Origin of the sequence: Chlorogloeopsis sp. ULAP01 (assembly GCF_030381805.1) — a bacterium.
GTDB lineage: Bacteria > Cyanobacteriota > Cyanobacteriia > Cyanobacteriales > Nostocaceae > Chlorogloeopsis.
The window spans coordinates 634,015-749,357 of sequence record NZ_JAUDRH010000001.1 but is presented as its reverse complement, the minus strand read 5'-3'; the positions used below and the strand labels follow the sequence as shown (position 1 = coordinate 749,357).

The window sequence follows — 115,343 nt, the reverse complement described above, 5'->3', positions numbered from 1 at the left end:
TTGCAATCCAGCGAGGATGTAGGCGATCGCACCAAAACGATTTTTTGCTTCCCGATCTGCCTTTTCTACGGTTTCAGCTTCAAACCCAATACCTGCTAGCAAAACCATCGGACTGCCGTTACATTCAGCCGCATCCACAGTTCGAGTCGTACCCTGCAAAATAGTTTGGCAAGCACCTGCTATTGTGTCAGGAATTCCTAAAGCTGCGGCAAAAGCATTTGCCGTTCCCCTAGAAATAATGCCGAAGGGAATATCTGTACCTACTACAGCACCAGCAGCAGCAGATAGAGTGCCGTCCCCCCCAGAAGCAATAATGGCATCTACCCTCCTTTGAACTGCGGCATATGCCAAATCATCAGCGCAAGTATCTTCTGTTGTCATTTGAATATCTAGATCAAATTCTGGCTCTAACATTGCCCGAATTTGTACCAAATCTTGCTCTGAGTCACTTTGCCCTGCTACTGGATTAAAGATAAGGCAGGCCGATCGTTTCATATGCGAAAGAAGTCTAGTTAGTAAAGGTTCCTACTTAATTATTAACGTATCTGTTGGTATTGGTACGAATAGTTTCTAGTCATGAGTAGGTGGATCATTATACCCACACTCAATTAATGCAAAATAACTAGTACTCTATCGCATTAATTTTGCGGGGTTGGGTAAATATTTGAAAGCTTAACTCTCACGTCTTCTGTGCGAAAGTGCCAATCCACAGAAACTTTATTTTTATTACGTCTTTAACCTCTTTAGTTTGTGTCCTTTGTAACCTTTTTGTCTTTGTGGTTCGTTACTTTCTTATCAACGCGACTCCAACTTAACTACTCGTTCTTCTAAAGTATTAACTTGTTGTTTCAATTCCACTACTAAAGTTGCTAGTCTATCAAACATTTTGTCTCGCTCTTGTGGCGACAGATTTCGCCCTGGAGATGTTTGGCGTGGAGTCAAGGTTGTGGTTGGAGAGGGAGAGCGGGGTTGCCCTCGTTGAGATTGCAACTGGTTTACTTGTGCCTCCAAACGACGAAAGTCTGCTTCCAAATTACTAAGGCGAGATTCTACTTGCTGTGATGCGGCAGGGTAAGAAAACAAACTTCCCCAGATAACGATTGCTGTCAAAACGCCGATTAATGCTAGCGCCTCTATTTTTCTCATTACTAACTCCTGCAACGAATCAAGAATTCAAGATTCTTAACTCATTACTCTGACAATTTTGAAAAAACCCTGGGGTGGAACAGCACGCACTTAGGCAAATAACTGCGTATTCCACCCTCAATCTAATTATCGGGTTGCAAATTTGCAAACAACCTCTGCCAATCGATAGAATTACTGCTATTTTCTCCCTCTTTCACTTCAAAGGTAACGTTACGTGCATCTGGTTCTCTTAGCGCTTGTACACAAATTTCTGCCACATCCTCACGACTGATTTTTCCTCTAATATTATCGCCTTGCTCAAAAATTAACTCTTTGCCTTCTGGCTCTTCTGTTAATGCACAAGGTCTAATAATTGTATACGGAATACCACTTGCTCTCAAACTGTCTTCACCCTTTAATTTCCATGTTAAAATTCCTCCTAATTGGTCATTTAATTTTACAGCTGGTGGTTCTTCATCTAGATTAATTCCCGGACGTCCAGGACGAGTTACACCTGCGGAACTAACAAGAACAAATTGCGGTACAGATGTGCCTCCATAGGCTTTAATTGACTCTATTTGGAGAGCAAAACCACCAGGTGAGAATCTTGGATTTAATGCCCCATTGTATTCAAACTTACTCAACATTAATTGGAAAGAAGAAATTTTACTGGCATCAATTGGTGGACAATCTTGTAAAGTTTTAGCCCGAAAAACAGGAATCAAATCAGCAAAGGGAATGCGAATATTCATCCAGGTATTTACATCGGTATCGAAAGAGTAGCTATAGCCAATACCATCCCATTTTTCGTCGGTACGCAAAAAGAATTTATAACGTTTTCCATCTCCTTTGAGGCGCAATTCTATACCTGTATATCCAGATAAATTAAAGGGTGGAGAAAAATTTTTAGTTCTTACAGAAGCAAATCCTCCAGAGTTGGCAGTGGAGACATTGCCAGCAAATAAAGCTGTACCTTCTACCAATTGGATATTACTTTCACTTACACCACCCATGACAACATCATCGACTGCACCCCAGATATTTTTTATTTCTGTAGATGGATTAGTAAAATCAAATAATACTTTTTCGTCTGTTTTTGGCAAATATTTCGCTGCCGCTTCTACCAAATTTTTCACACCTTGATATTCTACATTTTCTGGCGTGTCGCCAACTATTTCTGGTTGGTAAAATTTGACGCCTTGATAATATTTAGCCCGTTCTGGAGTATCTCCTTCCACGGGTTGCACGCGTACCGCCGTACAACAAACTACAGCTTGGATGTTAGCCATGACTAGGGGTGTCAAAGTTTCTGGCTTAGTGATATCTCCAACTACTAAGTCAATATTATCGCCAAGAATTGAGCGGGCTTTGTCGATATCACGGACAAGCGATCGCACTCGATAACCCCTCTCCAGCAGCCGTCGTACCACTCGCTTACCGACACCGCCCGTTGCACCCGCTACTAATATTACACCCACTTGCTTTGCTCCATCCGGTTTGTTTTGATCATCCTTGGCACTACCTTGGAATAACTCTTGTATCCACTTGAGGAAAGGTATAACCTCAAAGTAAGTAAGAGTTTGGATAAATCTGCCTAAGTCCCATTGTGAGCGATTTTTGTCAGTCATAATTGTATTTTTATCTGCTCCCTGTCCCCTGTCCCCTGTCCCCTTTTATTGTATATTTTTACTTCGCAAGCGGATACTTTCAAAAGTGTAATAAATAGCAGTTACAGCTAGGAGTATTAAATTAAATTGCGTCAATTCTTTGTTATACCATCTCTTTTGAAAGAGCAAAATCGAGCCAGAGATAAAAAACGCTGCTATTAACACAATATCTTGACGTCGAAACAGTTGAGGACGTGTAAAAGGTAAAGCACATAAACTAATTGCTGCAATTATTAAAATAATGCCAATTAAATTGAGTGGATTGTTAAACATATGTTTAATGGCTAATGTTTAATGGCTGATGGTTAATGGCTAATGGCGGTGAACGATTAACCATCAACAGTTAACTTTTTATTTTTTGATTTCACGTAAACGAATGCATTCTGCTGCCGAGAAAATACCTACTCCTGCTAGTAAAAATTGGCTAATTGGTATTTCTTGATTTCCAAAAGAGCGATATTCTTGAAATAAAAGTAGGATACCGCAAAGGCAAAATACTACAGCGAAAACAGCGTCATAATCCCGCGCTAGTCTTGGATAGGAAGAACGGAGAAAAAACAAACCCACTCCAAAAGCTGCAAGACCAATACCTAGTAAAATAATCCAGGTAGCTGCTTTAAAGAAAAATAATCCTGCCGCACCAACAAAAGGTAAAAATCTAGCTACGGACAGAGTTTGGTTAATCCAAGCTGGTGATGTAACTTGAGGTGAATTTGGGGAACTATCTGTAGCACTAGAAGGAGATAATGGCGAAGATTGGGAGTAAGTATTAACAAACTGCGGTACAGTTGATTGTGTATAGACATCAGGAGTAGATGGTTGCGTTGCTGGTAGGGGATAAAGCAATTGCTGGAGATCTTGCAATATTTCTGTGGCAGATTGATAGCGATCGCGCCAGTGATAGCGAACCATCTTCTGTACAATTGCTGCTAATCTAGGGGAAATCTGGACTTGATTTGGCCAGATAATTTCTCCAGTTTGAGGGTGTTCCTGCAATTGAGTTGGCAAAATTCCCGTCAAAGCTTGAATGGCAATCATCCCAACAGCATAAATATCACTGTTTGGGCGTGGTTTGCCTTGGGCTTGTTCTGCGCTCATATAACCAGGAGTACCAATCGCCACAGTAGCAGTCATTTGACTAGGAGATGCTGCTAGTTGGGAACGCATTTGTTTCACCGCACCAAAATCAATTAAAACCAATTTGCCGTCAGAGTCGCGTCTAATTAAATTATCGGGTTTGATATCACGATGAATTACACCGTAGCCGTGAACAAACTCCAAAACACCCAAAACATCTTGTAATATTTGGATAACTTGACTTTCTGCCCAAGATTGTCCTACTCGCATTTCCGCACTGAGCGGATGTCCAACAATTAACTCTTGCACTAAACAAAATTCTTCGCTTTCTTCAAAATAAGCCAAAAGACGGGGTATTTGGTCATGATTGCCTAGTTGTTCCAATATTTCCGCTTCACTATTAAACAAACGCCTGGCAGTTTGTAGATAGTAGGGATCGGAACTCGCGGGCTTCAATACCTTCAGAACACACTTGGGGTTGCCTGGGCGGCGGGTGTCTTCGGCGATATAAGTTTCACCAAATCCTCCAGCACTCAAGACTTGGATAACTTTGTAACGTCCGTCTAGTAGCTTTCCTAACATGGTGTGGCTGTGCAAGTGTTTCTATTAATCTTGCCACAGGATGATAAAACCTTTGCTAGTGTAAGTGTGCTAGTGTAATCTAAGTTTAGTTGTTAATTATTCATCGTAATTAACCATAAACCAGTACCCAGTCTCCATTATCAGCCTTAAACTTAATAGGCAAGTTGAACAACTAAAGGCTGGTAAACTATGCTTCAGTTTCAACCTCCAGGCTTTGGACATAAAGTCATCAACTCCTCACTTGGGTCGATAGTTTACTATACCCAAACAACAGAACCGTGGTGTATTGCTAAGACTGAAGATTTACCACCGCTTATTTTTCTTCACTGCTTTGGTGGTGGTTCCTCTGCGTATGAATGGTCAAAAGTATATCCTGCTTTTGCTAGTACACATCGCATCCTCGCGCCAGATTTAATTGGTTGGGGAGATTCTGCCCATCCGGTGCGAGACTATCAAATTAACGATTATTTGACAACGATCACAGAATTTATCAGACACACTTGTTCTCCACCAGTAACAGTACTAGCATCTTCCCTGACAGCAGCTTTTGTGATTCGTCTAGCTGTTGCCCAACCTTTTTTATTCAACGCGCTATATTTAGTCTGTCCTTCTGGTTTTGATGACTTTGGGCAAGGTGCAGGGCGCAGACTTCCCCTTCAAGTAATCAATACACCACTGCTAGATAATTTAATTTATGCCCTCGGTGCGGAGAATGAATTGGCAGTTAACAACTTTTTGCAAAGTTTTCTGTTTGCCAAACCTCAACGAGTTTCTCCAGAGATGGTAGAGGCTTACTTGTTCTCTGCTCAACAGCCGAATGCCAAGTTTGCGGCATTGGCATTTTTACAAGGTAATCTGTACTTTGATTTAAGCTTGTATATTCAACAACTTACTATACCTACAGTGATATTCTGGGGCGAGAAAGCACAATTTACCAATGTAAATTTGGGAAGACGATTGGCAAAGTTAAACCCAACTGTCATTCGAGATTTTCATGCGATCGCAGATACGGGAGTGCTACCACATTTAGAAATGCCAGAAGCTGTGATTGGTTTGTTACAACGCTATTTAGGAAGCGATCGCCAAGCAAGCGAAAACAATAAAGTTGAGTAATGATGAAATTATTGGCTAAATACCGCCCAAGCCAAAAACCTCTCGGTGTAATATAGCGCTAATTGATTGCTGACACCGTTGAAAACAGCATCAAAAGCGTGTTCTGCCCAAGGAATTTCTAAAAAAATTGCGGTGTTTCCAGATTTAAGTAAACTTTCATACATTTGTCTACCAAATCGTACTTGTACTAAATGGTCGCGACTACCGTAAATTAATAGAGTTGGAGGTACAGGACGCATCACATAATTTATTGGCGAAGCAATTTGATACTGATTGGGCAACTCTTGTGGTGAGCCACCAATAAATGTTTTTAAAACAGCACGAGTGTTAATAGGATCTGGAAAAGGCGGTTCATTATATCCTTCAGTTAAGTTAACAGGCCCATAATAGTTGACTACAGCTAGAATCGGAGGCGCATCTGGTTGGTATGCTGCTAACATTGCCAGGTGTGCGCCAGCAGAACGTCCTAACAATACCATGCGTTCTGGATCTGCTTCATATTCTGCGGCGTATTGCTGAATAAAATTGATAGCCGTAAGCACATCTTCTAACTGTGCTGGAAATCGATGTTCAGGTGCGTGTCGATAGTCAATGGCAAATACAGTATATCCACGAGCTGCCATATATTTATTAAACTCAGAATTAGCACGAGGATTACCACTTTGCCAAGCTCCGCCATACATTACTATGAGTGCTGGGTATTTACCCACCTTTGGAGGTTGGTAAATTTCCATTTTTAAAGGCACTCCCTGGGGAGTAGCAAAAAGAATATCTGATTTGTGGCGTGTTTTATGGAGTGGAATACCTCGAAAAGTATTAACTAACATAAAGGGATAAGGTTGCATATTTGCGCTAACTTGGGTGGGAACTTGCTTGAGATAATCTGCACCCAAGCCTTGTTCCATTGCTTTCGTCATCCGCATCTGAGTCACTGGGATACTTATTAGCACCCAGCTACAAATTAGTAACCCGATCACGCTGAAAATACAAGCTAAACGCTTTAATTGATGACGACGAATGTAGAAAAAAGCAAAAACTAGAGATACTAAATTTAAAATAAACAACCACGGGCTAACTTCTGGCGCTCCTACTCCTAGCGTCAGTAAAGACATATTAGGAGCAGGAATAATAATCCAAGCACTGAGAAATAGTCCTGAAACACTTAAGAATAATATGAGAAATGATAGAAATATCTTAGGCTTAGAAAACATAAATATTTGATAATAAAACAGCAGATGCACGCAAATAAATCTTCTGTATGCATCAATACTTGCCAAGAAATTTATTTCTTGCCTCAAAGCTAAAGTTAGTTTTAACTGACTGAAAATATTACCTAGTCAGTTAAAACTGACTTAAACTATAAGCCTGGTACTTCAGTACCAGGCATTTTAGGGGCAAGGTACAAGATATGAATTTATACATTATCCCTTGCAGATTTTATTATTTTACCGGACATGATATCCAAATCTAACGATAGAATTTCCGAACTTTATATAAAACCCTCATTCCTTATGGAAGCGTTGAAGTAAATTTCGTGCTGTTTGTAGCAATAAAGATTCTATTTGTTCCGCTCGTTGCCGTTCCTGTTCAGCCCGTTGTTGTTCTTGATCAGCTCGTTGCCGTTCTTTTTCGGCTCTTTGCCCTTCCCTATATGCAATTTCATCTGTTGTAGGCAGCAATTCTCCTTTTAATGTTGCCCAGCGCAACCAAGTTGCATGAATACCTTTGTAGTTTCCTTCCCACAACTGCAATGCCAACCTTAAACAGCTACTAATTAATTGATTATCTTCATTTAATACCAAAGGTTGATAAAGTCCACCACTGAGAGAAAAACCAGCCCAATCATCAGGATTAAAAGGATCAAACCAAAAATATTCTGTGACGCGGAGTTGGTTTTGATAAATCAGCTTTTTCTCACTCTTATCTATTGAGGCAGTATTCTCAGATAATAATTCAATCACTACATCTGGTGCTTTGCCTTCTTCCCATACTACCCAACTGCGACGTTCTCCTTTGGGTACTCCTAAAACTGCAAAAAAGTCTGGCCCTTTAAAATTAAGACTATGCATCATAGGATCTCTAAGATGGACAGCTTTGTCAATTTGTATATGTTCTTTTTCTGGCTTGGCGTAAGGCAGTAATGGGCGCGAGGGCATCTCTGTGGTAGTAACTGCCATTTTGTGCCGCACTTGCGCCATGCTGTAGTAAACATACATATTGCCACCTACAAACCCATCGTCTCTTTTTTGCAGCCAAGGCATCAAGACATCAATCAGCAAATCCATTTGCAATCTATGCCGTTGGCTTTCCATATGCTTACCATCATCGTAGGGGAGTTCTGCCTGGGTTGGGGGTAATGGTATATACGGTGCAGTTGGGGTATTTTCTAACATGGCTGTTTACCTGTTGCCGCGCCCTAACAGACATTTATTTATATTAGTTGAGAATAAGCACGCTAGAAATACGTGCTTGCGCTCATCATAATGTGAAAATATTTTAAACGGTAGTCTTTTGTTCCTGTTTTATAACTTTCACAGCAAACAATTTAGGAAATAAAAGCCCAGAACGTTTTTTGTAATCATCAAACTCAGGGTAGCGAGATAGAGATTTGTCTTTTTTGAGCATATTGGGAATAAAAACTGTACTGATAAAGACTCCAAGAATCATAAATGGCAGCCAGTGTTGAGTTAGCATTGCAAAAGCGGTATAAATATTTCTCCCAGATAATTTGTGTTGCGACAACGAGCAAAGAATCCTTCGGTAATCAGTCCTGATTGATACTTGAGAGTGTAGTATTTTTGAGTATCACTAGCAAAGTGCAAAAAAACACCAAGAATATTTAAGGAAATGGCTGCTGCCACTAGTGGCAATGGTGGAATGTTGCCGCTACTAATGAGAATAAAAGGTGCGATCCAATATAAGTTAACTAGAGCAAATATCAAAATGCCTTGCAAAATAGAAACTTTTTGCTCCCACTGTTTGTCTGGAAACAGGATATCTTTGAGCAGCCACAAAAAACCGTAAGTACCGTGAAGCGCTAAATACACCCAAGGGCCAAGAGTGAAGTTCTGGTAGACTAACATCAATCCAAGTATGAAGAAGAAAGTTAGCCCTTTGCTGAGATTAATAGCGTGTTTTGCTTTCATGAATTGAATCTGGAAGATGGTTTAAGGTTGGCTTAATTTTCACTAACTATTAGTGTAAAAAGCTAGAGGCACAGATCTCCGACTTTTCAAAAAATTCGGGGATCTTGGTTTTCAGTGCCTTGATATTGCAAGCATCCTGCAACAGCATTCAACTACAAGAGTGCGATCGCATATATGTACGCAAACTAAAAATCACACTTAATAGAACATGAGCGCGATCACACAAAGTTTTTCCAAGCACAGCGACTGATTACCTTGATAACATAAAAAAAGTTCACCCGCACTCTCAAACTATGACGACTATTACACTGCAATTGTCGCCGGAATTAGAGCAAAAACTACGCGCAAGTATTGCACGCCGAGATGCTGAAAGTATTCGACAGCTACTGGCTGATGCTTTTGCACCAACAGTAGCAGCATTGCTAGAACAAACACCTATTCAATTCAACGATGGGGAAGTAGAGGATGAAGATAAGTTGGAAGCAAGTATAGATAAGTTGTTAAATGAATCAAATTTAGCAACACTTTCAGATTATGCAGTAAGTCGTGAAGGTATTTATGAGGATCATCCCTAGCTGTAATATACCTCGTGGACACAAACTTTTTGCTGCGTTTTGTGGATCGCAAAAGTTCACTCAACCCAGTGACACGAAATGTCAGAAAAAAACTCAGAGCAAATGGGGATAAATTGACTATTACACCTCAAAACTGCATAGAATTTTGGAATGTAGCTACAAGACCAGCAGTAAAAAACGGATTTGGATTAACACCAACGTATGCAAATCGGCTATTGCAGTTAATCGAGCGTCTGTTTCCATTGTTGCCTGATACGCCTGTAATTTATCCAGAGTGGCGTCGGCTTGTTGTTAAGTACAGTGTGTCAGGGGTACAAGTGCATGATGCCCGCCTTGTTGCTAGCATGAAAGTCAATAGTGTAACGCATATTTTGACATTTAATACAATTGATTTCACTCGCTATGTCGCTGAAGGAATTATGGCAGTTGATCCGTCAACAGTATAAATTTGCTTTCCCAAAGTTCAGATGAGTGCGATCGCACTTTCCCAAAGACTGCTAGTGAAAGAAAATGAAATGCGATCGCTTATTTTTAACTATTGAAAATACTACGCGGTTTGACCTCTCTCAGTAGATCTCTCTTCTGTACCAGCTTTCAAACGGCTGGCTGTACTTCTGCGGACACGTTCGCTTTTACGCACACCACCCGCCATCTCATATTCGCGGCTATCTTTACCATACTTAAAAGCAACCCCAATCAACATCTTGTCCATCAGTTCACCTAAGTTTTTTTCCAACTCCTTAATTTCTGTTTTGGAAGAGTTGATTACGGCTAGAGCAGTATTATAAGCATCAATTTTGCTACGTAACTGTTCCATTAGTTGTGTCATATTTTGGAGATTGCGACTATCCCCAAAATCTATACTTGAATCAATTGCTTTTAGTCCAGAGGATCTTAATTGAGCTTTTTCTAAAATCCGGGATGTGCGTTTGGGACGAGTCATAAATATAGTCCTTGCAGAGGGTTCTAGAGCTAGCTTGTCCTACTGAATGTAAATTCTAAATCGGCAAAATTCACAAATAATTATATTTTCTTTGTTAAGATTTTAATAAATCTCAGTAATTTATCTTAAGTCTTTTGTTATAAATTTATCAGTGTAACTAGAGTTAAGCATTCAAGTAAATTCATCAAATTATCGCGATCTAACGACACGAGTTAGGGATCTAACGACACAGATTAGGGATCTAACGACACGAGTTAGGGATCTAACGACACGGGTTAGGGAGCTAACGACACGAGTTAGGGATCTAACGACAGCTTGTTGGGGAATAGCGATCGCACTCAGGTTAGTCCCAAGCTAGCAAGTATCATCGATAAAATGGTGCGGCATAACGGCAATCAGCATTACCAACCAGCAGAAGAAGCAAAGAATATAATAAGTATTTAGAACTCGCGCAAACCATGATTAATTCATGTGCAATTAAGGTTCAATAACACTATGCAAATAATAGAAAAGCAATATTTTACTCCACAAGAATACCTAGAATTAGAGGAAAAAGCTAACTTTAAAAGTGAATATATTGACGGAAAAATTATTCCAATGGCTGGTGGAACTGCAAATCATAATCGCATCGCTGGCAATTTTTATGCTATTTTGAATTTTGCCTTTAGACAACAAAATTATGAAGTATTTAACAGCGATATGCGACTGTGGATATCTGAACGACGGATTTATACATACCCAGATATTATCGTTGTAGCAGGTAAAATAGAATTTTTTGACAATCGTAAAGACACAATTCTAAATCCTAAAATAATTGTTGAATTCTTATCAAAATCGACCGAAATTATGACAGAGAGGGTAAATTTAAAGCATATCGCACCATCTCATCTTTTGAAGAATATTTATTAATTGAGCAAAATAAAGTTTATATAGAACATTATTCTAAAACTGCTAATAAGCGATGGTCATTGCCAGAATATGATGAGGAAGATGAATTAATTAATTTGGTTTCTATTCCATTAGAAATTAAGTTACAAGATTTATATAACAAAGTCCAGTTTGGTGTTGAGGAAGAAGAATTAGATAATTTACAGTAGGAGCGTGTATTGATTATGGTAAATGCGATCGCCTATTTGATTTTGAGCTTATTGGGTGCGATCGTTCTTCTCTAATCTCAAATACTTAACGACAGAGACTGATTACCTTGATAACATGGAAAAAACAGTTCACCCGAACTAACAAGGTTATGAACAGCATCAATATTTCCTTGTCTGAGTCGATGAAAGCCTTTGTTGAGGAGCAAGTTGCAAAAGGTGGTTACGGCTCAGTTAGCGAATACCTGCAAGAGTTAATCAGTCAGGATCAAAAACGCAAAGCTCAAGAATACGTAGAGGAACTTTTAATTGAAGGGCTTGAGAGTGGAGAAGCAATTGAAGTTAGCGACGAATGGTGGGAGCAAAAACGCACAAACCTAATCGACAAGCTGCACCAGGGGAAATAATGACAAAGCGGATAGTCATCACACCCAAAGCAAGCTTAGATATCGATGAGCATTTTGATTATGTAGCTAAAAATAACCCCGACGCTGCACTTTGATTTTTTGACTCTGTAAAAGAAACTTTTGCACAGTTAGCAAGAATGCCTGGGATGGGTAGCCAGTATTCCTCAGAGAATCTTCATTTACAAGGTTTACGTAAATGGGCTGTCAAGGGATTTAAAAGGTATTTAATTTTTTACCGTGAGCAAGGTGAAAGTATTGAAGTTTTACGGGTTCTCTATGCAAGCCAGGATATCGAAAGGATTTTAGAACAGGAATGATTCGCCGATTTGATTTTGAGAAAATTAGGGTGCGATCGCTTTTTAAGCCTACAGGCTGTAAGCCTGAGGTTACACGTACAAAGCCCACCTGCGTGGGCTGAAATTCTTAGAGGCTGCCTCCGCAGCCTTTGTTCGTATAGCCGCACCCTTCTAGGGTGTCGGATTTTGTGCCTAAATCAACCTATCGAACTCACGTTAAATCAATTTTGAGTTTTGCAACTCTTGCAAATTTACCTGAATTTTTGTGTCAACTAATATATTGCTATTATCAACAGGCAAGCGATCGCCACTTACCCAAGCTTCTTGAGGTTGAAACTGATAAATTCTGCGGGGTGAATCATCTAAATAATCTGCTACTGTTCGATTAACTTGTCTTCTTGCTCGATTTACAAGCAGCTTCATCACCTTTTGTGTATCCTCTCGCTTTAACTCAGATGCAGTTCCATACAAATACAATCCTTCTGGTGTACCTTCTGAAACGCTCGAATTAAAAATAGCGATCGCTACTCTGCCATTTCTATATATGTTCTGCGAATGCTTAGATACTATTGCCGAACTCCAATAGAGATTCCACTCGTCATCATAGGCAAAAAACAAAGGCGTTACCCAAGGAGAAACATCTATGCCACAAGTAGATAAAGTGCAATAAATATTATTTGTTATGATGCGAGATGCTTTGGCTATGACTTCTGGATTTTTAGAATCGATTGTGTTAACCCATCCGTTTGTAGGGCTTGCAGGTTCCATCATCTTGACTCGGTTCATATAACTAAAATGCGCTTTTTAGATCCCCGGCTTCTGGTGAGAAGTCGGGGATCTGTGTTTTGAGTGGAGCTGCTTTGAAGAAACAGCAATCGCTGTCATATAGAATAATTCAAAAGCGATCGCACTATCTCAAATAAAGACACTGAAGAAAACAAGTGCGATCGCCTATTCAGTATTAGAGAGAATCTTCAATTAGCTTGCGTTTACTGCCAAATGTAGAGAAGAACAAACAAAATAATCCAGATCACATCAACAAAGTGCCAGAATAAGGAGGTGGCATTTACTCCAAAGTGTCCAGAATCGTAGTTACCTGGAATGAAAGAACGTACAAGAATAATTAGCTGCAATAGAATGCCAGTGAGAACGTGCAAACCGTGGAAGCCAGTGAGTAGATAAAACATCCCGCCGAAAGCGCCAGAAGTTAAGCTAAATTCCAGGCTATTCCATTCAACTGCTTGTCCAAACAAAAAGTAACTTCCCATTGCCATAGTCGCCAACAGATACAGGCGAAAACCCCACAAATTATGGCGTTGGAGAGCGCGTTCTGCAAAGTAGATCAAAAAGCTACTGGCAACGAGAACTGCTGTATTAATTGCAGGTGCTACAACTTCTAGTCCTTCAACACCAGGTGGCAACCAATTGGGAGTTGTGGTTTTGTAGACAATGTATCCTGCAAAAAAGCTGAGGAAAATTACACTTTCAGACAGCAAGAACACGATGAAGCCAAACATTTTGTTGCCTTCTTCGTCGTGGCTATGCTCTACCTGATGTAGCTGCAAATCCTCTGAAATCATATAACTGTCCATAGGAGTTTAGGGGTATAAGGGTGTAGGGGTGTAGGAAGAGCTAGGCACTCTCATTGGACTTGAAGTAAAACAAATTAGAACCAATGAAAGAGCCATCAATGCAGTCCTATAAAGATTTGAAGGTTTGGCAAGAGGCAATGAATCTTGCTGAATGTTGTTACAGAGCAACAAAACCATTTCCCAAAGAAGAAACTTACGGAATGGTTGCACAAATTCGGCGAGCTGCGGCATCAATTCCAGCTAATATTGCTGAAGGTTACGGGCGAAGAACGCGTGGCGAGTACATTCAATTTTTGTACATTGCGCAAGGTTCTCTAAAAGAGTTAGAAACACATTTGTTTTTGTCTATTCGTGTTGAACTAGCTTCATCGCAATCTATTAGTCCTGTTGTAAATCAATGCGAATCAGTTGGTAGGCTCTTATTACTCTTGATTCGTTCATTAGAAAAATAGGAGTGTAAAAGGGTAAGTGTGTGAGGGTGCAGGGATAAGAGTCTAAGAACAATCCTCCTACACCCCTATAACCCTATACCCCTACACCCCTAGACTCTGTCAGTGGTTCGGATTTCCCATAACCATAAGGTTCGCTGACAACGACGGGAATTTCTTCAAAGTTCTCTACCGGAGGTGGTGAAGAGACTTCCCATTCTAATCCAATTGCTTGCCAAGGATTATCTGGTGCTTTCTCACCAATCGTCCAAGCGCCAATCATATTGAGAATAAAGGGCAATGTGGACATTCCCAACAAGAATGCACCAATACTAGCAACGATATTCCAGAATTCATATCCTGCGTCTGGTGCATAAGAAGCGACTCTACGCAGCATACCCTGCAATCCTAATGGATGCATGGGGAAGAAGTTGAGGTTTGTACCAATAAATGTTAACCAGAAGTGGAGTTTGCCCAAGCCTTCGTAGTACATCCTTCCAGTCATTTTCGGGAACCAATGGTAGATGGCGGCATACATCCCCATCGTCACGGTGCCGTAAAGGACGTAGTGAAAGTGACCAACTACAAAGTAAGTATTGTTAACGTGAACATCGACAGGTACGGAAGAAAGCATTATGCCTACGATACCAGCGAAGACAAATAATACCAATCCACCCAGGGCAAACAGCATGGGTGTAGTTAAGCGCATTCTACCGCCCCAAATCGTCGCCACCCAAGCAAAGACTTTAATCCCAGTTGGCACGGATACTAACATTGTTGTCAACATGAAAATCATCCGCATCCAGCCAGGAGTACCGCTAACGTACATATGGTGTACCCAAACGATCGCACTGACTACGGCAATTAAGAGTGACGATACGGCAACTACTTTATAACCGAATAGGGGTTTGCGGGCATAAACTGGGAATATTTCCGAGAAAATGCCAAAAATGGGCAGAATGATCACATAAACGGCAGGGTGGGAGTAGAACCAGAAGTAATGCTGGAACATGACTGGATTGCCGCCGTTGGCTGGATCGAAAAAGCCAGTGCCAACTGTGAGATCGAGCAGCAGCATCACCGCACCTGCTGTCAGTGCGGGCAGTCCGAAAAGTTGGATAATCTGAGCGCTAAATACTGCCCAAACAAACAGGGGCATCCGAAAAAAGCTCATGCCCGGTGCGCGCATCTTGACAATGGTAGTGACAAAGTTTACTGCCCCCATAATCGAAGAGACACCGGAAATTGCCACTGCTAACAGCCAAATAACTTGTCCGTTAATCAAGTTACCTGTGGGGTTTTGCAGACTGACAGGCGGATAAGACCACCAGCCAGCTTGTGCCGGGCCGCCAGGTACAAAAAAGCTTGCCATTAAAAGAATTCCCACTACAGGCACCATCCAAAAGGCGGCGGCGTTGAGGCGGGGAAAAGCCATGTCGCGTGCGCCAATCATTAGTGGTACGAGGTAATTAGCAAGACCAACCAATGACGGGAATGTCCACAGGAACAGCATGACTGTGCCGTGCATAGTGAACATACCATTATAGACGGTGCGATCGACTAGATCTGATTCAGGGGTCATTAATTCTCCCCGAATCACCATTGCAAAGATGCCACCGACAAGAAAGAATATGAACGAAGTCACTAGGTACTGAATGCCAATGACTTTGTGATCGGTGCTAAAGCTAAAGTATCGCTTCCAATTGTCTGGAATATCGTGATGAGATTGCTCATTGGCGATACCGATGCTTTCGATAGAAATGTTCGTCATCGCTTTGTTTCCTTTTAACCAGGATAATTAACCACAGGAGGTTCTGCTGGGGCAACCGTCGCCCAGCCTGTTGAAAATGATTGATTGACTACTTGGGCATACTCAGAAGCAGCTTGATTGGATGCAGGAGATGGTTTGTGAGTTGCAGCTTTGGCAAGCCATTGGTGATAATCTTCTGGTGATTCAACCACTACATCCGCCTGCATGGTTGCAAAGTATGTACCGCTATATTGGGAATCTGTGAGTCGATATTTGCCAGAGCGGATAGGAGTGAATTCAAAGTTGATAGTTTCGTTGGGAACTATGTCTTGCTTGAGTCGAAAGGCAGGAACGTAGAAGCCGTGCAGAACATCTGCTGATTGCAGTGCCAAACGTACTCTGTGATCTGCGGGTAGGTGCAGTTCAGTACTGGTGACATTTTTTTCTGGATAATGGAAAACCCAAGCCCATTGTTTAGCAAGGACGTCAATTTGTTCAATAGCCTCTGAGTTTGACGCGATTTGAGAAGATGCGGAGAAACTTTTATTTACATTCCCCGTGTCTCCACCTCCCCATGTCCCCGCGTCCTCTTCATTCCCCGCGTCCCCGCGTCCCCGTGTCCCCTTGTCCTCTTCATTCCCCGCGTCCCCGCGTCCCCGTGTCCCCTTGTCCTCTACTGGTGCCGCATAAGCTGATTCCATTCCCATCGGCATATGCAAGTGCATTAGATGATTTGGCCCTTGAATTCCCATTTGTTCGTAGATTTGGTAGCTGTAACCGGCAATCCAAAACACGAGTAGAATAGGGATTGCTGTCCAGACAACTTCTAGTGTCACATTCCCTTCGATGGGAGGGCCATCGCAAATCTCGCCCTTTTTCGCCCGATGGAAGATAATAGAATACATTAGCGTTCCGGTGACTCCCAAAAAAATGAATGCACCTAGAGTTACCAAGAAGCTAAACAAGTCATCAACTAGTCGAGATTCAGCCGCAGCTTCTGGAGGTAGCCAAGAGTAAGCCTGCTTCCCGATCCAGAGACTAGTCGTAACGAGCGCGATCGCACTCGTAATCAATGTCAAAATCTTTAATAATTTCTGGATTTTCATAGCAACAAATTCAGTTATCAATTACCAGTTATCAGTTGTTAACTGTTAACTGTTTTGGGTTACTTCAACATTGCATTCAAGTCTTTGCCTACTCGCAGCAATTGATCGGCTGTGTTGTGTACACCAAACTCAGCAGCTAGTTGCGCTCCGAGTGTGCCGTGAACGTACATCACAGCCATGATTGCCACTCCCACAAATAGATAGCTCATCTGCACTTGTCTATCTTCGTGTTTGCGCCAAAGGAAGCGTTGGAATCCACGCCAGACTGTCATACCGACAATCAGCGCTAAGAGTAAAACACCACCCACACCATGCCAGAGCATTGTTTCCATTGCCTGCATTCCCCAGGCGCTCTTAACATCTAGTGGTGCTTCTGCCAGCATGATTTCGTAAAAGCCTGCCCCAACTGTAAAAAAGGTGATAATGGCTGAAGCGAGCATATTGTACCAGCCAACATCAAAGAAGTTAGCACGTTCAACTGGAATTGCTAAAAACTTGAATACCCATTTCTCCAAGGGGAAAAATACACCGACAATATCAAAGAAAATCCCGATAATGAACAGTCCTAAGGTGAGATGAACTAAGTTGGGATGAATAGGAAGAGAGTAAGGCAATCCATTTGTGCCTAATTGCACTTTTAATTGCTCAATCAGTTCGGAGTTCATCGCAAAATACCATCCTTTACTGCTTCAACAACTGGTACTGTATGCAATCCATACACCCAAACAAGTTGATCGCCCAGATATACTTGCATACCAACGATGACAGCTAAAACTAACCCCATTCCCAAATATCCGATCGGTAATTTGTAGGGGTTACGTAGGCGAATCACATAACGCCAAGCTGTAATGGCAGCAATTATTCCTGAAAGTGACCAGCCAATCAATGTATGCATACTCAGTACTGATTTTGCTAGCGCATAAGGTTTTGCCAATCCAGCTTCAAATTGTCCAAAAATGATAGCGACGAAAATAGCGATCGTAGCGAGAAACATATTCCACCAACTCACCTCAAAAAGACGGTGATTGCTAGTAAAATAGCCAATTACATCGCAAATAAAAGCAAACAAGACCATCGCAATTACGAAGTGGACAATGATGGGATGAATCGTATCTGGATATGGTAAATTGTGGTCATTCAGACGCGTAAAAAACTCAAGCATAGAATTCTCCTAAGCATATTTACGTGCATCATATAAGCTAAATTTCAAAGATTTACATCCAATACAAGCAACGCATAACCGATATCTATATCTAAATATCTGTGTAGCGGAATTCGGTTAACCTAAAATCAACTGGTTGTAGCCTTGGATGAATTTGGATTCTCCTTACCAGGTTGAACCCGGTAACGAGGGTAGTTTTCTACATTAATTTTAACAATTCACACATTTTTATAATATTCTTTAATAAAAGTAAAAAATGTATTGTTTAACCAAAATGATAAATACTAAATGTGAAGAATAAACTATAATTTGAAGAATGTAACTATAGTCACTTTTTATTACTAGTATTTTGTATTTACAAATACAATATATTTTGAAAAATGTAGGCAATAAAACAGTTTAAATAGAAAAATCAATATATTAACTTACTGCAATGCATTAAACTAATATTGTTATTTTGGTCTTGGTTTTTATTTCAAAAATTTTTCGATAGGATACTAATATAACCTATATTTTCTGCTTAGACATTTAAATCATGTAAAATTCCTATTTCTCAATAAAGTAGGAAGGAATCAGAATCATTTACCAATTATGTATGCTGATTTCTTGGTTCTGCGTTATATTTAATTGATAATAAATGTAATGCGATCGCTAAAAATATCTAGTATCTAGTTGCCACCAATAAATGCTGACTATTATTGGTTGTGGTAATCTTAACCGCAGTGACGATGCTATAGGTGTAATTATTGCTCAACGCCTACAGCAATATCTTGCCGAACATCCTCATTCCCACGTGCAAGTATATGACTGTGGTACTGCGGGTATGGAAGTAATGTTTCGAGCAAGAGGTAGCAAACAGTTAATAATTATTGATGCAAGTGCAACAGGTTCCGAAGCAGGTGCGGTATTTAAAGTTCCTGGAAAAGAACTAGAAGCACTGCCGGAACCCAGTTATAATTTGCATGATTTTCGTTGGGATCATGCTTTAGCCGCAGGTAGGAAAATCTTTGCAAATGACTTTCCTCAAGAGGTAATAGTTTACCTAATTGAAGCAGCAAATCTTGATTTTGGTTGGGAATTAAGCCCTGTTGTTAAACATTCTGCTGATTTGGTATTTGCAGAAATAATAGCGATTATCTCGATAGGTAGTGGTTAGTAGTTAGTAGGGGAGGCAGCGCGCCCTTGCGGAGCCAGTGCGGTGGACGGGTTCCCCGGCATAAAGGAGCCAGCGCGTTGCGCGGGTTCCCCGCGTTGTAGCGACTGGCGTCACCTGGCGTCGGGTTAAGCGCGTCGAGTGCGACTGCCGTGCGGGTTTATTGAGATATTTCGTTATCCGAGAGAGATTATTGTTAAAACCCGCCCGTACAGTGGTTAGTATAGACGCGAGGAACCGAAGCGTCTGTACATTAATGGTTAGTAGTTGCCTATTACCTGTACCCTGTTCCCCATTCCCTATTCCCTTCTCGATAAACCGAGAGTTCATCCACCCTCATTTCAAAAGGCATTCCCAAATTAACAGGTGGACAAACCCTAATCTTAGCACTACTAATAATTTCACCCAGCACTGTCGCCATTGGTACTATTTTTTGTAAGACGCGCCAGTTGGTAATTTGATCGGGGCATTCAATTACCAAAGTCATTGCATTGGCACAAGTAATTACATACCAACGGCAAATAGATAACAAATTTTGTATAGTGCGATCGCAAGCATCATAAAAATACGTGCTAATAGAATTTTCTAGCTGCTGGCGCAGTATAATATCTGCCGAGGTTAGTTGATTTGGATGTGAATCATCATGATTTAAGCAATAATTAGTCATTTTTTTCTCTCTTTACTTCTGAGGCTTATTTTGTATAATCACGACATATAGTATGTCCTTGTTTATCGAAAATTCTGAGTCTCATCTCTATACAGAGAAATGATTTCACATTCATAGTTACGTGAAATATTTCAAGTTTCAGGCTAGGAAACTCCAGTACCTTCTGAAAAGTTTTCTGTATAAGTTTTTCTTGATAGCTTTTGATAACATAATTTGACTGAAAATAGTTAGTTCCACAAATAAAAGGAACTTTCAGCCTTAAGCGTCAGACTTGCTTGGTTTATATATCCAGTAATTGCACAAGCTGTGATAAACTCTTTATTCTCAAAATATAAATCTGTATTGAGAGCGAGTTTACCAGAATAGAAAATATTACATTTCTGTTGTAAACAACTACTCAGCCAGTAATTATACTCAGAAGATGTTTACAATTTCTAAAGCAATATCTCACGCTCCAGTTTTTGTATCTCCAGCTAGATTTATAATAAACACAAATCATTAAAAAAAAGAATCCTCTGATACTATTAATCAGTAAAATCTAACTCTTGAGACTAATATTATTTAATTTCTAAACAAAGCTTAGATAATTATTCTCATTGTATCAGAGAAAAGATGCTATATATTCTGCCAATAATTCTCGCAAGCTGTACCTAAGCTCCTTTCAATAGCTCACTTTTGCTGATGAATTGCGTCTCATATTTCAAGAAAATTAATATTGATAAAGCTTCTCAAAAAAATCTAATTAAAATTACTAGAAACCAGAAATGGTGGACAACATCCACCATTTCTCAAAAACTTGTAGCTACATCATTAATTATTGGATAGTATCGCTTGGCAATTTAAGCTATTAACTAACACTTGCTAGTTTACGTTCATCAGAGAATAGCTTTCTAGCTGATTTTTCTGGTTTTGGTGCGCCATAAAAACAAGCTTCTGCTTCTAGTTCCTCCACCAAATCCCAAGCTTCGATAGCTTTTTTAGAATCAGCACCACAGTTACTGGAAACTGAACGAGCATTGGATATCGCTTTTTGGAGTTCTTTTTGCAAGAATGCTAATTTGGGCTTTTCTAGGAAGTCACCTTTCATAATAATATCGGTGACGGAAATAATACCAAGTAGTTCACCTTGGATAACAGGCGCACGCCATACGCCCGTATTAGCAAATAGCCGTGCCACATATTCAACATCAAGATCAGGATTGACGACGATGCAAGGCTTGCTCATAATTTCGTAGATGTGTACCTGTTTAGGATCTTTCCCACAAGCAACCACCTTGGAGACGATATCAGTCTCGGTAACAATACCGTAAGCATCTCCGTCGTGACGAGCTTCGACAATTAAGCATCGTAATCCTTTGAGCCTCATGAGTCTGACTGCTTCTGCTACAGTAGCCGAACCGCGAATGGTAGCTACATCTTGAGTCATGATGTGTTTGGCTCTCATAATTTCTGCTCCTTTTCCTTATTTGCAAGCAAACTGGTTCTACATTGCTGCAATTCTTCCCTTACTACATATGCCGGAGGCATAAACGCTTCATCTAGACTTAGGCTGAACTGCAAGAAATCAGAGTTGCTATTTCAAAAAGCAATTACGAAACTTGAAATTGTGTCATCTCATGACTTAATAAATCTGGCTTTTACTAGAAGAAGAATTACGCATTTACCCATAATTTTACCTTTAAGATAACTTAATTTATTCCCAATGTTTAGTTTAGCCAAGATTTATTTCTTCATTAATTACATAAGAATCTAATTACTTTTTGCTGCTGTTTTTTAGGTTTAAAGACAACAAGTTAGCCTACATTTATATATTAACTTTGGAGAAAGTATGCACAAGGTGTCAGTCATAAAACTTTGCAAAATCATCTACAAATAGAATCTTAAATTAATCCAAATTATTTGTATTTTTTGACTTTTGTAAGATAACAAAATATTTACTTAATCTCCTTAATCAATGATTAAGTGTAATGAATAGCAAGAGTAGCAAATGAGTTGCAATTAAATATCAATAATCAATAGAAAACAGAGCTGCTTCATCAGGAATGAAGTATTATATCAAAGTAGTTTCAGCAGACTTAACTTGTGATAAACAAGATATCTTACTTCTCAAATAATTTAGGAATAATTCTACAGTTTACGTGCAACTACGTGAAAAATATGCCAGTGTTTTTCTTCTCCTAGTGCTGTCTTACCAGGATGATCTTCTTCCTTTAACATTTCAATTTCAAAATCTTGTAGCATCTGTTCTATCTGTTCACGGGTATGATGGGTAATAGAAGTGTAAATAGCCCAAGAATCACGCTCTCCAAATAATTGAGCCGAAAAGCGGCCACCAGAACGTAAAGATGTAACAATTTCTTTCCATAAGTTCGGAAAAAATTCTGGCGGACAAAAGGGTAACGAAAAACTAGCATTTACTAAATCTACTAATTCTGGCAAAGTTAAATTTTCAAAGCGAACAACGCGGGTTTGTAAAAGTTTTAAATCAATATTAGGATAATTTAACAAACGGGTAATGGCTTCTTGTTGTCCATCAATTGCTAATACTCGCCAACCACGACGCAATAGTTCGACGGTATCTCTTCCTTCTCCACACCCCAAGTCAACTGCGAAATAAGACTTAGAAGTGCTTGGATTTTCTTTATCAAAATAATCCAAAGCTGTAAGCAGAGTATCTCGTGGTGGACGTCCCTCTACAGCTTGATAGTAAGCTAGCCACTTGTGCTCAAAATCTCCACTATCTGATTTATAAATTTTTGATTCTGACATGATTTATACAATTACAGTCGTAAATTATAAAAAATCTCTGAATTATTATAAACAAAATCTGAAATACACATAATGTATTATGTGAAAATAAAACTACTGTGATAGCATGAGCGTGTCAAAATTAGTAAATTTTCAATATGAAAGTCAGTGCTCGTAACGCCCTCAAAGCTACTGTAAAAAAAATTGTACCAGGTTCAGTTAATACCGAAGTCACTCTAGAACTTGCGCCTGGAATCGAAGTGACTTCAATTATCACAAAAGCCTCAGCTGACAGTCTTCAATTAGCAGAAGGAAAACAAGCTTACGTTGTTATTAAAGCAACAGATGTAATGGTTGCTGTTGATTAAAAAATTGGTTGTCTTTTACTAATGATATAGAACCCCGACTTCTTTGAGAAGTTAGGGTTCTTGTTTTTTATCAATGATTTAGGGTTGCTACTATCTATTAACCAAAAAACTTAAAATTACCTCTGTTAGTTTATGGGTAATAGGAAAGCTATCAATCACCATTGCAGCACACAATAACATCATATAGAGAATCGAGAAAAGAAATAGCGAGCGCGCTAATTCTTTATCCTCTGAATTTTGTAAGAGCGCCCAAGCTTTTTTGGTGAAAATAGCCCCCAGCACAAAAGCAGTGCAGCCATAAATTGCACCCATGAAATTGAGAGGTTCTAATAATAAAAATGTCGTGGGAATTAGTAGTAAACTGTACACCCATATTTGGCGAGCGGCAGTAATATGATCAGCAACTACCGGTAGCATCGGCACACCCACCTTGGCATAATCTTCACTAATCATCAATGCCAGCGCCCAGAAATGAGGAGGTGTCCATAGGAAAACGATCGCAAACAAGAGCCACGCTGTCCAGCTTACACTACCCGTAACTGCTGTCCAACCTACCAATGTTGGGATTGCCCCAGCCGCTCCACCAATGACGATGTTAAGAGAGGTATGGCGTTTGAGTAAATGAGTGTAGACGCCCACATAAAACAAAATACCGGACATTGCCAGCGCAGCACTAAGCAAATTCACAAAGACTGCAAGCAATGTGAAGGAAATACAAGCTAAAGCGATCGCAAATATTAAAGCATGAACAGGCTGTATCCGCCCAGAAGGCAAAGGACGATGGCGAGTGCGTTCCATTTCATAATCAATGTCGCGATCATAAATGCAATTGAACGTCTGGGCGCTAGCAGCAGCAAAAGTACCACCAGCTAAGGTAACTAGTAGCAATATAAAGTCCAATTTTCCCCTAGATGCAATAGACATACTAGCAGTTGTGGTAATCAGCAATAGGGGAATAATTCGAGGTTTAGTGAGTTGGTAATAACTCTGAACAACTTGTAGAAAATTCTGATAGTGGTGCGTGACAGTATTCCCTATCATAATTAGTAGAAGGCAGAGGACACAGAGAAGTCAGAGCGGAGGTTTCCTCCGTTAGCGCAAGCTCCACTCTGCGAGAAGCCGCCCTCCGGGTGTCTACGCTCTGCGAGGCTCTGAACTTCAAAGGGGCAGAAAGCAGAAGGTAAAATCTTGTTTATTTCTGCTGTTATCTAAAAGTTAGCATTTTATATTTAATAATTCAGCTATTTATTAATTTTTAAGTAATGAACTGTTGCAATACTATTAACAAATACTGAACTTTAGTATTCTGCTTTGTTCAATATATAATGTTACTTCTTTGATTATTTATAAAATAAAAATAAAAAAACGTTAAAACAATTACAAAATAGATTATCTTTAAAGAAGAAAAGATATTATTGAATATAACAGTTGTTTACTAGTATACTTTTCATAAATTATTACAGCACATTTCATCTAGGTGAAGTACATTAATCCCACCCACTCTATCGAGTACCCCCTCTGTACCACGCCAGTCGCCACAACGGGGGGTTCAATGCCCCCACGGAGTGGGAATTGGGGGAGGAACCCTCCGAAGTCGCCCCAACGGGGGAAACCCCCGCAAGGCGCTTCTCTCCGCAAGGCGCTGGCTACCCTTGCTGAGGGGTGTACTTCATTCACTTGCAATCTGCTGTAAATAGTATTGAATATTCAAAATATAAATAAGAAGTCATAGCTATGCAAAAGCTATAACTTCAAAATTAGCTAGAAAAAGAGAAAATGAAGAGGAAAAAAATAAAAACTTTAGACAAGATAAGGTTCTTGATGAGTCTTAATCGTGCAATTAGAACGTGGATAGGTCACGCAAAGTAAAGCGAAGCCTTTAGAAACCTGATCGTCATCAAGGAAGATTTGCTCAGATTGATCGATTTCACCTTCAACTACCTTACCAACGCAGCTAGAGCAAGAACCAGAGTGACAAGAGAATGGCAACTCAATTCCATTTTCCTCTGCTGCTTCTAAGATGGTAGTTTCTTCGTCAACTTCGATTGTAGCGTCAAGGTCTTCTTTTTTGTTGATTAATCTAACTTGATAAGTTGCCATTTTCGTGTTCTCCTCAAAAAACGTTGTTGATTGCTATTAGCTATTAACCAATAGCTATTAACTGCAAGGTACACCCGCAGACGAACAATCGCTTGTTTTGAATGACTTGCCGCAACCACAGGTTTCAGTTGCATTGGGGTTGATAAACTTGAAGCCGCTTTCCATTACGCCATCAATAAAATCAATGACAATCCCTTCTAATAGGGGCGCACTTTCGGCATCAACATAAATGGTTACTTTACCTTGCTGGATCACTAAATCATTTGCTTGTGGCTTACTAGTGACATCCATTGCATATTCGTAACCACTGCAACCACCATCTTTAACAGAGATACGGATGCCTTTAGTTACGTCGTTGGCATCGGGAGTAGAACCTGCTAAAAATGCTCGCAATCGAAATTCTGCTTTTTCTGTCAAATTAACAGACATCTGACCTCCTGATTATTGAAAATTTGTTGATAGCTAACTGTTAATAGTTAATTGTTCATTCCATTTCGATTAACCATCAACTAATGACTAATGACTGTGGATTTTGATTGCAAGTATCTCCAAGGTGCATTATTACCACACACTGGGCAAGAGCGATCGCGGTAAGAATGACGCTTGGCAAATTCCATCCGAGCCAGATCTATTGTCAGCAGTTGCGATAGGAGAGGTTGGCTAAATCCAGTGATCAGCTTAATTGCTTCCAATGCAGAAAGACAAGCAAGAGTTCCAGATACAGCACCTAACACTGAAAATCCACGCCGATCCCAATCTGGTTTTTCGGGAAACAAGCAAGATAAACAAGGCGTCACACCGGGAATAATCGTAGTTAGATAAGCTTCCATCCCATCCATCGCTGCTTCCACCATTGGCTTACGCCACCGTACGCAAGCTTCATTCAACAAATCGCGCTCCGTAAAATTATGGGCGCAGTCGAGTGCCATATCTGCGGATTGCACCAAAACATCCACATTCTCCGAGGTGACATATTCATGAACTGCTTCTACTTTGACATCAGGATTGATTGCTTCTAAAGTTTCTTTTGCCTTAAAAACCCTTGGCTTACCAACCCAATCATGCGTCATTAAAATTTGACGATTCATATCATCAAGTCGCAGATCGCCACCTCGGACTAGGATCAGTCGCCCAACGCCTGCTACCGCTAGGTAAAGCGCTGCCGTACCGCCTAATCCTCCCACACCCGTCACCAGAACAGTCGCTGACTTCAGGCGCTTTTGTGCAACTTCGCCAAAATTAGGGAGCATCATTTGGCGACGGTAACGTTCTAACTCGGTAGGCGTTAGGTCTATCACTTTTTACCTCCTAATCAGAAGTGATTTCTGTCAGCGTAATTACATTTTTAGGCTTCTGGTTAAACACTTTGAACAGCTTTTGTTCTTGAGGTGTAGATTCGATAAAAACTTGATAAGCCTTTTGCAGCGCCTCACAATATTTACTTAACTTATCTGCGGCACTAAGGTCAGTATAATTCTCATCAATTTCTTGAATATATTGGGAGAACTTTTTGAGAATATGTAGACGATTTACATTGACAACCTTTTGGTCATAAGGTAGTTGAAAAAAGTCAAAATATTCCTCTGCTTCTGTGAGCTTTTGGAACTTATTCCAATCTTCGCTCATTTTTTTTGCTCCATTTGTTTCAGTTGTTGCTTTAATTCATCTAGCTGACAATAAATTTTATAAGTTGCAGCAGCAACGTCCATAAGCTTTTCGTAATCTGTTGGTAAGCCCTCTGCTAAATCGTGCAGATCCATTTTCATTTGACCTGCTTTACTATTAAGACGTTTGATTTGAGTTTGTAGTTCTTCAATTGTCATTTTTTTGGATTGATTCATAGGCATCTCTATACGTTAATAGCTAATGACAATTAGCTATTAATTATTAGCTATTAGCTATTAATTATTAATAATTTTTTACAGTCTTCCTACTTCCGGAAAACGTTGGGCTAATTCCACGCCTTTTTGTACTAAATTTTCTCCTTCTTCTGCTACTTTTTCTAATGATTCAAAACCAAAACGATGAGCATCTCGCAAAGTTTTAACAGCTAGTAGTAAACGACCAGAAAAGACTAGCGCCCAGCCAAAACCCTCATGGCTTAAATCAACTACAACCTGAGATAAAAGACCAGTTTCTTGTTCAATCCGGGCTGCAACAGCTCGGTAAAATGCCATAATTCTTGCTACAGTAATCGGATCTACTTCACCTTCAACAGAAATTTCACGTTTCTTTTGTTTGGTAACAACAAAAGGTTTTAGTATCAATTCATCCGACCAATTTCGATATACTCCATAACTATCTTGTCCACGAATTTGTTGTACGATCGCTTTCAAGAAAGGTGACTTTAAAACTTCTGTTGTAGCTGTTCCATTCATGCTATTAGTTGCGCTCATACCGTTGCTTCCTCCTCTAATTCATCTTCAAAGCTGCGAGATTTTTGCTGTAGGGCTTTACGCAACCAAGGTGGAGGACTCCCCTGCAAAGTTTTGACTAGGTTTTCTAGAATATCAGTAATTTTTTCTTGTTCAGTTCGTGCTTTAACTGGAGTAACACCTTTCTTAATTAAACGTGCCGCAGCATTTCCGCCAATTGCTGACACATAAACAATTGTACAATCAACAACTGCATCCAATTTAGGAATTAATTTATCTTCGTTCCCATCTTCTTTGAGATTTCCACCAAAGTTTAAGGTTTCTATGAACTGATAACCCTCTGATGATATCTCATAAATATCGATAGTTTTAGCCCAGCCAAAGTGAGCATTAATATGAACTCGGTCGTTAGTTGTGAAGGCTATTTTCATCGTCATGCTAGTAACTTTGAGTTTCAGACTGCTAATGGCTAACTGCTAATAGTTAATAGTGAAATACTATTAGCGATTAGCTATTAACTATTAGCCTTGTTATTACCAATCACCTTGAATATTTCTATCTCTCACTTTTGCTTCCTCTGCTTCTAAAAAGAGATTGCCAATGTCAAATAACATCTGGATCGTGCCTTTGTAACCCGCTTTGGTAAATTGACCATTACCCAAACGGTCAAAAATGGGAATTCCTTGACGGTAAAGAGGGATGTCGAGTCGTTTGGCGATCGCTGCTATGTGAGAGTTACCTACTAGTAAGTCAGATCCTGCTGCAAGTTGCTCAAAATCTTCTAAATCGCTGATAATGACCTTCTCAATGGGGAGTTTTTCTAATAAAGGCGATCGCGTTGTCGTTACAGCTGCTTGTATTTCTGCCCCCATTGATTGTAAAAAACAAACTGTAGACCATAATAAATCTGGTTCCAATGCTAAAGACACTCGTTTGCGACCAAAATAAAAGTGAGTGTCTAGCATGGCATCTTGTAACTGGCGACGTTGGCGGCGATATTTTTCTGGTACGCTACTACCGCTCAATTCCGCCAGAAATTGCAAAAATTTATCTGTTGGTTCTAACCCTGTCAGTTCTGTAAATACCTCAAAGGGCGTGCCGAAGCGATGTTGCAGAATTTTCGCTGCATTCCGCATACTTTCACCCAGTGCCAAGGTGAAAGCAGAACTGCCAACTTTATGCAATTGTACCAGAGTTGTGCCACCGCCTGTAATCGGACTGTAAGAATCATCTAAGTGACCATCCAAAGAAGCGGAAAGGTCAGGTACGATAATTGGTGTAAATCCAAAGGCGGTGACAATCTCTTTTACCTGTTGCACATCCCCTGGTGCAAAGGCAGAACTCATCAAAATTGTGATTTGCTGTGCCTTTTTCTCACCTAATAGGGGAATCTCTTTGACTGTGCTTTCCACCGCAGCAGCAAAGCCATCTTGTAATGCACCTTTAAAATCTGGAGAGGAAACCAAGATAATTGGCAGTTCATCCAGTTCTGGATGACGTTTGCGAAAATCCTTGAGAATACCTTCCATATCATCCCCTCTGGTTTCCGTCAGTCCAGTCGTACACAAACCGATAATTTCTGGCTGTGACTTTTGCACCAGAGTTAAGATTGCCTCTTCAACATTCTCCTCCCCACCTAAAATTGTGGTGACTTCGGTCATTGCTGTGGTCGAGAGGGGAATTGCCTCCCTAAAATGCCGCACCAGTATCACTTTAGCGAAAGCAGTACAGCCTTGGGAACCGTGGAGTAAAGGCATCATTCCTTTCAATCCCAAAAAAGCAAGGGCTGCACCCAAGGTTTGACTTTGTTTGAGAGGATTAACTACAACTGGTTTATTGGGAACAACAACAGTCGCCATTAAACTTCCTCCTCGAAAGATGCAGATAGTGGGAGGCGAATTTCAGGCGACACGGAGATGCGGAGAAATGCAGACGCCGAGATATTCCCCGTGTCCTTATTTCCTGCGTCCTCTTCCCAAGGTGCAGGTTTACGTACTTGCTCCCACACAGGACTGTAGAGGGCTTCATCTAACTCACGTGCCATTTCTACCATCCCTACATAACCTGCATAGGCGTGATGGCGTTCCTGATTGATATCTAAAAAAGGAATCCGGGCTTTGAGAGCAGTGTATTGATTGCGACCACCAGCAACTAACATCTCAGCTTTTGTTTCATTAATCACCCGCAATATTTCTTGGGGGTTGCCCTTTTCCAGTGTGATGCCGTCTTGACCAAGTAACTCTTTGATGCGGGCTTTATCTTCTTCCGTACTTTTTTTAGTACTGGTTGCTACCACTTCCATTCCCAAGTCTTTTGCCGCAGAAATAATTGACCAGCTCTTCACGCCTCCAGTATAAAGAACAACGCGCTTGCCTTTCAGACGGGCGCGATATGGAGCTAGTTTATCTTGTAGTGCAGCAGTTTCTTCAGCAATCAACTTTTCTGTACGTTCCTGTAGATCGGGGTCACCTAATTGTGCAGCGATGTTCCGCAAACAGCGGTTCATGTCCTCCACACCGTAGAAAGATTCCTCAATGTAAGGAATACCGTAGCGCTCCTTCATCTTTCTTGCCATGTTAATCAAGGCTTTGGAGCAAATCATCACGTTGAGCTTGGCACGGTGGGCGTAACAAATTTCTTCGTAGCGAGAGTCACCAGTCATTTTTGCCAAAACACGGATGCCTAATTTTTCCAGTAATGGGATGACATTCCACATTTCACCGGCGATATTGTACTCACCGATGAGGTTAATATCATAGGGCGTAGTGTATTCAGGTTCGGCAGTGCCAACAACGTGTTCCAACAATACTTCACCAGCAATGCGGTTACCAAGATTTTTACTACCTACAAAACCAGGAGAATTGACAGGGATAACAGGGATACCAATTTTCTTGGCAGCAGCTTGGCAAACTGCATCCATGTCTTCACCAATTAAAGCAGTGACACAGGTGGAATAAACAAATACTGCTGCTGGTTGATAGCGTTGGTGAATATCTAGGATAGCTTTATAAAGCTTTTTTTCGCCTCCAAAAATTACATCATTTTCACTTAAATCGGTAGTAAAGCCAAACTTGTAAAGTTGAGGCCCAGAAGAGAGACTACCACGACTACCCCAGGAATTTCCAGCGCAGGCGATCGGCCCGTGGACTAAATGAGCAGCATCAGTAATCGGTACTAGGGCAATCATTGCACCATCAAAGGAGCAGCCTCCTTGAGCAGCCCCAGGTTGAGCTTGTTGTTTGCAAGTTTTATTTTTTTTGTCTCCATGAGTCTGATGATTATGCTCGCATCCTGGTTCAGAGAGCAGCTCATTGATTTTGCCTTGGGTGATTGTCATCTGTTTCCTCGCGCTGGATGAAAGTTGTTAATTGGAAAAAGGCAGCTATGCAGTAGGCAGTAGGCAGAAGGAAGCCAGTTTCTTAATAGATGTGCTGATTTGAAGTTAATTACAGAATATTTACTAACTACTACCTACTAACTACTAACCATTAACTAATTAGTAATCGATAATGAGTATTGAATAATGAGTAATATGTAACGACTAGCAAATATATTTCGTGACATCTTCTCCACATTCATCGCTGAGGTAAGATAAGGCACGAAAACGTAATCCTACAAAATTGTCATATAAGGGATTTAGCTTGCACAACGCAGGAATATTAAATGTACACCCAAACATTTTAATACTGCGCTCAAAGGGGCAACAGCAAGGAATTATTTGGCAAATTAGATGAGCCAGACGATGGTTTTTTACCTGAATGTTATCCACGAATCGACGTAGTGGATATAGAATATCAAAACCACCAGATTTTTGATAGTTTGGTGGATGAAAGTTAGGGTGGTTGTGAGTGTGATTTACAGAAGCCATCTTTAGCAAATTGGGTAATAATTTCAAAGAAAAAAGGAATTGGGAATTGGGAATCGGGGATAAATGAGGAAAGGGAGAGGGGGAGAGTGGAGGAAGCGATCTGTAGGAAGAAATCTTCTCCTTGTCGACGGACACTTTCCTCAACGGAGGGGACCTCCGCACGGAAGTGTCCTCCCCGTGTCCCCGTGTCCCCTTGTCCTCTTCTTCGTCCCTAGTCCCTTATTGGCACGCTGCGAGTTAATGAGATTCTTAACGAATCAAATCGAAGGAGATATCGGTCTTACCTGCAATATTACTGCTGCGATCCAACTCATCAAGAATGGTGTTAACAACCCAGTTGAGTAAGTTCAAACCACCTTGGTAACCAAGTGTAGGATAGCGGTGTAAGTGGTGGCGATCAAACAGAGGATAACCAATCCGTACCATTGGGATCTTGGTATCGCGCCACAGGTACTTACCGTAGGAATTACCAACGAAGAAGTCTACAGGCTCAGTAAACAGTAAGCTGCGTAGATGCCACAAGTCTTTGCCAATCCAGACTGTTGCTTGCTGACCGAATGGGCTAGCACTAAGCAATTCTTCCATTTCTTTCTTGAATGCTTCGTCACCATTGTTGCAGAGGATGTGTACTGGTTCAGCACCCAACTCTAACAAGAAACTAGTAACGCTGTAGATTAAATCTGGGTCGCCGTAGATAGCGAACTTCTTGCCATGAATCCACGCGTAGGAGTCAGTCATGGCGTCAACCAAACGACCACGCTCATCTTCCAATTCTTGAGGAATGGGCTTACCGGTCATTTCAGAAAGAGTCATCAAGAACTCGTCAGTACCCTTCACACCAAATGGACGCAGGACTTTAGTTTGCTGTTTCCACTTAGTTTCGATGTATTCACGAGTCTTGGGTGTGGTGTAGCGTTGCAGTGCAACAGTCGCTTCGGCATTGCAAGAATCAGCAGCGTCTTCCAGCTTTGTACCACCTGGGTACATATCATACTCACCAGTATTGGGAGCATCTAGGTAGTCACTGTTGTCCGCTAAGACGGTGTAATCGATACCCATTAAGCCCAACATCCGTTTTAATTCGCGGTTGTTGCCAACATAGGTATCAAAACCAGGAATAAAGTTGATTTTGCCGTTGGTTTTGTCCTTTTTCTTGCCTTCTGTCAAATTAGACAGAATCCCCTTCATCATGTTGTCGTAGCCAGTGGTGTGAGAACCAACGAAACTGGGGGTGTGGGCAAAAGGTACTGGAAAATCTTGGGGAATTGAACCAGCATTCTTAGCATTGGTGATGAAAGCACCCAAGTCATCACCGATAACTTCTGCCATACAGGTGGTGCAAACAGCAATCATCTTGGGCTTGTAGAGTTGGTAAGAAACTTGCAAGCCTTCGATCATGTTGTTCAAACCACCGAACACGGCTGCATCTTCAGTCATTGAAGAAGACACGGCTGAGAATGGCTCTTTGTAGTGACGGCTGAGGTGGGTACGGAAGTAAGCAACGCAACCTTGAGAACCTTGAACAAAGGGTAAGGTGCCTTCAAAACCGACAGCAGCAAAAATAGCGCCTACGGGTTGGCAACCTTTAGCAGGGTTGACAGTTAATGCTTGACGGGCAAAGTTCTTTTCACGGTACTCCCAGCCTTTTGTCCATTCAGAAACGCGTTGAACTTCTTCTGGTGAGTGTGCGCCTTCAAACTGCTCATGCTTGTTCTTGAAGAGTTCTTGGTACTCTGGCTGTTGAAATAGTTGTACGTGATCTACAATTTTTTCGGGATTCTGTGGCATTTGTGTATCTCTCTGTTGCTTGCTGAATGGGTGAATGGTGAGGTAGTCCGTTGCGGGGGTTTCCCCCCAACCCCACTCCGTGGGGGCCCCAAAGCCCCCCGTTGTAGGAACTGCGTAGACGCCCGGAGGGCGGCTTCAAGGTAGAGTACCCGAAGGGTGAGCAGTGTGCGGATAGCCAAGGGGTCGAATCCCGGAGGGAGTTACGAGTGGTGAATGATGAATAATGAATGAAACAAATTATTCCATCCAGCATTCAGCATTCATCATTCTTCCCTTTATAGCTGGGGTATAAACCCCAGGCTATCCATCTATTTCCCTTTTAATTAAGCAGCGTTAGCCTTAGCTACGGACTTTTTCCAAGGAGCGCCAACTAAGCTCCAAGTGGGGCTGTTGAGAGCCAAATCCATGTCGCGAGCGAAGACAGCGAAGCCGTCGTAACCGTGGTAAGGGCCAGAGTAATCCCAAGAGTGCATTTGACGGAAGGGCAAGCCCATCTTCTGGAACACGTACTTCTCTTTGATGCCAGAGGCGATTAAATCGGGTTTCTTCGCTTTCACGAATTCCTCGAATTCGTAGGCGGTAACGTCGTCGTAGATGATAGTAGCGTTGTCGATGTAGTGGGTTGTGCGCTTATAGTCGTCGTTGTGAGCGAATTCGTAGCCAGTACCAATCACTTTGATACCCAGGTCTTCAAAAGCGGGAACAACGTGACGAGGACGCAGACCGCCAACATACAGCATAACTGTATTACCTTCGAGGCGAGGACGATACTTCTCGACGATCGCATTCATTGCCGATGTGTACTTAGCGATAACCTTCTCGGCATTTTCTTGGATCTTGGAATCAAATTTAGCAGCAATCTCACGCAGAGATGCAGCAATCTTGGTAGGGCCGAAGAAGTTGAATTCCATCCAAGGCATACCATAGGCTTCTTCCAAGCTACGGCAGATGTAGTTCATCGAGCGGTAGCAGTGGATCAGAACTAATTTAGCTGCTGGCCCTTGGATCAATTCGTTCAGGGTACCATCACCAGACCACTGGGCAACAACACGTAAGCCCATTTCTTCTAATAACATCCGGCTTGCCCAAGCATCACCACCGATATTGTAGTCACCGATTAGTGCTACATCATATGGGCCTGGCTCGAAGTCGATTTTATTTTCTTTCTTCGCTTTATCAAATTGGGGGAAGATCCAGTCACGGATAGCGTCGTTAGCAATGTGGTGACCGAGAGACTGAGAAACACCTCGGAAACCTTCGCAACGCAGAGGTACTACAGGTTTACCAATTTGTTTAGCAGCTTTCTTAGCTACGGCTTCGATGTCATCCCCAATCAGACCAATGGGACATTCTGATTGAATTGAGACACCACGGTTGAGGGGGAAGAGTTCTTCAATTTCTTCGATCATTTTGGTGAGTTTTTTATCACCACCAAAGACGATATCCCGCTCTTGGAAGTCGGAGGTGAAGTGCATAGTACCGAAGGAATCGACACCAGTTACACCAACGTAGTAGTTACGACGACCAGACCAAGACCAGTAACCACAACCAACAGGCCCGTGGCTGATGTGGATCATGTCCTTAATCGGCCCCCAGACTACACCCTTAGAACCTGCATAGGCACAACCACGAGCGGTCATTACACCAGGAACAGATTTGATGTTAGACTTAACACCGCAATCAGCCTTGCCTTCTTCGTGAACGTTGAGGTGTTTTTCGCGCTTTTTGCGAGATTTTTCGGGGTAGGCTTGGAGAACTTCTTTAATTAGTTCTTTGTGTTCTTCTACAATATTCTTGTTTTCTGGAGGTGTCATAGTCTGCCTCGATTACTCTTAACGGATCGGGAAATAGAAGGATAGATGAAGAGGAGGGGGAGAGGGGGCAGGGGAGCAGAGGAGCCACTGCGCCCTTGGAGGTTCCCCGGAGCTTTCGGAGTCTCCGGCTCCGCTCCGTTGTAGCACTTGGCGTGGGCAGAGGGGAGAAATTCTCTATGTCTCCGTGTCTCCGTGTCTCCGTGTCTCCGTGTCTCCTTTGATTACGGCATTAACTATTTGCTAGTAGCTTCAGCAGGCTTACCGATGATTTCAGCATGCTTGGTATCGTCGTCGAGGATACCGTATTCGATCAACAATGCTTCTAGATCGTCCATTTCCATTGGTGTGGGAATGGTGAGTTTATCGTTGTTGATGATCTTCTTAGCTAGTGCGCGGTATTCTTGAGATTGGTTGCTGTCAGGTGCATACTCGTTAACAGTCATACGACGCAATTCTGCGTGTTGAACGATGTTGTCACGAGGTACGAAGTGGATCATCTGGGTGTTGAGTCTTTCAGCCAGGTTTTCGATCAATTCGGCTTCACGGTCAACTTTACGGCTGTTACAAATCAAACCACCCAAACGCACACCACCAGAGTGAGCGTACTTAAGAATACCACGAGCGATGTTGTTAGCAGCATACATCGCCATCATTTCACCGGAGGTAACAATGTAGATTTCTTGTGCTTTACCTTCACGGATAGGCATAGCAAAACCACCGCAGACAACGTCACCCAACACGTCGTAAGATACGAAGTCTAAGTCTTGGTAAGCACCGTTTTCTTCCAAGAAGTTGATGGCGGTGATGATACCACGACCGGCGCAACCTACACCAGGCTCAGGCCCACCAGACTCCACGCACTTCACGCCACGAAAACCGGTGAGCATTACTTCTTCTAGTTCTAAGTCTTCTACTGCGCCGCGCTCTGCGGCGAGGTGTAACACGGTGGTTTGAGCTTTGCTGTGCAGCATCAAACGGGTAGAGTCAGCTTTGGGGTCACAACCTACGATCATAATGCGCTGACCCATTTCTGCCATCGCAGCTAGGGTATTTTGGGAGGTGGTAGATTTACCGATACCGCCTTTACCGTAGAATGCGATCTGTCTGATATTCTCAGTCATGATTAATGTTTCTCCTGCTATTGGTTTGGTGGGTAATCGAGAATTTGTTTTAGAGGTTCACGTTGATTGGGTCAGCAGTGACCGCTTGATAGAACGTCGCCGGTGGTTAAGGTGGCGATCGCTCTACCACAAAAACAGTTGGAATGTTCAGCATATTTGTTGTTAGTAAATTTTTGGGTGTTAGTAGATAGTAGGTAGTAATTAGTAGTAATTTGTTCTTAGTAGGTAATTAGTCAAATTTCCACTATCCACTGTACGGGCGGGTTTAAAAGAGAAATGGTCGGTTTTAACCGAAAAATAATCAATGAAACCCGCCCCTACTAACCACTCACTAAACTGCTTCAACTACAATATTTTGGCTGACGCGATCGCGTAATCTGGATTCAATCGCTATCTTGAGTGTGGCAGTGCTGCTAGAACAAGAACCGCAAGCACCTTGCAGTATTACTTTGACGCGATCACCTTCTACGTCATACAGTTCTACATCTCCCCCGTCGGCGATCAAAACGGGTCTGACTTCTTCATCTAGTACTCTTTGAATAAGAGCAATTTTTTGCACTGATGTCAATTTCTTTGCAGATGTCTGCCCATTGGTATTGAGGGAAGCACTGACAGGGGTAACTGCTTGTTGTTGCACAGATGCAATGATGTCATCGATACTTGCCAGACACGATCCGCATCCGCCACCTGCTTTGACGTAGTTTGTTACATCTTCGGCGGTAGTAAGATTATTTTCAACAATTACGCGCCGGATTTTTGATTCGCTGATGCCAAAGCAGGTGCAAATTAGCGCTCCTTCGTCATCATCGTCATGAGCCTCTCGCTTTATGCCCCGGTAATTATAAATAGCCGCTTCTAGTGCTTCTTGTCCCATTACCGAGCAGTGCATTTTTGCTTCTGGCAGTCCACCAAGATGGCTAGCAATGTCTTTATTAGTAACTTTTAGAGCTTCATCTAAGGTTTTACCCTGAATTAGTTCGATCAGAGCTTCAGAAGAAGCGATCGCACTGGTACAACCAAAGGTTTGAAAGCGAGCGTCGAGAATTTTTTCTGTATCTTGCTCAACTTTGAGATGCAGTCTGAGGGCATCTCCACAAGCAATGCTACCTACGTCACCAACAGCAACTTTAATTCCTGGTTCACCCTTGTCTTCTATTGCTCCCTGATGTTTGGGATTGTAGAACAAGTCCAATACCTTATCTGTGTAGTCCCACATAGTCTATTTTGGATTTTGGATTTTGGAGCCACTGCGCCCTTGCGGTTTAAGCGCGTTGAGTGCAAGTGGCGTGATTTTGGATTGGGTATTGGGGATTAGTGATTGGGTACTGGGAAAAGTTTAGTTCACGCTCTTGAACGTTTCTTTCCCAGTTACCAGTACCGAGTCCCTAGTCCCTAGCCTCTAGCCCCTATTACTGCTTGCTCTTGCTCTTGCAGCCAAGCAGCTTCATCATTCTTAAAGGGTGATAGAGCACGCAGATGTTCGACAATACCGGGCATTACCTCTAGCACAGTATCTATTTCAGCGTTTGTAGTGTAGCGAGAAAGGCTGAAGCGAATCGAACCGTGCAAGATTGTATAGGGTATACCCATTGCCCGTAGCACGTGGGAAGGTTCTAGAGAGCCAGAGCTACAAGCAGAACCAGACGAAGCACAGATGCCGTGTTTGTTCAGGTGGAGGAGAATTGCTTCACCTTCGATATACTTGAAGCCAATATTGGTGGTGTTGGGCAATCTCTGCGTAGAATGACCGTTAACTTCACAGTCGGGAATTGTGGCGATGATAGTTTGTTCTAGGCGATCGCGCAGTTTCTTTTCTCTAGCAGTTGCTTCTTGTATATGTAACAATTCTAATTCTGCTGCTTTACCCAAGCCGACAATTCCCGGTACATTTGGTGTTCCCGAACGGCGTCCGCGTTCTTGTCCACCACCGATGAGCATGGGACGGAATCTAACACCGCGTCGCACATATAAGGCACCAATGCCTTTTGGTGCGTGAATTTTATGACCGGACATGGTTAACATATCAATGGTGCTAGCCTTCATATTCATCGGAATCTTGCCGACTGCTTGCACCGCATCGACATGAAAGAGAGCGCCATGCTCTTTTACCCGCACCCCAATTTGTTCAATCGGAAACACCACACCTGTTTCGTTGTTCGCATACATAATCGACACGAGGGCGGTGTTACCTGTTAGTGCCGCTTCCAATTCATTGAAATCTAACTGTCCCTGGCGATTTACCGATAAATAAGTAACGGTGTAACCTTGGTTTTCTAGTTGTTTGCACAAAGTCAGCACCGCAGGGTGTTCGACTTGGGTAGTGATAATGTGTCGTTTTTGCGGTTGTGCCAATAATGCGGCTCGAATCGCGGCGTTATCTCCCTCTGTACCACCACTTGTAAAAATCACTTCTGATTCGTCAGCACCAAGTAGGGCTGCAACTTGTTCTCTTGCTTGGTTTACTACTTTTTTTACTTGTCCACCAAAGCTGTGCATACTAGAGGGATTGCCATAATAATCCGTCAAATACGGCAGCATCGCCTCTACAACTTCTGGATCTACTTTAGTGGTGGCATTATTGTCGAGATAAATACAATTCTTTTGCATTGCTTCAATTCTCTATAACAAGAGCCAAAAACTTTAGATTTTTCTTTTAATTACCAGTGTGATGAAGGTGAAGGAGAACAGGGAATGAGAAATGAGGGAATAATTCATAAGTATTTCCTAGTCCCTAGTCCTCAGTCCCCAGTCCCCATACTTACGCCACTTGTTGCTGATGCTTTTGTAATTGTTCGGAAAATTTTTGAGAATAAAGCTTATACCAATTCTCCCAATAATCTGGTTTTTTAGTTAATTTTGCAATCAGGCGATTATAAGTGTTAAACCAGTTTTCCCAATAATCGGTTGTAACTTTCATGCAGCCATTGCCAGTGGGACAACTAGCTTTGCACTGAGGCACGGTGTAGATGCTATCAACGCAGTTTGTACAAAGATTGGGATCAATCCAAAGACGATTTTCAACCATTTTGATTGCGCCGGTAGGACATACTGATTGACAAAGCTTACAGGAAATGCACTCGCTGGTTATTTGGTAAACCATGATGATCCTCCATAAAAGAGAGCAAATTGAGGATTAGGTACTGGGTAATGAGTGCTAGATAATTATTTGGTAATGATAGTAGTTAGTGGATAGTGGTTAGTGGAAATTTGACTAATTACCAACAACTATCTAATAACTACTAACTAATAACTACTAACAACTAACTGTTTCCTGCACGTATTGCTGGTAATATTCCAGAGCGACTTTTTCAATCGCATCGTAGGTTTCCACTGTTTGTATGCCAGCAGCGTGCAATTTTTCCTTGGGGCATTCGCCAATCTTAGCGACTAATACGGCTTTGCAATCGGCGATCGCTTCGATAATCTTTTCAAGAGTGGCTGTCTCTCCATAACCACCTTGGCAATAGTGGTCTATTCTACGATGACCAACATACTGCACTTGTTTGCCATCCACTTCGTAAACCTGGAATTCTTTGGCATAACCGAAGTGTTGATTTACTAGTCCGCCGCCTTTTGTTGCTACTGCAACCATAATTTTCACGTTGTTTTGTACAGACGCGCCATGGCTTGTCTCTACAGACTCTTTGGCAGCTTTCAGTTCTTCTTTAAACTTCTCAATTCCTGCGTGAACTTCTTGACGCTTTTGCAAATCATATTCTGGAGCCATTTCCAAGAATTTATCTTTAGTAAATTCTTGGCTGCGGTCTTCTCCCAATAATCCTACCGCATCGGCACGACACTGACGACAGTGGCGCATCATCTTCATGTTACCAGCGCATTTGTCTTGTACTGCCTTTAGTTCTTTGGGGGTAGGCCCACGCTGATTGGTAAGTCCGAAGTGGGTGCCATGTTCTGGGGCAGAAATCAGTGGCATGATATTGTGCAAAAATGCGCCTTTGGAGCGAATCACCTTATTTACTTCTGCGAGGTGTTCGTCGTTAATCCCTGGAATCATCACAGAGTTAACTTTGCACAGGATATCGGCTTCTTGAAGGGCTTGCAATCCCTCCATCTGCTTTTCGTGCAGAATTTTAACGCCTTCGATACCTCTGTAGCGCTTGCGTTTGTAGTGAACCCAAGGATAAATCATTGCCCCGATTTCCGGGTCAACCATATTAATGGTGATGGTGACGTGATCTATATTTAGTTGTTTAATGCGATCAATATATTCGGGAAGCATTAAACCATTGGTTGATAGGCAAAGCTTAATATCAGGTGCTTTGTCTGCTATTAACTCAAAGGTACGAAAAGTCTTTTCTGGATTGGCTAGTGGATCGCCTGGGCCTGCTATTCCTAAAACTGTCATTTGAGGAATTTTGCCTGCAATTACTAGCACTTTGTGTGCAGCTTCTTCCGGTGTTAGCAATTCGCTAACTACCCCCGGACGGCTTTCATTAGCACAGTCATATTTACGATTGCAGTAATTGCACTGAATGTTGCAGGCAGGGGCTACCGCAACATGCATCCTAGCATAATGATGATGGGCTTCTTCACTATAGCAAGGATGCTTGGCAATGCGTTCTTGTAGTCTTTCGTCCACTTCCACGGTGGAACCACTGCTGCATGGGCCGCAACCTTTAGATTTGACTTCAGGTCTGATTTCCGTAACTGGGGAGTTGACAATTCCTGTAGAAGGTGGTCTCATTGAATTTCGCTTCGCAAGGGGTCGGTGATGGGAATGCTACTGTTTAATAAGTTAGGAATGGAAGCCGCGTCTGTTTTGAGCGCTGCCTACCAGGGTTCGGGGTAGGCTATAAACCCAAGTTTTCTCGGCTGGTGTGTGTCTGCACAAGATGTGGGTGGAAGACAGCGCCTACAGCCGCGACTTCGATTTCACAGGGGCATGGTGCTATCTCATCCCTCCACTCACTCATCGCTCCTTGATTGGTGCGTCAAGTGATTGGCGATATAAGTTTTATATCAGTCGTCGGAAATAGACCTAAGCTTACAACCAGGATAAGATTTATTAGATTTATTAAGTTTGTACTCAAAATGTGAAACCCAGATTTCCAAAGCATTAAAAGAATTGGAAATTTTTTTTTGGGTAGGGGCGCTAGTATTTTAGGGTGGAAGTACAAGTATTTATGGAGAAGGGGACAAGTGTTTTTGTACTCAGATTAAAACCAGTCCTATCAAGATTTTTAAATCAATTTACATTTTTTTTAGCTTGCATAGCCTTGTACTCAAAGACCCTTCTCAAATTGCCTAGACCAATGATTTTGGAGCGGTTTTTACTTTTGGAAATCTGGAGTAGGTTACGGACTCTACTCCAGAAAATTGCGAAATTCAATTCTGTATCCAACATATCACTTTTTTTTTGATAGAAAATGCAATTTAATTTTTTTTAATTTTTGGAGAGGTAAATCGGAATTGCTATGGGAAAAGCCACTATTTAACCCACTTCGAGTCACTTTTACGGGCAAAAGATGAGAATTCATTGCAAAATCTGACAGCTAAAGTTCTGGCTGAACTTCTGTGTCCCTAAAACACTGCATTCCCAATTGCAGAGAATTACTAGCTATGTGAAGGCTGCTGGGGACAGTGAACATTAAACCCTCAAGGAAAACTTATAGCTGTTAACTGATTACTGCTCACTGATTTTTTACCAACTAAATACCAACTATTATAGAGTAATCTCAAATTAGTTGAGTGTGCAATGCCTGCTAGACGCTCTCTTGCTGCTCATAGAATTTAGGGAATACAGTGCGTTCGCAGTTAGTGTAGCAATCCTCTTGACATTATGTAGGTTTTATACTACATTTATATTACAAAGATAAAAGCTTACCCAAAAGCAAAAGTTAATCTTCTTGGAACCTTGACAACTGCATAAACCCTAATTTTTAGGTGTACTTTAATAACCCACCTTCGGCACTGCCAAGCTGACTAACTTATTTTTGCTTAAGCCTAAACTTGGGTCTGTAGCTCTAACGGTAGAGTTCCCGGATATCACTTGTGTCCTAACAGAAAAAGCTTACATACTTGCTCAAAAGTAGAGCGATCGTCTCTTAAACGATAAGTGCAGGTGCAATTCCTGCGTGTGTTACAACAGCTTTTTTAACTTGCACAAGGTGTGAGTGCAACTCTCACAGGGAGGGTATCGGTTCAATCCCGATCAGATCCATTCATACCAATCCGTAATTAAAACAAAGGTGATGACAATGGTTCATATTCGATTTGAAGGACGCTCTATTGATGTTACAGAAAAACAACTGGGAATTGTAGCTGACATGAATGATTTGGCAGTGAAGGAACGGGTTGCTCGGTATTTAGATGTGAATAGCGATCGCCTCTGTGCTTACGTAATTGATCGTCGTCCCAGTGGTGATTTGATTATTCGTCCTGAAGCTGTTTATGGTTAAATTTTTCACTTCGAGTCCTAACGGAAGAAGCTTACATATTAACTAAATAGTAAGGTACTTAAATTGAGATCAAGCGATTACAGGTACCCTTCGTACTAACAATTTTAATACTACAACTTAGGACTATTGGTAGTTGTTGCCGCGCCCCAATCGCAGAAGCTTACATAACTCAGTACAAGTTAGACACAATGCTTCTACAACTTGCGCGGTGACTTGATCACTGTGCGTGCAACATCTGCCTCCTTCAATTTTGAATTTTAGATTTTGGATTGCAATCCAAAATTCTTAGAGGAGGTTTCCATGAATACCACAGAACGCGATCTGCGTCTGGAAATGCTCAACAGTTTGCTGACAACTCCTCATCGCAAACTTGAGCAAGTCGCAGAAATTCATCAGTTAATTGTTGAACTCGATCCCATATTCTACGGACATTTGGCGGTTTGGTATCAGCGTCATGGTGATGTCCGCGATCACAAGGAAGTATTTATTGCTCACTTGCTAACTAGCTATTTGACTGAACACCGAGATGCTGGATTTGTGATGCTGCAAGAGTTTCCACCCTATCAAGTAGCTCGTGTGGTAGACTTCATGAAGCAGCACCAACAGAAACTGCCTCGTTCGGCTCGCACGGCTGTACGGCGTTACCTAAAAGCACGGGAAAGTAATCCGGCTTTATTTGATCGCGCTGCTTTGCGAAGTCGTCAGGCAATGAAACACCTATATGCTTCGCTGCATATTAAACCGAATGAACGGGCAAATGCGATTCTGTTCCGCAATACTCCCCCAGAGGGTTCCTTGGCAAATGTGCTGAAGCAGCTTGCAAGGGCAGAAAGTGCAGCAGAACAAGCACGGTTGATTGTGGAGTTCAAGATTTCCTACACAATTGCCATTGGTGCAATCAAGCAACTTACACCTGTTGTGCTGGTAGCCTTGATTCACAGCATGACTCCTCAGGAAGTGATCAATAACCTCAAGTCACTCCAAGCTAGAGGTGCAATGGATCATCCAGAAGTCAAGCAGCTGATTGACTCTAAGCTAGAGGAAGCATCTAAGAGTGGGCGTGTGGCAGCATTCAAAGCCCAGATTGCCGCCGAAGCCGCAGATTTAGACGCAGATACAGTTGCCCGACTGGAAAAAGTTACCAACGAGCAGGTAAAGCGACGTGGTGCGATCGCTCGTCCAACTGCTTTACTGGTGGATAAGTCTGGATCAATGGAGAATGCGATCGCGATCGGTAAGCAGCTTGCTGCCTTAATCTCTGGTATCACTCAGGCAGAATTATTTGTCTACGCCTTTGACACCATTGCTTACGCTCTCACAGCAAAGGGCAAGGAGTTAACCGACTGGGAGCGTGCTTTCCAGCACATCAAGGCAGCTGGTAGCACTAGCATCGGCTGTGCATTAGAAGCAATGCGCAAGAAGAAGCAAGTTGTTGACCAGATTATTCTGGTAACAGATGAAGGTGAAAATGCTGCTCCTTACTTCGGTGAAGCTTATAAAACCTATTGTCGGGAGTTGGCGGTAATGCCCAATGTGGTGATTGTGCGTGTTGGTACTCATTACGATTGGGTAGAGAGTCAACTCAAGCAGCAGCAAGCACCTGTAGAAACGTTCACCTTTGAGGGCGATTACTACAGCTTGCCCAACCTCGTTCCATTGCTGACACGTCCCTCTCGTCTGGATTTGCTGATGGAGATTATGGAGATGCCATTGCCTGTGCGAGAGGATAAGTGAGGTTAGAATTAAGACACTGCTCATTTATAATGAATGGGCAGTATCTACTGCATACTGAAAACACATTCACAAACAATAGAATTCTCTGAGCTTTTGAGGAGATACTTAACAAACAATAGCTCAATAATTGGAAATCCTAAAAAGCAGTGATATTAATAAGCGACATCAATAATGCTTATAAAATAGCAGCGATCGCATTAATGCAAAATCTCCCTTTTCATCTCTGGCATATTTGTAGTATAATGTAGTATAAATCCTGCGTGTCCCAACTCGTGGAGCTTACATACTAGTACGAGAGGAAAAGTAACACTGTCAAATCCAGTGGGCGTGTGTGAACGGAGAGTACGAAGAACCTGGGAGGTGGGCTTAAAAGTAGCCATCCTTGAAAGAGTGTGTAATAACTCACCAGCAGAGTCCCCTAGTAACTGAGAAAGCGCAATACTCCACCAACTTGCATGCAGGGAATAATTTATGACTAATATCCGTAAGCTAATCAACCAAATTGCTAATGCACAAACACATTTATACACCACCCAATTTCTTGCACCCTGTGTCAAAGGTGGAAGAATTCGCACACGGGTAGCAGGGATGGTTTACACCTTTACACCAAAGCCCAGTAAATTTGAAGGTTGGGGTATCTTTCAGCCAGTGGATGAGAAGACTGCAAAGATTGTGGAAGAGGCAGATTTATCCCAGGTTGCGGAATATCTGCAAAACTTTCCCCTAATCCGGCTACGATTAGCACATCAACAGTGGGGACAAACTTGGTTAGCATACCCAGTGAATGAAGCAGATATGCGTCAACGGTTGAAAGTAGTGAAGCCGCTCGCAGTGCATTTAGTAACTGAGGGTATTGCATTTGAGCAAATCATTGCTCGTTGGAATGGACATTGTTACTGGTTCGAGGGGGTTGATCGCCGTAGCGATCCGGCAATTGTTGAAACTCTGCAATCTGCCGTTAAGCAACTTACTCCTGCCGAGCAATTGCAGTTTAAAGGCATCACTCCAGAGATGCGCACAGTATATGAATTAGCAACTCGGCTCATTGAGGGTTTCGAGCAACCTCAACAGGATGAAAAACGACTGAGAAAAGCATTGCGGATGGGCGGTGGTGAACTAAACCAATTTTATGATCGCGGTGATTACTGGGCAGTGGATTGGACAACTGCTGATGGTGTTCGCCATAGTAGTGTGATCGCTAAAACTGACTTGACTGTGATAAGTTCTGGCATTTGTCTGAGTGGGCGCGATCGCGATTTTGATTTGCAATCGTTAGTGGGTGTAATGGAACAACAGTGGTGATATTAGAGAAGAATTCAGCAGTAAAACAGATTTAATACCGACTACACAATCCAAAATTGAATGAGTATGTTTTTTCACGAACAGCTTTACCGCAGCAATACTGTGATGGCAAAGCTGAAGAATTACCCCATAACAATTTGTGGGGCTGGAGCATTGGGAGCTAACATTGCTGAAAACTTGGCTCGATCTGGTTTTGACAAACTCACAGTCATTGATCGCGATCGCATTGAAGAACGCAACCTTTCGACTCAGCCTTATTATCGTTCTGATGTGGGAGCGTTTAAAGTAAAAATTTTGGCGAACAATTTATACCGAGCGATTGGTACTAAACTTGATACCAAGGCAAAGGAATTGACATCAGCAAATACAACTCAACTACTCAAAGATAGCCATTTGATTATCGATATTTTTGACAACAGTGTAGCACGTCAGGCGGTGAAGGATTATGCCAATCAATTCAAGATTCCTTGTCTTCATGCTGGGCTATCAGCAGATTATGCAGAAGTAATTTGGAATCAGGTTTATCGTGTTCCTTCTGATGTTAATGATGATATCTGTGATTATCCACTGGCACGAAACTTGGTAATCTTAACTGTTGCTGTTGTCTGTGAAGAAATCATTTCCTTTATTTTTACAGCACAACAGCGTAACTTTACCATCACCTTGAAGGATTTAACTGTTCAATCTCTTTAATTGTAAACTAAGCTACAACCATACCTACGCACACCACTGACCTATACCAATCCTTAAAGTTAACAGCACTGAATTCGTAATGGTGCTGACATTTTTAAGCGTCTATTACTTAGAGCGTTCTTGGGTATCCACGTCTAGTTCTTCGCGTCGGATTGTGTCAGTGGCTTCAGCAGTGTCAGTCTCTACGACTTTTTTGACTCGAACTTCTTCTCGCACCACAGCTTCTTTTTGTATGTTGGGTGTTTCTTCATAGATATCCATGCGAGCTACTTCGCCTTCTTGGAAGTTAGCTTGACTAGGATCTACGGGTTTAGTATTTGTGGGATTTGTCCGCTCGATTACCACTCGCTCTTGTTCTACAGGTACTGCAACACGAGCAGTTTCGGTTTCTACGTGTTTACCAATGCTTACTTCTCCAGCTTTACGACGTTGTTTGTTGGCAACTAGTCGTTCTTCGTACAGCTTTAGATTTTGATGATCGCGATCACTCATGTCATACAATGACGGTTCTTGCTCATAATTGTAGGTGTTGCGATCATAATCGTAAGTAGCTGATTGATTCAAAGCGGAAGTATCAGCCATTGGACGATATACACCACGGACTTGCTCTTCATAGTCATAATCAATTCTTTCTAGGCTGTCATAGTCAGGCAAATTTTCTACCTGCTCTTTAGTAAGTCCAGAGGCATAAATTCGTTTATCTGTGTAGCTGATACTAGCACGACCAACTGGTAATAAAACTTTTTTGCCAAAAATCCAGAAACCTGTATCTACAACAAAATAGCGGAAGCGACCAGTATTTTCATCAACTAAGATATCGAATACCGAACCTACTTTGTCATTATTTGCTCCATAAACATCAAAACTCTTAAGATTATCGATGTCAGAGCCATATTCACGATAGTCAGGGTATAGGTCTTCTAGTTTGACAAGTGCCATACAATTAACTCCTATTTTTCTATTAGTTACTTTCATTTTCTAAATCTCAACGATTTATTCATCTCTCTTTTGAATGATGAAAAAACAATCGATGTCTAACTATTGTTAGAAATCAAGTTTAGATTTTACTGGGTTTATTTTGTTTATGATGCGATTAACAACGTTGTTATTAGTTTGATTTCTACCAAATATTTCAGATTTAACTATTTTCAAACGTAGAGTTAGATTTACTATCATTTACATCTGATTCATCTTCAAAATGCTCTTTTTTATTTCCTTGCCAATGATTAAGTATATCTTTGACTAAAACTTCTTTTATCCAAATTTGCAGCACAATTACTAAAGGAACAGCCAGAAATACACCTAAAAATCCAAAAAAACTACCAAATATTACTACCGCCACTAAGGTAACTGCTGGCAATAAAGATACTTGACTTTCCATAATCAAAGGTAATACAACTAAGCTTTCAATTTGTTGAATTCCAAAGTATAAAGCAATAACTGCAACTGCTTTCCAAGGTGCAACACCCAATGCCAAAAGTGCTGGTGGAATTGTACTTAATGTTGGCCCTACATTTGGTATAAATTCTAATAGCCCTGCTAAAGCTGCATTTACTAGTGGCAATGGCACTCCCAAAATCAATAATCCAAAATAACTTAGTGTGGCAATGATTAACATTGTTAGGAGTGTGCCTTTGATCCAGCCAGTTAAAGAAGTTGCACATTGATCTAAAATTTCATTCACTCTTCTGCGGTAGAAGGCAGGAAATAATAGTATGAAGCCTTGTCGATATGGTGAGGGATTGGTCAAAAGCATAATTGTCAACACAAAGAATAGCAACAATCCCACAGCAACAGCTAGTGATCTGCTAACTAAGTAAAAGAAATTATTAAGTAATTGATTTAACCAATTTTGTAAACCCTGAGTCAGATAACCAAGCCCACTAATATTTTCTAGAAATTGCTCTGGAATTGCACCGCGCAGCCAGTTATTCCATAAACGTAATTGTTCTACTGTCAAAGGTAAAAGTCTGGTCAGTTGTTGTGATTGCTCGACAAGACGTGGCACAATCAAAGTGAAAAAACCGAATAATACAAGTAGTACACAGACAACTGTGAGCGCAACTGCCACGCCTCGCTTGATCCTAGCTCTTTGAAAAAATTGCACCAATTGATTTAGTACTGTTGCCAAGACGACAGCCGCAAATATCACCAAAAGGATAGTGCGAATTTGCCAGAGGATATAAATAGATATAGCAAGAGCGAGAAAGCCGATTAATTGCCCGAAACGCACTATCTAGCCTCCAAATTTTTGCATTTTCCAGCAATTGTGCTGACTTGAATGTTTTTAAAGTAGCTCTAATGTCTTTGTGAAAAAAGCCTCTTCAAGGCTGATTTTTCAAGGGCAATGATTTTTCCAACCTGGGATAGAATTTTAGAGCTTGATAGCACAGTATCTTCAAATCAGAAACTGAAGGCAGTAGCTCAACAAATGCAAGATCCACGTCCTAGTAATGTATTGATACGTGCCTTCGTATTGATTTTTGTCGGTTTAGGTATCTTTGTGCTTGGTTCAGTCATATTTAATATGAGCCGACAAGCAACAGAACAACCCAAAGAATTTAGAGAACCAGCAAGCGGATTATTAATATTACCAAGTTACAATCTCATGAGCAAAAAATTGGCTGAGTAACAAGGTATGTATATGTATAGTCAACGTGATCGCAATGATTTTTTTGATTGCGATCGCTGTCTTTGTTTATTGGAATTTTTAGGGCTTAATCTTTAATAGTTTTCTCAAGAGCGTAAACAAGTATACAAAAGTTCTTTCCATCGGGGTATATTTATAGCCCAGACTACATTTATGTTTGGGGTTTTGTGCAGTACGCCCAACTCATCGACAACTGTTGCACCTCGTGTAAGTTCACTTGTAATTTCAATTTCTACAAAGTATTTGCCTTGCCGCTTGACAATATTTGGATCGAGAGCAACAGCGATCGCTACAGGATCGGGTAGCATCAAACCAGGAGCAGACTGAATGTTCATACTGGTATCTAAAGCTATTTTGTTGCACTCCATTGCCAAACGTGATGTTTGTGTACCGAAGTTAGTAATTGTCTCTATTTCGGCAGGGGTTAAGGCAGCATCGTGGCGGCTTAACTCCCAACCTACCATTTCTATTGGCATACCACTATGAAAGACAATTTTGGCAGCTTCTGGATCTACCCAAATGTTATACTCAGCAGATGGTGTAACATTACCAACTGTATTAGCTGCACCACCCATAATCACACAACGCTGTACTAACGAGGCTATTTCTGGAGCGCGTAGTAATGCAGTAGCTATATTGGTAAGTGGCCCTAGTGTCACAAGCGTGATTTCACCAGGATAAGTTTTGATAGTTTCAATAATTACCTCGATCGCATGTGCTGATTGAGCTTGACTTTTAGGCTCAGGGTAGTACCTATTACTCATGCCATCATCACCATGAAACCAATGTGCGTAACTACTTGCTCTCAATATTGGCTTAGAGCAGCCGATATATACTGGTGTGGAAACATTGCATACTTCGAGCGTATACAGTGCATTTTTAACTCCCTGCTCCACAGGTACATTACCACTCACAATTGTTACTGCTTCAACATGGATATCTGGGCAACGATGTGCCATAATCAGAGCAACAGCATCATCAGAAGCAGTATCTGTGTCTATTAAAAATTTACGCATATATTTTATTGTTATTTATTTTTACACTTCATCTCAACTTAGAACTTGTACCTCACCGAATACTTAACTTAATATTGAACGCCTAGCTCCCCTTACACATAGTTGTGGTTTTAACATCCGTATTTTCATGTGCAAGATTTGAGTATACTTGAAATTATGGTCTATATATTAAACTGAGTTTTGCTGCGTCTAATTGGACAATAATTCTTTAAAACTGGATTGATAGCTGAAAGTCAGGAAAACAGACCTGTTCACGGATTCAATACAAACTGTACCCACACCTGTACCTCAAGAGTTTGTTTGGGTACACCGCATGGACAATAATTATTTAATGTCCAAATGGAGAATAGGAGACTCGAACCCCTGACCTCTGCGGTGCGATCGCAGCGCTCTACCAACTGAGCTAATTCCCCAAATTGTTAATTACTAATAATTAATTGTCTGTTGCTAGTCTTCCATTAATAATTAATAATTAACCATTCACCACTAGCCATTTTAGCATTCACTTGCTGTAGGTTGGCACTGGCGCTGTAAGTAAACTTCCTGTACCCGTTCTAGTTCCAAGTCGGTTAGATAATCTACTGTCCAGTTTGCTTGACGCTGAAGCATATGGAAGGGATAAGTATTCGCTACACCCACTACTTGCATCCCAGCCTGTTTTGCCGCTTGGATGCCTGCGGGAGTATCTTCTATTACCAAACATTCATCTGGTTGAAGATTTAGTTCGGGATATGCTTGATTAAGGTGTTCCACAGCTAATAAATAACCGTCTGGTTCTGGTTTGCTGGCGGTAATATCATCTCCAGCTACTATTACAGAAAAGTGTTGAGCTAATTTAGCGCGTTCTAGCACAAGTTCTATTTCTTTACGGATGGCTCCACTCACTAAAGCTAACTTTAAATTGCGCGATCGCACTTGAAATATCAAATCATCTAAACCAGGATACAAAGGCAGTTTTTCCAGTTTTTCTAATTCCTGCACGTACAATTGTGCCTTCTTGTGTAACAACTGAGTCAAATATTCTTCACTGACAACACGACCGCGATTTTTGAGTATATCTCGCACACAGGCGCGATCGCTGCGTCCAAGGCAAATTTCTTTATACTCACCTGGTTTAAGAGTAAGATTTTCTTCAATCAGAATTTGCTTTATTAGTTGTTCGTGGATCGACTCATCATTAATGATGACGCCATTAAAATCAAACAGAACTGCCTTTAAAATCATGCCGTTGTATTGAAAGCTGGAGAGGGAAAACCCTGCAAATCGTTATTATTTGATGTTTTGTCTATCGATGTAGAAGTATACTGCCGCATATTCACTTCAGCAATTCCTTCTGATGTTGGTATTGGTTTTATACCACTAGACACTTGATGTATCCACCATACATCTTGGGTTCGTACTGTTTCAAATCCTGCTGCACCCATCCATGCATCCACACTGAGCGCTGCGTATTCACGAATATACGGCTCCTCAAACACATCATTGAGCCATTCTAACTGACTTAGGGCCTTTTGATTACCATCGAGAATCAGTACTTGTCCACCTACCCTCAACAATCGGAAGCTTTCTTTCAGAATTGCCTGTGATACTCTTGGCGGTGTTTCGTGAAATAACAAAGTAGCTGTTACTAAGTCAAAAGAATCAGGGGCAAAACCCGTCTTTTCTGCATTACCGTGTTGCCAGTGAATATTTAAAGCAGCGTTTTTGGCTTTATGGCTAGCTCTTACTAGCATATAGGGCGACAAATCTAAACCAATAACTTCTGCTTCCGGGAAAGTTTGCTTGAGCATTAATGTTGTCGAACCAGTACCGCACCCTAAATCCAAAATGCGCCGTGGCTGTACTTTGACAGCATCAATTAAAGCTTGGCGTACCCAAGCTTCATTTGGTGGTAGCACATACTGAGTAACAGCGTCGTAGGTAACCGCCGCACCAGACTTTAGATATCCGCCCTGAATACCGTGAAAGTTTTGAGTGCTGTAGTAGGCAGGGATTGTAACGTCGGCACGTCGGAAGCGATCGCTTTCCCTTTCCCAATCCACACTCTCGGCGTAGCGCCGCAACTCCTCTTCATTGATGAAATAACGTACTAAAGGAGACAAGAAACGCTCCCAAATTGTATCTTGACGAACTGCCATAAGATTGTTTCAGAATGGATGACTGTTTCTACTACAGTCATTTTCTTTACAGATTTTAATATAACTTGGCGACAGATACTTTCCTCCTTTGGAGATAGGCTTGACATTTGTTATCTTTAAATAATACATTTATAATACACAAGCAATACATAAGTTACTGCCTCTCAACAGTAGTCATTAATCTACTAGAAAATAAGGAAGCGATTTAAATTGTGAATTGTGTTTTTATTAGTAGTTAACCACCAAAATCTTATATATGCCTTACGAAGAATTAGAAATTTCTACACCATCTCCAGTTTTATCTTGGGCAAATCACCCTTTAGGCTCAGAAGAAATTAAGATGGCAAAAAATGTAGCATCATTGCCATTTGTATTTAAACACGTGGCATTAATGCCAGATGTTCACTTAGGAAAAGGAGCTTTAGTTGGTTCTGTAATTGCTACAAAAGAAGCTATTATCCCTGCGGCTGTGGGTGTAGATGTTGGTTGCGGTATGGGTGCAATTAAAACACCATTTAAGGGAGAACAACTAGAAGGAAAACTGAAGAAAATTAGGCAGGATATTGAAGCAGCAATTCCTACTGGTTTCAACGAAAATAAAGATGTAGAAAAAAGTGTTACCAATTGGCAACGATGGCGTGATTTCCCTGACTTGCATTCAGGAGTACAAGACTTGCAAGGCAAAGCCATGAGACAAATGGGTTCTCTCGGTAGCGGCAACCATTTTATTGAAGTTTGTCTCGATACAGAAAACCAAGTTTGGCTGATGTTGCATTCCGGTTCCCGCAATATCGGTAATATGCTTGCTCAGTGCCACATTAGCACAGCCAAGGAATTGGCAAAAATGGCAGGAAACAAATTAGCCGATCCTGATTTAGCTTACTTTGTAGCTAATACGCCGGAATTCAATGCCTATTGGCGAGATTTGCAGTGGGCGCAGGATTATGCGCGTTTCAATCGCGATGTGATGATGGCGCGTTTCAAGCACATTATCGAGAAGCACCTAGCAGGCGGAAAGGCTACTAAACCTTTATTAGAGGTGAATTGCCATCACAATTACGCTGAAAAAGAAATGCATTTTGGTGAGGAAGTATACGTAACTCGTAAAGGTGCAGTCCGCGCCAAAAAGGAAGACTACGGGATTATCCCTGGTTCAATGGGGGCAAAATCTTATATCGTCAAAGGTAAAGGTCATGCTCACAGCTTTTGTTCTTGTTCTCACGGTGCAGGACGTTTGATATCAAGAAATAAGGCAAAAAATGTCTATACTCTTGATGATTTGATAGAGCAAACAAAAGGTGTTGAATGTCGAAAAGATACTGGTGTTTTAGACGAAATTCCTGGTGCTTATAAACCAATAGATCAAGTTATGGAAAATCAATCTGATTTGGTGGAAGTTGTGGCGACTCTCAAGCAGGTTATTTGTGTGAAGGGATGAATCAACGACTTTACTGAAGGCAAATTTTAGAGCGTAGAAGGCAGTAATAAATTAGAAAAAGGTAACTTAGTGTCTTCTACCTGTTAATCATAAAATGAATAAAAATAAGGATGATAAAAGGTGAATCAAAAAAATTTGAAAGTCTTTTTTGAAATTCATCAGGGTATACCCAGGCAAGGGCCTGGTGATTCTGAATCTACAAAAAAAGCTTTTCTAAAGATGGTTGATTTGCCATCAAATATAAAGATACTGGATATTGGTTGTGGAGCGGGCTTTCAAACTTTAGATTTAGCCAATTTGATAAATGGAAAAATTATTGCGATTGACAAGCATACTTTGTATGTCGATAAACTTAAACAGAAAGTTCTACAAAAAGAATTGTCAGACAAAATCGAAGTAGTAAATGCTGATATGTTTACCCTCGATTTTCCTCAGGCAAGTTTTGATGTTATTTGGGCTGAAGGTGCAATATACATTATCGGTTTTGAAAACGGAATAGAGCAGTGGAAGTCTTTACTTAAACAGGGGGGTTACTTGGCGGCGACAGAAATTACATGGCTTAAACCTCATCCACCAAGGGAACTAGAGGAATTTTGGAATGCAAATTATCCTGCAATGCAAGATGTTGATGGTAATTTGAAGATTATTCAAAAAAATAGTGGATATAAAATTATTGATTGGTTGATACTGCCGGAGTCAGCTTGGTGGAATCATTACTATAATCCCCTGGAAGAGAGAGTACAGCTATTAAAAAAACATTACCAAGATGATGTAGAGGCTCTTGAAGTTATTAATATGACTCAATTGGAAATTGACCTTTATCGGAAATACTCTGAATATTATGGTTATATCTTCTACATTCTTCAAAAATTGTCAAATTAACTCCTAGAAAAAGTTTTTGAGTCGGTTACACCCTATCAGGCAGTGGCACTCAAAGGCATGGATATACAAATAGGGAAAGCGATCGCCTCAAACAAGTACCGCGAATTTATTCTAAATTGCTGATTAACAAGATTGAAGCAGTTGACAGGATCTTGATTTTATTTTATTGTTTATTGCAAATAAATATCATTTATTAAGTGTAGTGTGAGTGCGATCGCAAGTGCTTTTACTACCTTAATATTGGCTTTTGGAGACATTAGTGCAGAAGCACACTTTGTCTATTATTTGAATTTTATTGGCAATTTGCAATAAATTTTATGCTTGCTATTTCGCAGTTAAATTTTATTAAAGGCATTTTTTCTTCTTGGTATAGCCGTTATACAAGTAAAGTTTTTCCTCAAAAATCTTTCCGTATTTTATGCTTTATTTTTAGCGTTGTATTTACCTTAGCTTGGGCAAGTCCAAGCCTAACTTTATCGCAACGAACTACAGAAATACTTTGGGATACTTACGGTATTCCCCATATTTATGCCAAAGATACCCCCAATGCTTTCAAAGCCTTTGGTTGGGCGCAGATGCAAAGTCACGGGAACTTGCTTTTGCGTCTGTATGGGCAAGCACGGGGAAGGGCTGCCGAATACTGGGGAGAGAAATATTTAGAATCGGATCAATGGGTTCTCACGATGAAAGTTCCAGAGCGATCTCGCTCTTGGTATAAGGCACAGACTCCCGCATTTCGTCGTTATTTAGATGCGTTTGCGGCTGGTGTCAACGCTTATGCTAAAGAACATCCCGATTTGATAGATGACGAAGTAAAAGTAGTGCTGCCAGTAAAATCGGAAGATGTATTGGCTCACCTGCAAAGAGTACTTAATTTTACTTTTGTAGTCAGCCCAGAGCAAATAGCAGGTATTACTGACGCAGAGCAAAAACCAGGATCTAACGGTTGGGCGATCGCACCGAAAAAGTCTGCAACTGGTAACGCAATGTTGCTAGCAAACCCACACTTACCTTGGACAGATTTATTTTTATGGTACGAGGCACAAATTAATGCACCAGGTATTGATGCTTATGGAGCAACGCTTGTAGGAATTCCAGTTTTAGCGATCGCCTTTAATGATAATTTGGGCTGGACACATACAGTCAATACTCATGATGGCTGGGATACTTATCAACTCAAGTTAGCTGATAAAGGTTATCGCTTTGACGGACAAGTTCGCCCCTTTCAAACAGAAACCCTTTCCTTAAAAATTAAGCAAAAAGACGGCACTTTGCGCGAACAACCACTAATAGTGAAAAGTTCTGTCCACGGCCCTGTTGTCAGCGAGAAAGATGGTAAAGTTTTAGCGCTAAGAGTTGTCGGGCTTGATCGTCCGGGCGTACTAGAGCAATGGTGGGACATGGCACGAGCAAAAAACCTATCTCAGTTTGAAACTGCGCTCAAGCGTTTGCAACTGCCAATGTTTACAGTGATGTACGCAGATAGAGCCGGAAACATCATGCACCTATTTAATGGTCAAGTACCAATGCGTCAAGAAGGTGATTTTGAATATTGGCAAGGTATAATCCCAGGCGACACCTCTAAAACTTTATGGACAAAAATTCACCCTTACCAAGATTTACCCCGCGTACTTAACCCAAAAAGTGGTTGGTTGCAAAATGCCAACGATCCACCTTGGACAACAACATTTCCACCTGTTATTAAAGCAGATAATTTTCCGCCTTACATGGCACCACGTCATATGTATTTCCGAGCGCAGCGATCGGCAAAAATGTTGGCGGAAGATCCCAAAATAACTTTCGACGAAATGATTGCATACAAACATTCAACCCGTATGGAACTAGCTGATCGCATTCTAGATGATTTAATTTCCGCAGCACAAAACCAGGGAAGTGAGTTAGCAAAACGAGCCGCTAAGGTACTGGCAGCTTGGGATAGACAAGCCAATGCAGATAGTAAAGGTGCAGTTCTTTTTGCTACTTGGGCAGAGGAAATTGATCCAGATCAGGCATTTAGTCAACCCTGGAATGAAAACTCTCCACGCACTACTCCCAAAGGTTTGGCAAATCCTGCAAGTGCAGTAGCAACTCTCGAAGCAGCAGCAGCTAAGGTAGAGAAAGCCTATGGTAACCTAGATGTAGCTTGGGGAGAAGTTTTTCGGGTTAGGTATGGAAATGTAGATTTACCAGCCAACGGAGGAGAAGGAAAATTAGGCATCTTTCGTGTACTCAACTTCGTTCCAAATTCTGATGGGCGCTTCCAATCGTTTGGAGGCGATTCTTATATTGCTGCAATTGAATTTTCTAATCCTGTACGGGCAATGGCACTTACTAGCTACGGTAATGCCACTCAGCCGAATTCACCCCACAAGGGCGATCAATTGCAGATGTTTGCCCAGCAAAAGTTGCACCCAGTTTGGCGCAATATGAAAGAGATTAAAGCTCATTTAGCGGAACGCAAGGAATTGTAATAAAAATGCCCCCAGAACTTCAGTTCTGAGCTAACAGCGTAAGTCCACTTCTAGGACTGAAATTTTTGTTTAGTCTACTTCAGTAGACTTTAGCTATTAGGTTTGAGAATTAATTCTCTGGCGAGATGGCAACGAAGCGGAGATTTATAAAGATGTGGGTTACGACAAGTCCTAGTCTCTAATCACCGATCGCAGTCCCTTTTACTTCATGCAGCGTTCTAGAAATAATCTCCACTAGCTGCCTTTGATCTGAATGCAAAAAGAAGTGATCGCCAGGAAGCATATGTACAGAGAAGGAATTGCTTGTTTGCTCTTGCCATGCTTGAAGTTGATCGTAACTAACTTCTTGGTCTTGCAAACCACCACAAACAGTAATGGGACAATTAAGTGGTGGCTGTTCAGTATAAACATAAGTTTCTAGAACTGCAAAATCTGCTCGCAGAATAGGTAAAAAAAGTTGCATCAGTTCGCGATTTTCTAGAACAGATTTGGGAGTACCATTTAAACGACGCAGTTCTTCCAAAAACTCCTGTTCTGGTAGATTGTGAATAGGTGGATCTGAATTAGGAATTTGAGGAGCGTGGCGACCAGATACAAACAGGTAATTTGGGCTGATATCATATTGTTTGCGAAGTAGACGGGTAAGCTCAAAACTCACTAGCCCACCCATACTGTGACCAAAAAAGGCGAATGGTTTGTCTAAATATGGTTGAATAGCAGATGCGATCGCTCTGACAAGAGGTTCTAGCTGAGTGAATGGAGGTGACTTCATTTGAGTTCCCCGCCCAGGAATTTCTACAGGGCAAAGTTCAACTGTTGTTGGTAAATAATCTCGCCATTGGCGAAAAATTAGAGAACTGCCACCTGCATAAGGAAAACAAAATAGTCGTACTGAAGCTTGAGGATTAGGTTTAGGACAGGTAATCCAATTCAAAAATTGCGTATTTGCCATTAGGGGATCGCTTTAATTTAATTAAGACTACAAATAATTTTTATCTGAAATAATAATAGCGCCAACCTTACTACAGGTAAGCGCTATTGTTTTACTTTAATTCAGGGATAAAAATATTAAAAGTGATTCCCTGAGGTTTAATATAATAAATTACCCACAATTTGGCTTTTTATACAGCACTGCGGCGGGTTAGTGCGTTCCAGATAAAAATGGCAATAATCGCACCAAGGATTGCCAATAAAATACCAGGAATACTTAAAGTAGGAGCTGCTAAAGTTAAAGTTCCCGTACTGAAGAATACGCCTAAACTACCACCAATAAAAGCACCGATGATACCTAATAAGATTGTTCCCAAAATACCGCCACCTTGATGACCGGGGTAGATAGCCTTAGCAATAGCACCAGCGATTAGACCTAAAACAATCCAAGCAAGTATGTTCATTTCTCTTAGTTTATTCAACGTTTTTTACTAACAGTAATAGAGTAACAATTTAATCGTTGTTATCCAATCTGTCCTTAGAACTAATTAAGGAGCATCTCAAGGAAGAAATGAAGGAATCTTGGAATTAATAGCATTTCTTTGGACGTATATCCTAATTAAGGCTACTTAAAATCAAGAAAAAGCTCCTAGTAGGTCTAAACTAGGAGCTATATTATTGCTTGGTAAGAGCAGTATATGCATTTCTAATTATCTGTTTCCTCCACTTGGAGAATTAAGCTGTTAGTCTTGAGATCTAAGTTCCATCAATAATTGCAATATCAATCAAAATTAGCTGGTAAAAGATTTTAGGTATGAGCGGATGCGAAAGCAAATATTGTCACTTTTAACATTGGTTGTACCAGTGACGCTGACAATCACCAGTTGCAGTACTCCAACTACTGACCAGTATGAAGCCACAGCACTTACTAGTTATACTTGGCAAGTAAAATATGCCTATAACTTAACTACTGAAAAATCACCGCGACTTGAAACCTTTGCTACTACCTCTTTGCTCAATCGCAATGGCGTTAAGCCTTCTGGTGCAGTTATTGGGCCTGATGATAAAGGTTTATGGTGGCCAACTTTACCACCACGACCTTCTGTTGATGAAGTGGAGCAACGGCAAAAACCTCAACAAGAGGCGAGCCAGCCCGAATTATTGAAAGCTGTGGAGTACAAACTAACGTATAGAGTTGGTGAGCAACAGAGGACATTACCCACTAACTACCAGGTTTATCGGCAAGTGGTAAAGGCGTATCCATCCCGCACCCCTTTGCAGCTAACTTTAGGAGTAGGTGATAATTCTGTCCAGAAAGCTGAACCTGCGGGTAATGAATAAAAATGAGTGATTTCTTGGAGGCGATCGCACTCAACAATACATTTGCACTAATACTTGAATACTATTTATACAATATATCTAAAATTTGATACAGTTGTCAGATAACATATAGACGGTAAATTTTTAATTAATTTCACCTCTATAAATTTCCCTAGATGTCAAGCTATGATTGCTCAACACTACGATTTAATTCACGTTGAAAACAACCTGCTTAGACAAATCAAAATTAAAGAAAATCAGTTAAAAATTGCACAAGAATCTAATATGCCCTATGTAGCGGAAGCATTACAGAGGCAATTGCTAGAATTACGGTGTCAGTCTTCAGAGCCGCAAGATTTTGAATTTAAAGCATTAATGAGTTTATTAGATGATTAAATTTGTTGATTTCATAACATAATCAATCCCAATCGCACACCTACACTTACAGCTTGGGTGCGGGTTGAAACACCAAGCTTATGAAAAATAGAAGAAATGTGAAACTTCACGGTATGTTCTGAGATCTGCAACCGTTTGGCGATCGCTTTATTTGCCAATCCAGAAGCGAGCATTTCTAAAACTTCGATTTCTCGTGGTGTCAAGGTTTGGATGGAATTGCTTAAACTTGTGTCACGAATACTATCTTTTAAAGACAATAAGGACTCAAGGACATCAGGGTGCAGAACTACCAAACCTAAAGCGACTGATTCCACAGCTGCAACAATTTCTGACTCGCTACTAGTTTGGGGCAAGATACCTCGAATACCAAAACGCAGTGCCTCTGCTAAGTTAAGGCTGTCAAGTTCATCAGTAATTAATAGCCAAGCACACGAGTATGCTTGCTCTGGGTTGGAAAGTAATTTTTCCCAATTCCAGTTCTGTAGATAGCCATTCAAATCTAGCAGCACCACATCAGGTTGTAATTGTCCAATTTCTTTTGTCAGTGCATTCAAGTCGGCTACGCTGCCTACCACCATGATTTTGGAATCAGTTACCAGCAGTGCTGACAACCCTGCCCGCACTAGAGGTGAGGCAGCGACTACCAGTACCCGAATCATCTTTTCTCCATAGGATTTTTAGCATCAGGCTGTGGATGAATTTCACCACAGAGAAAACGCTCAACAGTTGAACTGGGAATTGCCACACCTAAACCATTTACAATCATGGTATTAATTCCAACAACATGACCGAGGCAGTTGGCAAGAAGCCCGCCAGAATTGCCAGGAAATAATTGAATATCCGCCATCAGTAATCGTTCGTTCTTAGCAGAAACAATTCCAGTAGTGACTGCACCTTTATCAGCAAACGGATTTCCTACAGCTAAAACCAATTCCCCCACCCGCAATCCATCTGCATTCCCAATAGTTGCAGTGGGTAGATTGGTAGCAGCAATTGTGAGAGCGGCTAAATCCAACTCTGGAGCAATTTTAGTACGCACAGCTGTCAATACTCGTCCATCTGCAAGTTCAACAATCGCACGTCTGTTAAAAGCAACATGGGCGTTTGTGATGATGAGGCTACCCGGAAAAAGTGGAGATGACTGCCAAATCACACCGGAACCACCAGTAAAATAACTGCTACGCACTTTCACCGTAATAACACGTAGCTGTTTTCCTAAATTTGACAGTTCATCAGCAATGTTAGTCAATGTTGTGGTATTCATATGTGTCTTTAATGTTTAGTTGAGAATTAGTAATTAAGTAGCCCTTGCTGGAGTGCGTAAACTTAAGGCAGGGAACAGGACAATTAAACTCATCTGTCTCCTATTCCCCCCAGTCCCTAGCCTCTAGTCCTCTACTTACTCAGTTGCTCGTTCACCTACAATGATCGCTAATTCCATCAACACTCCACCCCTGACAAGTTGCATCTTCACAGTTTTGCCAATGCGATCGCTATGATTGAGCAGTGCCAGTACATCAACTGTATCGGTTACAGGATTGCCATCAAGCGCCACTAACACATCTCCGATTGTGACACCAGCTTTGTCAGCAGGACTATTATGCTCAACATTGACGACAATTACCCCAGTCGCAGCAGATAAATTGAGTGCGATTTGCAAATTTTTTGGTAACTGTACTGGTTGCATTCCAACACCCAAGTAACCGCGTGCAATCTTTCCAGCAGACAGCAACTGCTGTACTACTCGATTCACTGTCGCAGTGGGAATAGTCAAAGCTGTACCCCGTCGCCCCGATGTGTTCATGCCCACCACATAACCAGTTGCATCTACAAGTGGGCCGCCTGCAAAACCAGGATATAGTGTGATATCTGGGCGGATATATTGGTCGATATTACCGCCACTCAGACTCTGCCAAGCACCACTAACCGCACTTACAGTACCCATTGCAGCCCTAATGTCTCCATCGCTGCTTCTTGCTAATCCCAGTACTAGATGTCCAACTTTGAGGGTTTTAGCATCGCCGATTTGTGCCACTGGAATGTCTGCATTTTCTAGTTTAAAGACAGCGATATCAGTACTAGGATCGTGACCCAGGAGTATTACTGGTAGTTTGCGATCGCCTGCCAAGGTAACGGTGATTTCGTCATAGCGTTGAAGTGACTCATCTGAGGTAACAATAACACCATTACGCCAGTGGATACCGCTAGGAGAGATGCGCGAACCAGCATTAATTGCTACTACTGTCTTCTCCACCTGCTCTACAATGGCAGCAACACTATTAGATAAATCTAGTAATGAAGACATAAATTTTTCCACAAATTTTCCTAGATGCTCAGATTGTGCCGTTTTGTCTCTAAAAATGACATCGGAAAATTGGGCAGAATTTCACCTAGAAAAATGGGTAGGCTCAAATCTTGCATCTATGCTCTTGTCTGCCAAGAAATTTATTTCTTGGCTAAAAGCTAAAGTCAGTTTTAACTGACTTAAACTATAAGCCTAGTACTTCAGTTCCAGGCGTTTTAGGGGCAAGCTGTAGATGTGAGTAGGGGTGGGAAAGTCTGAAAATAGACTCTATGTTATGCTAATGGCAGCGAAAATCGAAACGTACTTCCTTTGTCTAGCTCACTTTCGACTTGAATCTGGCCTCCCTGCAACTCAACCAAACTACGTGTTATGGCCAAACCAACCCCAGTACCACCCGGACTGCGGGCGCGGGAGCGTTCTGATCGCCAAAATCGGTCAAAGACAAAAGGTAAATCCTTCGCCTTAATACCATGACCTGTATCAATCACTGCAATCCATAACTTGGGAGGTTCACTCCAAACCCGTACTGTAATAGATCCCTTAACGGTGTAGCGCAACGCATTGCCAAGTAAATTGACCATAATCTGCTCAACTCGCTCAGGATCGGCAGACACCAGGGGCAGATTGGGCTGACACTCCAAACGCAATACGGGCCCATCTTCTACTAGTTGATCGGAGAATCGCTGAATCAGGGAAAGCAGGAGTAGATATAGATCAGTAGGTTGAATATTGATCGGTAAATAGCCTGCCTCTGCCTTAGATAGTTCTTGAATATTATGAACTAAGCGACGTAATCGGGTTGTTTCTGCGGCTAATCGCTGAAATACTTCTGGTGAAGATTCGATTGTGCCATCTGCTAAACCCTCCAGATAACCCTCTAAAACTGTCAATGGTGTACGTAACTCATGGGTTAAATCTACTACAAGCTCCCGACGACGCTGTTCTACGTCTTCAAGATTTGATGCCATTCTGTTAAAGCTAGTAGCAAGGCGGTTCAACTCTAAAATTTCACTCTCAGTTACACGCGCTTTTAAGTTTCCCTGAGCAAATTGCTGAGTAATTTTCTCCATCTGAATTAGGGGTTGTACAACGCGCTTGGCAACGATGTAACTCAAGCCACCTGAAACCATTGCACCCATTACCAATGACCACAAAGCTCCCCGGCTCCAAGCTGACTCAAACTTCCAAATCAGATCGTTGCGAATTTCACTGAGGTCAAACCCTCGTCCTTCTAAACGCTTTAAATGTAAGTCAAACAGATGAGGTGAGAATACTCTACCCACTATCACAAGGGTTGCCAACCCAACTAACATGACAACAATGTGGGAAAGCAATAATCGCGATCGCAAACTGAGTTTACTCACAATTCATCCTAAAATAACTGGGTCTTCAAACTTATAACCCACTCCAATTACAGTTTTAACAAAAGTTGGATTAGCTGGGTCAGGTTCTATTTTTTTCCTAAGACGTGCGATGTGGGTATCAACAACTCTGTCTTCGCCAAAAAAGTTACTGCCCCAAAGTTTGTCAATTAGTTGAGTTCGATTCCAAACTCGACCTGGGTAACTCATAAATGTTGCTAACAGTTCAAACTCTAAGTTTGTTAGATCTAAAGGAGCTGATTGCTCTGCACTTAGAATCCGTCTTGCTGAACGTTGTTCAAGATCAATGATAAAGTGTTGAGTTTGATAAATTTGACTTTGCTTGCCGTGACGTAGTGTCCGTCGTAGGAGCGCTCGCACACGAGCTACCAGTTCTTTTGGGCTGAAGGGCTTGATCACGTAGTCATCTGCTCCAGTGGACAAACCAATGACGCGATCAATTTCCTCACCTTTGGCTGTCAACATCAGGATGTAAGGATCTTTGGAGCTTGGTTGCTGTCGAATACGTGCACAAACTTCTAATCCGTCTAAACGAGGAATCATCAGATCCAGAATAATCAAGTCAGGTTTTTGCTCCTGAAACATCTCAATTGCAGTTGCTCCATCTCGACAATGGCGACAAGAAAATCCCTCTCTTTCCAAATAAAGTTGAATTAACTGAGCAATCTCAAGCTCATCCTCAACAATCAAAATCTCCATTAGCCTGATGAAAGTTTTTCTGTCAATAATCATATCAGTAAAGCATGAATACTTTGAAGATTTAGTAAAAAGCACAAGGAGAACTACAAAGAAATTGCAAAAGCTAATTTCCAGTGACATCAAAGAATTACTTACTATTAAGTAATCTCATGGCTTTTATTAATTTATATAAACGCTAAATAAGTTTTAACCTATTATTAAAGCTATTAAATTTGTCACAATATCGTCATAGCAATCACACATTGTTGTAAAAATAAAATTGTAAATTCACAGATAACTAAATAACTAGAATTTCTGTAGTCAATTAAATTTGATTTTCTTTATTTTTATACTATTTTACTAGGAGGTCATTTATAGAGTGATTATTAAGTAGAGGAGGTAAAAAACGGTCAGATGTTCTCCCCACCGAACTTCAGAAGTTTCCTCCAGGACGCTTCGCGTAGACGCGCTCTGCACGGCTTCAAGGTAGAGTACGGCGGTAGACGCCGCTCTGAGTTCTCGTTTTATTACCGTTGTGTTACGGCTATGCGAGAACTTGAGAGTTTAAGAATGTGGGAGAATTAGCCGTAACGCAACGCATAACGCATCCTACAGTTTAAGGTTTACTTTATAAATCATCTCTCAAGTTTTTTATTTTTTGTGCTTTAGCGACTTCATAATGTTCTATTCTTACTTTTTCATTGAATTTCAAAATAACTCACTCTTCTTAGAGGTAAATGAAATTGGAGCAACTCAATCAACAAACAGAGCAACAGTCAGTGCTCCCTTTAAGAAATGCCAAAAATAAATTACTCACTATTACCATACCCACATATAATCGTGAATATTTACTTGATAAATAACTGGCATAGTCAGCTGATGTCAATTCATAGTGGCGTAAACTATAAACTTAATAAACTGGGAAAAGATAGCATCTTTAGTTTTTGAGCAAAGAAACTGACATAAGTTAGACATAGCTATGTCATATGGAATTAATAGCGTGAAAGTATCATTATTTATGGTTTTTCAGGTTTAACTGAAAAACTAGAACATAAATTAGCACGCTTAAAAAAGTTTATAAATTCAGTTATACCTATGCCTGCTTTTTTCTTTGCTGTGGTTTTTATCGGCTTAATAACTTTATCTGGCTGGGCTGCGATCGCCTACTTGTTTCCTAACAGCCATTCTCAAGACTAAACTCTACCGCCATAATTAATGTATAAATATTTACATATTTAAAGTAGAAGAGAAAGTAAATTTTGCAACTATTATATAAATTTTGTATTAACTAGTTCATTTTATTTTTAAAAATTTATACTTAAACCGGAACTGGAATAATTTTGCCAAGATATTCCTATTCCAATTTTCTAATCGATACTCTCATTAGAATAAATTTTAATTAAGTGAAAGTACTGTTGTAGCGTGCTTCTGAATTCCATTAGCATTTATCTCAAATAGATCAGCGTTGGATAGAGAGTAAGATATATGACGATTCTATCTGAGTTTTTAGCTATGACTATATTTGGGCTAGGCATAATACAGAAAGCTTTGTATGGCTTACATAACAGGATATCCTGAGGAATAAATAATTCCAAAATAGGTGGTTGTTAGCTGCTGAGAGGCTCACAACATTAGTATCCGCAACTATTTAAGCTTGAAATCGGGTAATATAAGTTATTTTACTGAAGAATAAAAACTTAAGGAGTGTTGGCAGTGAACAGGATACAATTAGCTTTAGTTGTTAGTTATTTAGTCACAACTGGCTATTTTTCTCTCACTTACTTAAGATTTTCTCTACGCCATCCTACTTGTTCTCCAGAAGAAAGTTTTTTATCTCTAGTAATGTTTGTGGTGACAACAATTTTATGGCCCTTATTGATTCCCATATCTTTGGTACAAACATTTAAACTCAAGGAATTTAAATTCAGCACAGTAGTTCCCGTACTTGTAGCCATATCTGCATTTAGCTTTGTACTTCACATGGCGTAGCTGGGTTTATTAGTAGTTTGATACATTAATTTATTGTTTCCTTATACCATTTCTATATGAAGACACATAGAGATAACCCACCGCCTGCGGCACCTCCCCTTGCCAAGGGGAGGTTGGGAGGAAACAAAATAATGTGCAGCTTTACAGAGAATTGGGATTAGTTTGAATCAAATAAGCTTTGCTTAACATTCAAGCCTCCCTCGGCATTTTAAAATGCTAAGTGATACAACTCATGAAAGAGGAATATCATGGGATCTGCTGAGATACAGGGAGTATTATGGGGAGCAGCAGCTGGGGATTGGGCTAACTATCAAGAAGCTACCTCTGTTCCACTTTGGCATGATGTTTTGTATGCTGCTCGCGCTGGAGAGGGCATGAAAATTCTCGATGCTGGATGCGGCGCTGGTGGTGCGTGCATTGAAGCAGCCAAGCTTGGATGTGAGGTGACGGGTGTTGATGCTAGTGCCTCACTATTGGCGATCGCACGTCAACGATTACCTCAAGCACGGTTTGAACAAGCCGATTTGGAATCACTGCCCTTTAGAAACGAGGAATTTGATGGTGCGATCGCAGTCAACTCAGTTATGTATGCTACTGATATGCAGCAAGCGATTAAAGAATTGGCAAGAGTAACTCGCTTGCACAAAAGAGTGGCGATCGCTTCTTGGGGCAAACCAGAAGACTGCGAAATGAGAGATGTCTTTAGTGGAATAATCAGTATTTTACCTTCTAAACCGTCGGGTGGCGGCCCTTTTGTGCTTTCTGCACCCGGAGTATTGGCAGCACTGATTGAAAGTTCGGGATTGCGCTTTGTAGAACAGGGTGAAACTCGTTGTGATTTTAGTTACCCTAACATAGATATATGCTGGCGTGCTTTGTCTTCGGCGGGTTCTTTGCAAGCAGCCATGAATGCGGTTGGTGAAGCCGCAGTACGGGAGAAAGTCGAAGATACAGCAAGAAAATACACAGATTCATCAGGTGCAATTACTTTTCGTAACACCTTTATTTGGGTAGTAGGGGAGCGTGTCTAATAGTTATGCAGGCTTATACAATTTTGGATTTTGGATTATTGCCTTGGTGTATCTAGATTTGGTGAATGCATCCACCCTTAATCACTTTTCAAATTGGTATTGGGTGTGGCTGTAGCAATCATCATTCCCCACAAAATCCCAAATCTGACTTTACTGGCGCGACGAATTTCAAATCCTCCTACCGTCAGCAAATTATGAAATTCAGCTTGAGAGTAGCACTGCTTGTAAGCAGAGTCAAAAATTTTCAGTATTACATCACAAACCTGACACAAAAAATAATCCCTGCACCAATCCAAAATTACCACGCAACCATCGGGTTTGAGAACTCGTTTCATTTCTGTTAGCGCGGCATTGGGGGCATCAAAGTAGTGAAAGGCACTGGCAGACACAATGACATCAAAACTATCATCTGCGAAAGGTAGTTGTAGTGCACAAGCAGTTTGAAAAGAGACGTTAGTGTATTCATGACACTTGTTTTGAGCTATTGCCAACATTTTCTGAGAAATATCTACCCCAACCATATGTTGAGTAGGATTTTCAGCTAGTACAATCTTTTCAAATTCCCCGGTTCCACAGCCAACATCTAAGACAGTTGCCGATGGTGGAATTGCTGCCCAATTTTTGAGGAACAATAGGGTATTTAAAATATACCTACTCCAACGGCGATCATAGACGTTCGCCATCTGGTTATATTGCTGGCTAACTTTAGTTTCCATCATGATGAGTTTTTCGCTTCATGTAACAACATCTGTGCAAATTGGTGACATGGATGATTGGTGGATAAACCACTGCGCCAAATCACAAATAGTTCTTTGCGTAAAGGCTTGCCATCTACATGGATCGGAATGGCTTGTAGTATACCTGCTGCAACTTCTTGAGTAACTGATTTTGACAGCACTATTGAAACTCCCAGCCCTGCTTGTACTGCTCTTTTTACAGCTTCTGTGCTACCCAATTGCATAGAAATTCGCATCTTCGCAAATTGCTCACCAAAGTACTGTTGTAGCAAACGCCCTGTACCTGTACCTCGTTCACCACCCAACATTTCTACAGTTTCTAGATAGGCTTTGGGTACACTGGGCAAATTACACCAAGGATGATGTGGTGGCACTATTAATACAAGTTCTTCACTTTGCCAAAGTTGAACTGTAAAGCCGGGGCGATGATCCCACCATTCCATTAGTGCTAAATCTACTACTCCAGTTTCCAGCTTGTGAGCGATCGCTGGATTTGGTTCGATTGCTAAATCAACATGGCAAGAATTTCCATACTGCTGCAAATAATATTTTACATAGGAGGGTAAAAGGTAAATACCAATGTTAGAACTTGCTCCAATTGTAAGTTTAGAGAGTTTGAGGGCAGATACTGCTCGCTCTGTCGTCAAAATTAAGCTCTCGGCATAGGGTAGAAATATTTGGGCAGTAGAAGTTAGTTGATTGCCTTTGCGATCGCGAACTATAAGTTGAGACTTGAGGATTTCTTCTAACTTTTTGATGTGTTGTGATACAGCAGGCTGAGAGATTCCCAGTTGTTTGGCAGCTTCACGAAAACTCCCTGTGCGCACAACAGCTAAAAAGGTTTGTACATAATCCAAATTCATTCACGTACACTGGAAATTAGGGAACAGAGAATAGGGAACAAAGAACAGTTTGAAGAATGTATAATATCAATTTTGGATTTTGGATTAAAACCATTGATTAATAGGCTAGTCAAGAATCTTGAAACAAAACTCCCGCGTGCCAATTCGGTATAGTTAATTTTGTTGAAGTATTTAAAACTAATTAGACTGAACGGGGTAGTTGATTGCACCTTGGGGAGATTTGCCCTGTAAAACTTGTAGAATATTTTCGGCTGCTTCTAGCGCTATGTTGCGGCGCAAATCGTCAACAGCAGATCCGAGATGTGGTGTCAGAAAACTTTGATTTATGTTTTCCAGTAAATACTGAGGAATACTACTGGGGCGATCGCTGCGATGCCAATCTTCCATTTCAAATACATCAGCAGCATAACCTGCCAAATGTCCAGAAGCTAGTGCTTCACTTACAGCCTGCTCATCGACTACAGAACCGCGACAGGGATTAATCAGAAAGCTGCCTGGTTTCATTTTTGCTAAAGTGTTGGAATTAATGAGATGAAATGTTTCTGGTTGTATAGGCACCATCAATACGACAAAATCACTGGTAGTTAGTAGAGTCTGAAAAGATACCTTTGATAAACCCCAGGCTAGTTCTTGAGCCTGAGTTAAAGCAACAGGATCGCAGTAGAGCAGTTGCATCTCGAATCCTGACAGGCGTTGAGCAAGTGCTTTTCCCAATGCACCCATGCCCACAATTCCCAGTGTGCGATTTGCCAAGCCCATACCGTATAACTGAGGTTGCCAACCAGTAAAGCGATTTGTGCGAATTAGGCGATCGCCTTCTAGCATCCGACGTGCTAACCCAATTATTAACCCAACTGTGAGTTCAGCCGTAGGGGCAGAGAGCAGAGAAGGTACGATTGTAAACCAGATACCTCGACGCGTACAGGCATCAACATCAAAATTATCGTAGCCTTTGAGGGCAGCAGCAATAACTTTCAGTTTTGGGCAGACTTGGAGAAATGCTTCATCAATGCGATCGGGCATGAATACCATTAATGCATCCGCATCTTTTGCCAGGTTCAGGATTTCCGCACGGGCTAAAGTCTCCCGGCTGGGATTGGCAATCACCTCACAGCAACGGCTGAGGTATTCAATCACTTCTGGATGCACCCAGTGAGTAATCACAACTTTGGGCTTCATAAGCAATCCTCAAACCAAACGCCGACGCAAATATCCACTGAATCCATCTACCAGCGTTACCATTACTAAGATGACAAGCAATATCGCCGAGACTTCCTTGTAGTTGAGAATGCGTAAAGCTCCAATCAATTCAAAGCCAATTCCACCAGCACCAACTGCTCCCATCACAGTAGAAGCACGGAAGTTGTATTCCCAACGGTAAAGAGTAACATCTACCATCTGTGGCAACACCTGCGGCAGAACACTATGGTAAATGACTTGAAAATTGTTCGCACCAGCAGCGCGTGCAGCTTCAATCGGAGCTTCATTGACATGTTCAATATATTCGGCAAAGAACTTGCCCACCATCCCAATCGAGTGCAGCCCAACTGCTAATGCACCAGGCAGCGCCCCAAACCCAACCGCCGCAACCAAAATAATACCCATAATCAGTTCTGGTACAGATCTTAAACCATTAAAGAGTAGACGAGCAAATTGAAATACCACTGGATGGGGTGTAGTATTGGCAGCAGCCAACAATGATAGTGGCAAAGAAAAACCAACAGCGATCGCTGTTGCAGCAATACTCATTGCCAGCGTGTCAAATAGAGGTTTAATCCAGCTTGCGGCTTCACTAAAGTCAGGCGGAAGCATCTGGCGAATTAGGTTAATACCACTTGGAACACCTTTTGCCAATCGTTCCGTATCCAAAAGGCCAACCAGAAAAAAAGATATCGCAACAATGGCAACAACAATAGCCCCTTGTACTAAATAGCGATACCTCTGTCGCCGTTGTTCTCTAAGCAGCGTCTCAAATTTTTGATAAGTTTTTATTGTCATGAAACTTAATTTTCAAATCAGCTATTCACGGGAAAATTCCACAACGCTCGTCATGAAAATTTGACTCTTCCTACATCCCTACACCCATTTTCAAGACAGATGAGTCAGTGATGAGATAGTTGGAGAATCTAGATTTGTACTCTACAATCGATTCTCCTAACAAGTTGCTTACTGATTCAATTTGGCAAAGTCAAGATTTAAAGTTTTGCCCAAATCGCGCACTACATCATAATCTTGATCATCAATAGCACCAAATCCATCTGCTTTGAAAGCTTTCAAGACTTTTTCATCTTTGAGATCGAGAAATGCCAAGCGAATTTTTGACTTTAGTTCTGGGTTTAAGTCAGAGCGCATTGTCCAAGGGTATTGAGGATATGGTTTAGATTCTGCAACCACCTTGACTTTATTATTATCAATCACTTTGCGCTCAATTAGGGTTTCAAAAATTGGTTTGCTTAATCCACCAACTTGAGCATTATTATTTTGAACTGCAACTGCAACTGCGTCGTGAGAACCGACAAAGGCTTCTTGATAGTCTTGTTTGGGTTGCAAGCCTTTCTCAGCCAGCATTGATTTGGGAATTAAATGACTGGAAGTTGAAGCTTGATCGCCAAACGCTACTGTTTTACCTGCAACTTTTTCAATCGAATCAATCCCGCTTCCTGTATTGGCAATAATCACTGATTGGTAGGTTGTCTCACCATCTTTTTTTAAGGCTGCAAATGGTTCAATATTACTTTTAGTTTTAGCTAATACATAGGACAAGGGGCCGAAGTATGCTAAATCTAGGCGACCATTACTCGCAGCTTCAATCATGGAAGAGTAGTCAGTGGTTACTACTAATTCAATATTTTTACCTAACTTTTCTTCTAGATACTTTTCTAGCCCCTGATTATTTTTGATGATTGTTGAAGGAGTTTCATCAGGCAGAAGGGCGACTTTTAAAGTTTTGGGATCGGCGACATCGGGATTAACCATAGTCGCAGGGCTAGTACTTAGAGAAGAAGCATTAGTAGCAGTTCTATTATTGGAGGCTTGACAGCCAACCAGTGCAAATACAGCTAATGCGACAGAAGCAAGCACTTGTTTATTGATTGCGATCGCCATTGATATTCTCCTGATCGTTGAGACAATATGAATTGCTTGAAATTTCAACTGGCAACTTCTTCTAATTCATTGGGGGTTGTATCATCGCTGTTGCCGTAAATTCCGTCAAGCTCGCTCTCCCCAATATCCACCGCCCTGCCATCAAAAACTACACAACCTTGACATAGCCCAACAATGCGATCGGCATAGGCTCTAGCTAAATCAACTTGGTGCAGACTGACGATAACGGAGATGCCATCTTCTTCACAAATCTGACGCAGGAAAGAAAGAACTTTATGAGCACTGGCGGGATCGAGACTGGCGACTGGTTCATCTGCCAGAATCAACTGTGGCTGCTGCGCTAAAGCACGAGCAATTCCTACCCGTTGCTGCTGCCCACCACTTAAGTTATCTATTCGTATCAAAGCTTTACTCAAAAGCCCAACTCTGTCTAAACATTCTAAGGCAATGTATTTGTCAGCTTTCGGTAATGGCAACAAGCTCCGCAGTGTTGAATGATAAGCTAAACGTCCAATCAGTACATTCTCTATTGCAGTCTGTCGTCCAATTAACTGGTGTTGCTGAAAAATCATGCCTGTGCGTTTTCGGTGCTGATGCAATACCCTGGGTTCCTGTAGATTTCCCAAACTTTTAACAGTTATGCGCCCTGCACTCACCTGCTTTAGTCCATTTAGACACCGCAGTAAAGTTGATTTGCCTGAGCCAGAAGCTCCTAATATTACTGTAAACTGCCCTTGATCAAAGCCCAGAGAAATTGATTTCAGGGCTTGAATTCCGCCGGGGTAAGTCACACTCAAGCCGTCAAGCTCAATCATAATTCTTAGAAAATTACGATAGTTGGGGTAATAAGCTTTATGACTGTTCCTTTTTAAGCAGCCAAACCTAGTATTAGATGTCAAAAAGTGTGATCAGGCACTTGAGATAGAGAAAATTTGATTTAAAAACATAATCAAAAAACAGTTTTGATAACAATAACTTCTCACACTCTCTTAAAGACTGAGTTAAGTTTTGATTGTTTTCAGATTAAAAACAGACATAAAGTTATGCAAGTTATGCCAAGCTAAAATATTTGCTTTTGGAACTTTAAGTTTGATTAAAAGTATAAAAAGATATTGTCAAACCCAGTTTGGTTGCGTAAAAAAAGAGCTGATCAATACTGGAGTGGTTGACAGATGAATATATCTTTTGTTCTAGATGTTGCGATCGCCTTAATTTTTATCTATCTAATCTTGAGCTTATTAGCTTCTGAAATTCAAGAGTTGTTAGCTACTGTACTGCAATGGCGAGCGGCTCATCTGAAGAAGTCAATTGAAATTCTGTTGACTGGTGGCGAAGGAACAAAAAATGATCGCCAAGTTAAAGAAATTGTTCAACAGCTTTACGATAATCCTTTAATCAAAAATATTAGTCAAGAATCCAAAGAGGGTGTTGAGGCATGGTTGCGTCAGTTAACTCGATCTATTGTCATCTTTGGTAGAAAAAGCCACCAAATTACTCTCAAGGGCAATGAGCCTTCGTATATGCCCTCCGAAACATTTGCAACTACCCTACTAGAGAGGCTCAATCTTCCTCAATTAGCTCAGAAGATGACAGCTCTTAATCTCCAGAAAATGATCAAAGAGGAAATAATTCTCAAAATTGAGAGTTATGTCAGTGATGGAAATCTGCAAATTACCGAGGAAACTCGCTACACCTTAAAAAACGAGGCTGAGGGTTTCAAGCAAAGAATTAATAGTATTCGTGCCGATTTTTGTCATCGCAAAGCAACTTTACTGACTAGTGTAAATCGACTCCGGGATGAACTAGATTCATTCATTGCCATATCTCAACTCCTTGCACCTATCTCAGTTCAACATTATACTCATGGCGAGCACACAGGTGATCCTCAAGTGGCAACGTTTATTACGCAACTCAAATCTCTTAAAAACGCTATTTTCTATCAGGGTAATCCTAGCTATCACAATGATCATTACAACAGTACAGATGAGTTGCTGCGACGGTTACAGCCAAGTCTTGCCCAAATTCTAGATCTGTTGGTGGGTGAAGTTAAAAATAAACACAGCAAATTAGAGCGGGTGAACGAGGCTTACAAGTCTTTTAAAGAGGAGTTTTGCAACCTAGATAATAACGACGATATCTATAAGGCATACCAGGCAATCGAACAAGACATTATTAATATCCGCGATCGCCTACCTAATTCAGTGCGAGAAAGCTTTGCGGCTTTGGCAAGACGCGCCCAAGTTAATCTCAAACGTACTCAAGCTCACGAACAAGCCATAGCAGAAGAGATTCATCAATTCCAAACTGAAATTCAAGTTTGGTTTGATAGCTCGATGGAGCGAGCATCAGGTGTTTACAAACGCAATGCCAAAGGAGTTGCCTTTGCGATCGGTTTTTTGCTTGCCATTATTTTGAATGCAGACACCTTTCATATTATCAGTCGCCTGAGAACAGACTCTGCTCTACGGGATATGCTGGTTAAAAATGGAGAATTAACCACTCAAGCTTGCCTTGGCTCAACTAATTCAGGTAGATTGGAATGTTTCCGACAAGAGGTAAACCAAACAATTCCATTACCAATCGGACGAGATGCAACTAACCTCAAGCAGCAAGCTCAAGAAAGCGAGAATTGGTTGTTTCCACCACTGAGAAGTTTTTTGGGTTGGGTTGTCAGTGGGTTGGCGATCGCAATGGGTGCGCCTTTTTGGTTTGAACTGCTCGGCAAGATTATCAATGTTCGCAACTCAGGTAAACCTCCTGTAAAAAGCAGCGTTCATCCAAGCGCTGAATAGTCCGCTCTTTGCTAGAAGCTACTGCTGCTCCTGAATGTACTGGTTTAGATTTTTTGCTATACTCCTAATTACAGGATTTATTTTCGGTTGAGAAATTGGTTTTAGCAATTATAACGCGTCTCTCCGAATCTAACTCTACATTTTGTTGATTTCGGAGATGAGCTATGTCGATTTATATTGGTAACTTATCCTATGAGGTTACAGAAGAAGACCTCAAGGGGGTTTTTGGCGAGTATGGTAACGTTAAAAGCGTTCAGGTACCAATGGATCGGGTAACTGGACGTCCTCGCGGTTTTGCTTTTGTAGAAATGGATACAGAAGCACAAGAAACGGCAGCCATTGAGGGACTTGATGGTTCTGAATGGATGGGACGTGATATGAAGGTTAATAAAGCCAGACCACGCCAGGATAGAAATCAAAGAAGTTATTCAGGCGGGAACTTTGGTAATAATAACCGCAATAGTCGTCGCTATTAAAAATTTTAATAAAAATTAACATCAAGAGTCTCCAGCAGATCAAATAAATCAAATTGCTTGGCTGTGCTGGAGTTTTTGCTTTTATGTAAATTCCACTGTTTACCTGTAAAGGAGTAATAAGTAATGACGCAAGTAGTACTGGGAGAAAACGAAGGTATTGAGTCAGCTTTGCGAAGATTTAAGCGCCAAGTTTCTCAAGCAGGTATCTTCCAAGATCTGAAAAAAAATCGTCACTTTGAAACTCCATTACAAAAAGAAAAGCGTAAAGCTGTTGCCAGACGCAAGCAACGTTCGAGAAGCGGTTCTCGCTACAGATAAAACACGACAAGAACAGTTGGGTAGCAACAAGATTTCCTTTACGGAATTACAGCAATACAGGATGTATGAAGGAGTGTGTTCACAAAGTTTTGCTGATACTGTTAATTACTAAACTCTTGCTGTGCTGTTGACGGGAAAATGCTACGACTTTATCATGTTTTACTCGGTGGTGTTTTAGTATTGTTGCTACCGTTAGGAATCAAGGTTGTTAGTCCGCGCTTATCTAGAACAAATGGTATGCCAGAACAACCTCATGCTTCTTCTTTAGCATCAAAATCAAATCAGGGTAATCTTTGGAAGAGTATTTTGGATCAAACGGCTTCTCCTACAGGTTGGCAAGTCGCTGCTTGTGATGGAAATACGTCTGTGTTGTGTGTATCTGCCAATGGAAAACGTTTGGGTACAGTGGAGATAGCAGTTTATCCATTAGAAAAACAGCAGAACTTTCAAAATTTACTGCGTCAGGCAGGGATTGAACCTGGCAAAAATATAGATTACCAAAATCCTCAGTACAAAACTCAGGTATCAACAGCGTTGAATGCTTGGGTTAATGACTATTACACATTTCTATCAAAAGAACGTCAAGGTAGTTACGGCAATCGCATTGCTTTTTCAACTCATCCCCCGCAACAAGCTCAGGTTGGTAAACTCCAAGGACTGAGTTATGGTTTTACTGGGGTGAAGGTACAAGGTGGAGTACAGGAACACCATCTTGGTTATGTTGCCTTTGATGGTAAGAATCTTTATGTGATTAGAACTGCTTTTAATCCAAGTTTAAAAACAGGTAAGTTTGAGCGATTGGAAAATTTGGCAATCTTTGAACCTTATCTGCGTGCGATCGCTGCAAATTTGCGATTACCGTAATTCTAAGTTCAGAGTCTTGATTGTATAGTTTTATTAAACGCAGAGGCACCCCAAGGAAACGCGGGGGTACGCAGAGCTTTGTCAAATTTAATTCGCTACGATTACACATTTACATAACTAGATTTGTCAACTCATTCATAAAAGCACGGAGGGTAGCCGTGCCTTTATGAATAAGCTAAATCTCAGCTACGGCTCGTTCAATTAATCGACGTGCCAGGGTTTGTGTGCCTGTATGTTCGTAGTAATTTGTTGCCACATCTAAGAATGCTGCTAGGTAATCTAACTTGTCATCGGTAACTTCGACAAAGTTTTGTAAATGGTGAACTACCTTTTGGGGCGTTAAATTGCGTGAGGCAACTAAACCGCTCATCCAACCTTTAACTGAGTCAAAGCTCTCGCCGATAAAATTCAATTTGCCAGCAGGATTGTTTCCTGGAATTGCATCCTGAATGCTCTTAAAAGTGGAGTTTTGTTCTAGCTCTTGTGGGCTTGTCTGGTTAATCAAAGATATACCTTTGCTGATAAAGTCAGGGCCAAGAGGTATCAAACCATCAACACAAACTAGCGCTACCATGCGGATTAATGACTCGCCGCTATACTCACCCAAAGAAGCAACAAAGTCTCCAATGCTGTCTCCGGGAATGCCGTTGATGCTACAAAATGCCACTAACTCTGCCACTAATTTCAAGCATAAGTCAATGGTTTGGGCTTTGTCTGGTTTAGGAGTAACAGCGTTAAGAAAGCCCAATAAGGGAATTTTTTCTCCTACCTTATTAGCTAAGGCTGCTGCGCCAAGAGCTTTATCTGTACTATCAACGGTTTGATACAACCACATTGCCCGTTGATATCCTTGAGAGCGATCGTTGTAGAGATATATTGCCCGTTCACCGATCGCCTGAATTAGACTATCGTCGGTTTCGCCAGTTACGGTTTTAATTGTGTTGACAAAACCAACTACGTTTTGCCACTCACCAGGAGCGACAAAATCCAACGAGTTAAGCATTGAAACAGTTAAGTTACTGGTTGGCAACTCGTCAACCAACTCAAATATTGGTTTACTCACAAAAATCTCCTTATTTATATTTAGTCATTTGTCATTGGTCATTGGTCATGTGTTCTTCGCTAATGACAAATAACAAATGACTGAGAACAATCTTTTATTTCAGTCGTGCCAGCCCGTTGAGATTAAATTTTTGGAGCCAAGCTTCGCGATCGCTGGCTGTAAATGATGGCGAGCGGGAAAGCACTTTTACTTGGTAGCGATTGTTTACCAGTACTGCTGTTTGTGTATTGCCAATTTCCCGCGCTGGATAACCTGCAATTTTTTTAGTGCTGTTTGCATAGCTAGCTGCTGTTGTTGGTGTGCTTGTGGTATCAGAAATAGCCAGCATCGCCATATCTTTACCATCTTTTTTCAATTTGGCTTCAGCAAAACCTTTCTTCTCTTGAGTGAATACACGTTCATAACCATTTCCCGCAGGTGGAAAAAATTTGTTAAATTCGCCACCTTGAGTAGCATTTTTAGCAACGGCTTGTCCTGCTTTTTGTCGACTACTTTCTTGCTGCACTTGATCAAAGCGCCCCGGTTCTTTGGCGGTGCAAGCTGTAGTCAGTAGTAATACTGATAATAAAACAACTGCAAAAATTTTACGAACACGAAGAAAATTCATGCTTGGCTCCTGTTAATGCTGAACTGAATAAATAATGAAGTCAGCTATACTGAAGGCAATCAGTAAAAATTATTTCACACTTTTTTATATCCTTCAGATTCTCTTCAAGGCAATTATCAGCGTTTTGATTGGTCAATACCAGAAAATTCACTTTTTAATAACAGTTGCGTGGAGGTTACTAATTTTCTTTGGTTAGCTACTAATTTAGAACAAAAGTCAGAGTTAGAAGCTATTGATTACGCTGCAAAATCTTTACCTCAGTAACTGCGATTAGCAATCACGGCATAGAATGGATCTCCACCACCACTAAACCACTGGAGAAAATTAGGAAGCTGACTGGTATGAACAATCACTTCTGGGGTAGTAAATCCAGGATGTGACTGGAAATAGCTTTTGACTAATTCAACTCTAGTTGCTTCTGAACCGTCCCGCCACGCTTGAATTGCCTTTTGAAAAAACATTCGGTTAGAAAAGCTAATAATTGCCACACCACCTGGTTTCAGAACGCGGTGGATCTCGGAAAATACTGCCTCAGGATATTGCAAATATTGCACAGAGACACAATTGAGAACCGCATCAAAATCTTGATCCTGGAGTGGTAACTTCGGATTTGCATTGAGATCTTGTACAAAATAATGATTTAAGCGAGGATTGCGTGCTAGTTCTTCAGCATTGAGTCCGTGTGCTTCTACATGGGCAAACTCCATTTCTTCTGGCAAATGGGATACCCAACTGCTCATCATATCAAGAATGTGAGTGTTTGGTTGCAGGCGTTGGCGATACAAATCTGTTAGCTGTTGAATGAACCCTTCATCCACATGAGTAACAAAGCGTGGAAAAGAATAAAACAGCTTGTCGTCGCCTGCGTCTATCTTATTACGTTGATCTGGTCTTAGCAGCATAAAAATCGAATTTAAGCAAGATTTTGCCTATATCTGTTAGCTTGTTAGAGATTTTTTGGTGAAAAAAGTTGGATCTCACCATACATATATTAAAAAAAGTCTGAAAAATTAGGTGATTTACATAGTAAACAGGGAACAGGGTTGGGAGAATAAGGGACAGAGAAAAACTGTAACCTTTAACCTGTACCCTTTTTTTATTGACGGAATGTTATTGAAAATACTAATTTCTCCCTCAATTTGGCAGCGTTTACACCTCTGGGCGGGTTTCCCTTACATTAGTCTGCTAATTTGGCTACTGCCATTATTACTATTGAGTTCTGGACATAGTAGCTTGATGGCGCATGATGAAGGATTATATGCTTGGCGATCGCGCCAAATGTTTGAGTCTGGTGACTGGATCAATCCTTGGTCAGAACCCCATCATAAAACCCCTGGTTTCTATTGGTTAATAGCCACTTCTTACATTTTTTTTGGTATTAGTGAAACTAGCGTGCGTCTGCCAAGCATGGTTTTTGGTGTTCTGAGCGTGCTACTTCTATACGAAATTGGGAAAATTCTACTTGGTAAAAAAGTTGGCTGGCTTGCTGCTGCAATTTTGAGCGTAGAATTTCTCTGGTTGCAATATTGTCGTTTAGGCACACCAGATGTGCCGATGATTTTTTTAGTCCTTTTAGGAATTTGGTCTTTACTAAAAGCGGAATTAGATTCAAAATATGGCAATTTTTATCGCTTCATTGCGGGCGCTTGTTTTGGTTTGGGCTTTTTAGTTAGAAGCTTTATGATTTTTTTGCCGGTGATCGCTTTGTTCCCTTACCTAATTGGGGAACATCGCCGTCATCGCCATCTGACAAACCCCATGTTGTATTTAGGGTTGACAGTCGGTTTAATTCCCACTTTTGTTTGGCTGTGGTTGAGTTTTTTACGCTTTGGCAATGATAGTAGTGCAGAATTACTCAACTTTGTGTTTAGACTCGGTTCTAACGATCGCCGAGATCACGGAATTTTCTTCTATGTATGGAATGTCCCGATTAAAGCGTTTCCTTGGTTTTTTTTCAGTCTTTTAGGCTTATTTTTAGCTTATCGTCGTCCCCTACCCCGCTACAATTCCATACTAATTGGCTTTCCTCTAGTTTTATTTGTTGAACTTAGTCTTTTTTCTACTCGTCTATCTCATTACAGTCTTTTGCTTTATCCGTTCATTGCCTTGCTTGCAGCCGTAGGGTTAGATTGGCTGGGTTGGGTGTATGATACAAAATTCAAATCATTTGAAATGAAAGACGCGGAGAATTTATCAGCAACTTTCTTTGCGTCTTTGCGCTTGCGTGTCTCCGTGTCCTCTTATCCTCGTGTTCTCAGCTATATTTTTGGTGTATTAGCTGTTTTATTATTATTAGCGGGTGCGATCGCTTTGGCTTTAGGTAGTGGCGAGATCCGCAAGTATGCAATCCTGGCTTTGGCTTTAGGTGGTAGTTGGTTGATTTTGCCTGTTGTGTGGATTTGTCGTTACCGCTTTGGCAAGCAGTCTCTCACTTCTAGTTATTGGCTGGGTGGGTGGTTGATTCCGGCATGGCTGACTTTAGCTATGGCTGGTAGTTACGGCTTTTTGAGTGATTACAATCCCGATGTCAGAACTTTTTTGGTACAAGGGGCGATCGCTCAAGTTTTACAACATCATCCCATCCACTTTGTTCAAGTTGGAGGCAAAACTGGAGTATTGCTCAATTTCTACACTCCCTACATCGGAAAACGAGTAGACAAAATTTCCGAACTGCCAACTTCTAGCTATGCTTGGATCTCTGCCAAACAAGCGTCTGAGTCAACCACACCTCATCAGGTGCTTGGAAAGATACAACAATACCAATTGGTTCAAGTGCTGCCGTAGGACAGTAAATAGAATGAGGTTGAATTTGCTTAACTCTGTTCTATGTAACTTAATGTGACAATTTTATCACTTGTATCTACAAAATTGAACGTCAATTTTATCACTAAGCGTTAAAAAACATATTATTAGAGTTAAGGTATCATAAATAACAATGATAATTGTAGAGAAAAGCATGAAAGCAATGAAAATAAATTTTTGTAACTTGTTTTTAAACAGAAAGTTAAATATTTATACTGAATATTGAGTATAAATAATAATCATTTTTATTTTTTTGCTTTCCCATAATCCTTTTTATCTTTTTTCTCATGTTGCAGATTGTTTTTATCATTTGGGCATTTTTTCAAGTTGCGATCGCCTGGTTTTGACTCTCGCTAATAATACTTATGATTATAGTTATATAAATAGCTTGAGCCTACACAAGTAATTATCATTTTTAGTGTATTATTTTTGTAGTTATATTCATCTATTTAATGATTTTTTCGGAGAAGCACAAGACATAATGTAAGCTTGACTAACTGGATACAAACTTGATATATAGTTAACATCCAATTTAGTTGAACATAAGAGCTTTTGCCTTTGTTTAACGACGCCTAAATCTTGAATTTTTAGGTCAGTCAAACACTTGTATTGAATCTGTAGCCTTACTTTTGGAATAAGCCACAGAATAATAAAGATCTCGATAGATCTTTTTTAAAGAAAAATTCAGAAGTTCAGAATACAATCAAATGGGGATGCAAGTCCCCACTTATACCATTTACCGTTCATCACGATACATAGAAATCATGTACGCGTGTCATGTCACGTCTGTACAAAAAGATATGTTTCACCTTTAGAGGAAATTGGTATTAATTGTAGACTCTTAAATCTTTTAATTTGAGAGAGAACTTAAACTTGCTTATTCATCATCTCTACAGATACTCTCTCCTGAAGCCCTACCCTTCGGATTTTTCCCGGTTGTGTCTAGAAATCCCCTTCTTCGCTCTTCGAGAGAGGGGATGAATGGACATAAGGCTTACTGAAGACTAGACAACTAGGGGTTGGGAAAAGGTTGTTACGCATAGGTGTGGGAGTACGATCCTCCTGCAATATTTACCGCTGTCAAGAAGTGTATCCACTACCCAGTCCCTTTGAATATGCAGCACTGGTTTTCAGACTTGTAGGCGCTTAACTTGGAGCTAGTGGCACAGAATTTCCAAGCAGAATTCTGGCTTCTTATTTGTGAATTCTTTCTAATTCCAGATCAAGAAATCTTTAATTAAAGACATATATGCAAATGGAAACGAATTTAACATCAACTGCTTCTGGGAGCGACACCACAATTATTGACTCTGCGTTAACGATGGCGCAGTTTGCAGGTTTCGCACTAGGGCCTGAAGGATTAATTGTCGCTGGTGGAGCAGCCATACTGCAAACGATTTTCCATAGTTTGCTCTCATCTGAACAAAAGACAATACCAATTGCCGAACAATTAGACAAGGTACTCACCAGTGAACTAACTGCAGAAAAGATTCGCGAATCTCTGGCTAGCTTCAAACAAACCTATGCCTGGTTCAGAGAATATTATGAAAATGCTTGGAATGAAGACTTGGATGATAGCGCCGAGCTTAAAGATTTTGAAGCGAATTTAAACCTAGCGTTGGGGCCAAACTCAAACTTTCTTTTCTTTATTACGCTTCTTGAAGACCCAGAGTATGATGTGGTTGGATTTACAGCATTTTTGCTTGGGGCTTCGTTACACATTGTTTTGTTGAAAGTTGACCTGATCATCAAGAGTAGTTCTCGCCAGGTAAAAAACACACCAGCTCTACAAGTTTTAATCGATACTTTGGGAGAATATGTTGACCAAGCAAACAACACTAATACCAAGATCCAGGGAGAAATCTCAAAACGAATCGGACAAGTTACTGACGTGCAACAAAATAACGGCAATTATTCTTTTACAGACAAAGGCAAGGGCCCTAACGGAACTGTATACAACTATAACGACGAAGAGTCTGCCAAAATAGGTCGCGAGGCAGCTTTAGAGCTTTTGCAGGCTCAGTTGAATTTGAAATATTATCACGGACGCCCTGATAAGGCTCAGGCAACTATCAACGAATGGAAGAGTACCAAAACTCAATACGAAGGTTACAAAGATGACTCGAATACCTAACTGATTAACTTAGGAAGAAAACTATGGAACCACCAAAAGAACCGCCAAAAGATATAAACGAAGAATTTGAGGATAAGTCTGAAGAGCAGTACGATCAAGAAAACGAGGATATCGGTAGAGAAGCGATCGATAAACTCTACAGCGACATCAAAACGCAGCTTGAGACTTTCAATAAACGGCTTGTAGAGTTAAATAAAATACTCGACATTACCATTGAAACTCGTCTGGCACTTGATAACTTCGAGACGAAGTATAGGAACCCTGAAGGTGAACGCATCAACGGAAGTGACGAGAGGCTGAGTAAATCTGAAAAGAATGCACGTGAGCAAAAAGACAAAATCGGAGATGAAAAAAGAGCAAATCGAGAAAAATCGAGAAAAAGAATTGTAATAGCAGTATTAGGCTTATTGGTTGCAGGTGGAGTCATTGCATTCTTGATTCAGTACACACAAAATAAGGAGCCAAAGCCGACTGATCAATTCACTCAACAGGATGTGGATGATGCTAAAGCGATTATCGAGAAGTGGAAGAGCTTATCCGACGATCAGCTTTGGGAGAATATTGCCAGTTATGCAGATGGCTATAATCCTTCCTTGCAAACGCAGATGTTGATGATGGGGTATATAAAAAACTGGGCGAACACCTCTGATTTTACTTGGGATGCAACTGATAAGGCTGATTTAATCGATAAACTTAAAGATGCCTATGAAATAGAGAATAAATCCTCTGCTATCTACCGTAGCGTTGCAAAAATGACCTATAAGAACACCAACTTGCCGCGTAGTATTGCTGCCGATCTTTGCGAGTTAGCTTTAGCAGATTTACTTGCCCAAAGCCAGGAAGATAGCAATGACAATAGTAATTAGAGATAACTTTGGATTAAATCACTAGCTGAATCTTAAAGAAGTTAGATACTCATTCAGTAATTGGACGGTTCGCTAAAAACGCAAGTCATTCGGAAGCAAGAAGGTTTTTGGCTTCTTCATATCTCTATTGTTCACTTGCAAAGAATGAATACAAACCATATGAACAAGCTGTGTCTATTTCTGATTTAGGAGGGTAAAAAATGCCCACACAATTCGGATATTTTATGGTATTCCTTTCAACCACAGAAGGAACCAGCTTTAGCTCTTATATGCAACGCTATTATCGTGGGGAAGCTGTTAGTCAAACGGGTGTGAAATCCCTCGTTAAAGAACCGATATCATTCCCAGAAGTGCCGCCCTCAGCCGCTGACATTCCTCCGCTTTTTGACGAAAAGGCAGATAGATCCCACCTTCCACCCAATGTTCAAGCGTATCTTGAAAGCCGCGAGCCGCTCGCCTTAAAAGCCTTTAGGCAGAGGTTTCCGATTTTACCAGATGAAAAAATCGTCGCAGATTCAATCACAGCCCTGAGCAAAGATTGGCGTGATTATGAAGAAGGGACACTGATTTACAAACGCACCACCAACCTCGGTAGTATTGCTTTTGGCTTACCAGGTATAAGAATTGACTTGCAAAGCGGAACCACCTCTTATGCGACATTGCCAACCCACAACACACCTCTGTTAGTAGAAAATCTGGCTTTAGGCGTAGACGATACAACAGCAACAGTTATCGATGCTGCATTAACTATGGCACAGTTTGCTGGTTTTGCCTTAGGGCCTGCTGGTCTAATTCTTTCTGGTGGTGCTGCTGTCTTGCAGCTCATTTTCGGGAGATTGATGTCTAAGCAACAGGTAGATCTGCCCAAAGAAATTCAAAAGGCAGTCTCTGACGTAATTACCAAAGCCAATCTCGAAAACATTGATGCGACGATCGCCACGGATTTTGACTGGCTGAATAGTTACTACAGAGGGGCATGGGCTGATAATCCACCTACACCAACTGACGAGGAATACAGATATTTCAAGGATGCTCTGAATTTAAAGTTAAGCTCCGATACGGGCATCGTACAACAAGTTAATCTCTTGATGGAGGATGATTATAAATTTACTGGCTTTCCATTGTTTTTACTTGGTGCAGGTCTAGTTCTTGTATTGCATAAGATTCAACTCATCATCGCTAGCAGCGATAAAAAAGTGGTAGATACGACAGCTTTTAGCGGATTAATGAATGCGCTTGATAAGTATATCGATTATGGTAATGGGACAATCGCAGATATAGATCAAAAAATATCGCAGCGATTGGGTCAGGTATCGGCTGTCTATCAAGATCAAAACTGTATAAACATGGGTATGTACGGGTCTCACTGTATCAAGGAATGGGATTACAAGGACAGTAGTACGGGTGCGCTTTACCGATTTCCAAATACTTCTCCTGGTTGTGGAGCAGCCGAGACAGTCGAACACAAAGACCAAGCTGATAGTTCACATTCCACATATGTGGCAAATCTGACAGCACAATTGCTCAAACAGTATTACAACAGTGAACCCCAAAAAGCAAAAGATACGGTTAAACAATGGGAAAGTATGCGTGATGAATACAAACAATACGCTTAATAAAAAGATAATAGCGATTCGCCTTATTGAAGAAAAATGAACCAAAGCTTGATGAATGACTCCGAAGTTGCTCATCTTAACAGCAGAATGCAAAATGTGGCTTTGGTAGAACCATCTACTAAGTTTGCCAAACCATTTTTGGATATGGTGAATGAGTTTGAGCAATTCGGTGAAGACCAATATCGTACGGTTCGTTATATGGTCGAGTATAATTTTTCGGCTTATCTAGCACGTTTGATCCGTCAGTCAAAAGACTCCGAGCAACGACAACAAACAGTTCCTCTCAGCACGTACTGGTTAGTCAAAGATGATTCCTTATTGATTGGGGCAAGCAAGATCCATCATCGACTCACACCAAGGCTCAGACAGTACTACGGACACATTAGTTATCACATTCGACCCACTGCACGTCAAAAAGGATATGGAACTTATCTTCTCTTCTTGACGCTTGAAAAGGCAAAGCTGATGGAGTTAAAAGAAGTTCTGCTCACTTGTGATGCAGAAAATATAGCCTCTTCACGTATTATCCAAAAAAATGGAGGGGTTTTTCAAAATGAAACTGTAATACCCACATCAGGCACAACCATCCAGCGATACCGAATTGCATTGTAGAGACTGCAAGTAAATACGCAAAAGACAAGCAATATTAATAACAAAAGGGAGTTTTACCATGGCTGAAACAAAGATTGACCCAACATTGGAAGATGAATATGAAGACAAAACTGAGGAAGAAGTTGACGAAGAAAGTGAAGAAGTAGCCCAAAATGCCCAGAAATCTTTAAGTAACACTGGAAAGCAGTCCGCTAAGGAAATCAGCCTTATTAAAGGTAGCGATCTCAAACTTTCACAGGAGATCGATGCAAGACAACAGAAGGATGAATTAGAGCTTAGTGAGATAAATACTGGTGGGCAGGAGTTCGATCAGGACGATCCCAACTTTAAAAAGGGGAAAGAAGCCCTTGAAAAGGCTAGTGACTCCATGTCAAAGAAGCGGACGTTACGAAATTATGTTGCCAAACACTGGATTGCTCTTACTTTTGGGGTTGTCGGTGTCTTAATCTCAGCAACGGGTGTCACCATTGGGCTAGTTAGTTTTCTCCAAGCAGGCAAATCAGGTAGCGATCAAAACTTGCAAGATTTTGGCTTCACTCCTGAACAAATAGAACGTATCAAAGAACTGGTGAAGGAATGGCAGAATAAGCCTGAAGATGAATTTTGGGATATGATGGCAACTTATGTCGATACGTGGGTGCCGTCTGTAGAATCTCAGATCTTGTTCATGCGGTATACAAAGGAAATGTATGGCGATAAGCCGTGGACTTGGGATGCTGGGCAACCGGGCAATGAAGTCAATAATCTTGTATCGGTGTTTGAGAACACAAAGAAGTATTCTTCTATCTATCAAACGGCTAAAGCATACAGAGCTATCGATCCAGACAATCCGAGGCCACCTCGGAATGCTACTGCTACGATGTGCGAACTTGCACTTGGCATAATCCGAGAGAATCTTCTTCTTCAAAGTGGACACGATCTCTCTTAAAAATAGAAGGGCAAAGGATTAAATGCGATCGCGACTTCGGCTTCAATTCCAGAAGTAGGCGATCGCTCTTTATACTTTGTTGAGCTTGGCAATCTCTCCTTTAATTTTTTACTTTTGAAGTCATCTTTTATACCAAAATCTTAACCGCTTAAATACAAGTGGGAACTAAAACTCGTCCAGTATTACCTAAATTGTTATATTGTTCAAGCACTTTTATGGCAATATTTTTCCCTTCACCTGCTGCAACTAAAGCCACACAAGCACCACCAAAACCCGCACCTGTTAACTTTGCGCCAAACACTCCTGAAGTTTTCTGCAACATTTCGACCAAAGTATCTAGTGCAGTTACAGAAACTTCGTAATCATCCCGTAAGCTGGCATGGGAAGCATTCATCAATTTGCCAAAGCGTTCAGATGATACACCATGCAAAACCTCCAACACGCGATTATTTTCTGTCACCACATGATGGGCGCGACGTTGCAAAGGTTCGGGTAAAGCTTTCACTGCACTACTGTTGGTAACATCTCGCAATGCCTTAACTTTCAATAATCGTGCTGCCTCTTGACACTCAGTTCTTCTGTGGTTATACCCGCTACTTGCTAGCGTACGAGGCACACCACTGTCTATCACCACAATCTCGGCTCCAGCAGGCAAAGGTAGCATACGGCGTTCCAAAGTACGGCTATCTAAAAACAGGATATGTTCAGTGTCACCAAGGCTCGCAGCCATCTGATCCATGATGCCGCATTGCACACCAGCGTAATGAATTTCTGCTTGCTGTGCAAATTGAGCAATTTCGACATCATCAATCGCAAGATTGAGGAGTTGGCGTAATGCCCGCAGGGTTGCAACTTCCAAAGCCGCACTGCTAGACAAACCCGAACCAATCGGAATAGATGATTTAACGTACAAATTTAGCGATGGTATTGTATGCCCTTCTTGTTGTAAAACTTGAATACAGCCAAAAATATAACTTGTAAATCCCGATGGCGTATGCTTAATTTCTAGAATATCTACTCGCTCATCTAAATTTTCCGAGTAGAAATGGTGCTGTCCATCAGCACTAAAACCTAGCTGTACCATGGTTCTTTGCGGAATTGCTGTTGGCAGAACAAAACCATTATTGTAATCTGTATGTTCGCCTAATAAGTTTACTCTTCCAGGGGCGCTAGCTTCGGCTTCTGGTGGTTTAGCAAATAGTTGTTGGAAATTCATAACCACTTTCGTGATGGTGAAATCAGCAAATGTTGAACCTCCATCAATCAATTGAATTTAGGAGATATACAATTGCATATTTTATTAATTTGCACTTTAAACTCTTATACCAATGCGTGGATTTTGGAGCCACTGCGGTGGTGAACCAGCACCTGCGGAGGGAAACCCTCCACAGGCGACTGGTGAAAGGGTTCCCCGACTTGTGGCGACTGCGTACACGCGAAGCGGGTTCTCGTTAGAGTATCCGGAGGGAGGAAACCTCTGCTCAAAGCTTTTCAAGACGGATTTTGGATTAAAAACATTTTATTCCTAGGCTAGTCCAGAATTTTGAAACAAGACTCCCGTGTGCCAATTTGGTATTAGAGCTAATTTCTAAAGTTTAGCTTAAGTTTATAGGATGATTTACATAGTAACGTCATATAAAATTTCATCAGAGTACAGCAGATATAGCAAATAAAGATAAAGGCTTGTTTCTAAAATTAATCTTAAATTTACAGGTGAATTTACGTAATTTAACGTACCCGATATGACCTTTGGCTGGATCTAAAATGAAGTAGATTATTGATATGAATTTAATTTAGTAATTTGCAATTCTTCGATGATACGAGCGTAACTAACTCATTGAATTAATGTTCTTCAAAATACGACATCATTTTATTCTCAAAGCTATTTGACTTACCACTGGTACAGGTGTAGCTTGGTGGAGTTAATTGCTTTTCAATCTCAAAAATTGAGCGATCGCTCAAACTTTTCCTCCACCATAGCAATAGCAACAAGAATAAGGTTTAAGCCTCACTGCGGTTATTTTTATCCTTTTCTCCAGTTTGCTCCACAATTTCGGATGGCACTAAACCTGCACGACGAGCGTTAGACGGTAGCCCGTGAGGTTCCATTACACCCTTGGGTAAATACACCAATTCTGGCAACGGAGTCACCATTGGATCTAAATTTACTTTATAAGGGAGCCTTCCCATCGCCACACTATCGTGGTTCAATTCATGGCGATCATAGGTGCTAAGTTCGTATTCTTCTGTCATTGACAGACAATTAGTAGGGCAATATTCGACGCAGTTACCACAGAAAATACAAACACCAAAGTCAATACTGTAATGCTTGAGTGTTTTCTTTTTAGCTGCTTTGTCAAATTCCCAATCTACTACTGGCAGGTTAATAGGGCAGACGCGAACGCAAACCTCACATGAAATACATTTATCAAATTCAAAGTGAATTCGGCCTCGAAATCGTTCAGAGGGAATCAGTTTTTCGTAAGGATACTGCACTGTAATCGGACGACGTTGCATATGATCGAAAGTAACTGACAGTCCTTGCCCAATATATCTAGCTGCTTGAACAGTTTCTTTAGTGTAGTCGGCAACTTGCTTCAGGAAGTTAAACATCTAAGTCCTCCATTTTTAGAGCCGTTAATGAGCACAGTAATAGTTGTGATTAACAGCTTCCTCTGTCGAATGAAAGACCTAAAGTTAAGGTAATTTGTAATTATAATTACAAATTAAGTTTAGTTAAAGGTAGTGGACTAGGACTCACACAGCTAATTTTGTGTCTTAAACCTCTTGCACTCATTCTATGTACAAATAAATTGAACACAGATGGACACACATAAACACCGAGAAAATCTGTGTTTATCTATGGTTGTAATTAACCTAGATTGTAAATGTTGGAAGAAGTTTAGTATGTTATACCAATTCACTTTTTGAGTAAGGCATATTTAACTCCTCTAACCTCACGCCACTTTGTACCCTGCACCGAAGCGGAAGAAGGCGCGTCTACAAGTCGGGAAACCCTTACTTTCAGAAGCCACTTCGTGTCTACGCCAGTCGCCTGTGGAGGAGGACAGTCCGTTGCCAACAGAAGCGCCGTGCGGGGGTTTCCCCCGTTGGGGCGACTTCGGAGGCTTCCCCCCGTTGTAGGAACTGTCCGTTGGAAACCCTACCAAGAGCGCTGGCTCACCCCCGTAATGGCTCCTGGCAGGTGTTGGTTTTTGACAGTTAGGAGGAGTTAAAGCCGCATATGAGGTTGTACAATGAAACCAGCGTTGCAAATATGGCTACACCGATCCGGAATGTAGAGACGCGAAATTACCCTCCGGGAATGCCTGCTGTGTACGCGTAGGTACAAAATACTCCCAAGACTTGTTTTGGCTCGTGTATAGTATATTCACTCTCTACCTTGACAACAAAAGTATCCTGGCTCAAGCAGTAATTTACAAATTCTGACTGAGAGAGGAGTTTATCTTGGGATAAGTTTTACATTCTAAAATGACAAGACTTAGTAATTTCCTTACCCTCCTCTTGCTCTTCTAAATGCATACAATCTAGTTAGCTTTTATGCCATTTTTTAAATTTTTATAAAGAGGTAACTATATTTTTCTGAAATTTTATTACGATAGTTTGCTAATATTTAACAATAATCAATAATGCAATTTAAGTAATTATTTCAATTAGAGGATAAACAAATTAAAGATTTTATTTTTGTGAATATTTGAGTAGTTAGCAGATGGCAATTTTACACGGTAGTTGGTTATTACAAGATCGGGGTAGCAGTTTATTTGTTTGGGGAGAGACTTGGCGCTCTCTAGAAACGAAAATAGATCTAGGTACATTAACAAAAGTGCCATCTCATCCGTATGCAATGACAGCAGATGAATTAAATGAGTGGTTGCATTTACGTCAACTAAAACTTTCTAATTCGAGCCAAAAGTCTTTAGAGGCTCCAAATTTGGAGCCTTCACAAACAAGGCAAACCTCCAAAACAGGAACTAAGTTAAAGCACAAAGCTGCAAGTGCTGCCAATGTAATGCCAACGCGATCGCAAATTCTTGCTTTACCCACTTATTTTTCAGAAAGTGAACAACAGGGTGCAGTATTTATTTCTCCCGTACATTCGGCAATATTGGGTTCAGAAAAATCTTTTTCCCAATATCTACAACCCTGGCAAGTTGAAGGTTTTTGTTTAGAGCCACAAGATGCGATCGCCTTTTTGGCTTCTCTACCTTTGAGTATCGCCAACCAAGAAGATGATTTTGTCGGTGGAGATTTACGCTTTTGGTCACACGTTGCCCGGTGGAGTTTAGATTTAATAGCACGATGTAAATTTTTGCCCACACTTGAGCGATTCACAGATGGTTCTATTGCCGCAAAATGGCAAGCACTCCTCGACAGCGCTTTAGATGGAACTCGTCTAGATAAATTTTCTCAGCTGATGCCATTGGCGTGTCGGACGTATCATGATGTAAAAGAAGGACACGGAGACACGGGGACACGGAGACGGGGAGAAGCAGGGAATTTTGATGATTACCCCCCGTCTTTGGTTCACAACTCGCCAATATATGTAAACTTACCAATCGAACCACAAGAATTGCTGCTGGGATTTCTCAACAGTACAATCGACGTCCAAATCAGAAGTATGGTAGGTTCCCAAACTTTACTTGACACAAGAGTAATGGCGTCTCTACCACCAGTGGTGCGACAGTGGTTACAGTCTTTAACAGCTGCATCAGCCACAATTACTAGCGAACCAATTGCCTTGGAACGACTGGAAGCGGCTTTGAAGGCTTGGACGATGCCGCTACAGTATCAGTTGGGTGGAAAAAACATATTTCGCACCTGTTTTGTTCTACACCCGCCTAAGTCAAATGAAGCTGATTGGACTTTAGAATATTTCCTGCAAGCACCTGATGATGCAGAATTTTTGGTGGATGCAGAGACAATCTGGCGGCATCCGGTGGAAAGCTTTGTTTTTCAAAATCGAACTATTAAGCAACCACAAGAAACATTTCTGCGGGGATTGGGTTTAGCTTCGCGGTTGTATCCAGTATTAACACCTAGTTTGGATACCCCATATCCCCAGTCTTGTCGTCTCAATCCCATGCAAGCCTATGAATTTATCAAATCGGTAAAGTGGCGGTTTGAAGATAGTGGTTTGGGCGCAGTTTTGCCTGCGAGTTTGGCAAACCGGGAAGGATGGGCAAATCGTCTAGGTTTGAAAATTAGCGCTGAAACACCAAAAAAAAAGCAGGGGCGTCTAGGTTTACAAAGTCTTTTGAATTTTCAATGGCAATTAGCTATTGGCGGACAAACTCTTTCTAAGCAAGAATTTGATAAACTTGTGGCGCTAAATAGCCCACTGGTAGAAATAAACGGTGAATGGGTAGAGTTGCGATCGCAAGATATTAAAACAGCCCAAGCGTTTTTTGCTTCTCGCAAAGAGCAAATGGCGCTGTCGTTGGAAGATGCTTTGCGCCTGAGTACTGGGGATACACAGACGATTGAAAAATTACCAGTAGTTAGCTTTGAGGCTTCAGGTGCATTGCAGGAGTTGGTAACTACCCTGACAAATAATAAAGCACTCGAACCCCTACCTACACCCGCTAGTTTTCAAGGACAATTGCGCCCGTATCAACAGCGTGGCATGGCTTGGTTAACATTTTTAGAACGGTGGGGCTTGGGGGCGTGTCTCGCAGACGATATGGGATTGGGAAAGTGCGTGTCCAAAGATACACAAATATACGTTAATGGAGGATTAAGCACAGCAGAAGAAATCTGGCGAAACTACGCTGCTGGAGAAACGGAGTTTGACGGTGAGGGATTTTGGGCAAAACCAACCCAGGAATTAATTGTGAATTCCATAGATGAAAAAACTGGCAAAATTGTGCAAGCTTCTATCAAACGGTTGTATCGGCAGCAAGTTCGTGAAAAGATACGAAAATTAACGCTGCAAGACGGTAGCAGTGTCACCATTACCCGCCGTCATAAGTTACTTACTAATAAAGGCTGGACAAATGAGCTACAGGTAGGAGATTACGTATGCGTACCAGCCAAAATGCTTTGGCAAGGAAAACTCGAAGATCCTGATTTAGTCAAGTTTATTGCTTGGCAGATTGCTGAAGGTCATGAAATTCCTAGCTTGGGTTGCGTTACCATATCTCAAAAAGATACCAAGCAGCTAGAAGATCTACTTTATACTTTGCAGCGCTTTTCTCAACACCATGATATCAAAATTAACAGTCCGAGTATCCAAACTTTTCCTGGTAAAGTTTCTACTCTCCGAGTTCATAGTCAAGCATATCGGCGCTTTTTAGAGGCAAAGGGTTATGTTTGGGGCAAATTGTCGGCAGAAAAGTCTATTCCGTCTTTCATCATGCAGGCAGACTTACAAAGCGTGCGTATATTTTTACAAAACTATTTCGATGCTGAGTCTGCCGTTGTACCGAGTATGCGGAGTATCGAAATTGGAACAGCTTCCCCGCTACTAATTCAGCAACTTTCTGTACTGCTGCGACGCTTTGGAATTTGGTTGCGAATATCACCCAAACAGAAATGTGCAACCAATGGAACTCGGACTTTACGCACTTATTATATCGGTGTAATTGGAGGAAATTCTGCTCGTAGATTTTTGCAAGAAATTGGATTTGGCAATCTAGAAAAACAGCAGAAGTTAGAAAAAATTTGTCAGAGCGTAAGCAATACTAATGTTGAGGGAATTCCTGCTGCTGATATTGTTGCCCAAACAGTGGCAGCCACAAGTCTACCTTTGCGACATTTGGGGATGCACAATACCTTTTACATTAATGGTTCACAGCAATTTTCCAGGAATAGTTTGGAACAAGTATTAGTTGGTATAAACGGCATTCTCAGTGGAGAGACGCAACAAAAATACCAGCTACTAAAACCTTCAAAATGGACAACTCAAACTCTTGAAGCTTATGCTCGCTTAGATGTACAGCAGTTGAATTTAACAAAACAATCTTTACAACATCTGATTGACCAAGAAGTTTTTTACTGCAAGATTGAAAGTATTGAAGATGTTGAGTATGAAGGATGGGTTTACGATTTTGAAGTTAGCGAACACCATAATTTTGTTGCCAACAATATTATCTGTCATAACACCATCCAATTTATTGCATTTTTACTACACCTCAAAGAACAAAATGCCTTAGAAAATCCCACGCTGTTAGTTTGTCCAACTTCAGTTTTAGGTAACTGGGAAAGAGAAGTCAAAAAATTCGGCCCATCATTGAAAGTTTTACAGTATCACGGTGATAAACGACCTAAAGGTAAAACTTTTGAACAAGCAGCAAAGAAACATGATTTAGTTATTACTAGTTACTCACTTGTTCCTCGTGATTTAAAGTCTTTGCAGAGTATTTCTTGGCAGATAATTGTTTTAGATGAAGCTCAAAATATTAAAAATGCAGATGCGAAACAGTCACAGGCAGTGCGACAACTAGAATCGACATTTCGCATTGCTCTAACAGGAACTCCTGTAGAAAATAGACTGCAAGAATTATGGTCAATTTTAGATTTTCTCAACCCAGGATATTTAGGAAATAAGCAGTTTTTCCAGCGTCGGTTTGCCATGCCGATTGAAAAGTATGGTGATATTGCTTCGTTAAGTCAATTGCGCTCTTTAGTTCAACCATTTATTTTGCGTCGTTTAAAAACCGATCGCGAAATTATTCAAGACTTGCCAGAAAAGCAGGAAATGACAGTATTTTGCGGTTTAAGTCCCGAACAAGCAAAACTATATCAACAAGTAGTTGATGAATCTCTAGCGGAAATTGAAGATGCCGAAGGAATACAGCGCCGGGGTAAGATTTTGGCTTTACTTGTAAAGCTAAAACAAATCTGCAATCATCCAGCCCAATATTTGAAAAAAGATAGTCTTGCGGAATCTCGTTTATCTGGAAAATTATTGCGATTGCAGGAGATGCTAGAAGAAGTTTTATCGGAAGGCGATCGCGCTTTAATTTTCACTCAATTTGCTGAATGGGGCAAGCTCCTGAAGCCTTATTTAGAACAAAGCTTAGGACGAGAAACATTATTTTTGTATGGCAGTACCAGCAAAAAACAACGTGAGGAAATGATAGACCGTTTCCAACACGATCCTCAAGGCCCGCCCATCATGGTTTTGTCTTTGAAGGCAGGTGGTGTAGGACTCAATTTAACGCGTGCCAATCACGTTTTTCACTTTGATCGTTGGTGGAACCCAGCAGTAGAAAATCAAGCTACAGACAGAGTATTTCGGATTGGGCAAACCCGCAATGTGCAAGTACATAAGTTTGTTTGTACTGGAACGTTAGAAGAAAAAATTCATGACATGATTGAAAGTAAGAAACAACTAGCTGAACAAGTCGTAGATGCAGGGGAAGAATGGTTAACTGAACTAGATACAGATCAACTTCGCAACTTATTATTACTTGACCGTAGTGCAGTTATCGCAGATGAAGATGAAGATTAAGAGGGTACAGGGAAAATATTTTTCCTTCTGCCTTCTGCCTCTTTGAAGCTTTGAGCCTCCTTCTGGAGGAGCAACGCTTTCGGAGGAAACCTCCGCACCCTTACGGGAAGTCGCTCCGCGCCTACAAACTTCTCTCTGCCTTCTGCCTGATAAATAGGAGAAAAACATGACTAATGAAACACTACAAGCTAGCCGGGAATGGTGGTCACAACGTTGGTTAGAATTACTAGATTCCTATCGTTTTAAAAAGCGTTTAGAACGCGGTAGGAATTATGCCCGTCAAGGTAATGTGCTTAGTATTGATTTTCAAGGTGCAAAAGTTTTAGCTAGAGTCCAAGGTAGTGAAGCTGAACCATATAAAGTTTCTCTTTCTCTTGACTCGTTTAATGAAGAACAGTGGAATTATATAGTTGAAACTATGTCTCAAAAGGCAATTTTTGCTGCTAAATTATTGGCAGGAGAAATGCCACAAAATATAGAAGAAGTTTTTACTACTAATGGTCTTTCACTATTTCCCTTTACCTTAGCTGATGTTCATAGTAGATGTTCTTGTCCTGATAAAGCCAATCCTTGCAAACATATTGCCGCAGTTTATTACCAATTAGGCGATCGCTTCAGTGAAGATCCGTTTGTATTATTTCAATTACGAGGACGTACAAAAGAGCAAGTTATCAGCGATTTACGCCAATTACGCAACGCCAACACTAAAGTTTCTGAAGTAGAAACATCTGAATTAAAAGAGTTAACTTCTCAAAATCAATATACTAATATTGACATTTTTTGGCAATATAAAGAATCGTTAGAGCCATCCTTAGTTGTAATTACACCATCAACTAGTGAGACAGTTTTAGATGTATTAGGGGCAATTCCCTTAGCAAAGGAAGAAGAAAATCTCGCTAGCTTGACTGCGTCTGATGTGGTAATGAAATATTTAGATACACTTTATAAAGATGTGAGCCAAAAAGCTATGCTATCGGCGATGAAAGTGGGAGAAAATTAAGTAACATCATGTCCGTTAAGCTCATCCCCCGACTGAAGTCTGGGGGATGAAAGCGGGCCGAAGTGAATTGGGAATTGGGCATTGGCCAATGCATGAATGCCCTTTGCCCCTTGCCCCAAGACGACGGACGACGGTTCTGAGCGCCCCTTAAAGGAACGGGCTTCCCCGTCGTCTTTTGGTGAATCAAACTGAATAAAAATGTTTGCTCCTAGTGAGGACTAAAGTCCTCAAGCCACGACTGAAGTCTTTACTACAAACTGTTTATTATGGTTGATTTGGCGAACATCATATACATCACATAAAGTACGAATTAATAAAATATTTTATTCTTTAGTCTTTAGTCTTTATCCTTCAGACTTACCTTTGATTCCCTTAAATCTTTCTTTCGCTTCCTGGAAAGCTTCCTGCATCACAGACTGAATTTTCTTTGGATCTGGTTTCTTTCCACCCATTAACTCACCAAAGTAAACACACGCTGCTTCACCAAGCGACCAAGTGTAGGCAGCTGCCCAATATGCAGCAATTACGCTACCAAAACCAGGTAGGAATTTGACTAATTCTCGCCCGATCGCTTTTGCTAAAAAGCCACCAGCGATCGTACTTACCAAACCTCCTGCCTGTGATGGCGTTAAACTTTGTCCATATAAATTTCCTAATAAACCTACCATAGATACCTGCAATGCAGTTAATACAGGCATAGTGGCAAATGGCAAAGGCACAGATGCGATTGTAGCGGCTGCGATCGCGAATGCTAGCATATAACGCCGCCCAACATCTCTGTAGAGATTGCCAATTTTCTCACCAGCTTTCTTATCCAATAACTGATAAATGGCACCAGCTTCGGCTTCCGGAAGAAGTTCTGCCAAGGCATCTCTGAATGCTTCTAAGCCATAAAATACAGGCGTGTAGCCATCTTCTTCCAATGTGAAGTCAATCAGAATCGCGCGATCGTACAAATCAGTAAAAGCTTGCTGCATTGCATCAAAAGCTCGATTTACTTCCTCATAGTCAGGTGGATAGGCAGGATGATCAGTAACATCAGGAGGATAGACTTCATGCAAGCAGGTGACAGCCAACAAACAAGGAATGTTTGGATACTGCTGACGCAGTTGTTGGGCAATTTGCCGGAGTGCATCAGTCGCAAAATCATTGATTTTAACAGTGAGAACGAGTATTCTCGCACCAAGGCTTTCCTGTTGCAGATCACCAATCAGTTCTTGAATAATTGTTTCAGTATCCTGCTTGACATCGCCTAACCCCACTGTATCTGTAAAAATGAGCAATGGCAGATCCTTAGAAGGATAGGCGTAACGCTCAGTATGTTGCGTATGAGGGCGATATCCTTGACCAACAATTTCGGCAGAAACTCCCGTTAATCCCCGCACAATTGAACTTTTTCCAGCTTGCGGTTTACCAATCAACAGTGCTTCTGTAGTTGGCAGTTCTGAGCGAACGGTTTCTAATATCTCTGCAATTTGAGCTTCGCTGACACTAAACAATTTAATTACTGTCTGTGCTAGTTGCTCTACAGGAAGAAGTTGCAACAAGCGTGCTGTTGTCTTATCCCAAACAGCAGCAATGGACTTTTTCGACACATCAGCTGATTTAGTTGTAGCATCAGTTGGTTCTCCGGATTGCTGAGAATCAACCGAAGACGAGTCAGTATTACGTTGCTCAGTCATTCTCGCCACAAAAGCAGATAGATTTAGAATCGTTCCTATCTATCTAGATTACACAACTTTTTATCAGTGGAAGTTAATAATCGTAATTGCTACCAAAGTTACTTCTTTGAGCGTTGCCAACCACTCCTAAAACGTTCATTCTAGCCATTTTCAGGCTATCTAAAGCTTGTTTAAGTACAGAGGAGTTTGTTTTTTCCATCCTGACAACCATCAAAATGCCATCAGTATGGGGTGCCAACAAGCTAGCATCAGCTAATCCAACTACGGGAGGAGCGTCATAAATCACTAAGTCATAGTTTTTATGGAATTCTCCTATGATTCGCTTCATCTTTTCAGACGAAAACAATTTTGTTGGATCTGGTGGTATGGGGCCAGCAGTTAGTACTGATAATTGTTTCATAAAAGGCGCTTGTTGAATCGCCTCTGTGACTGGCACGTTTGTAGAAATTAAATTACTTAATCCCCAATTATTTTTTAAATTCGAGAGATTATGAATCACGGGTTGACGCAAATCGGCATCCACAAGTAGCACTTTTTGCCCCATCGCACAGGCAATCTGAGCTAAATGAAATGCCACCGTTGATTTACCATCTCCACTCATGGCTGAACTAATAACTATGGAGCGAATTGGGCGATCGCTACTAAGTAGTTGAATATTTGTATAAAGTACACGTACAGCTTCCACAAATTTTGAGCCATAGATGCTGGAGGTGCGATCGCTTACACTAGACACAGAAATATTTGTTGGCAAGGAATCCGGCACAGTTCGTGTAAATACTCTTTGTACGGAAGTATAGAACTGACTTACTTGCAAATGATTTTCAAAAGGTAGAACTCCTAGTAATGGCTCTTTAATCTTCTTCTTCAGAGAATTGGCACTATGGTAAGTATTATCCAATTTTTCTAGCAGTAAGGCAACGCCAACTCCCAAGAGTAAGCTGACCAAAAATCCTGTCATTAAATTACGTTGAATATTTGGAGAAACAGGAATTTTCGGTTGAATAGGCGGTTGGATTAACTGCCACGGAAGCTCTGACTGTGCTACCTGAACTTGTAGAGTTTCGCGGGTATTTAGAAAACGACTCAAGCTGTCTGTTGCCACCTGTAATTTACGCTGCAATTCAGTGTATTGCCGTGTTATAACTGGCAGCTGCTTACGTTGTTCTTCAAGTTTCTGCTCTGCTTTAGCAAGTTCTTGACTCTGCACTTCTAGTGCTTGAACTTGAGTAGTTGCCTGTGCAAGTTTCGTACCCATATAGCGTCGCGCTTCTTGCTGTAACAAAGGCAACAGACTTTCACGTTTTGCCTTTAATGTTTGAATTGTGGGATTATTCTCTTGTAAGCGAGTTAACTCACCAGCTATTTGAATTTCCACTTGCCGCAACTGACTAAGTAACTGCTGATATAAAGGAGCATCAATTAGTGCCGCCTGTTCACCTTGTTTTTGTCTTAAGGCGGTTAAATTAGCGCGAGCGGCAGCTAACTGCTGATTAATTGCTTGTCTTTGTGTGGACAAATTAGCACTTTGAGCAGTAATTTGCTCTGCCTGGGTGGCTGGATTTACAAAGCCATATCTTTGTTGAAAAACTTGCTGCTCTCTTTGAAGCTGATCAACACGCTTCTGCATAGATCGCAGTTGCTCTTCAACAAAACTTAGCCCCTGACGCAAACTAGTTTGCCGCTGTTCTAGGCTGTATTCTAAATAATCATTAGCAATGTGGTCTAGTACAACTTTCGCTCGTTTTGGATCTTCATTTACATACCGGACATCTAAAATCTTTGTTTCACGTAGCCGAGTAATATTTAAAGATTTTATTAGGGAATTATAGGTGATGTCTGGGTACAAGCTCTGCAAGCGCCGAACAATTTTTGTCATTAACTCTGGGCTTCTGAGAACTTGTATTTGGCTATCGTAATCTAAACCAGCTTTAGGTTCTTGGTTAGAATTTTGACCAGAGTTAAGAACCAACTGCCTGCTGTCAACGTTGAGAGGCTCTACTAGTAGCCGAAAACTACTTTCGTATAATTTTTCTTGTTTAAAAGTTAAATATACAACACTGCCCATCACAACAGTTGCTATCCCAGCAATAACCAGCGATCTACGCCGGAGCAAACTCAGAAAATCTCGTAAACTCCAATCGTCCCCTTGCTCTTCCAACCGCGCTAAAGATTGGGAATAACTAACTTGCTGTGATAAAAGGTTTGGATTCTGATTAAGATTCGAGGGTTGAGAAGAATTATCCATGATTGTATTAAAACTTGATTAAATACTGAGATATGATTCATATAACAGTTTGATATCATTCAGAACCCAACTGTAACCGTGAGCATAAAGCGGGATATGCAGTAAGGTTGACAGAATATGCTTATTAACTGCTCAAAGTTGTATAGTTCCTCTGGAAAGACTAACAATATCTACACATCTATATTTGACAAAAGTATATCATTGCTCTTTCACTTCATTTGCGACTTCACTTCAGCTGAATTATTTATAAATTGACCTTTAGCTAAACCAGCTAGTGGTTAACTAAAAGCTTGAAAATTTGGAGATAGGCTAGTTGCAGTACTTTTTCACTACGTTTACCCAGAGTCATATGAAAACTAAATTGTGTAACTTATTAATCAAGCTATTAACCTTGTAATATGCATTATTATTAACCAACAGATATTGATTATATTAAGATTAAAGTATTATATTTAACTTGTATTACTTAAGTGATTTATATGGCTTGCAAAAAGCAATTTCTATTTTTTATCAATGATTTGAAGTTCTAGCTTTCCATATACTACAATCTATAATACATATATATACTGTATAAAATATTTTGCTGAAAACTCAATTTGCGTGTGTCAAAATAAACATAATTTTCATAAAAATTCAGTAGAAAGGTTCAGTATCAAATTATTTTTAGACATGATAATATACCCCCTAGTACAGATAAGGTACAAATGAGTATGTCCAATAACTTGTCTTATTTAGATTTTGAGTTCCAAAACGCAGAACTTCGGTGCTGACATGCTCTCAATGATTTCTTTTACATGGAGTTAAATCAACTGAAACCATTTAAATAAACCATAGATTACTTCAATCCTTTAATTGTTGCGTCTTTAAAATTCAGAAAAAAGCTTTAATTTCTACGAATATACCTCAACTTATCGTATGTCTATAGAAAGTAGGTAAAGTATGTAGTTTTAATTTTTCCATTATAGAACCGAAGATTTAGTAGCATACCCTGCTGGAAAGCTTTACTTACAACTGTTGATAATTGAATCCTTTAACATTTTAACTGTTGGTCTAACCGAAATATAAAGTGTACAAATGTAGATTCTTTGGTGTGGACATTTTACTTCGTTTGGGACGGGCTAGAAACTCTTTAAGTTTCCAAGAGTGGGGAAACCCTCACAACCCAACCGTTACATCCCATAGGAAGTTTATATTACAACATTTTAGTCTTGTTATGCCACTAGAGCACTAGCACTGAGTCTAAATCTACCTTCTTTGAACCAACAGATACTAGTTTTGGAGTTAAGTTGAGTGTCAAAACTTCTAATTAAACATCTCAAAGAGAAGAATATGTCAGGAGAATTTAAAGTTGCCATGAAGTTTTTTTGGAAAAATTCTATTTTTTACAAAAACTTTATGTATATTTATCGAAATAGCAAGGTAGGATGCTAAAGGTAAAACTAGAGTAATCAAAAATACTCTCACTTATAACTTTTTAAGTGTAGGTTGTAATTATAAAGCCAACATAAGCTTGCTAATTACAATGTAGAAAAAATAAATAAAACTAATGCTTTTGAATCTGCAATTTATTCTTGCATATTTATCAGTTTTTGAATGATTTGCAAACGTTGAGGTTCAAAGCGTAAATTGTTACTAAGTTTTTGAATGGTAACAATGATACTTTAAAAACTGTATTTCCATAGTAGAAAGTAAGGACACACCCCCAGTGAGTAAGTTAATAAAAAAATCCATTTAAGATTCATCTATATGAAAATTCTAGCTTCTAGAAGCTAATCATCATTAGCTAGAATACTGTATTTATTTACATTGTCTGTAATAACTTTGGTTGTTTACAGAAGTGTCTAATGAAGATTCTTGGATTAGGATGAGCAGATGACACTAAGTGAATGGATTAATCAAAAAATTTTTCTACCTAGCTCTAGTGGTTCAGAGGTTGAAAATCAACGTTTTAACAAAACTAGAAAATCTATTAGCTTGTCTGTAATTACTCAATTTTTTCCTCCAGATTACGCAGCTACTGGACAACTGATAGAAGAGCTTGTCAGCCAATTAGGACAACAAGGTGTAGACATTGAGGTTTTTACAGGTCAGCCAGGATACGCGTTTAGATCTGCAAATGCCCCAGCTATTGAGAGATTTGATAGGGTACTGGTTAAAAGATCACGCACTGCTCAATTATGGCCGGGGCGGATTCGTGGCAAAGCCGTAAATGGAGTTCTTTTTACCTTACGTGCTATAGTTCACGTAATTAGAAATAGTCGTCACTGCAATTTATTATTGCTGACTACAGCACCTCCATTTTTGCCGATAGTCGGTTATCTTGCTTATATTTTGTTCCGACGTCCCTATGTTTGCATACTCTACGACCTTTATCCAGATATTGCGATCGCCCTGAATGTAATTCCACGCAACCACTGGCTAGCAAGACTTTGGCAAAAGCTCAATCAGTTAGTTTGGCAGAAATCTCAAGCGCTCGTGGTTCTTAGTCCTGCCATGAAACAGCGAGTAACTGCAATTTGTCCACAGGTTGCTGAGAAAGTTTTTGTGATCCACAGTTGGGGAGATCCTGACCTAATTGTACCCATTGCCAAACAGGAAAACTGGTTTGCTTGGAAATACGATCTCGTTAATAAATTTACCGTTGTCTATTCAGGCAATATGGGTCGCTGTCACGATATGGATACAATCCTGGAAACAGCGAAAATACTCAAAGATGAGCCAATTCAGTTTGTATTTGTTGGCGGCGGGGCAAAACGGGAAGAGTTAAGCAAAAAGGCTAATCAATTAGGATTAAGCAACTTTTTATTCATACCGTACCAGGACAAAAACGTCCTGCCCTACTCTTTAACGGCAGGTGATTTATCTCTTGTAAGTGTGGATGCAGGGATGGAAAGTCTTGTTGCTCCTAGCAAACTTTATCCAATGTTAGCAACCGCAAGACCAGTGGCAGTAATTTGTTCCCAGTATTCATATCTGACACAACTCATTGCAGAAGCCAACTGTGGCGCTACTTTTGAGAATGGAGACAGTTATAGTTTGGCTAATTTTATTCGCCTACTTAGCCAGGATAAGGAATTAGCCAAGCGGATGGGAAAAGCAGGGCGTAAGTATATGCGATCGCATTTTACGCCTCAAATTATTTCTCAACAATATCTGGATGTTTTAAAAAAATCTTTAGGAATATAACAGATGATTAGATAAATATTATGGAGCTATGGCGCTTTGGTGCTTTAATACAAAGTTATATAAAGCATAATGCGGCCCAAAATTACTTAAATTAAATTGAATATTTTTTATTAATTTGGGAGTGGGCTTCGATGGTCTTTTTGATCTCAGTCTCTCCAACGTAACCTTCTAAATTTTAGATAGGAGGCCGAATTGCGGAGAAGGTGTGACCGAAATCGGAAGCGATCTAAGCGACGAGCTATATATTGTCCCATACATGGGTGCTATCTCAATAGCATGAGTCAGAAATATCAGCTCTATGCAGATCGTCCAGGGCAATTACAACAAAGGGGGATAAATAGACGCATTGCACTGATGTTACTAGCAAATCAAGCAGCAGTTCCTCTAGAGGGAGAATGGATAGAAGCATTTTGGTGCGAACAATGTCAGCAGACAAGTTGGTATCATATTCGCAAGCTACAAGAGCGTACCTATGAAGTCTTAGTCCCACCACCAGAAATTTGGCAGCAGGTTACAGGAGTCATAGATCCCCAAGGAAATCCATCTGTTGGAGAATTTACTCGCAGACATGCACGACTTGTTGGCTTCAACGGGCTAAAGGATTTTCAGTTTGTGGGGTAAATTTTAGTTGCAACAATTATCAATCATATTATGAGTACTCAAAATATTGCCTCCCAGCAGGAACTCGTGATAGAAGCTGGACGCACTGAACGGCAGTATTGGAAAGACTTGTGGCGTTATCGTGAACTTTTCTACTTTCTTGCCTGGCGTGACATTCTAGTACGTTACAAGCAAACAGCGATCGGCATTGCTTGGGCGCTGATTCGACCATTTTTGACAATGGTGGTATTTACTGTAGTGTTCGGAAATTTAGCAAAATTGCCTTCACAAGGAGCGCCATATCCGATTTTAGTGTTTGCTGCCATGCTACCTTGGCAGTTTTTTGCTAATGCTTTGAGTGAGTGCAGTAACAGCTTGATTACAAATGCCAACCTGATATCCAAGGTTTACTTTCCCAGGTTGATTGTCCCTACTAGTGCAGTAATTGTCAGTTTTGTAGATTTTATGGTTTCCGGCATGATTCTGCTGGGACTAATGGCTTGGTACAACTTTGTACCTGACTGGCGTATTTTGACACTCCCCTTGTTTATATTGATTGCCTTTGCGGCATCGATGGGTGCAGGCTTGTGGCTAGCAGCTTTAAATGTGGAATATCGAGACTTCCGCTATGTAGTACCATTTTTTGTACAGTTTGGTCTATATATTTCTCCAGTTGGCTTTAGCAGCAGCATTGTTCCTGAAAAGTGGCGGTTACTATATTCACTCAACCCCATGGTAGGAGTAATAGACGGTTTCCGTTGGGCAATTTTGGGTGGTGACTCACGGATATATTTGCCTGGTTTTGCTCTTTCTCTAACGCTAGTAATTTTACTTCTGTGGAGTGGCATCTGGTATTTCCGCAAAATGGAACGTACTTTTGCAGACGTGATTTAAGAGTGTGGTTGAGGTAGGAGTTTGCTAGATGTCAGATACTATTATCCAGGTAGAGAACTTAAGTAAAAAATACCTTCTGAGCCATAAACAAGAGGGAAGATTTCGTTATAAGACATTGCGTGGAGCAATGGCAAATGCAGCCAAGTTTGTTGGTAGTGCCTTCAACCCCCGTGGCAAGAAAGAAGTAAACTCAAATCTTGAAGAGTTTTGGGCATTAAAGGATATTTCATTTGAGATTAAGCAGGGTGATAAAGTTGGCATTATTGGGCGGAATGGAGCAGGAAAATCAACTTTATTAAAAATTCTTAGCAGGATTACAGAACCAACTAAAGGAAGAATCTCGATTAAGGGTAGAGTAGCAAGTTTATTGGAAGTTGGAACAGGTTTTCACCCAGAGTTAACAGGTAGAGAAAATATTTTTCTCAATGGTGCGATTTTGGGAATGAGTAAGGTGGAGATCCAACAAAAATTTGATGAAATTGTTGCTTTTGCAGAGGTTGAAAAATTTTTAGATACACCTGTAAAGCGATATTCATCAGGTATGTATGTGCGGTTGGCATTTGCAGTAGCTGCTCATTTAGAACCAGAGATTTTGATTGTAGATGAAGTCTTAGCTGTTGGAGATGCACAATTTCAGAAGAAATGTTTAGGCAAAATGGAGGATGTAGGAAGAGAAGGGCGAACTGTGTTATTTGTCAGTCATAACATGAGTACGATTCAATCGCTGTGTTCACGTTGTATTTTGCTTAAAAAAGGACAAATAACTACAGATGACCAATCAGATTTGGTTATTCAGCATTACCTACAAGATGCCTCTGTTTCAAACAGTTTTGTCCGTTCTCCCCAAAAGAATGGGAAGCCTACAATTATCTCAGGCAAGATAATATCTGCCGCTAAATTTGAACATACAAAGATTCAGATTGATTTAGAGATTTTTACAGAATTAAATTGTAATGTAGCCTTAAGCTTGAGATTATATGATGCTATGCTTATCCCGGTTGGTTATGGTGAGTTCGGAGAATCTCAACCTAACCAGTTAGTAGAATTAAGCCCAGGCTTGAACACAGTTTCCTTTCACCTCCCAATCAACCAACTTGCTCTAGGCTCATACTTTATTAGCTTAGATTTAAGCTTGCCTTGGATTGAATATTTTGACCGTGTTGAAAGTTGTCTTTTCTTTGAAGTAGCTCGCCCTCCTCATGATGATGCGAACCATGTTTTATCTCAATCTTGGGGTTTTGGGTGTATAGATTTTCCGTTGGAATTTGTTTAAAAATACTAGTAAATGTACTAAATAATTCAGTTTATTTCTTCACTCTGTAGATCACAAATAAAGGTTGTTAGAATGTTTGAAAATATTGTCTATCAAAATCAGCTACTTGCCCTAATCATATACCATAATTTCGAGAAATCCGGAATTCATTTTCTTACTCCTAACGAGCTATCTCAGCAGCTAGCCTATATGCGTCATCCAACAGGGAAAATCATTCAACCTCATGTGCATAATCCCGTACCTCGTCAAGTCCAATATACCCAAGAAGTACTTTTTATCAAAAAAGGTAAATTGCGTGTAGATTTTTACAACAATCAACAAAAGTACTTAGAAAGTCGGATTTTAGGAGCTGGTGATGTCATTTTGCTGGTGACAGGTGGGCATGGGTTTGAGGTAATAGAAGAAATTGAAATGATTGAAGTTAAACAAGGGCCTTATGTAGGTGAGCAAGACAAAACTAGATTTAATGGCATTACTGGAGAACAAGCTAAGGTACCTCAGTTAAGTAATTTATGATATCAATTCCAGTTAACGAGCCATTACTAAATGGCAATGAAAAGAAATATTTGTTTGAATGCATAGAAACTGGTTGGATTTCTTCAGAAGGGCCTTTTGTTAAACAATTTGAAGAACAATTTGCTGCACGTGTAGGACGCAAGTATGGCATTGCTGTCAGTAATGGTTCTGTTGCTCTTGATGCAGCAATTGTCGCTTTAGAAATTGGCTTTGGAGACGAGGTAATTCTGCCCACATTCACAATAATTTCTTGTGCAGCAGCTATTGTTCGCGCTGGAGCTGTGCCAGTGGTTGTAGATTGCGATCCGCAAACCTGGAATATAGATGTCAACCAAATTGAGGCAAAAATTACATCTAAAACCAAAGCCATTATGGTTGTTCACATCTATGGTTTACCTGTAGATATGGAGCCAGTTCTAGCTTTGGCTGATAAGTACGGACTGCATATTATTGAAGATGCAGCCGAAATGCACGGTCAAACTTATAAAAGTCTTCCCTGTGGGAGCTTTGGTGCTATCAGTACCTTTAGTTTCTACCCCAACAAACATATCACTACTGGTGAGGGAGGAATGTTACTCACTGATGATGAAAGGCTGGCGGAGCGTTGCCGTTCTCTACGTAATCTGTGCTTTCAGCCCCAAAAGCGTTTTGTTCATGAAGAGTTGGGTTGGAACTTGAGGATGACTAATTTACAAGCTGCTCTGGGAGTAGCACAGTTAGAACGACTTGACGAATTTATAGCTCGCAAACGCCATATTGGGCAAAGATATACAGAACTTCTATCAGATATTTCGTGTTTACAGTTGCCTATTCCTCAAACTGACTATGCCGAGAATATTTACTGGGTATATGGGTTAGTTCTCAAAGATGAAGTGCCATTTGATGCAGAAGAGGCAATGCAACGCTTAGGCAAATATAAAATCGGTACTCGTCCTTTTTTCTGGTGTATGCATGAGCAACCTGTGTTCCAAAAAATGGGGTTGTTTGCTGGAGAGTCTTGCCCTGTAGCAGAAAGAATCGCCCGTCGTGGTTTCTATATCCCCAGTGGCATGGCGTTAACGGATGAGCAAGCCGAACGAGTGTGCGTAGCACTTAGGGAGATTCTTCAATGAAGAGTATTATTAAGCAGATTCCATTTGCTAGACAATTTCACAGATATATCAAGGAACAAGAGTATAAGCGGAAATTCGCTACTAATTGTTATGGTTGCTTTTGGGGAATTTTTGAAACATTTGAAGAAGCTCAACAAGCAGCCCCTCAAACTAAAAGTATTGGATACGATAATACGGAGCTAGCGCAAGAATACCAAGAAATGCTTCAGAATGGAAACTGGGAAAATAGTGGTCGCATGATTGCCTCCTATGATTATCCAGTTTTGTTTTGGTTACAATCAATTTTTGCTCAGGGAAATACAAATATTTTTGATTTTGGAGGAAATGTAGGAATTCATTTTTATAGCTATTCTAAATATTTAAAATATCCACAAAATTTACAATGGACTGTTTGTGATTTACCAGAGATTGTAAGAGTTGGAAAAGAAATAGCTGAAAAACGCCACATCAATAGTTTATCCTTTACTAGCAATTTTGAGGATGTTAATAATAAAGATGTATTTATTGCATCAGGTTCTATCCAATATGTAGAAAATCTTGCCACACAATTCTCTAATGTTAGAAAACCTAAGCATTTATTAATCAACCGCTTACCAATGTACAATGGTAGAAGATTTGTTACTTTACAAAATGGTGGTAAAGTTTTTTATCCTCAGTATGTCTTTAATAAAACTGAATTTATTGAAGCAATTACTAGTATCGGTTATGAATTAATAGATATCTGGGAAGATAATATTGATTCTTGTATAATTCCTTTTCATCCAGAAAGCTCAGTGCCTGCTTATTCTGGACTTTACTTTCAGCTAAGGTTTTAATGGTTATGAGTGTATTTGGCAACTATGCCCGTTACTACGATTTACTGTGTTCATGGAGTAGAAGAACAAGTAGATGGGGAAGATGGGGTGTAAATCACACACAAGTAAAATATGGATAGTCCTATATCCAAAAAACAACAATTAATGACTGAAGCCAAGTCTAATCACACGATACGTCGAGGCAGAATATTCCCTGAAATTCAGTGGACACAAGAACAACAAGCTCAATGGAAAGCCGAACGTCAAGCATTTCGTCAACGCTGTCAGGTGATTTTTGACCGTGTTAAACCAGAGTTAATGCAAACGCACTATAACTGGTACATTGCTGTTGAACCTGATAGTGGTGAGTATTTTGTCGCTCAAGATCCACAAGTGGCTTCACTTCAATGCCGCGAAAAGCATCCAGGTAAGATACCTCATGTTTTTCGGATTAATGAAACAGGGATATGCGGCACCATATGATCTCAGGCAAATTTGGTGATGAGGATGAATTGTTATTCGAGATTGAACTGATTGCTGCTGATGGGTTAGAACTACCAGTTGATGCCATGCTTGATACAGGTTTCTCTTACTGGCTAGCGATTGATAATCAGGATATTGAGCCACTTGATTGGGTTCATTTGGAGCGGCAAACACTTTTGACAGCACGGGGGGGTTTTGATTTTGATATATATGCTGGTCAGGTGAAAATAGATGGGCAAGAGTTTGATATTCCTGTTCATGTGGGACAAGAACTGCCAGAAGTTTTACTAGGTCGTCAGTGGTTAAAAACTCGGCGGTTAGTGGTGGATATGGCTTCAGGAGTGTTGATGTTTGGAGGATGAATTATTCAGTAAAAGCAACTTTTGACATTTGGGAAGATAATATTGACTCTTGTATAATTCCTTTTCATCCAGAAAGCTCGGTGCCTGCTTATTCTGGACTTTACTTTCAGCTAAGGTTTTAATGGTTATGAGTGTATTTGGCAACTATGCCCGTTACTACGATTTACTGTACCGTGATAAAGACTATGTAGGAGAAGCTCAATTTATTCATCAGTTAATTCAAAACCATGCACCAGAAGCGCAAGATATTTTAGAGTTAGGTTGTGGAACTGGAAATCATGCAGTTCTCTTGGCAAAGGAAGGATACAAAGTTCATGGAGTAGATTTGAGTGAACAGATGTTGCAAAAAGCCAACTCTCGTATCTCACAGCTACCTCCTGAATTAACTTCTAAACTCAAATTTTCTCACGGAGATATCTGCCATATTAAGCTGAATCAAACTTTTGATGTTGTCCTATCGCTGTTTCATGTCATCAGTTATCAGACAACAAATGAAAGTTTGCTAGCGGCTTTCGCCACTGTTAAAGAACACTTAAAGCCTGGTGGAATTTTTATATTTGATGTTTGGTACGGGCCTGCTGTTTTGAGCGATCGCCCTACTGTCCGCGTTAAACGTCTGGAAGATGAAGAAATTAGCGTGACTCGAATTGCTGAACCAGCAATGTATCCTAACCATAATCTGGTTGATGTCAATTATCACGTTTTTATCAAGGATAAAGACAATGGTTTAGTAGAAGAACTTCAAGAAACTCACCGAATGCGTTATCTGTTTAAGCCGGAACTAGAACTTTTGTTTAACCAGTTTTCTCTAGAGCTTATTGAGTGCCGTGAGTGGATGAGCAATAGTGAACCGGGATTTAACACCTGGGGAGTTTATTTTGTAATTCGTGGTTAGAGATACAGAACTAACTTAAAATTATGCATAAATCATGTTGCATCTTTTTTTATGAAGGATACATAAGTGTTGCTCCAACTATTATCAATCTAGCTAAGTCACTTAATCAAGAAGGATATTTAGTAGTAATTTATGCCAAAAAAACTCAATTTCCTGAGTTTAAGGCACCGAATGATCAAATAATTACTCTTTATTTCTTAAAGGGACATGATATTTTTATAATTAGTTATCTTTATAAACTATTTTACAGAATTAAGCTAGGTACTTTAGTACCAATAATAGAATTACTCATATTTATTTTTCAAGCATTCTCTTACACAATAAGAAACTACCAACTTATTTCACCTCAAAACAGTATTTATATTGGTGTTGATACCAATGGTTCTATAGTAGCGTTGTTGAAATCCTACATTTTTAAGCAGAAATTTGCATATCTTTCTTTAGAGATTTCCCCCTTAAGTTATTTTAGAAAATTCTCTAAATTAGTTAAGATAGTAGAATTTTTAGCATATCGTAAAGCGGAATCTATTATTATTCAAGATAAGGATAGATTTAAAAGCCTTTGTAGTTATAACAAATTTCAACATCATAAAGTTTTTTATTTGCCAAATTCTTCGAGTTCTATCGATGATGATGTCTATCAGTGTATCAATGATGTTGATAATTCTAATTATTTTAGAAATAAATTTAATTTGAGTAAAGATAAATTTCCCTGCATAGTGCTTCAAGCCGGCATGATTAATGATATGGTCTTTTCTAAAGAAATAGCTTATGCTTTCAATTATATTGATAATGGATCTGCTCTTGTATTTCATGAAAGGGAAAGAAGAGATATACGCGAACCTTACATAAAATACTTGAAAGAAACTAATTCTAAAAACCTTTTTTTATCATTAGACCCTCTACCATTTGAAGAAATATATAAAGTGTTTACTTCAGCGACTATTGGATTAGCTTTTTATAGAGAAGTTGATGATAACTTTTCTCAAATTGCTAAAGCATCTGGTAAATTATCTTTTTATTTGAGATATGGTAGACCTGTAATAGTGAATAGTTTAAAATCTTTATCAGAATTAGTTCAGAAATACAAGATTGGAGTTGTAATTCAAAATCCTTCTGAACCAGCAGAAATTGCTTCAGCTATTAAACAAATACTAGATAACTATGATTTTTATTGCAAAAATGCAAGAATTTGTTTTGCGGAGGAGTTTGACTTTGCTAATCAGGTAAAGCCTGTATTAACAGATATAAGAAGTTGGTAATAAGTTCTATTAAGTCTAAGCAAATAGATATATTGTCAAATATAAACATAATACAGCAAATCAGTTAATTGCTTAGTTATCTTAGAAACGTGGAAAAGTTCTAGGGCTGATGGTGCGTTACAGACTATTGTCAAGCACACACCCTCCAAATTGGAGATTTTTGAATTGTAAGTCCCTAACAATAACTGTGTTGGTTGAAAAATATAAAAGATTGCAGCGATCGCTTGCTTGTGAGTTGTTAAGCTAAAGCTAGTCGGTCGAATTTTCTCTGTCATGTATCAAACAGATCCTCCTCGCTCCCCAAAAGAAATACTACCCACAATGTACGATCTTAAAAGTGAAGATCCAGAGGAACCAGGATTGCCCGACGAATTTCACGACCTACAGCCTGAACTCCTGCGTCTTACTTTCCGCCCCGCCAATCATCCAGCCGATCAAATCTTTGTTGCTAGTGACTTAAATCTCTACTATGATCCGCGCCATCCCCAATGGTACAAACGACCTGATTGGTTCGCTGTGCTGGGAGTTTCCCGATTATATGAACAGCAAGACTTGCGCTTGAACTACGTTATTTGGCAGGAAGGAGTCAATCCTTTTGTAGTAGTTGAACTACTTTCTCCTGGTACTGAAAAAGAAGATTTAGGACAAACTCTGCGGGAAGTTAATCAACCGCCAACAAAGTGGGAAGTATACGAACAAATCTTACGAGTGCCTTATTACTTCGTGTTTAACCGCTATACGGATGAATTACAAGTATTTGGACTAATAACTAGCCGCTACCAAGCTTTACCTATCGAAGGGCAGGGACTGTGGCTAGAAGAAGTGCAGCTAGGGTTAGGACTTTGGCGAGGGATTTACCAAGGTATAGAACGTCTGTGGCTACGTTGGTATGATGCAACAGGTGCTTGGATACCTACCCCAGCAGAACTAGCTGAACAAGAAAGTCAACGAGCTGAACAGGAGCGTCAACGGGCTGAACAATTGGCAGCACGACTGCGAGCTTTGGGCATCGATCCCGATTTGCCGTAAATAGTAAAAATATAAATCGTAAAGGATTAAGTAAAAGGCAGCTATGCTGGAGGCAGATGGCAGAAGGAAAACCATTTGACTTGAAAAAGGCAGATGGCAGATAGCAGAAGGAAAACCACCTACTTAATTAGGGCGATCGCTTTTTTAGCTGAGAGCATAAATTGACACAAGATATATTAATCGTTTAGTTGACTAAACTCCAAACCTATTCTCATTCGCTAACCTAAAGTTAGTTGGTCAAAAAATTCGGCCATGTATCAAACAAATCCTCCTCGCCCTCCCAAAGAATACCTACCAACTATGTATGATCTTCCGAGTGAAGATCCTGAAGAACCTGGCTTGCCTGACGAATTTCACGATTTACAACCCCAACTCCTGCGCGAAACTTTCTGCCCACCCGATTATCCACCGGATCAGATATTTGTCGCCACTGACTTAAATCTTTATTACGATGTTCATCACCCCCAATGGTACAAACGTCCCGACTGGTTCGCCGTTTTGGGTGTTTCGCGTTTATATGAGCAAAGAGATTTACGTTTGAGTTACGTAATTTGGCAAGAAGGAATTGCCCCTTCGGTAGTAGTGGAATTGCTCTCTCCAGGAATTGAAAAGGAGGATTTAGGACAAACTCTGCGAGAGGTGAGCCAACCTCCTCCAAAATGGGAAGTTTATGAACGAATTCTGCGTATTCCTTATTACATCGTTTTTGATCGCTATACGAACCGATTACGTATCTTTCAGAATATTGCCGGACGCTATCAGGAGTTAAATTTAATTGAATCACCAATTGTGCTACCTGAATTAGAGCTAAGTTTGGGACTTTGGCAGGGTTATTACCAGGGTATTGAGCGGTTATGGTTACGTTGGTACTCAGTTGCAGGCGATTGGATACCTACTCCAGCAGAACTAGCTGAACAAGAAAGTCAACAAAAACAACTGGCTCAACAGCAAATAGAACAAGAACGCCAACGAACTGAACAGGAGCGCCAACGGGCTGAACAAGAACATCTACGAGCCGAACAGGAGCGTCAACGGGCTGAACAATTGGCAGCACGACTGCGAGCTTTGGGCATCGATCCCGATTTACCGTGAACCCCTTGATAAAATGAAGAGTATCAGCTTGAGAGAGATTTGGTCATGACTTTTGCAGCCAATTTGGCAAAATCGTTGCCACTGCTAGAAAATGGCGATCGCCTGACGCGCAATGAATTTGAACGCCGTTACCACGCCATGCCTGATCTTAAAAAAGCTGAACTGATTGAGGGAGTTGTCTACGTGCCATCGCCACTTAGATATTACAGACATGGCAGACCCCACGCACACATTATGGCTTGGTTAGGACTGTATAGTAGTGCTACTCCTGGAGTTGAGTTTGCTGATAATGCAACTGTGCGATTGGATTTGGACAATGAACCACAACCCGATGCCTTATTACGAATTGAAGAAGCTTGTGGAGGGCGATCGCGCATTAGTGAAGATGACTATGTTGAAGGTGCGCCAGAACTGATAGTAGAAATTGCTTCTAGTAGCGCTTCCTATGATTTGCACGACAAATTAAAAGTTTATCGCCGCAATGGTGTACAAGAATACATTGTTTGGCAAATGGCTGAACAGAAATTAGACTGGTTCAATTTGCAAAAAGGTGAGTATATTCCCTTACAGCCTAATGAGTCTGGTTTGATTTGCAGTCGTGTATTTCCTGGACTTGATTTGACTGTTGCGGCTTTGTTAGCTGGAGATTTGGCAACAGTGTTAGCACAAGTGCAAAAGAGTATGACTACAAAAGTTCATCAAGCGTTTGTTGAGCTACTTAAACAACGCCGATTGGGTAACCCACCACTATTCGAGGGTTGATAATGTGTTACGGACTATTGTCAAGCACGCATCCTACAAATTGGCAAGTTGGAGATTTTTTTAATTGCAAGTCTCTAAAATAAGTATTTATATCAAGTTCGCATGATTAGTTATGATTACCATCTTGGTGTTACCCCTCCCTAACCCTCCCCTTATCAAGGGGAGGGTACCGTTAGGTGGGTGGGGTGCTTAAAGATTTATAAGTAATGAACTGAACTTGATATTATTGAAAAACTTCAAATGATTGTAGCGATCGCTTGAACCTTTTCTATAAATGAAAAAGTATATATAAGAAGTATTCGAGTATTTCTAAGAATGTCTCTAGTGTTTCTTATAATCATTGAAGCTTTGATAATAAATGCTTAAGTTTTTCTTGAAAAAATATAAGCATTTATCGCATTTGCTTCTGCTTAACAGAGATTGTTTTAAATCTTTTCGGGATTTACTGACTTATTCATTCCTAATTTTCCCCAATATTACGGTTATGACCTCATTTAAGTATTTCTTAAGATTTAGGTATAGCTTTACTAATGGGGTACTGAATTTATGAGTAGACGTAAGCGAAGTTCACCAATTTTGGAAAAAGCAGAGCGACGGATTGCCAGTCTCAAGTCTATTGATACGACGTTAGACTTGGGCAATGGTCTAACGATGCAAGCTTTTACAAATGCTGTTGAAGATACTAGGGAAAAACTCCAAGCTTATAACACCATTTTATCAAAGGTTGATCAGGCATATCATGAGATTCTGGAGTCAGAGCTAATTCTCTCGAAACTCTCAGAGCGTATGCTAAATGGCGTCGTGTCAAAGTTTGGTAAAGATAGCAGCGAGTACGAAATGGCAGGAGGGACTAGACGTAAAGAACGGCGACGCCGAACCAGGACAGTTCCCACGTAAAGATAAAAGCTCAAAAGTTTTGAATAATGCGATCGCTTTTTTATAGAGGGCGATCGTTTTTTATGTCTGCCACTGTATCAACGCCGAGCAGTGCTGTTTCAACAACAAGCATGATGAACTTAAAACATATTGTACTTACTAACACGAATCTGAGCGGTTTTGAA

General features: G+C 40.7%; 114 protein-coding genes, 2 tRNA genes, 2 pseudogenes and 1 other annotated feature (2 of these 119 only partly in view). Of the genes and pseudogenes, 53 read left to right on the top strand and 65 right to left on the bottom strand.

What is annotated here, in order from left to right; all coding sequences use genetic code 11:
- From QUB80_RS03330 to QUB80_RS03310, 5 genes are all read right to left on the bottom strand, one after another.
- On the bottom strand, positions 1-495 hold the 5' portion of the coding sequence (locus QUB80_RS03330) for a YegS/Rv2252/BmrU family lipid kinase (protein ID WP_289788057.1). Its footprint begins 465 nt before the window's first position; the window shows 495 of its 960 coding nt (coding positions 1-495); the start codon lies at positions 493-495; its stop codon lies beyond the left edge, outside the window.
- 300 nt (positions 496-795) lie between these two features.
- The gene (locus QUB80_RS03325) at positions 796-1,146 is read right to left on the bottom strand and encodes a hypothetical protein (RefSeq protein ID WP_289788056.1); all 351 of its coding nucleotides are present in this window, start codon (positions 1,144-1,146) and stop codon (positions 796-798) included.
- Positions 1,147-1,268: 122 nt separating this feature from the next.
- Positions 1,269-2,753, bottom strand: coding sequence for a CIA30 family protein (locus QUB80_RS03320; protein WP_289788055.1), 1,485 nt, complete (start codon positions 2,751-2,753; stop codon positions 1,269-1,271).
- A 45-nt stretch (positions 2,754-2,798) separates the two neighbouring features.
- On the bottom strand, positions 2,799-3,065 hold the full coding sequence (locus tag QUB80_RS03315) for a Ycf66 family protein (RefSeq protein ID WP_289788054.1): 267 nt from the start codon (positions 3,063-3,065) through the stop codon (positions 2,799-2,801).
- A gap of 78 nt (positions 3,066-3,143) precedes the next feature.
- Positions 3,144-4,451, bottom strand: coding sequence for a protein kinase domain-containing protein (locus QUB80_RS03310; protein WP_289788053.1), 1,308 nt, complete (start codon positions 4,449-4,451; stop codon positions 3,144-3,146).
- Between the two features lie 189 nt (positions 4,452-4,640).
- Here QUB80_RS03310 and QUB80_RS03305 point away from each other — a divergent pair, with 189 nt between their 5' ends.
- Entirely contained in the window at positions 4,641-5,564 is a 924-nt protein-coding gene (locus QUB80_RS03305) for an alpha/beta fold hydrolase (RefSeq protein ID WP_289788052.1), read from the top strand.
- Between the two features lie 8 nt (positions 5,565-5,572).
- Here QUB80_RS03305 and QUB80_RS03300 read toward each other — a convergent pair whose 3' ends face one another.
- From QUB80_RS03300 to QUB80_RS03290, 4 genes are all read right to left on the bottom strand, one after another.
- The gene (locus tag QUB80_RS03300) at positions 5,573-6,775 is read right to left on the bottom strand and encodes an alpha/beta hydrolase (RefSeq protein WP_289788051.1); all 1,203 of its coding nucleotides are present in this window, start codon (positions 6,773-6,775) and stop codon (positions 5,573-5,575) included.
- 291 nt (positions 6,776-7,066) lie between these two features.
- Complete coding sequence (locus QUB80_RS03295) at positions 7,067-7,957, bottom strand: Uma2 family endonuclease (protein WP_289788050.1); 891 nt, start codon at positions 7,955-7,957, stop codon at positions 7,067-7,069.
- A 103-nt stretch (positions 7,958-8,060) separates the two neighbouring features.
- Positions 8,061-8,258, bottom strand: a complete 198-nt coding sequence (locus QUB80_RS35175) for a hypothetical protein (protein ID WP_502875272.1) — start codon at positions 8,256-8,258, stop codon at positions 8,061-8,063.
- Complete coding sequence (locus QUB80_RS03290) at positions 8,252-8,710, bottom strand: hypothetical protein (RefSeq protein ID WP_502875271.1); 459 nt, start codon at positions 8,708-8,710, stop codon at positions 8,252-8,254. Before QUB80_RS03290 ends, QUB80_RS35175 begins: the two co-directional genes overlap by 7 nt.
- Positions 8,711-9,003: 293 nt before the next feature.
- Between QUB80_RS03290 and QUB80_RS03285 the strand changes: the two genes are divergently transcribed.
- Together QUB80_RS03285 and QUB80_RS03280 are read left to right on the top strand one after the other, a co-directional pair.
- Positions 9,004-9,285, top strand: coding sequence for a hypothetical protein (locus tag QUB80_RS03285; protein WP_289788049.1), 282 nt, complete (start codon positions 9,004-9,006; stop codon positions 9,283-9,285).
- Positions 9,286-9,299: 14 nt separating this feature from the next.
- Positions 9,300-9,731: a type II toxin-antitoxin system VapC family toxin gene (locus tag QUB80_RS03280; RefSeq protein ID WP_289788048.1), complete on the top strand. Its 432-nt coding sequence runs from the start codon at positions 9,300-9,302 to the stop codon at positions 9,729-9,731.
- Positions 9,732-9,832: 101 nt separating this feature from the next.
- Here QUB80_RS03280 and QUB80_RS03275 read toward each other — a convergent pair whose 3' ends face one another.
- A complete protein-coding gene (locus tag QUB80_RS03275) occupies positions 9,833-10,228 on the bottom strand; it encodes a hypothetical protein (RefSeq protein WP_289788047.1) in 396 nt (131 codons plus the stop codon).
- A 315-nt stretch (positions 10,229-10,543) separates the two neighbouring features.
- On the opposite strand from QUB80_RS03275, the gene QUB80_RS03270 reads away from it, so the two are divergent.
- From QUB80_RS03270 to QUB80_RS03255, 4 genes and pseudogenes are all read left to right on the top strand, one after another.
- Complete coding sequence (locus tag QUB80_RS03270; protein WP_289788046.1) at positions 10,544-10,672, top strand: hypothetical protein; 129 nt, start codon at positions 10,544-10,546, stop codon at positions 10,670-10,672.
- Between the two features lie 51 nt (positions 10,673-10,723).
- Positions 10,724-11,325, top strand: a pseudogene (locus tag QUB80_RS03265) (Uma2 family endonuclease).
- A 149-nt stretch (positions 11,326-11,474) separates the two neighbouring features.
- The gene (locus QUB80_RS03260; RefSeq protein WP_289788045.1) at positions 11,475-11,729 is read left to right on the top strand and encodes a type II toxin-antitoxin system ParD family antitoxin; all 255 of its coding nucleotides are present in this window, start codon (positions 11,475-11,477) and stop codon (positions 11,727-11,729) included.
- A gap of 110 nt (positions 11,730-11,839) precedes the next feature.
- Positions 11,840-12,046 (top strand): annotated as a pseudogene (locus QUB80_RS03255) (type II toxin-antitoxin system RelE/ParE family toxin); the annotation flags it as partial.
- A gap of 195 nt (positions 12,047-12,241) precedes the next feature.
- Here the strand turns inward: QUB80_RS03255 and QUB80_RS03250 are convergent.
- Together QUB80_RS03250 and QUB80_RS03245 are read right to left on the bottom strand one after the other, a co-directional pair.
- Entirely contained in the window at positions 12,242-12,811 is a 570-nt protein-coding gene (locus QUB80_RS03250; protein ID WP_289788044.1) for a pyridoxamine 5'-phosphate oxidase family protein, read from the bottom strand.
- A gap of 203 nt (positions 12,812-13,014) precedes the next feature.
- Positions 13,015-13,617, bottom strand: a complete 603-nt coding sequence (locus tag QUB80_RS03245; RefSeq protein WP_289788043.1) for a cytochrome c oxidase subunit 3 — start codon at positions 13,615-13,617, stop codon at positions 13,015-13,017.
- An 83-nt stretch (positions 13,618-13,700) separates the two neighbouring features.
- Between QUB80_RS03245 and QUB80_RS03240 the strand changes: the two genes are divergently transcribed.
- Complete coding sequence (locus QUB80_RS03240; protein WP_289788042.1) at positions 13,701-14,069, top strand: four helix bundle protein; 369 nt, start codon at positions 13,701-13,703, stop codon at positions 14,067-14,069.
- Positions 14,070-14,142: 73 nt separating this feature from the next.
- On the opposite strand, the gene ctaD is transcribed toward QUB80_RS03240, so the two are convergent.
- Genes ctaD through QUB80_RS03220 form a run of 4 tightly spaced genes read right to left on the bottom strand, consistent with a single transcriptional unit; the run spans position 14,143 to position 18,063 of the window.
- Positions 14,143-15,816 (bottom strand): cytochrome c oxidase subunit I, encoded by a 1,674-nt coding sequence (ctaD, locus tag QUB80_RS03235; protein WP_289788041.1) that lies wholly within the window; start codon positions 15,814-15,816, stop codon positions 14,143-14,145.
- A gap of 14 nt (positions 15,817-15,830) precedes the next feature.
- Positions 15,831-16,901, bottom strand: coding sequence for a cytochrome c oxidase subunit II (locus tag QUB80_RS03230; protein ID WP_289788040.1), 1,071 nt, complete (start codon positions 16,899-16,901; stop codon positions 15,831-15,833).
- Positions 16,902-16,960: 59 nt separating this feature from the next.
- Positions 16,961-17,566 (bottom strand): DUF2231 domain-containing protein, encoded by a 606-nt coding sequence (locus tag QUB80_RS03225; protein WP_289788039.1) that lies wholly within the window; start codon positions 17,564-17,566, stop codon positions 16,961-16,963.
- The gene (locus QUB80_RS03220; RefSeq protein ID WP_289788038.1) at positions 17,563-18,063 is read right to left on the bottom strand and encodes a DUF2231 domain-containing protein; all 501 of its coding nucleotides are present in this window, start codon (positions 18,061-18,063) and stop codon (positions 17,563-17,565) included. Before QUB80_RS03220 ends, QUB80_RS03225 begins: the two co-directional genes overlap by 4 nt.
- A 685-nt stretch (positions 18,064-18,748) precedes the next feature.
- On the opposite strand from QUB80_RS03220, the gene QUB80_RS03215 reads away from it, so the two are divergent.
- Positions 18,749-19,219, top strand: a complete 471-nt coding sequence (locus QUB80_RS03215) for a hydrogenase maturation protease (RefSeq protein ID WP_289788037.1) — start codon at positions 18,749-18,751, stop codon at positions 19,217-19,219.
- 271 nt (positions 19,220-19,490) lie between these two features.
- Here the strand turns inward: QUB80_RS03215 and QUB80_RS03210 are convergent, their stop codons facing one another.
- The 3 genes from QUB80_RS03210 to QUB80_RS03200 form a co-directional block, all read right to left on the bottom strand.
- The gene (locus QUB80_RS03210; RefSeq protein ID WP_289788036.1) at positions 19,491-19,883 is read right to left on the bottom strand and encodes a hypothetical protein; all 393 of its coding nucleotides are present in this window, start codon (positions 19,881-19,883) and stop codon (positions 19,491-19,493) included.
- A gap of 847 nt (positions 19,884-20,730) precedes the next feature.
- Positions 20,731-21,327, bottom strand: coding sequence for a CBS domain-containing protein (locus QUB80_RS03205; protein WP_289788035.1), 597 nt, complete (start codon positions 21,325-21,327; stop codon positions 20,731-20,733).
- 683 nt (positions 21,328-22,010) lie between these two features.
- The gene (locus tag QUB80_RS03200) at positions 22,011-22,652 is read right to left on the bottom strand and encodes a class I SAM-dependent methyltransferase (RefSeq protein ID WP_289788034.1); all 642 of its coding nucleotides are present in this window, start codon (positions 22,650-22,652) and stop codon (positions 22,011-22,013) included.
- 137 nt (positions 22,653-22,789) lie between these two features.
- On the opposite strand from QUB80_RS03200, the gene QUB80_RS03195 reads away from it, so the two are divergent.
- Positions 22,790-22,999 carry a TOBE domain-containing protein gene (locus QUB80_RS03195; protein ID WP_289788033.1) on the top strand — a complete coding sequence of 70 codons (210 nt, stop codon included), beginning with the start codon at positions 22,790-22,792 and terminating at the stop codon, positions 22,997-22,999.
- 90 nt (positions 23,000-23,089) lie between these two features.
- Here the strand turns inward: QUB80_RS03195 and QUB80_RS03190 are convergent, their stop codons facing one another.
- From QUB80_RS03190 to nifH, 14 genes are all read right to left on the bottom strand, one after another.
- Positions 23,090-24,040 (bottom strand): heme o synthase, encoded by a 951-nt coding sequence (locus QUB80_RS03190; protein ID WP_289788032.1) that lies wholly within the window; start codon positions 24,038-24,040, stop codon positions 23,090-23,092.
- 759 nt (positions 24,041-24,799) lie between these two features.
- Positions 24,800-25,099, bottom strand: coding sequence for a 2Fe-2S iron-sulfur cluster-binding protein (locus QUB80_RS03185; RefSeq protein ID WP_016872348.1), 300 nt, complete (start codon positions 25,097-25,099; stop codon positions 24,800-24,802).
- A 57-nt stretch (positions 25,100-25,156) separates the two neighbouring features.
- Positions 25,157-25,528, bottom strand: a complete 372-nt coding sequence (locus QUB80_RS03180) for a HesB/IscA family protein (RefSeq protein ID WP_289788031.1) — start codon at positions 25,526-25,528, stop codon at positions 25,157-25,159.
- 80 nt (positions 25,529-25,608) lie between these two features.
- Positions 25,609-26,397 carry a HesA/MoeB/ThiF family protein gene (locus QUB80_RS03175; protein WP_289788030.1) on the bottom strand — a complete coding sequence of 263 codons (789 nt, stop codon included), beginning with the start codon at positions 26,395-26,397 and terminating at the stop codon, positions 25,609-25,611.
- A 10-nt stretch (positions 26,398-26,407) separates the two neighbouring features.
- A complete protein-coding gene (nifW, locus tag QUB80_RS03170) occupies positions 26,408-26,725 on the bottom strand; it encodes a nitrogenase-stabilizing/protective protein NifW (protein WP_289788029.1) in 318 nt (105 codons plus the stop codon).
- Entirely contained in the window at positions 26,722-26,922 is a 201-nt protein-coding gene (locus QUB80_RS03165; protein WP_289788028.1) for a CCE_0567 family metalloprotein, read from the bottom strand. Before QUB80_RS03165 ends, nifW begins: the two co-directional genes overlap by 4 nt.
- A 96-nt stretch (positions 26,923-27,018) precedes the next feature.
- Positions 27,019-27,495 (bottom strand): NifX-associated nitrogen fixation protein, encoded by a 477-nt coding sequence (locus QUB80_RS03160; RefSeq protein ID WP_289788027.1) that lies wholly within the window; start codon positions 27,493-27,495, stop codon positions 27,019-27,021.
- Positions 27,492-27,905, bottom strand: a complete 414-nt coding sequence (nifX, locus tag QUB80_RS03155) for a nitrogen fixation protein NifX (RefSeq protein ID WP_289788129.1) — start codon at positions 27,903-27,905, stop codon at positions 27,492-27,494. The genes QUB80_RS03160 and nifX overlap by 4 nt, the downstream gene beginning before the upstream one ends.
- A gap of 102 nt (positions 27,906-28,007) precedes the next feature.
- Complete coding sequence (gene nifN / locus QUB80_RS03150) at positions 28,008-29,333, bottom strand: nitrogenase iron-molybdenum cofactor biosynthesis protein NifN (protein WP_289788026.1); 1,326 nt, start codon at positions 29,331-29,333, stop codon at positions 28,008-28,010.
- A complete protein-coding gene (nifE, locus tag QUB80_RS03145) occupies positions 29,333-30,811 on the bottom strand; it encodes a nitrogenase iron-molybdenum cofactor biosynthesis protein NifE (protein WP_289788025.1) in 1,479 nt (492 codons plus the stop codon). Before nifE ends, nifN begins: the two co-directional genes overlap by 1 nt.
- A 204-nt stretch (positions 30,812-31,015) precedes the next feature.
- A complete protein-coding gene (locus QUB80_RS03140) occupies positions 31,016-31,342 on the bottom strand; it encodes a Mo-dependent nitrogenase C-terminal domain-containing protein (protein ID WP_289788024.1) in 327 nt (108 codons plus the stop codon).
- A gap of 249 nt (positions 31,343-31,591) precedes the next feature.
- Positions 31,592-33,130, bottom strand: coding sequence for a nitrogenase molybdenum-iron protein subunit beta (nifK, locus tag QUB80_RS03135; RefSeq protein ID WP_289788023.1), 1,539 nt, complete (start codon positions 33,128-33,130; stop codon positions 31,592-31,594).
- A gap of 323 nt (positions 33,131-33,453) precedes the next feature.
- Positions 33,454-34,944: a nitrogenase molybdenum-iron protein alpha chain gene (gene nifD, locus QUB80_RS03130; protein WP_289788022.1), complete on the bottom strand. Its 1,491-nt coding sequence runs from the start codon at positions 34,942-34,944 to the stop codon at positions 33,454-33,456.
- Positions 34,945-35,177: 233 nt separating this feature from the next.
- Positions 35,178-36,068: a nitrogenase iron protein gene (nifH, locus tag QUB80_RS03125; RefSeq protein ID WP_200862408.1), complete on the bottom strand. Its 891-nt coding sequence runs from the start codon at positions 36,066-36,068 to the stop codon at positions 35,178-35,180.
- Here nifH and QUB80_RS03120 point away from each other — a divergent pair.
- On the top strand, positions 36,064-36,231 hold the full coding sequence (locus tag QUB80_RS03120) for a hypothetical protein (RefSeq protein WP_289788021.1): 168 nt from the start codon (positions 36,064-36,066) through the stop codon (positions 36,229-36,231). The two genes, nifH and QUB80_RS03120, sit on opposite strands and share 5 nt — an antisense overlap.
- A 165-nt stretch (positions 36,232-36,396) precedes the next feature.
- Here QUB80_RS03120 and nifU read toward each other — a convergent pair whose 3' ends face one another.
- The 4 genes from nifU to nifB form a co-directional block, all read right to left on the bottom strand.
- Positions 36,397-37,281 carry a Fe-S cluster assembly protein NifU gene (gene nifU / locus QUB80_RS03115; protein ID WP_289788020.1) on the bottom strand — a complete coding sequence of 295 codons (885 nt, stop codon included), beginning with the start codon at positions 37,279-37,281 and terminating at the stop codon, positions 36,397-36,399.
- Between the two features lie 176 nt (positions 37,282-37,457).
- On the bottom strand, positions 37,458-38,672 hold the full coding sequence (nifS, locus tag QUB80_RS03110; RefSeq protein ID WP_289788019.1) for a cysteine desulfurase NifS: 1,215 nt from the start codon (positions 38,670-38,672) through the stop codon (positions 37,458-37,460).
- 151 nt (positions 38,673-38,823) lie between these two features.
- Positions 38,824-39,165, bottom strand: coding sequence for a DUF362 domain-containing protein (locus tag QUB80_RS03105; protein ID WP_289788018.1), 342 nt, complete (start codon positions 39,163-39,165; stop codon positions 38,824-38,826).
- A gap of 153 nt (positions 39,166-39,318) precedes the next feature.
- Positions 39,319-40,770 carry a nitrogenase cofactor biosynthesis protein NifB gene (nifB, locus tag QUB80_RS03100; RefSeq protein WP_289788017.1) on the bottom strand — a complete coding sequence of 484 codons (1,452 nt, stop codon included), beginning with the start codon at positions 40,768-40,770 and terminating at the stop codon, positions 39,319-39,321.
- 1,328 nt (positions 40,771-42,098) lie between these two features.
- Between nifB and QUB80_RS03095 the strand changes: the two genes are divergently transcribed.
- The 5 genes from QUB80_RS03095 (at position 42,099) to QUB80_RS03075 (ending at position 46,213) form a co-directional block, all read left to right on the top strand.
- Positions 42,099-42,168 (top strand) — tRNA-Lys (locus QUB80_RS03095).
- A 115-nt stretch (positions 42,169-42,283) separates the two neighbouring features.
- Positions 42,284-42,484 (top strand): hypothetical protein, encoded by a 201-nt coding sequence (locus QUB80_RS03090; protein WP_289788016.1) that lies wholly within the window; start codon positions 42,284-42,286, stop codon positions 42,482-42,484.
- Positions 42,485-42,784: 300 nt separating this feature from the next.
- Positions 42,785-44,218, top strand: coding sequence for a vWA domain-containing protein (locus tag QUB80_RS03085; protein WP_289788015.1), 1,434 nt, complete (start codon positions 42,785-42,787; stop codon positions 44,216-44,218).
- 353 nt (positions 44,219-44,571) lie between these two features.
- Positions 44,572-44,627, top strand: a sequence feature (23S ribosomal RNA rRNA prediction is too short).
- 62 nt (positions 44,628-44,689) lie between these two features.
- Positions 44,690-45,520 (top strand): hypothetical protein, encoded by an 831-nt coding sequence (locus QUB80_RS03080; protein ID WP_289788014.1) that lies wholly within the window; start codon positions 44,690-44,692, stop codon positions 45,518-45,520.
- A 60-nt stretch (positions 45,521-45,580) separates the two neighbouring features.
- The gene (locus QUB80_RS03075; protein WP_289788013.1) at positions 45,581-46,213 is read left to right on the top strand and encodes a HesA/MoeB/ThiF family protein; all 633 of its coding nucleotides are present in this window, start codon (positions 45,581-45,583) and stop codon (positions 46,211-46,213) included.
- Between the two features lie 105 nt (positions 46,214-46,318).
- Here QUB80_RS03075 and QUB80_RS03070 read toward each other — a convergent pair whose 3' ends face one another.
- Positions 46,319-47,152, bottom strand: a complete 834-nt coding sequence (locus QUB80_RS03070; protein ID WP_289788012.1) for a DUF2382 domain-containing protein — start codon at positions 47,150-47,152, stop codon at positions 46,319-46,321.
- Between the two features lie 199 nt (positions 47,153-47,351).
- Positions 47,352-48,446, bottom strand: a complete 1,095-nt coding sequence (locus QUB80_RS03065; RefSeq protein ID WP_289788011.1) for an AI-2E family transporter — start codon at positions 48,444-48,446, stop codon at positions 47,352-47,354.
- A 114-nt stretch (positions 48,447-48,560) separates the two neighbouring features.
- Between QUB80_RS03065 and QUB80_RS03060 the strand changes: the two genes are divergently transcribed.
- Positions 48,561-48,845, top strand: coding sequence for a hypothetical protein (locus QUB80_RS03060; RefSeq protein WP_289788010.1), 285 nt, complete (start codon positions 48,561-48,563; stop codon positions 48,843-48,845).
- A 104-nt stretch (positions 48,846-48,949) separates the two neighbouring features.
- Here the strand turns inward: QUB80_RS03060 and QUB80_RS03055 are convergent, their stop codons facing one another.
- From QUB80_RS03055 to QUB80_RS03040, 4 genes are all read right to left on the bottom strand, one after another.
- Positions 48,950-49,879: a nucleoside hydrolase gene (locus QUB80_RS03055; protein WP_289788009.1), complete on the bottom strand. Its 930-nt coding sequence runs from the start codon at positions 49,877-49,879 to the stop codon at positions 48,950-48,952.
- 340 nt (positions 49,880-50,219) lie between these two features.
- Positions 50,220-50,292, bottom strand: a tRNA-Ala gene (locus QUB80_RS03050).
- Positions 50,293-50,374: 82 nt separating this feature from the next.
- On the bottom strand, positions 50,375-51,103 hold the full coding sequence (locus tag QUB80_RS03045) for an HAD family hydrolase (protein WP_289788008.1): 729 nt from the start codon (positions 51,101-51,103) through the stop codon (positions 50,375-50,377).
- Positions 51,100-52,017: a class I SAM-dependent methyltransferase gene (locus QUB80_RS03040; RefSeq protein WP_289788007.1), complete on the bottom strand. Its 918-nt coding sequence runs from the start codon at positions 52,015-52,017 to the stop codon at positions 51,100-51,102. The genes QUB80_RS03045 and QUB80_RS03040 overlap by 4 nt, the downstream gene beginning before the upstream one ends.
- 256 nt (positions 52,018-52,273) lie before the next feature.
- On the opposite strand from QUB80_RS03040, the gene QUB80_RS03035 reads away from it, so the two are divergent.
- The 3 genes from QUB80_RS03035 to QUB80_RS03025 all read left to right on the top strand — a co-directional run bounded on the left by QUB80_RS03035 (position 52,274) and on the right by QUB80_RS03025 (position 56,808).
- The gene (locus QUB80_RS03035; RefSeq protein ID WP_289788006.1) at positions 52,274-53,455 is read left to right on the top strand and encodes an RtcB family protein; all 1,182 of its coding nucleotides are present in this window, start codon (positions 52,274-52,276) and stop codon (positions 53,453-53,455) included.
- Positions 53,456-53,575: 120 nt separating this feature from the next.
- Positions 53,576-54,337 (top strand): class I SAM-dependent methyltransferase, encoded by a 762-nt coding sequence (locus QUB80_RS03030; RefSeq protein ID WP_289788005.1) that lies wholly within the window; start codon positions 53,576-53,578, stop codon positions 54,335-54,337.
- 317 nt (positions 54,338-54,654) lie between these two features.
- Entirely contained in the window at positions 54,655-56,808 is a 2,154-nt protein-coding gene (locus QUB80_RS03025; protein ID WP_289788004.1) for an acylase, read from the top strand.
- A 178-nt stretch (positions 56,809-56,986) separates the two neighbouring features.
- Here QUB80_RS03025 and QUB80_RS03020 read toward each other — a convergent pair whose 3' ends face one another.
- Complete coding sequence (locus tag QUB80_RS03020) at positions 56,987-57,760, bottom strand: thioesterase II family protein (RefSeq protein WP_289788003.1); 774 nt, start codon at positions 57,758-57,760, stop codon at positions 56,987-56,989.
- Positions 57,761-57,929: 169 nt separating this feature from the next.
- The gene (locus QUB80_RS03015) at positions 57,930-58,202 is read right to left on the bottom strand and encodes a GlsB/YeaQ/YmgE family stress response membrane protein (RefSeq protein WP_289788002.1); all 273 of its coding nucleotides are present in this window, start codon (positions 58,200-58,202) and stop codon (positions 57,930-57,932) included.
- Positions 58,203-58,560: 358 nt separating this feature from the next.
- Here QUB80_RS03015 and QUB80_RS03010 point away from each other — a divergent pair, with 358 nt between their 5' ends.
- Positions 58,561-59,079, top strand: coding sequence for a hypothetical protein (locus tag QUB80_RS03010; protein ID WP_289788001.1), 519 nt, complete (start codon positions 58,561-58,563; stop codon positions 59,077-59,079).
- A gap of 165 nt (positions 59,080-59,244) precedes the next feature.
- Positions 59,245-59,454 (top strand): hypothetical protein, encoded by a 210-nt coding sequence (locus QUB80_RS03005; RefSeq protein WP_016873032.1) that lies wholly within the window; start codon positions 59,245-59,247, stop codon positions 59,452-59,454.
- An 11-nt stretch (positions 59,455-59,465) separates the two neighbouring features.
- Here the strand turns inward: QUB80_RS03005 and QUB80_RS03000 are convergent, their stop codons facing one another.
- From QUB80_RS03000 to QUB80_RS02980, 5 genes are all read right to left on the bottom strand, one after another.
- Positions 59,466-60,113 carry a response regulator transcription factor gene (locus QUB80_RS03000; protein WP_289788000.1) on the bottom strand — a complete coding sequence of 216 codons (648 nt, stop codon included), beginning with the start codon at positions 60,111-60,113 and terminating at the stop codon, positions 59,466-59,468.
- Positions 60,110-60,718: a S1C family serine protease gene (locus tag QUB80_RS02995; RefSeq protein ID WP_289787999.1), complete on the bottom strand. Its 609-nt coding sequence runs from the start codon at positions 60,716-60,718 to the stop codon at positions 60,110-60,112. Before QUB80_RS02995 ends, QUB80_RS03000 begins: the two co-directional genes overlap by 4 nt.
- Before the next feature lie 135 nt (positions 60,719-60,853).
- Positions 60,854-61,759 carry a S1C family serine protease gene (locus QUB80_RS02990; protein WP_289787998.1) on the bottom strand — a complete coding sequence of 302 codons (906 nt, stop codon included), beginning with the start codon at positions 61,757-61,759 and terminating at the stop codon, positions 60,854-60,856.
- Between the two features lie 272 nt (positions 61,760-62,031).
- Positions 62,032-63,072, bottom strand: coding sequence for a sensor histidine kinase (locus tag QUB80_RS02985; RefSeq protein WP_289788128.1), 1,041 nt, complete (start codon positions 63,070-63,072; stop codon positions 62,032-62,034).
- A 54-nt stretch (positions 63,073-63,126) separates the two neighbouring features.
- Positions 63,127-63,840 (bottom strand): response regulator, encoded by a 714-nt coding sequence (locus QUB80_RS02980; protein ID WP_289788127.1) that lies wholly within the window; start codon positions 63,838-63,840, stop codon positions 63,127-63,129.
- A 1,692-nt stretch (positions 63,841-65,532) separates the two neighbouring features.
- On the opposite strand from QUB80_RS02980, the gene QUB80_RS02975 reads away from it, so the two are divergent.
- Positions 65,533-65,808, top strand: a complete 276-nt coding sequence (locus QUB80_RS02975; protein WP_289787997.1) for a hypothetical protein — start codon at positions 65,533-65,535, stop codon at positions 65,806-65,808.
- A gap of 248 nt (positions 65,809-66,056) precedes the next feature.
- Positions 66,057-66,839, top strand: a complete 783-nt coding sequence (locus QUB80_RS02970; RefSeq protein WP_289787996.1) for a class I SAM-dependent methyltransferase — start codon at positions 66,057-66,059, stop codon at positions 66,837-66,839.
- Positions 66,840-66,916: 77 nt separating this feature from the next.
- Here the strand turns inward: QUB80_RS02970 and QUB80_RS02965 are convergent, their stop codons facing one another.
- The 6 genes from QUB80_RS02965 to phnC form a co-directional block, all read right to left on the bottom strand.
- Positions 66,917-67,558 carry a class I SAM-dependent methyltransferase gene (locus tag QUB80_RS02965; RefSeq protein ID WP_289787995.1) on the bottom strand — a complete coding sequence of 214 codons (642 nt, stop codon included), beginning with the start codon at positions 67,556-67,558 and terminating at the stop codon, positions 66,917-66,919.
- Positions 67,555-68,439: a LysR family transcriptional regulator gene (locus QUB80_RS02960; RefSeq protein ID WP_289787994.1), complete on the bottom strand. Its 885-nt coding sequence runs from the start codon at positions 68,437-68,439 to the stop codon at positions 67,555-67,557. Before QUB80_RS02960 ends, QUB80_RS02965 begins: the two co-directional genes overlap by 4 nt.
- A gap of 177 nt (positions 68,440-68,616) precedes the next feature.
- Positions 68,617-69,618: a phosphonate dehydrogenase gene (locus QUB80_RS02955; protein WP_289787993.1), complete on the bottom strand. Its 1,002-nt coding sequence runs from the start codon at positions 69,616-69,618 to the stop codon at positions 68,617-68,619.
- Positions 69,619-69,627: 9 nt separating this feature from the next.
- Positions 69,628-70,437, bottom strand: coding sequence for a phosphonate ABC transporter, permease protein PhnE (gene phnE / locus QUB80_RS02950; RefSeq protein ID WP_289787992.1), 810 nt, complete (start codon positions 70,435-70,437; stop codon positions 69,628-69,630).
- Positions 70,438-70,605: 168 nt separating this feature from the next.
- Complete coding sequence (gene phnD, locus QUB80_RS02945; RefSeq protein ID WP_289787991.1) at positions 70,606-71,544, bottom strand: phosphate/phosphite/phosphonate ABC transporter substrate-binding protein; 939 nt, start codon at positions 71,542-71,544, stop codon at positions 70,606-70,608.
- A 44-nt stretch (positions 71,545-71,588) separates the two neighbouring features.
- The gene (gene phnC, locus QUB80_RS02940) at positions 71,589-72,359 is read right to left on the bottom strand and encodes a phosphonate ABC transporter ATP-binding protein (RefSeq protein ID WP_289787990.1); all 771 of its coding nucleotides are present in this window, start codon (positions 72,357-72,359) and stop codon (positions 71,589-71,591) included.
- 357 nt (positions 72,360-72,716) lie between these two features.
- Here phnC and QUB80_RS02935 point away from each other — a divergent pair, with 357 nt between their 5' ends.
- From QUB80_RS02935 to QUB80_RS02920, 4 genes are all read left to right on the top strand, one after another.
- Positions 72,717-74,336, top strand: coding sequence for a hypothetical protein (locus QUB80_RS02935; RefSeq protein ID WP_289787989.1), 1,620 nt, complete (start codon positions 72,717-72,719; stop codon positions 74,334-74,336).
- Between the two features lie 164 nt (positions 74,337-74,500).
- Positions 74,501-74,812, top strand: a complete 312-nt coding sequence (rbp, locus tag QUB80_RS02930; RefSeq protein WP_289787988.1) for an RNA-binding regulator — start codon at positions 74,501-74,503, stop codon at positions 74,810-74,812.
- 123 nt (positions 74,813-74,935) lie between these two features.
- Positions 74,936-75,130, top strand: a complete 195-nt coding sequence (gene rpsU / locus QUB80_RS02925) for a 30S ribosomal protein S21 (protein ID WP_289787987.1) — start codon at positions 74,936-74,938, stop codon at positions 75,128-75,130.
- Between the two features lie 138 nt (positions 75,131-75,268).
- Positions 75,269-75,994, top strand: coding sequence for a hypothetical protein (locus QUB80_RS02920; protein ID WP_289787986.1), 726 nt, complete (start codon positions 75,269-75,271; stop codon positions 75,992-75,994).
- A 175-nt stretch (positions 75,995-76,169) separates the two neighbouring features.
- Here the strand turns inward: QUB80_RS02920 and QUB80_RS02915 are convergent, their stop codons facing one another.
- The 3 genes from QUB80_RS02915 to QUB80_RS02905 all read right to left on the bottom strand — a co-directional run bounded on the left by QUB80_RS02915 (position 76,170) and on the right by QUB80_RS02905 (position 78,566).
- The gene (locus QUB80_RS02915; RefSeq protein ID WP_289787985.1) at positions 76,170-77,057 is read right to left on the bottom strand and encodes a hypothetical protein; all 888 of its coding nucleotides are present in this window, start codon (positions 77,055-77,057) and stop codon (positions 76,170-76,172) included.
- A gap of 94 nt (positions 77,058-77,151) precedes the next feature.
- Positions 77,152-77,664 (bottom strand): hypothetical protein, encoded by a 513-nt coding sequence (locus tag QUB80_RS02910; RefSeq protein ID WP_289787984.1) that lies wholly within the window; start codon positions 77,662-77,664, stop codon positions 77,152-77,154.
- Positions 77,665-77,921: 257 nt separating this feature from the next.
- Positions 77,922-78,566, bottom strand: coding sequence for a class I SAM-dependent methyltransferase (locus tag QUB80_RS02905; RefSeq protein ID WP_289787983.1), 645 nt, complete (start codon positions 78,564-78,566; stop codon positions 77,922-77,924).
- 205 nt (positions 78,567-78,771) lie between these two features.
- Between QUB80_RS02905 and QUB80_RS02900 the strand changes: the two genes are divergently transcribed.
- The 6 genes from QUB80_RS02900 to QUB80_RS02875 all read left to right on the top strand — a co-directional run bounded on the left by QUB80_RS02900 (position 78,772) and on the right by QUB80_RS02875 (position 86,622).
- Entirely contained in the window at positions 78,772-80,448 is a 1,677-nt protein-coding gene (locus tag QUB80_RS02900; RefSeq protein ID WP_289787982.1) for an ArnT family glycosyltransferase, read from the top strand.
- Positions 80,449-81,715: 1,267 nt separating this feature from the next.
- A complete protein-coding gene (locus QUB80_RS02895; RefSeq protein WP_289787981.1) occupies positions 81,716-82,600 on the top strand; it encodes a hypothetical protein in 885 nt (294 codons plus the stop codon).
- A 23-nt stretch (positions 82,601-82,623) separates the two neighbouring features.
- Positions 82,624-83,466 carry a hypothetical protein gene (locus tag QUB80_RS02890; RefSeq protein WP_289787980.1) on the top strand — a complete coding sequence of 281 codons (843 nt, stop codon included), beginning with the start codon at positions 82,624-82,626 and terminating at the stop codon, positions 83,464-83,466.
- Positions 83,467-83,666: 200 nt separating this feature from the next.
- A complete protein-coding gene (locus QUB80_RS02885; protein WP_289787978.1) occupies positions 83,667-85,082 on the top strand; it encodes a hypothetical protein in 1,416 nt (471 codons plus the stop codon).
- A gap of 36 nt (positions 85,083-85,118) precedes the next feature.
- Positions 85,119-85,694 carry a GNAT family N-acetyltransferase gene (locus QUB80_RS02880; RefSeq protein ID WP_289787977.1) on the top strand — a complete coding sequence of 192 codons (576 nt, stop codon included), beginning with the start codon at positions 85,119-85,121 and terminating at the stop codon, positions 85,692-85,694.
- A 58-nt stretch (positions 85,695-85,752) separates the two neighbouring features.
- Complete coding sequence (locus QUB80_RS02875; protein WP_289787976.1) at positions 85,753-86,622, top strand: hypothetical protein; 870 nt, start codon at positions 85,753-85,755, stop codon at positions 86,620-86,622.
- Positions 86,623-86,770: 148 nt separating this feature from the next.
- Here QUB80_RS02875 and galK read toward each other — a convergent pair whose 3' ends face one another.
- From galK to ndhI, 3 genes are all read right to left on the bottom strand, one after another.
- On the bottom strand, positions 86,771-87,838 hold the full coding sequence (gene galK / locus QUB80_RS02870) for a galactokinase (protein WP_289787975.1): 1,068 nt from the start codon (positions 87,836-87,838) through the stop codon (positions 86,771-86,773).
- A gap of 96 nt (positions 87,839-87,934) precedes the next feature.
- Complete coding sequence (locus QUB80_RS02865; RefSeq protein ID WP_289787974.1) at positions 87,935-88,117, bottom strand: hypothetical protein; 183 nt, start codon at positions 88,115-88,117, stop codon at positions 87,935-87,937.
- A 506-nt stretch (positions 88,118-88,623) separates the two neighbouring features.
- Positions 88,624-89,235 carry an NAD(P)H-quinone oxidoreductase subunit I gene (gene ndhI, locus QUB80_RS02860; protein ID WP_289787973.1) on the bottom strand — a complete coding sequence of 204 codons (612 nt, stop codon included), beginning with the start codon at positions 89,233-89,235 and terminating at the stop codon, positions 88,624-88,626.
- A gap of 314 nt (positions 89,236-89,549) precedes the next feature.
- On the opposite strand from ndhI, the gene QUB80_RS02855 reads away from it, so the two are divergent.
- The 3 genes from QUB80_RS02855 (at position 89,550) to QUB80_RS02845 (ending at position 96,095) form a co-directional block, all read left to right on the top strand.
- A complete protein-coding gene (locus tag QUB80_RS02855; RefSeq protein ID WP_289787972.1) occupies positions 89,550-89,858 on the top strand; it encodes a hypothetical protein in 309 nt (102 codons plus the stop codon).
- A gap of 494 nt (positions 89,859-90,352) precedes the next feature.
- Complete coding sequence (locus QUB80_RS02850; protein WP_289787971.1) at positions 90,353-95,095, top strand: sll1366 family intein-prone helicase; 4,743 nt, start codon at positions 90,353-90,355, stop codon at positions 95,093-95,095.
- A 166-nt stretch (positions 95,096-95,261) separates the two neighbouring features.
- The gene (locus tag QUB80_RS02845; protein ID WP_289787970.1) at positions 95,262-96,095 is read left to right on the top strand and encodes an SWIM zinc finger family protein; all 834 of its coding nucleotides are present in this window, start codon (positions 95,262-95,264) and stop codon (positions 96,093-96,095) included.
- A 344-nt stretch (positions 96,096-96,439) separates the two neighbouring features.
- Here QUB80_RS02845 and QUB80_RS02840 read toward each other — a convergent pair whose 3' ends face one another.
- Positions 96,440-97,777: a GTPase family protein gene (locus QUB80_RS02840; protein WP_289787969.1), complete on the bottom strand. Its 1,338-nt coding sequence runs from the start codon at positions 97,775-97,777 to the stop codon at positions 96,440-96,442.
- A gap of 73 nt (positions 97,778-97,850) precedes the next feature.
- Entirely contained in the window at positions 97,851-100,022 is a 2,172-nt protein-coding gene (locus QUB80_RS02835) for a GumC family protein (RefSeq protein WP_289787968.1), read from the bottom strand.
- A gap of 1,872 nt (positions 100,023-101,894) precedes the next feature.
- Here QUB80_RS02835 and QUB80_RS02830 point away from each other — a divergent pair.
- From QUB80_RS02830 to QUB80_RS02780, 11 genes are all read left to right on the top strand, one after another.
- A complete protein-coding gene (locus tag QUB80_RS02830; RefSeq protein ID WP_289787967.1) occupies positions 101,895-103,208 on the top strand; it encodes a glycosyltransferase family 4 protein in 1,314 nt (437 codons plus the stop codon).
- 192 nt (positions 103,209-103,400) lie between these two features.
- Positions 103,401-103,829, top strand: coding sequence for a hypothetical protein (locus QUB80_RS02825; protein ID WP_289787966.1), 429 nt, complete (start codon positions 103,401-103,403; stop codon positions 103,827-103,829).
- A gap of 30 nt (positions 103,830-103,859) precedes the next feature.
- Positions 103,860-104,702 carry an ABC transporter permease gene (locus QUB80_RS02820; protein WP_289787965.1) on the top strand — a complete coding sequence of 281 codons (843 nt, stop codon included), beginning with the start codon at positions 103,860-103,862 and terminating at the stop codon, positions 104,700-104,702.
- Between the two features lie 28 nt (positions 104,703-104,730).
- Complete coding sequence (locus QUB80_RS02815; protein WP_289787964.1) at positions 104,731-105,975, top strand: ABC transporter ATP-binding protein; 1,245 nt, start codon at positions 104,731-104,733, stop codon at positions 105,973-105,975.
- 72 nt (positions 105,976-106,047) lie between these two features.
- Positions 106,048-106,491 (top strand): cupin domain-containing protein, encoded by a 444-nt coding sequence (locus QUB80_RS02810; RefSeq protein WP_289787963.1) that lies wholly within the window; start codon positions 106,048-106,050, stop codon positions 106,489-106,491.
- Positions 106,488-107,603: a DegT/DnrJ/EryC1/StrS family aminotransferase gene (locus QUB80_RS02805; RefSeq protein ID WP_289787962.1), complete on the top strand. Its 1,116-nt coding sequence runs from the start codon at positions 106,488-106,490 to the stop codon at positions 107,601-107,603. Before QUB80_RS02810 ends, QUB80_RS02805 begins: the two co-directional genes overlap by 4 nt.
- Positions 107,600-108,418, top strand: a complete 819-nt coding sequence (locus tag QUB80_RS02800; protein WP_289787961.1) for a TIGR04325 family methyltransferase — start codon at positions 107,600-107,602, stop codon at positions 108,416-108,418. The genes QUB80_RS02805 and QUB80_RS02800 overlap by 4 nt, the downstream gene beginning before the upstream one ends.
- A gap of 144 nt (positions 108,419-108,562) precedes the next feature.
- On the top strand, positions 108,563-108,880 hold the full coding sequence (locus tag QUB80_RS02795) for a hypothetical protein (protein WP_289788126.1): 318 nt from the start codon (positions 108,563-108,565) through the stop codon (positions 108,878-108,880).
- The gene (locus QUB80_RS02790; protein ID WP_289787960.1) at positions 108,877-109,242 is read left to right on the top strand and encodes an aspartyl protease; all 366 of its coding nucleotides are present in this window, start codon (positions 108,877-108,879) and stop codon (positions 109,240-109,242) included. The genes QUB80_RS02795 and QUB80_RS02790 overlap by 4 nt, the downstream gene beginning before the upstream one ends.
- A 127-nt stretch (positions 109,243-109,369) precedes the next feature.
- Positions 109,370-110,137 (top strand): class I SAM-dependent DNA methyltransferase, encoded by a 768-nt coding sequence (locus QUB80_RS02785; protein ID WP_289787959.1) that lies wholly within the window; start codon positions 109,370-109,372, stop codon positions 110,135-110,137.
- Positions 110,138-110,160: 23 nt separating this feature from the next.
- Complete coding sequence (locus QUB80_RS02780) at positions 110,161-111,399, top strand: glycosyltransferase (protein ID WP_289787958.1); 1,239 nt, start codon at positions 110,161-110,163, stop codon at positions 111,397-111,399.
- Between the two features lie 35 nt (positions 111,400-111,434).
- On the opposite strand, the gene QUB80_RS02775 is transcribed toward QUB80_RS02780, so the two are convergent.
- Positions 111,435-111,674 carry a hypothetical protein gene (locus QUB80_RS02775; protein WP_289787957.1) on the bottom strand — a complete coding sequence of 80 codons (240 nt, stop codon included), beginning with the start codon at positions 111,672-111,674 and terminating at the stop codon, positions 111,435-111,437.
- Here QUB80_RS02775 and QUB80_RS02770 point away from each other — a divergent pair.
- From QUB80_RS02770 to QUB80_RS02750, 5 genes are all read left to right on the top strand, one after another.
- The gene (locus QUB80_RS02770) at positions 111,673-112,428 is read left to right on the top strand and encodes a Uma2 family endonuclease (RefSeq protein WP_289787956.1); all 756 of its coding nucleotides are present in this window, start codon (positions 111,673-111,675) and stop codon (positions 112,426-112,428) included. The two genes, QUB80_RS02775 and QUB80_RS02770, sit on opposite strands and share 2 nt — an antisense overlap.
- A 252-nt stretch (positions 112,429-112,680) precedes the next feature.
- The gene (locus QUB80_RS02765; protein ID WP_289787955.1) at positions 112,681-113,520 is read left to right on the top strand and encodes a Uma2 family endonuclease; all 840 of its coding nucleotides are present in this window, start codon (positions 112,681-112,683) and stop codon (positions 113,518-113,520) included.
- 45 nt (positions 113,521-113,565) lie between these two features.
- Entirely contained in the window at positions 113,566-114,282 is a 717-nt protein-coding gene (locus tag QUB80_RS02760; protein WP_289787954.1) for a Uma2 family endonuclease, read from the top strand.
- Positions 114,283-114,828: 546 nt separating this feature from the next.
- Positions 114,829-115,179 (top strand): hypothetical protein, encoded by a 351-nt coding sequence (locus QUB80_RS02755; protein WP_289787953.1) that lies wholly within the window; start codon positions 114,829-114,831, stop codon positions 115,177-115,179.
- Positions 115,180-115,205: 26 nt separating this feature from the next.
- Positions 115,206-115,343: the 5' end (the start) of a glycosyltransferase family 1 protein gene (locus QUB80_RS02750; protein WP_289787952.1), read on the top strand. Its footprint extends 963 nt past the window's final position; only the first 138 of its 1,101 coding nucleotides appear in the window; its start codon is at positions 115,206-115,208; its stop codon lies beyond the right edge, outside the window.

Bases quoted from the DNA above. Each gene is read 5' to 3' on its own strand.
- QUB80_RS02890 (WP_289787980.1), top strand. From the start codon at position 82,624: ATGGAACCACCAAAAGAACCGCCAAAAGATATAAACGAAGAATTTGAG.
- ndhI (WP_289787973.1), bottom strand. From the start codon at position 89,235: ATGTTTAACTTCCTGAAGCAAGTTGCCGACTACACTAAAGAAACTGTT.
- QUB80_RS02880 (WP_289787977.1), top strand. From the start codon at position 85,119: ATGAACCAAAGCTTGATGAATGACTCCGAAGTTGCTCATCTTAACAGC.
- QUB80_RS02850 (WP_289787971.1), top strand. From the start codon at position 90,353: ATGGCAATTTTACACGGTAGTTGGTTATTACAAGATCGGGGTAGCAGT.
- QUB80_RS03320 (WP_289788055.1), bottom strand. From the start codon at position 2,753: ATGACTGACAAAAATCGCTCACAATGGGACTTAGGCAGATTTATCCAA.
- QUB80_RS02955 (WP_289787993.1), bottom strand. From the start codon at position 69,618: ATGAAGCCCAAAGTTGTGATTACTCACTGGGTGCATCCAGAAGTGATT.
- QUB80_RS03005 (WP_016873032.1), top strand. From the start codon at position 59,245: ATGATTGCTCAACACTACGATTTAATTCACGTTGAAAACAACCTGCTT.
- QUB80_RS02765 (WP_289787955.1), top strand. From the start codon at position 112,681: ATGTATCAAACAAATCCTCCTCGCCCTCCCAAAGAATACCTACCAACT.
- QUB80_RS03200 (WP_289788034.1), bottom strand. From the start codon at position 22,652: ATGTCAGAATCAAAAATTTATAAATCAGATAGTGGAGATTTTGAGCAC.
- QUB80_RS02960 (WP_289787994.1), bottom strand. From the start codon at position 68,439: ATGAATTTGGATTATGTACAAACCTTTTTAGCTGTTGTGCGCACAGGG.
- QUB80_RS03120 (WP_289788021.1), top strand. From the start codon at position 36,064: ATGATTAATGTTTCTCCTGCTATTGGTTTGGTGGGTAATCGAGAATTT.
- QUB80_RS03185 (WP_016872348.1), bottom strand. From the start codon at position 25,099: ATGGCAACTTATCAAGTTAGATTAATCAACAAAAAAGAAGACCTTGAC.
- QUB80_RS03325 (WP_289788056.1), bottom strand. From the start codon at position 1,146: ATGAGAAAAATAGAGGCGCTAGCATTAATCGGCGTTTTGACAGCAATC.
- QUB80_RS03210 (WP_289788036.1), bottom strand. From the start codon at position 19,883: ATGACTAATTATTGCTTAAATCATGATGATTCACATCCAAATCAACTA.
- QUB80_RS03190 (WP_289788032.1), bottom strand. From the start codon at position 24,040: ATGATAGGGAATACTGTCACGCACCACTATCAGAATTTTCTACAAGTT.
- QUB80_RS02820 (WP_289787965.1), top strand. From the start codon at position 103,860: ATGAGTACTCAAAATATTGCCTCCCAGCAGGAACTCGTGATAGAAGCT.
- QUB80_RS02935 (WP_289787989.1), top strand. From the start codon at position 72,717: ATGAATATATCTTTTGTTCTAGATGTTGCGATCGCCTTAATTTTTATC.
- QUB80_RS02995 (WP_289787999.1), bottom strand. From the start codon at position 60,718: ATGAATACCACAACATTGACTAACATTGCTGATGAACTGTCAAATTTA.
- QUB80_RS02830 (WP_289787967.1), top strand. From the start codon at position 101,895: ATGACACTAAGTGAATGGATTAATCAAAAAATTTTTCTACCTAGCTCT.
- QUB80_RS02920 (WP_289787986.1), top strand. From the start codon at position 75,269: ATGCTACGACTTTATCATGTTTTACTCGGTGGTGTTTTAGTATTGTTG.
- nifE (WP_289788025.1), bottom strand. From the start codon at position 30,811: ATGACAATCACCCAAGGCAAAATCAATGAGCTGCTCTCTGAACCAGGA.
- QUB80_RS03295 (WP_289788050.1), bottom strand. From the start codon at position 7,957: ATGTTAGAAAATACCCCAACTGCACCGTATATACCATTACCCCCAACC.
- QUB80_RS03140 (WP_289788024.1), bottom strand. From the start codon at position 31,342: ATGGCTTCTGTAAATCACACTCACAACCACCCTAACTTTCATCCACCA.
- QUB80_RS02965 (WP_289787995.1), bottom strand. From the start codon at position 67,558: ATGATGGAAACTAAAGTTAGCCAGCAATATAACCAGATGGCGAACGTC.
- QUB80_RS03075 (WP_289788013.1), top strand. From the start codon at position 45,581: ATGAGTATGTTTTTTCACGAACAGCTTTACCGCAGCAATACTGTGATG.
- QUB80_RS03055 (WP_289788009.1), bottom strand. From the start codon at position 49,879: ATGCGTAAATTTTTAATAGACACAGATACTGCTTCTGATGATGCTGTT.
- QUB80_RS02970 (WP_289787996.1), top strand. From the start codon at position 66,057: ATGGGATCTGCTGAGATACAGGGAGTATTATGGGGAGCAGCAGCTGGG.
- QUB80_RS03275 (WP_289788047.1), bottom strand. From the start codon at position 10,228: ATGACTCGTCCCAAACGCACATCCCGGATTTTAGAAAAAGCTCAATTA.
- QUB80_RS02775 (WP_289787957.1), bottom strand. From the start codon at position 111,674: ATGACAGAGAAAATTCGACCGACTAGCTTTAGCTTAACAACTCACAAG.
- QUB80_RS02900 (WP_289787982.1), top strand. From the start codon at position 78,772: ATGTTATTGAAAATACTAATTTCTCCCTCAATTTGGCAGCGTTTACAC.
- QUB80_RS03240 (WP_289788042.1), top strand. From the start codon at position 13,701: ATGAAAGAGCCATCAATGCAGTCCTATAAAGATTTGAAGGTTTGGCAA.
- nifK (WP_289788023.1), bottom strand. From the start codon at position 33,130: ATGCCACAGAATCCCGAAAAAATTGTAGATCACGTACAACTATTTCAA.
- QUB80_RS03205 (WP_289788035.1), bottom strand. From the start codon at position 21,327: ATGAGAGCCAAACACATCATGACTCAAGATGTAGCTACCATTCGCGGT.
- rbp (WP_289787988.1), top strand. From the start codon at position 74,501: ATGTCGATTTATATTGGTAACTTATCCTATGAGGTTACAGAAGAAGAC.
- QUB80_RS02780 (WP_289787958.1), top strand. From the start codon at position 110,161: ATGCATAAATCATGTTGCATCTTTTTTTATGAAGGATACATAAGTGTT.
- nifS (WP_289788019.1), bottom strand. From the start codon at position 38,672: ATGCAAAAGAATTGTATTTATCTCGACAATAATGCCACCACTAAAGTA.
- QUB80_RS02805 (WP_289787962.1), top strand. From the start codon at position 106,488: ATGATATCAATTCCAGTTAACGAGCCATTACTAAATGGCAATGAAAAG.
- QUB80_RS03105 (WP_289788018.1), bottom strand. From the start codon at position 39,165: ATGGTTTACCAAATAACCAGCGAGTGCATTTCCTGTAAGCTTTGTCAA.
- QUB80_RS03080 (WP_289788014.1), top strand. From the start codon at position 44,690: ATGACTAATATCCGTAAGCTAATCAACCAAATTGCTAATGCACAAACA.
- QUB80_RS03300 (WP_289788051.1), bottom strand. From the start codon at position 6,775: ATGTTTTCTAAGCCTAAGATATTTCTATCATTTCTCATATTATTCTTA.
- QUB80_RS03290 (WP_502875271.1), bottom strand. From the start codon at position 8,710: ATGAAAGCAAAACACGCTATTAATCTCAGCAAAGGGCTAACTTTCTTC.
- QUB80_RS03085 (WP_289788015.1), top strand. From the start codon at position 42,785: ATGAATACCACAGAACGCGATCTGCGTCTGGAAATGCTCAACAGTTTG.
- QUB80_RS03215 (WP_289788037.1), top strand. From the start codon at position 18,749: ATGCTGACTATTATTGGTTGTGGTAATCTTAACCGCAGTGACGATGCT.
- nifU (WP_289788020.1), bottom strand. From the start codon at position 37,281: ATGTGGGACTACACAGATAAGGTATTGGACTTGTTCTACAATCCCAAA.
- nifN (WP_289788026.1), bottom strand. From the start codon at position 29,333: ATGGCGACTGTTGTTGTTCCCAATAAACCAGTTGTAGTTAATCCTCTC.
- rpsU (WP_289787987.1), top strand. From the start codon at position 74,936: ATGACGCAAGTAGTACTGGGAGAAAACGAAGGTATTGAGTCAGCTTTG.
- nifB (WP_289788017.1), bottom strand. From the start codon at position 40,770: ATGAGACCACCTTCTACAGGAATTGTCAACTCCCCAGTTACGGAAATC.
- QUB80_RS03025 (WP_289788004.1), top strand. From the start codon at position 54,655: ATGCTTGCTATTTCGCAGTTAAATTTTATTAAAGGCATTTTTTCTTCT.
- QUB80_RS03035 (WP_289788006.1), top strand. From the start codon at position 52,274: ATGCCTTACGAAGAATTAGAAATTTCTACACCATCTCCAGTTTTATCT.
- QUB80_RS03180 (WP_289788031.1), bottom strand. From the start codon at position 25,528: ATGTCTGTTAATTTGACAGAAAAAGCAGAATTTCGATTGCGAGCATTT.
- QUB80_RS02990 (WP_289787998.1), bottom strand. From the start codon at position 61,759: ATGTCTTCATTACTAGATTTATCTAATAGTGTTGCTGCCATTGTAGAG.
- QUB80_RS03015 (WP_289788002.1), bottom strand. From the start codon at position 58,202: ATGAACATACTTGCTTGGATTGTTTTAGGTCTAATCGCTGGTGCTATT.
- phnC (WP_289787990.1), bottom strand. From the start codon at position 72,359: ATGATTGAGCTTGACGGCTTGAGTGTGACTTACCCCGGCGGAATTCAA.
- QUB80_RS03045 (WP_289788008.1), bottom strand. From the start codon at position 51,103: ATGATTTTAAAGGCAGTTCTGTTTGATTTTAATGGCGTCATCATTAAT.
- QUB80_RS02875 (WP_289787976.1), top strand. From the start codon at position 85,753: ATGGCTGAAACAAAGATTGACCCAACATTGGAAGATGAATATGAAGAC.
- QUB80_RS03040 (WP_289788007.1), bottom strand. From the start codon at position 52,017: ATGGCAGTTCGTCAAGATACAATTTGGGAGCGTTTCTTGTCTCCTTTA.
- ctaD (WP_289788041.1), bottom strand. From the start codon at position 15,816: ATGACGAACATTTCTATCGAAAGCATCGGTATCGCCAATGAGCAATCT.
- QUB80_RS02795 (WP_289788126.1), top strand. From the start codon at position 108,563: ATGACTGAAGCCAAGTCTAATCACACGATACGTCGAGGCAGAATATTC.
- QUB80_RS02770 (WP_289787956.1), top strand. From the start codon at position 111,673: ATGTATCAAACAGATCCTCCTCGCTCCCCAAAAGAAATACTACCCACA.
- QUB80_RS03020 (WP_289788003.1), bottom strand. From the start codon at position 57,760: ATGGCAAATACGCAATTTTTGAATTGGATTACCTGTCCTAAACCTAAT.
- phnD (WP_289787991.1), bottom strand. From the start codon at position 71,544: ATGGCGATCGCAATCAATAAACAAGTGCTTGCTTCTGTCGCATTAGCT.
- QUB80_RS02790 (WP_289787960.1), top strand. From the start codon at position 108,877: ATGATCTCAGGCAAATTTGGTGATGAGGATGAATTGTTATTCGAGATT.
- QUB80_RS02840 (WP_289787969.1), bottom strand. From the start codon at position 97,777: ATGACTGAGCAACGTAATACTGACTCGTCTTCGGTTGATTCTCAGCAA.
- nifW (WP_289788029.1), bottom strand. From the start codon at position 26,725: ATGAGCGAAGATTGGAATAAGTTCCAAAAGCTCACAGAAGCAGAGGAA.
- QUB80_RS03285 (WP_289788049.1), top strand. From the start codon at position 9,004: ATGACGACTATTACACTGCAATTGTCGCCGGAATTAGAGCAAAAACTA.
- QUB80_RS02895 (WP_289787981.1), top strand. From the start codon at position 81,716: ATGCAAATGGAAACGAATTTAACATCAACTGCTTCTGGGAGCGACACC.
- QUB80_RS03220 (WP_289788038.1), bottom strand. From the start codon at position 18,063: ATGCTTGAGTTTTTTACGCGTCTGAATGACCACAATTTACCATATCCA.
- QUB80_RS02760 (WP_289787954.1), top strand. From the start codon at position 113,566: ATGACTTTTGCAGCCAATTTGGCAAAATCGTTGCCACTGCTAGAAAAT.
- QUB80_RS03160 (WP_289788027.1), bottom strand. From the start codon at position 27,495: ATGAGCGCAACTAATAGCATGAATGGAACAGCTACAACAGAAGTTTTA.
- QUB80_RS03090 (WP_289788016.1), top strand. From the start codon at position 42,284: ATGGTTCATATTCGATTTGAAGGACGCTCTATTGATGTTACAGAAAAA.
- QUB80_RS02785 (WP_289787959.1), top strand. From the start codon at position 109,370: ATGAGTGTATTTGGCAACTATGCCCGTTACTACGATTTACTGTACCGT.
- QUB80_RS02980 (WP_289788127.1), bottom strand. From the start codon at position 63,840: ATGGAGATTTTGATTGTTGAGGATGAGCTTGAGATTGCTCAGTTAATT.
- QUB80_RS02845 (WP_289787970.1), top strand. From the start codon at position 95,262: ATGACTAATGAAACACTACAAGCTAGCCGGGAATGGTGGTCACAACGT.
- phnE (WP_289787992.1), bottom strand. From the start codon at position 70,437: ATGACAATAAAAACTTATCAAAAATTTGAGACGCTGCTTAGAGAACAA.
- QUB80_RS02985 (WP_289788128.1), bottom strand. From the start codon at position 63,072: ATGTTAGTTGGGTTGGCAACCCTTGTGATAGTGGGTAGAGTATTCTCA.
- QUB80_RS02800 (WP_289787961.1), top strand. From the start codon at position 107,600: ATGAAGAGTATTATTAAGCAGATTCCATTTGCTAGACAATTTCACAGA.
- QUB80_RS02905 (WP_289787983.1), bottom strand. From the start codon at position 78,566: ATGCTGCTAAGACCAGATCAACGTAATAAGATAGACGCAGGCGACGAC.
- QUB80_RS35175 (WP_502875272.1), bottom strand. From the start codon at position 8,258: ATGCTAACTCAACACTGGCTGCCATTTATGATTCTTGGAGTCTTTATC.
- QUB80_RS03245 (WP_289788043.1), bottom strand. From the start codon at position 13,617: ATGGACAGTTATATGATTTCAGAGGATTTGCAGCTACATCAGGTAGAG.
- QUB80_RS03195 (WP_289788033.1), top strand. From the start codon at position 22,790: ATGAAAGTCAGTGCTCGTAACGCCCTCAAAGCTACTGTAAAAAAAATT.
- QUB80_RS02910 (WP_289787984.1), bottom strand. From the start codon at position 77,664: ATGAATTTTCTTCGTGTTCGTAAAATTTTTGCAGTTGTTTTATTATCA.
- QUB80_RS03305 (WP_289788052.1), top strand. From the start codon at position 4,641: ATGCTTCAGTTTCAACCTCCAGGCTTTGGACATAAAGTCATCAACTCC.
- QUB80_RS02835 (WP_289787968.1), bottom strand. From the start codon at position 100,022: ATGGATAATTCTTCTCAACCCTCGAATCTTAATCAGAATCCAAACCTT.
- QUB80_RS03250 (WP_289788044.1), bottom strand. From the start codon at position 12,811: ATGAACCGAGTCAAGATGATGGAACCTGCAAGCCCTACAAACGGATGG.
- galK (WP_289787975.1), bottom strand. From the start codon at position 87,838: ATGAATTTCCAACAACTATTTGCTAAACCACCAGAAGCCGAAGCTAGC.
- QUB80_RS03230 (WP_289788040.1), bottom strand. From the start codon at position 16,901: ATGAAAATCCAGAAATTATTAAAGATTTTGACATTGATTACGAGTGCG.
- QUB80_RS02755 (WP_289787953.1), top strand. From the start codon at position 114,829: ATGAGTAGACGTAAGCGAAGTTCACCAATTTTGGAAAAAGCAGAGCGA.
- QUB80_RS02810 (WP_289787963.1), top strand. From the start codon at position 106,048: ATGTTTGAAAATATTGTCTATCAAAATCAGCTACTTGCCCTAATCATA.
- nifD (WP_289788022.1), bottom strand. From the start codon at position 34,944: ATGACACCTCCAGAAAACAAGAATATTGTAGAAGAACACAAAGAACTA.
- nifX (WP_289788129.1), bottom strand. From the start codon at position 27,905: ATGAAAATAGCCTTCACAACTAACGACCGAGTTCATATTAATGCTCAC.
- QUB80_RS03260 (WP_289788045.1), top strand. From the start codon at position 11,475: ATGAACAGCATCAATATTTCCTTGTCTGAGTCGATGAAAGCCTTTGTT.
- QUB80_RS03310 (WP_289788053.1), bottom strand. From the start codon at position 4,451: ATGTTAGGAAAGCTACTAGACGGACGTTACAAAGTTATCCAAGTCTTG.
- QUB80_RS03060 (WP_289788010.1), top strand. From the start codon at position 48,561: ATGATTTTTCCAACCTGGGATAGAATTTTAGAGCTTGATAGCACAGTA.
- QUB80_RS02885 (WP_289787978.1), top strand. From the start codon at position 83,667: ATGCCCACACAATTCGGATATTTTATGGTATTCCTTTCAACCACAGAA.
- QUB80_RS03315 (WP_289788054.1), bottom strand. From the start codon at position 3,065: ATGTTTAACAATCCACTCAATTTAATTGGCATTATTTTAATAATTGCA.
- QUB80_RS03225 (WP_289788039.1), bottom strand. From the start codon at position 17,566: ATGAACTCCGAACTGATTGAGCAATTAAAAGTGCAATTAGGCACAAAT.
- QUB80_RS03070 (WP_289788012.1), bottom strand. From the start codon at position 47,152: ATGGCACTTGTCAAACTAGAAGACCTATACCCTGACTATCGTGAATAT.
- QUB80_RS03010 (WP_289788001.1), top strand. From the start codon at position 58,561: ATGCGAAAGCAAATATTGTCACTTTTAACATTGGTTGTACCAGTGACG.
- QUB80_RS02815 (WP_289787964.1), top strand. From the start codon at position 104,731: ATGTCAGATACTATTATCCAGGTAGAGAACTTAAGTAAAAAATACCTT.
- QUB80_RS03000 (WP_289788000.1), bottom strand. From the start codon at position 60,113: ATGATTCGGGTACTGGTAGTCGCTGCCTCACCTCTAGTGCGGGCAGGG.
- QUB80_RS03165 (WP_289788028.1), bottom strand. From the start codon at position 26,922: ATGACAATTGAAGAACTACAAACTCAAATCAAACGTCTTAATAGTAAA.